A 113,654-nucleotide genomic window follows, 5' to 3' on the forward strand; every position below is an offset into this window, starting at 1 on the left:
TTGTGGGTGAAGGCCCCCCGGAAGCCGTAGGTCTTGGTCAGCTCGAGCTGGCCGCCCGGTCCGAACACCGCGTCGGACACGCCGGCGAAGCCGATGCTCTGATAGGCGGCGTTCGAGCTGCCGAACATCGAGTAGCTGGTCGCGGCCAGCTCCTGGAAGTTGTAGCGGCTGGCGCCTTCGGTGTAGACGCCCGAGATGTTGATCACGTCGCCGGCGCCGGTCGGGATGTTCTTGATGCCCAACGCGAGCTGAACGGCCCAGCCCCATTTGTCTTCGGGATGACCGGTCACTTCGGTCGCACCGTAATAGGCGACATGGTTGTCGTGCGCGGCGACCGACGCCTGGAACAGGCCCCAGGCCTGGTCGACGCGAACCATGGCGACGAGGTCGGGCGAGCGGGTGCCGCCGAGGTCGTTGGAGCCGTAGGCACCGCCGAGAACGCCGGTGGTGGACATGCCCGCGGTGTTCCAGATGTTGGTCTGGAAAACCTGCGTCTGGTCCTGCGCCGAGAACGCGGCCGTCACACCCTGGCCGAAATCGGCGGTGTAGGTGAACTGGGTCACGCCGTTGGTGGTGCCGCTGCCGCCGACGAGCTGGTCGAAATTGTTGCCGGGATAGTTGATCCAGGGCGCGTCGAACTGCGACACGGCCTTACCCATGGTGAAGCCGGCGAACTGGACGAAGGCGTAGTAGACGCCGAGCGCGCCGCCGGAGAGATTGCCGTCGGTGCCGTTGATGTTGCCGCCGCTCGAGCCGGTAAGGCCGGTGCCGGCCGCGTTGAGGCCGATCGTGCCGCTGTACTGGGTCGCCCCCGTGCCCGAACCGGTCCCGCCATAGCTGCCGGTCGTCCAGGTGAAGACCGCGTCGAAATAGGTGCGGACCACGCCGTACTCGGTCGCGGTGCGCGTGTCGATGTTGAGGTCTTCACGAGCGCGCATCGAGTAGTAGTTGGTGAGGCGGTTGTTGGCCGCGAACACGCCGTTGTACTGGGCGCTGTAATTGCCGCCGGCGTTGAGCGCCACTTCGGCACGCACATAGCCGCCGAGCTTGATGCAGGTGTCGCTGCCCGGGATGTAGTAGAAGCCCGCGCCGTACAGCGTGCAGATCTTGACGTACTCGACTGCCTTGGCCTTGACCGGAAGATCGGCCGCCTGGGCTCCAGCGACGGCGATCAGACCCGCCGCAGTGCCGAGCAAAAGGCTCTTCACCACTTTCATCTCAAAAACCTCCAAGTTGCTCATTTTACGGAGACCGGACCGTGAGGCCCCCCAAGATCCCCGTCTCCATCAATCCGCTCGGCCGCTTTCGGACACACCCGCTTTCGACGCGAGCAACGTGAGCGAACCACCTGCAACGGGACGATCGAGAACCCCCCACCGTCAGGACCAATATGCCTGCGTCGTTCACTAATCAAAATACTTTATTAAGTCAGCTTTCCGGTTTTCGCTAAGCCTGTGCCCCGCGCGCAACACCGGGCCGGGCCAATCGCTGACCTGATCATCTTTGTAGTTTTAGTGACGAAATTACCCTGCCCTGCACTTGCGTCAGAGCAGGCTTGCGTGGACTATGGCCCTCCACGAACACCGGCCTGAACAATCGGTTCACGGGAGTGACGCTGTGTCCGCGACGAGGAAGGAAGGAGCGCGCCTGCGCTCGATCGGCAATCTGGATATCATCAGGCGCTTCACCTGGGAGATATCGTCGATCAACATGTATCTGGAGGAGCTGCGTCAGTTCTGGGCGAAGACGCTCGGCATCAGCGGCCCGCAATGGCTGATCCTGATGGCCATCTCCGATCTCGACAAGGACGACGGCATTCCGGTCAACGTCGTCTCCAAGCTCCTCCACGTCGATCCGTCTTTCGTCACCACCCAGTCCAAGCTGCTCGAAAAGAAGGGTCTGCTGCGCCGTCGCCCCTCGCCGACCGACGCCAGGGTGGTCCGGCTGTCACTGACCGACAAGACCCAGAAGCACATTGCAAGCCTCAATGAGCAGTACAAGACGATCCGCGAGTTCGTCTTCCAGGAGTTCGACGAGAACGAATTGACGGAATTCACCGGCAAGCTCGCGACGCTGAAGAACCGCCTCCAGAAAGCCTGCGTCCGGATCTCGCTCGACTTCTAGGGTCCTGGGGCCCCGCGCTCAGATCCGCCGCGCGGCGGTGCCGAGCCGCGATTCGAGCCAGTCGAAGATGTATTCGTTGGCAAGGCTCGGATTGTCTGCATGGGCCTGCGCCGCGCCGGTTTCGGCCGCGGTGAACACCTTCAGCATGACATCCGAGGTGGCGAGCCGGGAGCTCTCGACGATCTGACGCGCCCGATCGGCCTTGAGCCAGCCGTCCTCGCCGAGCGTGATCAGCACCGGACAGTCGGCGCTGGAGGCCATCAGCGGCGCATGCGGCACCGGCACGATGCTGACGTCGCTCATCGCAAATCGGCTGGCAAAGAAGGCCCGCTCGTGCAGGTCCCACAGGCCGCCGTCGCAGACGGCGGCGGCAAGCCGCGGCTCCTGCAACACCGCGCGCGCTACGAAGGACGAGCCCCAGCCGTCGGCGATGATCCCGACCCGGGCGAAATCGATGTCGCCGCGCGTCTCCAGATAGTCCATGACGCCGGGAATCGCGCTCTCGAGATCCCGGCGCCGCAACAGCGCGTCGAGATAGTCGTCGCGCTGGTCGCCGAACAGGTCGAGCGCCAGCATCGAGAATCCACGCTCGCGCGCATGCGGCACGAGCTTGAACAGGAATTCCTCCTTGCGATGGCCGGGCTCGCCGATGCAGATCACGGTCGGAGCCCGTCCGCTTCCCGACGGCGCGGGAAGGAAATAGCCCTGCAACGCATGTCCGTCGAGCCAGGGGATCGTCACGACTTCGCCGGCCGGGCCGCGCGCCGCGAGGTAGCGGCGGGCACATTCCTGCATCGCGAGCACCGCGACCCAGCGGCGCTCGTCGGCCGGGTCGAGCGGCATCGCCGCCGCACCGTAGTAGTTCATGGCGCGCAGCCAGTTGCGCTGCGCGCTCGCCATGTGGCCTTCCGCGAACGCGGCCTCTGCGCGCTGCCGATTGGCTTGCGCGAGCTTCTTCCACTCGCGATGCCATGACCGGTCGTCGCCGCGCTTCAGCTGCCGCGCGATCATCAGGCATTCGGCGATCGTGGCGCCGCCCTCCTGGGCCGCGGTCAAGAGCCGCGTAAATTCAGCGGAGATGTCCTCCCGCTCCGGGCAAAGGATCCAGTCGTCGGAGAGGCATGCGGGAATCATCGGAGCTACGCTCTATCATCGCGTTATCCCTGATTGACTAAACTATTCCAGTTTACCGACCAAGCAGCCGTGCACCGAATGAGAGCCGTTCGAGATCACCATCGCTTGAACGAAACGACCCCCTCGCATGCGTGACATTCCAATTCGTCATGAGGCGATGAACATTGGCAGGAGGTGGCACGTACAATTATCTGCGCACCTCTTGCCATGATGATTATCATACCTATATCCGCGCGCCTTTCGAGGCGATCTCAACCGAGCCGCCAGCCGACCTCCTGCGTAAAGCTATCGTAGAAGGCGCGGTCATAGGCCTGCTCCGGCGTAGCGCGCACGCGTTCGTCGAGACGCTTGGCGTCCTCGCCGACGAGGATGCGCCATCGCTCCGCCTTGACCCCGTCGAGAATGATCTTCGCGGCCTGTGCCGCCGTCGTCGGCGCATCCTCCAGGAAGCTGCGGGCGCGCTCGGCGAACGCCGCCTGGATGTCCTCGTCCGACATCTTGTCGGCATCCGGCACGCCGGCCGCGACCATGCGCTTGCGGGTCAGCGCGACCTCGTCCGCGTTGAGCCGCTCCGACCCGTCGGCGCTCTGCACCTTGCGCGAATTGGAGACGATCGAGGTGCCGATGTGACCAGGCATCACCACCGAGCATTTGACGTGCGGGGCGTGCAGTCGGAGGTCGTTGATCAGTGCTTCGGTAAATCCCTTCACCGCGAATTTGGCCGAGCTGTAGGCGGTGTGCGCCTGGCCCATGCCGATCGAGGCCCAGAAGCCGTTGACGCTCGCGGTGTTGACGATGTGGGCCTCGTCCGCCGCGACCAGCATCGGCAGGAAGGTGCGCACGCCGAGATAGACGCCGCCCCAGCAGATGTTGAAGGTGCGCTCCCACTGCTCGCGCGTGTTGGTGAACAGGCTGCCGCCACCGCCGATGCCGGCGTTGTTGAACAGCAGATGGATCCTGTCGGTCTTCTGCTGCTCGGCGAGCTCGTCGCGAAAACGCTTCAGATGATCCTCGATCGAGACGTCGGCGACATGCGTCGTGACGCGCAGGCCTTGCGGCAGCTTCTCGATCTCGCAGAGCCGCTTGGTCTCCGCCATCGCGGCTTGCGAGACGTCGCACATCGCGACATTGCAGCCCTCGGCAACGAGTTGCCGCGCGAGCTCGCGCCCCATTCCCGTGCCGCCGCCGGTGATGACCGCGATCTTTCCTGCGAAATCCTTCATGGGACTTTCGGCCCCTCCCTTGTCGGTATGTTTCTTCACAGCGCCGCTTGCCGGACGCGCGCACGAAATGTAGCAGCGCCGCATCCGCAAATGAAAGCGGATCGGGGATGCAATCTTCGGCATCAATTATTTCGGCGTGCGGACTATTGGCCTGCAGTCGCCACGCGGTCGTTGCAGATGAGAGGAGACCGCGACGCGGTTGTCTCGAAGGACGAGGCGCTTGCTCAATCGTCGCCGGAAGCACACGCGATAGCCCGGCCGTTGCGCGGGAGCGTCCGCGGCGCTGCTGCCACAGTTGGGGCAAAAGTGCCCGGTTCCCGTATTTGTCCGGCTTCGGTTTATGGGTAATTTTTTTACAATCCGAATCATCAAATGGACTCCGGACGCTGGGTCGAGTCGGCCAGGCCAGCGTGTTGTTTGCGTGTCACAGGCTCTGGCACTCCGCTTGCATCCTCTTCGTGGTCTGAAACTACCGATGAGGTGACAGGAATGTTCGTGACCGTCGTTGCCGTGCTCTGCCGGCTGAGTGCAGCCAGCTCAGGCAGTTGCATCGAGGAAATCGTGACCGACAGCAACATGACGCCCGAGATGTCGTTGATGCAATGTGCGATCGGCGCACAGGCGCCGTTGGCGAAATGGATGGGCGAGCATCCGATCTATCACGCCAATTGGCGCCTGGATCGGTACAAATGCGTGCCCGGCCATTACGAGATCAAGGGCCACGCCTAAGGCCCCGCAAAACTACTGATCCGAAGACGACGGATACGAGGAAACGCCCGGGGGCCGCTTGTCCCTTCGCGGGCACTGCCAGCGCCAAGCCCCAGCGAGGCGGCGCGCCCTGTGACCACGGTCACACGCTTCTCCCATCACGCCACCGCGCGCATGATGAGCGCCCGCGCCTTGCGCCCCTCCGGGGTCGGCATCAGCGCGTAATTGTGCGGCTGGTCACGCAGCAGATGCAGCTCGACCGGCACGCCCACCGCCATCGCCCGCTCGGCGAGATCGACGCTGTCGGGGTAAAGCAGATCGCGCGTCCCTGCGAAGATCGTCATCGGCGCAAGCGCGCGGAAGGCGCCGTTGAGCGGGCTGACGAAGGGATGGCCGATATCGAGCTCGCCGGCGTAGAGTCGCCCGGCCTCGACGATGCCCGGAATGTCCTGGATCGGATCGCGCTTTGCGATCTCGATCTGCTCCGGACGGCTGACCGAGGCATCGGCCGCGGGCGAGATCAGCACCATCTGGTCCGGCTGCCGATGCCCGCGATCGCGCAGCCATTGGCACGCCGCGAGTGCGAGCCCTACGCCGGCCGAGTTGCCTGCTACCGTGACCTTCGCAGACCCGGCGTCTTCCAGCAGCATGCGCAACAGCTCGGCCGTCGCCGGCACGACATCCTTCGCGGTGGCGCGCGGCGCCAGCGGATAGATCGGTACGACGCACACGACGTTCGCCTTGCGCGTCATCTGGCCTATGAGGCGCCAATGCGCCGGCACGATCTCGTTGATGTAGCCGCCGCCATGCAGGAACATCACGAAATTGCAGCCCTCATGTCCCGACGCCGGCGCGGTGTAATAGACCGGCCAACCGCCCATCTTCGTCAGCGTCACCTCAACGTCGCGCCCCAGGTTCGGCGGCTCGAACGAAGCCGCCTGCAAGGCGAGCTTCTGCACATGCGCCTGCACCGCTTCGGCTGATGCCAGCTGCTGCTTGTAGGGCAGCAGGGCGAGCAGCGCGTTGAAGCCGCGGCTCTGCAGGCTCGGCCCGGGCTCACGGCTCCGAGGCGCGCAAAGATCTGGACAAAACTGCAGGGCCGACACGATCCTTGCGACGCTCATGGACAGTTCTCCGCCTGGCTGGGCATCCATATGGCGACGAAGAGGCTTGCCGACAGGTCGCCATATGCGCGTATAATGCGAGCATTCGCTCGCTTTTCCTACTCGCATTCGGATCGCAAAGCCCATGGCGCGCACGCCGCCGACAAAACCCCGGAAAAACGCTTTGCAGGCGCGCTCACGCGCCACCGTCGACGCGTTGGTCGAGGCGACCGCTCGCATTCTGGTCCGCGACGGTTTCGAGAAGGCCAGCACAAACCGCATCGCCGAGATCGCCGGCGTCAGCGTCGGCTCGCTCTACCAGTATTTTCCGAGCAAGGAAGCGCTCGTCGCCGCCGTGATCGACCGTCACAACGAGGAGATCATGGGCATTGTCCGCACCGCGCTCGCGGAAGTCGCCGACCTACCGATCGACAAGGCGGTGCGAAAGCTCGTCACCATCGCAATCGAAGCCCACCGCATCGACCCGAAACTGCACCGGGTGCTCGCCGAGCAGATCCCCCGCACCGGCCAGCTCAAAGACGTCGAAGCCTTCAACCGCGAGGTCCATGACCTCGTGCGCACCTATCTCGAAAGCCGCCGCAAGGAGATGCGCAAGATCGACCTCGACGTCGCGACCTTCATCTGCGTCAGTTCGATCGAGGCGGTCGCGCACAACACGGTGCTGAACGGACCCGAAATGCTGTCGGAGAAGATGGTGCGGACGCTGGTCGACGAGACGACGCGGATGGTCGTGGGGTATTTGAGGTAGGCGGCCCTTAGAGAGATCTGATCTAGGCTCAAAAGTGATAGTTCACGCCCACTCGCGCCACGTGGAAATCCGCCCGGCCGAAATTCGCCGTGTATTTGGACAGGGTCGGGCCAATGCCCGTTGCGAGTGCGGTGGCCGTCACTGACGATTTGCCGAGGTCGACGTAGAGATATTCGGCCTTGAAGCTCCAGCGAGGCGCAAAGCGCCATTCGCCGCCTCCACCCACCGTCCAGCCAGCTTGAATGCGGGAATCGGTGCCCGTAAAGCAAGTCGATCCGATCGTACAGCTGAATGAAGTGCCGGCGACGGAGACACTGAAAGCGCCACCCGGTCCGTTCGCGATGTAGTCGTCGAATGTCGCCACTCGACCAAAAGCAAAGCCGCCGGTCCCATACAGAAGAACGCTAGGCGTGACCAGCGCCCCCAGACGCCCACGAATGCTCCCCCACCAGTCAATCTTTTGCTCGGCCGAGATGGTCTGCGCGAAAGCTGGGGGCAGAATCGGCGTTGTTTCGCGACCGCTTCCGCGCAAGCTGGATGCGCTCAAGTCACCTTCAACGCCGACGAGCCATTTGCCACCCAGCTGCCAATTGTAGCCCGCTTGCAGGCCCCCCGTGACACCACTCATCGAAAAATCGTGAGGGTTGGGAGCAACCTGCCCCGCAAACGGAGGCGCAATCGGAACTCCAGGATTGAAGATGAAAGCGGAGGCCGCGTCACCGGTGAAATTCACGGTCCGGTCTGCCCATGCGCCGCCAACGTTGCCGCCAGCATAGAATCCCGTCCAGCTTGGGCTGGAGTCAGCCGTGCGCGCTTTCGTGAAAAGTGCGGGGCTTTGGTCAGCAGCTTCCGCCCCCGACGCGACACTCGCCAAGACTGCTACAGCAGCCAGTGCTCTTCCCACGGGACGCCCCCTCCGCGATTCCAACGCGCCCGAAATTCTTAAATCATGTTGACGCTGCACGCTGTGACGCCAGGGCAACACTCGCGGAACGTTGCAACCCAAGCGGAAACGTGCGGCCCACGGTAAACCCGGCCGAAAAGGAATTTGATTCTTTGAAAAATGGTCGGAGCGAGAGGATTTGAACCTCCGACCCCTAGTCTCCCAGGCGACGGCAGATCGTTGCTTCTACGGGAGAATTTTTGGAAACGACGGAGCGGCTTCGGTTTGCAAAGACAGGGTCTTTTACCGAAATTGTAAACCGATCGGGAGGCTGCACACGGCGCCAGCGAACGGCCGAGCGTGGCTGTGCTTGATACACACTTTGCTACACATCGCCGGGAATTTGTTCTCTCTGTGTTCTCATGCCATAACGCCGCCCATGACCGACGAACTCTCCCTGCGCCGCGCCGTGATAGGCGGTAAAACCGCGCCTGACGACCATGTCGTGATCTGGGACCATCTTCACATCGGCCGCATTTTCAGAACCACTGCCGTCGGCGGCGGCGCCGATTGGTCCTGGTCATGCTTTCTGCCCAACGTGCCGCAGCGGAGTGCCCATCGCGGCCACGCCGCCAGCCTGGACGCGGCCAAGATGGCGTTCCGATCCGCTTGGGCGGCTTTGCAATCGGACCCTCAGTTACGACGAGATCAAGCAGGCGCGCGTGACCGACGCCGACCGCAGCCGTCCCTGGCATAAGGGCGCATGACGGGAGCGCCGGCGAGTTCGACGAGCCGATCGCGCTGGCTTTCCAGGAACGAAGGCCCGGGGATGAGATTATGAGTCTCGCTGGCTTGCCGCCGAGCTGGCGGAGCGGACCCCGGCCCATACCCCCCTAGCGCCCCTGCGAGCCGGGGCCGTCTCTCCGCTGCTTTTGTATCGGAGTATGCGTATGCGTTCCTCGCCCTCGATCGTGCCGGCCGATCGCCTCGACCGCGACATCTACCTGGTGCTTGAGGATTTCGGCGCGGGTGCCGGGTGCGCATGGCGTGAGACCGACGAGGCCGACACCGATCTCGAGACCGTCCTACAGGACATCCTCTCCGGCCAATATGCCTATCCGCTTCGGATCGTGCGCTTCAATGCGATCGAGCGCTGGTCCCGCGACGCGACGTCCGACCTTGCCGACGCGCTGGCCGAGCGCGCCGCCAACTCCGACGCCGAGATCTCGCCGGCTCTGCAGGATTTCATCAACGCCAACGCGACGCGACGATTTGACCTGCAGCTCGCCCTGCCCCTGCGCGGCGCTGCCCGATGACATCTGAAGGCAGGCCTGTGGGCTCGGCGAAATGCGCCGCGGCCGGCCGGCGCGCGGGGCGAACATGCCATTCACGGCCGCGTGTACGAAGCCAATTGAGGCCTCCAACGAAGCGAAGCTGAAACAATGCAATCCGATACTGCGACGGTAACGACCGTTGCGGGAGGCTCAAATGCGTAGCCTGATTTTCGGTACGGCTCTCCTGGCGCTGGCGACCATCGGATGTTCCACGTTTATTTCCGCTGCCCTTTCTGCCGCGAGGGATGCAAAGGCCGCAACATTCTCAGAACGGTTCGCGCCGGCAATGACTCTCCCAGCCGGCTAGGTCCGCCAGCGTGAAACGGCGAGTCGATTGCGACCGCCTTAATGGGGAGCTTTGCCTTCTCGGTTGAGCAGCTCCAGTCGTCGTTCTAGCTCTTGCTTCTTCGCCGCAAGCTTCTCCGCCAAAACATCATTGACGACGGTGTGGAGTCGCCACAGCTCTTCGAGAGACATGCTCTCAAGAGGCTTCCGATCCATGAATCCCCCCGACTCACGTATCGCACAAGGTTAGCGACAAGAACGAGACACTGCCACTTTCTCCCGACGAGATTCACATTTGCGAATGAAGGTACAAAGGTGAATGCCCTCCCTTAGCTTGCTGGGCATATTGGTTGGGAGCATGCTGCATTGACTGATAACATTCCGGCGCAGAGCCGATATTTCGTTCGAATGGGCGGCAAGGGTTGGATGGTTTACGATCGAGTACGCAAGGGCCCGACACTGATAGGGACCGCCTGGGCAGCCAATTTGACAAAGGAGCAAGCCGAACAAATCCTACGCTCGCTTACTTCTTCGGCCGCGGAGAAGCCACTTTCTGCAACCGACCGAGGCCCACAGTTCCCGATCTCGCAAATTGAGCGGGAAGTCTTATTTTCGGTCCATGCGTATGACGTACGAGCTCTGCTTGGCTACCGCCGCCAAGCACGTCCCTTCAGGGCCTGACTGGATCCACGAGGTAAAGTACGACGGCTACCGAATGCTGGTCATTCGGCAGAACGAGCGGGTGCGCCTCCTCTCTCGCAACGGTACGGATTGGACCAAGCGCTACCCCTGGATCGTCCAGGCCGCGCTGAAGAACCGCGAGCGGCACTTCGTCGACGGAGAGGCCGTGGTGCTCGGCGTCGACGGCGTCTCCGACTTCAACGCCCTGCATTCGCGTCGGCATGATGACGAGGTGCAGCTTTACGCCTTCGATATCCTTGTGCGCGGCGGCGAAGATCTGCGGCCCCTGCCCCTCTCGCTGCGCAAGAGCAACCTGGCGCGCTTGCTGCGCGGCCGGCCTGACGACATGTTCGTTACGCCATTCGAGGCAGGCGAGATCGGGAGCGAGGTCTATCGCGCCGCGGTTCGCATGGGCCTCGAGGGGCTGGTCTCCAAGCGTCGCGATCGGCGCTATAGCAGCGGTCGCTCCAAGGACTGGATCAAGGTCAAGAACCGGACGCATCCCGCGATGTCGCGGGTGATGGACGCCCTCAATAGCCCTTCCGTTAGATGCGGTAGTGGTCCCGATCTGAACACGGGAAAGCCGCTGTCATGTCAGCTGTCTGGAGAGGACCGAACGTCACATGATCGTTCGCCTGACGGCTGCTTATGACCCAATTCGGACTTGGTTTGCCATGGGCGATTCAAGCCCTTCCGAAAATGAATTTAAGCGGTTCAGTCTGAGTATTTTTGTAGTATCCTGTTGGACCCTCCAGCTCCGCAATATTTGGAAGGAGGTTTGGATGAACAAGTCCTTTGCCGGTGCCATTTTGATCGCGTTGGCAAGTTCTGCGATGGCTCAAGATGCGATGAAGGTGGTCAAGCCCGATGGGTTGACGTGGATAGAGCATCCGGTCTTCAGGGGCGCGCAAACCGCCCTCTTGATCGGTGACCTAACAAAGGCCGAGACGATCGTCCAGCGGGTCAAATTCCCGCCGAATTATAAAGTTCCGCCGCATACTCATCCCTATGCCGAGGTCGTCACCGTGATGAGTGGCAGCTTTGGGAACGCCATGGGGGAAAAGTTTGATCCCTCGAAAGGCGAGATATTGAAGCCGGGCTCCGTCTTCACGCTGCCGGCGAAGCACCCCCACTATGTATGGACGACAAACGAAGAAACGATGGTCCAAATTGTATTCACCGGGCCGGGGGGCATTGTGTTCATCGATCCAGCCGACGATCCGCGCAAGAAGTAAAAACGAAGCGCCGAAGCATAAAAAGAGGCCACCTCAATCGGGTGGCCTCTTTCGTCATTCCGGCACCGGCGCGATGTCGGCTGTTGGCCCTTAGCGGACCTTCACGGGGATGCTCGCTGAGGGCCGCTTGTGACCCAAAGCGGTCCTCGTTATCGGTCATTCAAAGTTGAACATTCCGGGACAGACAGAGTAGATAAATTCGCCTTATGCAACCGGAGCAGCAACCTTGTCGCGGTGCGTTCTTTGTGCCGTTTAGGATCAGTAGCCGAATGAAGCGACCACGTCCGCAACCGCCAAAAGACGCACCTCCGGACGCAGCATGGCTTGGGGGGCCGATCTCTTGGTTCTCGATTTCGCTGACCGTTCGGGCGGATGATCTCCATCCTGAGCATGTGACCCATCTTTTCGCTGTCGAGCCAACCCATTCACAAGTCAAAGGCCTACCGCGTTCGGCGAGGGCAAACGCACCTCCCGCCACGTTCGGTTCCTGGGCGGTTTGTCTAACGTCGGAAGAGACCGACGAATGGGACGTTACGGAAGCAGTTAGAACGCTGATCGCCCGCTTTCCTCAAGCGCCCACTGTCTGGGAACAGCTACCTGTGGGGGCACAAATTCGCTTGAGCTTTGGTCTCCACCTCGAAACTAGAAATCAGGGATTTTCGATACCTGCTGACATCCTCAAGTTCGCGGCCGACCGCAACATCGAGCTTGATTTCGACATATACAGCGAGCGAACGGCGACTGTATGAGGACCGCTTGTGGCCCGTGCCAGACCTCGGCCCGGAGCATCGCGAGGTTCCGCTTACTGAAGGTGATCTGAACAAGGCGATGCGGCGAGCTAATGCGAGGGCGCGATGCCAGACGATAACCAAGGGCCTCAACCGTGCACTTGCACCTTCAAAGAGCAACTGCACTGCCCCAGATTCCGGTCCGGCGAGTGCAACCAAAAGACAATTCCCGGAACCTTCGGGCATCGTAAGTCCAGATTTGGGCGCATCTCGCGACCAGCGTCAGTCCCCAAGAAGGCAAACACCCGCAGCGCGCGCGCTGAAACTGAGTAGGTAGTCGTGCAATTCACTGGCGCCGGGCACTGAGCCGGGTCTGGTATTGGCCCATAGCTGACCAACCTCGGCATGGTGCGTGATGGCAGCTTCTGACCCTAAGCGGCCTTCGCGGCCGTGGCATCACTCTGGTTTCCCCAGTTTTTGCCGGTACCTACGGGTAGGGGGCAGTCAAGCCCGTCAAAAGTCCCACTAGCCTGACGCGGAATGTGATACGACACTCGCGCAGCGTGGTTTGTCCCGCAGTAGGCCAACATGGCTGACATCCCGACCACTCACTACGTCAAAAGTGACGACGTCCATATTGCCTATCAGGTGATTGGCGACGGTCCACGCGACCTGCTGTTCGTCCCCGGTTTTGTCTCCAATGTTGAAGCGCTTTGGCAATCGCCAGGCCGCGCCTATTTTTTCCGCAGGCTTGCAACGTTTGCGCGAGTCATCATTTTCGACAAGCGCGGCACCGGAATGTCTGATCGCGGTTCCCAGATCTTCACACTTGAACAGCGGATGCACGATGTGCAGGCGGTGCTGGACCAAGTCGGTTCCCAGCGGGCCACCTTGTTTGGCGTATCCGAGGGCGGTCCGATGTCGCTGCTCTATGCCGCGACGTATCCCGAACGCACGTCCGCTCTGGTTCTTTGTGGCACTTATGCGCGACGCGCGTGGGCTCCTGACTACACATTCGGATGGACTGATGCGCAGTGGAGCACTTTCCTCGATGACATTGAGCACCACTGGGGCACGACAGATGCAATGAGTTTGCTGATGTGGGCGCCCAGCCTTGCCGGCAATACGCAGGCACTTGAGCAAGTTGCTGCCTACTTCAGGGCCTCAGCAAGCCCAGGGGCGGCATCCGCGATCATGCGCATGAACCGGGAAATTGATGTCAGAAATATCCTCCCCGTCACGCGTGTACCGACCTTAATTTTGCATCGCACCGATGAGCGCGTCATCGACGTGAAGCATGCGCGCTACATGGCGCAGATGATTCCTTCCGCCAAACTGATTGAGCTCAGTGGTCAGGACCATGTGGTCTGGGTAGGCAGTCAGGACGCAATCCTTGATGAGGTCGAAGAATTCGTCACTGGGCATCGGCAGGCAGCCCAGCCAGATAGAGTGCTTGCGACTGTGCTGTTTGTCGACATTGCGGGATCGACGGAACGCGCCGCCATGCTCGGCGACGGCGCCTGGCACGTACTGCTCGACGCGTTCTATGCCAAAGCGCGGGGCGTGCTCGGCCAGTATCGCGGGCGCGAAATCAACACCGCCGGCGACGGTTTCCTTGCCACGTTCGACGGACCCGCGCGCGCCGTACGCTGCGCCAGCGCAATCCGCGATGCGGTGCGCTCGCTCGATCTGAAGGTCCGTTGCGGTTTGCATACCGGTGAGTGCGAATTCGTCGCGCACGATATCGTTGGCATTGCCGTGCATATTGGCGCGCGCGTGGCGGCGCTAGCTGCGCCGGGTGAAGTTCTGGTCTCACAGACGGTTCGCGACCTCGTAGCAGGCTCCGGATTGACGTTTGAAGAGCGCGGCCGTCACACTCTCAAAGGCGTGCCTGACGAATGGCGTCTGTTCCGTGCGGTGATTACCTAGCCCGCTTTCACCCCGCCATGTGGTCAGAGCACCGAAGGACCGCTTTTGGCCCTTCAGCGACATTGGAAGATTGCTGCTTCTCCGCCGCTGTTCGGGCTTAAGCGGACATTAGCGGCGGCCAGCCGCTTAATGAGTACACGGACTAGTCATCGAGCTTTTCGGACGTGATCGCGCCGGTCTTGGCGTCGGCGTGAAATTCCATTCTCTGGCAGCAGCAAGCATCCATGAACGCCAAGAACGTGGCATAGTCCCCCCAGTTGCGATTCCATCCCATGCTATCGCTTCGAGTTTTAGTGTCGCAATACACGCTGGAAGAAGTCCCTGATATTCTCTTCCGATTCTTCGCCCGCGAACTATGCCGGAGGTAGCGGCTCGAGCTCTTCCTTGCCGTAATAGCCAATCACGCGGTAGGAGACGACTTTGCCCGATGACCGCGATACAACAACATCCACAAAATAGATTGCTTGATAAGGATTTTCTTCGTCCCCGATCATTTGCTTTTTTAGATGGCTCATCTCGTCAGTGAAAAACACTGCATGCGGCTTTTCATCTATTTCCTCTATCAAAGCACGGTCTGGAGTTGTTTTGGCTTCCGACTTCACGGAGTCTCTGTCCAACCTTTTCCAAACCATAGGTACGCGCTGCAAAACCTCCGCCTTCGGATTCTGAAGTAGCGTCTTTTCGAGCGCAGCGGTTTCAATAATCGATGACGCTTCCTGAGCTGTGACAGTCAACAATTGAACGGTAACCGGACCGTTGATCACATTGAATGTCTGCGATCCGCCGTGACTTGCGATCGGTTTCACTATGTTCGTTGCATCGTCGCAGTCTTTAATGGAGATATTGTCGGCTGCTGTCGCCTCTCGCTTCTTAGCAAAAAGGTCGATCAGAGACTTAAGATGCTTGCCGAACTTTTCGATCAGCTCGACCTTGTCGATTAGTGGTGCCAGCAAGGGGCCGGCCATTGCCACGGTTGAGACGAGGTCGGGTACTAAGTTGATGTCGATACTGCCGGGTTTGACAACCGACACCAGAAGGCGCGCCTCTGAGTTCTTAGTGGCTAACTCGTTCTCATGTTTCTTTAGGACGCGTCCTAAATGCTGCTCCCCTATGCACGACTGAAGAACAGCGCCAGAACGATTATTGTAAACTGCCTGTAAAGCGGCGGCTCTTTAATAACCGGCCGGCCCACGGGACCATTGAAATATTTGAAGAATTTGGTCGGAGCGAGAGGATTTGAACCTCCGACCCCTAGTCTCCCAGACTAGTGCGCTAACCGGGCTGCGCCACGCTCCGAACGTCGTTCCATTAGCTAGGATCGGCGCGATGCGCAAGGCGAGGCCGCAGCATTTTGCCGTCCCGGCCACAGTCCCCGGAACTGCCCGCAAGCCGGCGAAGCCCGCCCCTACCCATCCTTCAGCGCCTGATCCAGCATCTCGCGGCAGGCGACGAGGTCGGCGAGGACGCGCCCTAACCGTTCCCGGTCGATGGCGCTGGGGCCGGCCGGGGCCGCGGCAGCCGTGCCGCCCTTGCGGAAGGTGGTGAGGATTTCCTCGTCGTCGACCTCGGTGAAGCGGAAGTCGATGCCTTCCTCCTCATCACCCTGGTAGTCGTCATCGTCGGTGTCGGTGACGCCCTTGATGGGCGCCTCCTCGTCGTCGGGCTCCATCAAGCTGGCGCCGATGGCGTCCTCGATGGCGCCGAACGAGACCGCGGCGGCGCTGTCGGCAAGGCCCTGCACCGATTTGACGCCGTGCTCCTTCAGGATCCGCTGTACCCCGCGGATGGTGTAGCCCTCCCCGTAGAGGAGACGGCGGATGCCCTTGAGCAGGTCGACGTCGTCGGGGCGGTAATAGCGGCGGCCGCCGCTGCGCTTCATCGGCTTGATCTGGGAGAATCGGGTTTCCCAGAACCGCAGCACGTGCTGCGGAATGTCGAGCTCCTGCGCTACTTCGCTGATGGTTCGGAACGCATCCGGCGCCTTGTCCAAATGCCAAATCCTTTGCGAGAGGCGTTACGCCTCTTGTGGAGCCTTGCTGGCGTCACCGTTGGCGCGGTGCTGGCCGTTGATCCGCTGCTTCAGGATCGCCGACGGCTTGAACACCATGACGCGGCGCGGCGAGATCGGCACCTCGGTGCCGGTCTTTGGGTTGCGGCCGATGCGCTGACCCTTCTTGCGGACCATGAAGGACCCGAACGAGGACAGTTTCACCGTCTCGCCCTTTTCCAGGCAGTCGGTGATCTCCTTCAGCACGAGTTCCACGAAGGCGGACGATTCCGTGCGCGACAGGCCTACCTTCTGGTAGACGGCTTCGCACAGATCGACACGCGTTACGGTTTTACTTTGATCGGTCATCGCCCTGCCCCACATCACGGCGAACAATTGTTGTCTGAAATTATGAGGTTACGATACGGCGGTCAACAGCGCTCATCAATGCACACGCATCGATAATCGGCGCTGATTCCGGCAAAATTTTATCGACTGTGGCCCTACCAGCGCACGAGCGCGGAGCCCCAGGTGAAGCCGCCGCCCATGGCCTCCAGCAGGACCATGTCGCCTTTCTTGATGCGGCCGTCCTTGCGGGCCACCGACAGCGCCAGCGGAATCGAGGCGGCCGAGGTGTTGCCGTGACGGTCCACCGTCAGCACCACCTTCTCCGGCGCGATGTGGAGCTTGTGGGCGGAAGCGTCGATGATTCGCTTGTTGGCCTGGTGCGGTACGAACCAGTCGATGGTCTCGGCATTGAGCCCGGTCGCCTGGAAGGCATCGACGATGACGTCGGTGATCATGCCGACTGCGTGCTTGAAGACCTCGCGGCCCTCCATGCGCAGATGGCCGACGGTCTGGGTCGAGGACGGCCCGCCGTCGACGAACAGCTTTGCCTTGTGGCGGCCGTCGGAGCGCAGATGCGTGGTGACGATGCCGCGGTCGGTCGCGGCCTTGCCCGGCTGCTCCTGCGCCTCCAGCACGACCGCGCCGGCGCCGTCGCCGAACAGCACGCAGGTGCCGCGGTCGTTCCAGTCGAGGATGCGCGAGAAGGTCTCGGCGCCGATCACCAGCGCGCGCTTGAACGCGCCGGTGCGCAGGAAATTGTCGGCGGTGGCGAGCGCGAACACGAAGCCGGAGCATACCGCCTGGAGGTCGAAGGCCGCGCCGTGGGTGATGCCGAGCCCGTGCTGCACGGCAACGGCCGTCGCGGGGAAGGTGTTGTCGGGCGTCGAGGTCGCGAGCACGATCAGGTCGATCGACTGCGCGTCCATGCCGGCATCGGTGAGCGCGGCCTGCGCCGCCTTGATCGCCAAATGCGAGGTGAACTCGCCCTCGGCCGCGATGTGCCGCTCGCGAATGCCGGTGCGCTGCACGATCCACTCGTCGGAGGTGTCGATACGCGCCGCCAATTGGGCGTTGGTCACCACCTGCTCCGGCAGATAGGAGCCGCAGCCCAGCACGACCGAACGAATTTGAGTCACGAAACAGCCTCCTGCGCGGCCTGCACGGAATTGAGTGCACCGCCCTCGCGGTTGAGCATCTGATTGATCTTGTTCAGGAGATCGTAGTGAGCCATCTCATAGCCAACATCGATCGCATAGGCAAAGCCTTCGGCGCTGGTTCCGCCGTGGCTCTTGACCACTAATCCGTTCAAACCCAGGAACACGCCGCCATTGGACTTGTTCGGGTCCATCTTGTCGCGCAGGGCCTGGAAGGCGCTGCGCGCAAAGAGATATCCGAGCTTCGACAGCCAGCTCCGCCGCATCTCGTTGCGGAGTAAGTCCGCCATCTGCCGGGCGGTTCCCTCGGCGGCCTTGAGCGCGATGTTGCCGCTGAAACCTTCGGTCACGATGACGTCGGCCAGCCCCTTGCCGATACCGTCGCCCTCGACGAAGCCGATATAGTCGAGCTCCGGCAGGTTCCTCGCCCGCAGGATCTCGCTGGCCTCGCGGATCTCCTCGTGCCCCTTGATCTCTTCGGCCCCGATATTGAGCAGCCCGACCGTGGGGCGCTTCTTGTCGAACAGCACGCTCGCCATCGCCGCGCCCATCACCGCGAGCGACACCAGATGGTGCGCGTCGCCGCCGATGGTGGCGCCGAGGTCGAGCACGACGGACTCGCCGCGCCTGGTCGGCCATATCCCCGTGATCGCGGGACGGTCGATTCCGGGCAGCGTGCGCAGGTGGAAGCGCGACATCGCCATCAGCGCGCCGGTATTGCCGGCGGAGACCGCGACATCCGCCTCGCCCTTCTTCACGGCGTCGATGGCAAGCCACATCGAGGAGGTCTTGCGGCCGCGCCGCAGCGCCTGGCTCGGCTTGTCCGAGCCGCTGACGGCCACGTCGGTGTGGATGATCTTCGAAGCCGCTTTGAGCGCGGGATGCTTCTCGAGCTCGGGCTCAATCCTGGCGCGGTCCCCGACCAGCAGGAACTCGGTCTCGCGATGCCTCTGAAGCGAGATGGCGGCGCCGGGAATGACCACGGCGGCGCCGGCGTCGCCCCCCATGGCGTCCAGCGCGATGCGAACCTTGCTTGGCATAAAAGTCCTGGAAACCTGGTCTGGTGCGGTCTTGGATCAGCGGGACCGCAAAATGAGTTCGCCACGGACATGGCGGCCGGCCAAGCGCCACGCCGCACCCGGGCCGGGGCGCGACAATAGCGTTTTGTACCCCCGAAACAACCTCTTGCCCCCAGCCTTTTGCATCCGGGGCGATCCGGCCGCGAACTCCTGAATCTGCAAGAAATGCACTGAAATCAGCCAGATAAAGAAGGCTTTGAAACCATCCCGGCAAATGCCTCGCGCACCGCCGCAAGACGATCCCCGGGGAAATGCCCGGCTATTGGCCCTTCTTGTTGTCCTGCAGCGCCTTCAGGGCCGCGAATGGATGGTCCTCGGGATCGGGGGCGGTGACCTCCGGCTCGAACACGACCCCCTCCTTGCGCGGATAGGGATCGATTGCCAGGAACAGGGCGTCGGTGGCGAGCCGGCCAAGGTCGATGATGCCACCCACGATCGCCTCGGGCGGGTCGGCGACCTCAGGCGGCGCCTCCTCGTCCTGCCCCTCCGCGATCAGGTCGGCCAGGCGGCGCGCCTCGGCCTCGGGGGCGAACACCAGGTCCACCTCCTCCTCGATCTCGCTTTCGATCGGATCGAGCGTGACCACGCAGGTTTGGCCGATTCGGGCCCGGACGGTGCCGGTCACCTGGACCCGGCCGCCGCTCCTGGGCACCACGTCGAAGTCGGCCTGAGCGGACAGGATCTCGCGGAGGCCGGCGACCTCCGCCATGGCCTGCCGCTCGGCAGCTGAGGCCTCAAGCTTGCGGTGCAGGCCGGTGTCGGGGATTTGCGCGACGATGACGGGGGCCCGCCAGGGATCGGGCTCGGATCCGGTATTGGGTCGGCTCATGGCGTGTCGCCCTCGAGAAGCGCTGGAGGAAACCTGAAGGAGGCGCGCAGCAGCGCGGCCTCGTCGGCCCGGCCGAGATCGGCCTCGGTGGCCCGGGCATAGGCCGCGAGCCGCCTCGCCTGGTCCGGGCCGGTCCCATTCAAGATATTCTTGCAGATCGCCTCTGCCAGGGCCTCGCCGCCGGCCTCGATGGCCTGGTCATAGGCCTGCACGCGGCCGTAAAACGCCTCGCCGAACGCCCGCATCCGCTTCGGCACGGTCTGGTCGCCGACCCCCATCTCGCGCAGATTGTCGTCCATGTCCTCGCAGAAGCGGTCGAACAGCGCCTGCGACAGCTCCGAGGCTCCTGCGGTGGCGCCCTGGACCGTACGCAGGCGCCGCAGCAGCAGCCACAGATGCAGCAGCAACAGGTCGAAACGCCCGTTAACCGTATCGGGCACGCCCAAGTCGCGGTAAAATATGGGTTCTCGCGCCTGCGTCACGATCATGCCATAGATGGCTTCAATGGTGCCCGACGGGGTTAGCCGGGGTTTCCTGAAGTGATTGAACGGCCAAAGCATTGTGGTTTCCGCAAGCGGGCGCGCGCGAGTTGCATTCAGACGCCCAGCCCGGTACTTCAGCGCCTCGCGCGACGCAAGGGGACGGAATCAGTTCCGCTATGACGACAACGAACCAGATCAGCCTGCGCGCGGGTACGCGGCGCGGCCTTCACGCACGCTGGCGCGGCTTGCGCATGCTCGCCGCCGTCGCCCTGGTCGGCGCCGCGCTCACGGGCTGCACCGGCGAGCAATTCCAGAAGGGTTACATCCTGCCGCCCGGTGCGCTGGAGCAGATTCCGATCGGCGCGAGCCAGGATCAGGTGCTGATCGTGATGGGCACGCCCTCCACGGTGGCGACCCTCGATGGCGAAGTGTTCTACTACATCTCCCAGCGCTCGGAGCGCATGGTCGCCTTCATGAACCAGAAGGTGGTCGACCAGCGCGTCATCGCGATCTATTTCGACAAGAACCGGCGCGTGCGGCGCCTCGCGAATTACGGCCTGCAGGACGGCAAGATCTTCGACTTCATCAGCCGCACCACGCCGACGTCGGGCCAGGAGATGAGCTACCTCACGCCGCTGTTCAAGCTGCTCAGCTTTAACTGAGCCCCGGAGCGTTTTCGGGCGAAGCCGGCGACCGGCTCGCTTCAGGAAAACGCTTCAAGACAAGCATCCAGAACGCCTTCCAATTCCGCCGGAAGGTATATGCCCCTCGCCTGCGGCGTCGTGCCGCCCTCCGCGCGGCACTGACCGCCGCGCGCGACTTGCCGTCGCATCTGCGGTTTCCTACGCTCCCTGCAAAGAAAGAAGCAGGGAGTGGATTCGTGCCTAAGACTTTGTCCCGACGTCGCGTGCTCACCGGAGTGGCCGGCCTTTCGGCCGCAGCGATCCTGCCGCGATCGAGCCTTGCCGACTGGAAGCCGACCGAAAACGTCCGCCTCGTGGTGCCGGCTGCGGCCGGCGGCTCGACCGACGTGTTGGGTCGGCTCCTGGCCGCGCATCTGCAAACCGCCTGGGGTCAGTCGGCCGTCGTGGAAAACCGCTCGGGCGGCGGCGGCACCATCGGCACCGCCGAGGTGGTTCGTGCCAAGCCCGATGGCCACACCATCCTGGTCGGCAATCCCGGTCCGAACGCGATCGCCTACAGCATCTTCAAGAATCTGACCTACAAGCCGGACCAGCTCCAGCCGGTCTCCAACATGATCCGGATCCCGAACATCGTGTCGGCGCATCCGAAGACCGGCATCAAGTCGATCGCCGAGCTGATCGCCTATCTCAAGGCCAATCCGGACAAGCTCAGCTACGCCTCCTCCGGCGTCGGCCAGAGCCCTCACCTCACCGGCGCCTGGTTCCTCCAGCTCACCGGCCTCAAGATGACGCACATCCCGTTCCGTGGCGCCGGACCCGCGCTCCAGGCGGCGCTGGCGGGCGACATCCAGATCCTGTTCGACAACCTCTATCCGAGCCTGCCGCAGGTGCAGAACGGCACGCTCAACGGCCTCTGCGTCACCACCACCGAGCGCAGCGACCTTGCGAAAGACCTGCCGACCATGCGCGAGAGCGCGCCGGAGCTGGCGAATTTCGACGTCTCGTCGTGGTTCTCGGTCTTCCTGCCGAAGGGCGTCTCGCCCGAGGTGCTGAGCGCGCTCAATCTCCAGGTCAAGGCGATGCTGGAGCGCGACGACATCAAGAAGCAGATCGCGGCCATGGGCGCCCGCGCCGACTACGGCACGCCCGAGCAGTTCGCCGCCTTCGTGGATGCCGAGACGAAGAAGTTCGCCGGCATCATCCAGAAGGAAGGGCTGCAGATGGACGTGCAGTGACGCACGGCCGCGATCTGTAGGGCGGATTAGCGAAAGCGTAATCCGCCTTCGATGCGGTTCGGGCGATGGCGGATTGCGCTTCGCTAATCCGCCCTACGCACTGTCACTACAAACAAAAACCCCGCGGCTCGCGCCGCGGGGTTTTGCCTTGTCTTGTCTCGTCTCTCGCCGCTTAGTGCGCCAGGATCGCCAGCAGCAGCAGGGCCACGATGTTGGTGATCTTGATCATCGGGTTCACCGCGGGACCCGCCGTGTCCTTGTAGGGATCGCCGACGGTATCGCCGGTCACCGCCGACTTGTGGGCGTCAGAGCCCTTGCCGCCGAAATGACCGTCCTCGATGTACTTCTTGGCGTTGTCCCAGGCGCCGCCGCCCGAGGTCATGGAGATCGCGACGAACAGGCCCGTCACGATGACGCCGAGCAGCATGGCACCGACGGCGGAGAACGCCGCCGACTTGCCGGCCACGCCGCCGCCCGCGATCGCGTAGATCAGGAAGTAGACGACGATCGGTGACAGCACCGGAAGCAGCGAGGGGATGATCATCTCCTTGATCGCCGCCCGGGTCAGCAGGTCGACCGCCTTGCCGTAATCCGGCTTGTCGGTGCCCTGCATGATGCCCGGCTTCTCGCGGAACTGACGCCGAACCTCCTCGACGATCGCGCCGGCGGCACGGCCCACCGCGGTCATGCCCATCGCGCCGAACAGATACGGCAGCAGGCCGCCGAACAGCAGGCCCACCACCACATACGGGTTGTTGAGCGAGAAGTCCGGATTGACGCCGGCGAAGTAGGGATGGCGCGCGGAGTCTGCAACGAAGAACTTGAGGTCCTGGTTGTAGGCCGCAAACAGCACGAGCGCGCCGAGACCGGCCGAACCGATCGCGTAGCCCTTGGTGACCGCCTTGGTGGTGTTGCCGACCGCGTCGAGCGCGTCGGTCGACTTGCGCACCTCCTTCGGCAGGCCCGCCATCTCGGCGATGCCGCCCGCGTTGTCGGTGACAGGGCCGAACGCGTCGAGCGCGACGACCATGCCGGCCAGCGCCAGCATGGTGGCAGTCGCGATCGCGATGCCGAACAGGCCGGCGAGGCTATAGGTGACCAGGATGCCGGCGATGATCACGATCGCGGGGAGCGCGGTCGCTTCCATCGAGACGGCAAGGCCCTGGATCACGTTGGTGCCGTGGCCGGTCACCGAGGCCTGGGCGATCGACTTCACCGGCCGATAGTCGGTGCCGGTGTAGTATTCGGTGATCCAGATGATCAGCGCGGTGACGACGAGGCCGACCACGCCGCATTGGAACAGCGCCATGCCGGTATAGTCGACGCCATCGAGCTTGCCGAAGCCGATCAGGTAGTAGATCACCAGCGCGATGCCGATCAGCGACAGGACGCCGGTTGCGATCAGGCCCTTGTAGAGCGCACCCATGATCGACTGGCTCGGCCCGAGCTTGACGAAGAAGGTGCCGATGATCGAGGTGATGATGCAGATGCCGCCGATCGCGAGCGGCAGCGTCATCATGTTGGCGAGGATCGGCGTCTTGGCGAAGAAGATCGCGGCGAGCACCATGGTGGCGACCGCGGTCACCGCATAGGTCTCGAACAAATCGGCAGCCATGCCGGCGCAATCGCCGACATTGTCGCCGACGTTGTCGGCGATGGTGGCCGGGTTGCGCGGATCGTCCTCGGGAATGCCGGCCTCGACCTTGCCGACGAGGTCGCCGCCGACGTCCGCACCCTTGGTGAAGATGCCGCCGCCGAGACGGGCGAAGATCGAGATCAGCGAGGCGCCGAAGCCGAGCGCCACCATGGCGTCGATGACGGTACGGCTGTCAGGCGCAAGCTTCAGCGAATGCACCAGGAAGCCGAAATAGAGCGTCACGCCGAGCAATGCCAGACCCGCGACCAGGAGGCCGGTGATCGCGCCGGCCTTGAAGGCCAGCTCGAGGCCGCCGGCGAGCGAGGTGGTCGCGGCTTGCGCGGTGCGCACGTTGGCGCGGACCGAGACATTCATGCCGATGAAGCCGGCCGCCCCCGACAGGACGGCGCCGATCAGAAAGCCGATGGCGACGTAGATTCCGAGGAAATAGACAAGCAAGAGGAAGATGACCACGCCGACGATGCCGATCGTCGTGTACTGGCGCCGCAGATACGCCTGTGCACCCTCAGCGACCGCTCCCGCGATCTCCTGCATGCGCGGCGACCCCGCATCCGCGCTTAACACCGAAGACGTCGCCCAAATCGCGTAGACGACGGAAAGCACTCCGCAGAGCACTATCAACCATAATGCTGTCATGTGATTTTTGCCTCAGATCCTTGATGTACCCCCGGCGCCTTTTGTTGTCCGTCGAGCGGTGCGGCGCCTTGATTTCGAACAAAGCCGCCCCTTGCCCAAAAGGGGCGGCCTTAGTCGGTAGCAAGCTTGCCAAAATCAAATTGAGGGTGCAACGCCGGATAAGGCCGAAAACGCCGATCTCGGCAGGTATTTAGGCCAAGTGCAGCGAACTAAGATGCCGGTTTGGAGCAATTCCTAGAAGTGGCTGTAGGACAGCCGCTTCAAAACCAATTCCTGGCCCTGCCCGTCCAGGAAACGCGGCCCCTGCTTGCCCGCGACGATCGTGCCGATCGCGGTGACGGCAAGGCCGGCCGCCCGCCCCGCGGCCATCAGCGCATCGCCCTGCGCCGGCGGGACGGTGCACAGCACCTCGTAGTCGTCGCCCCCCGCAAGCAGCGTCTCGACGCAAACCACGTTGCGGGCAACCAGGCTTGCTGCCGCGGCCGAAAGCGGCACGCTCGTCACGTCGACCGTGGCCGAGACCCCGGACGCCGCACAGAGTTTGGTCAGATCGCCGGCGAGCCCGTCGGAGACGTCCATCGCTGCGGTCGCATGATCGCGCACGGCCCGTGCCAACGGGTTGCGCGGTTGCGGCACGCGATAGCGTGAGATCAGGGCTTCCCTTGCAGCGGGATCGGTCGTGAGCGCAGCCGCGGCAGCACCGCCCGTGAGCACGTCGAGGCCGAGCGCAGCGTCGCCGATCGTGCCGCTCACCAGGATGCGATCGCCTGGCCTCGCGCCGGTCCGGCCGACCATCCGCCCCTGCGGCACGCGGCCAAAGGCCGTGATCGAGATCATCTGCGGGCCCGGCGTCGAGACCGTGTCGCCGCCGAGCAGCGGACAAGCGAATTCCTTTGCATCCTCGCCCAGCGCGTCCGCAAAGGGCCGGAGCCAGGCATCCTCCTGGCTCCGCAGCGCCAGTGTCAGCACGAATCCCGCCGGCGTCGCGCCCTTGGCGGCGAGATCGGACAGGTTCACCCGCAGCGCCTTGCGCGCGACGGTGTCAGGGGGATCGGTGGCAAGATAGTGCACGCCTTCGACGACGGCGTCAGTGGTGACGACGATGTCGTCGCCGGACGACGACAGCACCGCCGCGTCATCGACCAGACCGAACGCACCGGGATCGGTCGCCAGCGGCTTGAAATAGCGCGCGATGAGGGAGTCTTCGGGGGAGGGGTTTTGCGGAGTGGTCATCGATGCAAGCCCCACCCCCCGCTGTCATCGCGCGGCATGACCGGGCGATCCAGTATTCCAGAGACGATCGTGTGACATCGACAGGCCGCGGCGTACTGGATCACCCGCCTTCGCGGGTGATGACAGCGGAGTATGGGGCAGCCGTCTCGCATGAATTCACCGCCCTCGCCGGAAATTACCCCCGCCCGAACTCGTCGCCGCGAAACTGGCGGCCGATCTGGTCGAGCACGGCGTTGACCATGCCGGTCTCCTCGCGGTCGACGAAGGCGTTGGCGACGTCGACATATTCGGAGACGACGACGCGGCCCGGCACGTCCTTGCGGTGCTCCAGCTCATAGGCCCCTGCCCGCAGCACCGCGCGCAGGATCGCCTCGATCCGCTTCAAGGGCCAGCCCTTCGACAGCGCCTCGTCGATCAGGGGATCGAGCTTCTTCTGGTCGCGCACGACGCCCGAGACGACGTCGCGGAAGAAAGCCGCTTCGGCCGGCAGGTAGGTGTCGCCCTCGACCTCATTGCCGAGCCAATGGCTCTCGAACTCGGCAAAGATGTCGTTGATGCCGGCGCCGGCAATATCCATCTGGTACAGCGCCTGCACGGCCGCGAGCCGCGCCGCGCCGCGCCGGTTTGCCTTCTTCTCGTTAAGCCCTGCCGGCTTCTTGGTGGGATCAGCCATGGCTCAGGCCCGCGCCATGCGGCGTTTGATGCGCAGCATCGCAAGCGCCGCACGCGCGGCATCGCCGCCCTTGTTGAGCTCGCTGGCGCGCGCCCGCGCCCAGGCCTGCGCCTCATTATTGACGGTGAGGATGCCGTTGCCGAGCGGCAGCTTTCGCGCCACGGCAAGATCCATCAGCGCGCGCGAGGATTCCTGCGACACGATCTCGAAGTGAATGGTGTCGCCGCGGATCACGCAGCCGAGCGCGATCACAGCGTCATAGGGCTTGCCGTTCGCCGCCGCCGCGTCGATGGCGATGGCGACCGCGGCCGGAATCTCCAGCGCGCCGGGAACCGTGATGACGTCGTGGGTCAGGCCCGCCGCCTTCAGCTCGGCGATCGCGCCGTCCAGAAGCGCGTCCTGGAGATCGTCATAGAACCGCGCCTCGACAATCAGCGCGCGCGCGCCGGAAATGTCAGTCTGGTCCTTCAGGGGTGCGCGCCGCGCGTCTGCCATCGTCTCAATCCGTTTACTGGGGTCGGCGCGTTATGTAGTCGCCGCAGGCACGTAAGCCAAGTTTTAAAGACACTGTCATTCCGGGGCGATGCGAAGCATCGAACCCGGAATCTCGAGATTCCGGGCCTGGTCCTGCGGACCATCCCGGAATGACGGCTCTGCCGTCACTTCATTTCCGTCAACCGCGCCGCATAGCGGGCCATCAAGTCGACCTCGATATTGACCTCGTCCCCCGCCTTCCAGCCACCGATCGTCGTGACCGAGAGCGTGTGCGGGATGATCAGCACCGAAAAAGTCACGTCCTTGACCGTATTGACCGTGAGCGAGACGCCGTCGAGCGTGATCGAGCCCTTGGTCGCGATGAACCGCGCCAGCTCCCGCGTGGTCGAGAGCTCGAACCGCGCCATGTCGGGCAGATCCTCGCGGCTGACGAGGGTCGCGATACCGTCGGCGTGGCCGGCGACGATATGCCCGCCGAGCTCGTCGCCGATCTTGAGCGCGCGCTCGAGGTTGAGCCTGGTGCCGACCTTCCAGTGCTTGGCCGTCGTGAGTGCCAGCGTCTCCGCCGCAGCATCGACGTCATACCAGGTCCTTTGCTCAGAGTCCTTGCCGCCTGCGACGCCGGACGCAACCACGGTCAGGCACACGCCGTTGCTGGCGATCGAGGCACCGTCGGCGATGGTGGTCTGATCGAAGCGGCAGGCGATGCGCAGCCGGTGCAGCTGGCCCTGTGCCACGGGCGTGAAGCTGACGATCTCGCCGATATCGGTGACAATGCCGGTGAACATTACGCGCGCTCGTAGATGGTGAGAGTATCCTTGTCGAATGTTTCGCTAGCATGAACCTTGTAGGCCTGCGACTGCGTGATTTTCGACAGGGGCAATGCATCGAGCGCATCGACGCCGCCACTGCCGACCGCTTCCGCGCCGCGGAACAGCCAGATCTCGTCGACGAGGTCGGCCGCGACGAACGAAGCCGCAACGCGGCTGCCGCCCTCGACCATCAGGCGGGTGATGCCCTTCCCGGCCAGCGCATGCAGTGCGGCCGGCAAATCGAGCCCGGAGGCGCCTGCCGGCGGGATGCGGATCACTTGCGCGCCGGTCGCGCCGAGACGTGTTGCTGCCGCGGCTTCCGCAAGGTCGCAGCCCATCACCCAGAGCGGCGTCTCGCGCGCGGAGCCCACAAGCTTGCTCGCCCCGGGAATACGCAGGCTCTGGTCGAGCACCACGCGCACCGGCGAGCGCGCCGCCATGCCCGGCAGGCGGCAGGTGAGAAGTGGATCGTCCGCCAGCACCGTGCCGATGCCGACCAGGATGGCATCACTCTGCGCGCGCAGGAGATGCACGCGATTGCGCGCCCCCTCCCCCGTGATCGCGACCGGCTTGCCGCCGGCGGCGCCGATCTTGCCGTCGGGCGACACCGCAAGCTTCAGGATCACGTGCGGACGCTTGTCCCGGATGCGGCGGAAATGCCCGGCGTGATCGAACGCGGCTTCCGCCGCGCATAGGCCCACGTCCACATTGATCCCGGCCGCGCGCAGCCGCGCGTGCCCCTGCCCCGCGACCTCAGGATTGGGATCCTCGATCGCCGCCACCACCCGCTTGATGCCGGCCGCGATCACCGCGTCGGCGCAAGGCGGCGACTTGCCGAAATGCGAGCAAGGCTCGAGCGTGACGTAGAGCGTGGCGCCGCGTGCGGCTTCACCTGCGCGCCGCAGGGCTTCGGGCTCGCCATGCGGCCGTCCGCCTGGCTGGGTCCAGCCGCGGCCGACGATGACACCGTCCTTGACGACGACGGCGCCCACGGCCGGGTTAGGCCAGGTGCGTCCCTGCCCGCGGCGTCCAAGCGCCAGCGCCAGCTGCATGAAACGAAGATCGGCGTCCTTGGCCTCGCGCGCCTTCTGCGCGAACTGATCCTCCAGGATGCGGAAGATCATTTGCGGATCGCGGCGAGCCGCGCTTCCTCCTCACCGGAGAGCTCGCCGAGCACGTCGGCGAAATCCTTGGCCTCGCGGAAATTGCGGTAGACCGAGGCGAAGCGCACATAGGCAACGTCGTCGAGGGTGCGCAGATGCTCCATCACGGTCTCGCCGATCACCTCGGAAGAGATCTCGGCCTCGCCTCCGGTCTCGAGCTCGCGCACGATAGTGGAGACCATCTTCTCCACCCGCTCCGGCTCGACCTGCCGCTTGCGCAAAGAGATCTGCACCGAGCGCATCAGCTTGTCGCGGTCGAACGGCACGCGGCGGCCGTTGCGCTTGATCACCGTGAGCTCGCGCAATTGCACGCGCTCGAAGGTGGTGAAGCGGAAATTGCAGGCGACGCACACGCGCCGCCTGCGGATCACGGAAGAGTCCTCGGTCGGACGCGAGTCCTTTACCTGCGTATCGAGACTGTTGCAGTTCGGACAGCGCATCCGCGTGACCCAGCTTTACTGATAGATCGGGAACCGATCGGTGAGCGCCTTGACGCGTTCCTTGATCGCGGCTTCCACCAGCGGCGCCTTGCCGTCGTCCGACTGCGCGATCGCGTTGAGGACCTCGGCGATCATGCCGCCGACCTGCTGGAATTCAGCGACGCCGAAGCCGCGGGTGGTCGCCGCCGGCGTGCCCAGACGAATACCGGAGGTCACAAACGGCGACTCGGGGTCGAATGGAATGCCGTTCTTGTTGCAGGTGATGGCGGCGCGGACCAGCGCCTTCTCCGAGGCGTTGCCCTTCAGGCCCTTCGGCCTGAGATCGACCAGCATCAGATGGTTGTCGGTGCCGCCGGAAACGATGTCGAAGCCATGGCTCTTCATCGCCTCGGCCAGCGCCTTGGCGTTCTCGACGACGTTCTTGGCGTAAACCTTGAAGTCCGGACGCAGCGCCTCGCCGAAGGCGACCGCCTTGGCCGCGATCACGTGCATCAGGGGGCCGCCCTGCAGCCCCGGGAAGATCGCCGAGTTGAACTTCTTGGTCAGTGTCTCGTCATTCCACAGCATCAGGCCGCCGCGCGGACCGCGCAGCGATTTGTGCGTCGTCGTCGTGGTGATGTGGGCGTGCGGCACCGGCGAGGCATGCACGCCGCCGGCGACGAGGCCCGCGAAGTGCGCCATGTCGACCAGGAGGTACGCGCCGACGCTGTCCGCGATCTCGCGGAAGCGCTTGAAGTCCCAGGCGCGCGAATAGGCCGAGCCGCCGGCGACGATCAGCTTCGGCTTGACCTGTTCGGCCTGCTTGGCAACCGCATCCATGTCGATGATCTGGTCCTCGCGGCGCACGGTGTAGTGCGCGGCCTTGAACCACTTGCCGCTCATGTTGACGGGCGAGCCGTGGGTGAGATGGCCGCCCGCCGCGAGGTCAAGGCCCATAAAGGTGTCGCCGGGCTGCAGCAGCGCCAGGAACACCGCCTGGTTCATCTGGCTGCCGGAGTTCGGCTGCACGTTGGCGAATTTGGCGCCGAACAGCTTCTTGGCGCGGTCGATCGCGAGGTTCTCGGCGACGTCGACCCACTCACAACCGCCGTAGTAGCGCGCGCCGGGATAGCCTTCCGCGTATTTGTTGGTCATCACCGAACCCTGCGCTTCCAGCACGGCCCGGCTGACGATGTTCTCGGAGGCGATCAGCTCGACCTCATGGCGCTGCCGGCCGAGCTCGCCCTTGATGGCGGCGGCGATTTCCGGGTCGGCCTGCTCGAGCGGAGCGGTGAAAAACGAATCGGGCGCGGAGGCGGTTTTGGGTGCGGTCATCTTGCGAATATCTCCACCGCCGCAGCCTTTTGGCGGGCTACGGGCGGTCTGGTGTGGCGATCGGAAGCGGCGAGCGCGATCTACCACATCGCCCGCAACAGGCCAAGCATTTGCGGGTCGGGCCTGATATTTATGCAAGATATGGTGGAGGGTGGCGGTTTTCGGCACTTGGGCCGGCTCTGGAGAGCCGCCCGTCCACCCCTCCCGAATGGGGCCGCTTTGGGCCCTAACTCCTCATCCGTGGAGCCGCCGGCTGCCTGTCACAGCCCGGTATACCCCGCCTTCACCGGGTCCACGCTGCCGTCGAGCTGGCGCAGATAGGTCAGGCCGCAGACCGTCAACCGGTGGGTGTCCTTCTCGCCCGCTTCCATCAGGATGTTGAGATAGTTCGTGACCTTCTCCCTCGCCTCCTCGCTGGCCGCGGCGGTGCGGTTGGCGAGAAGGTCATAGGTCTGCATGATGCGGTCGATGGCGGCTTCCATGGCACCCTCTGGTTCGTGCGATATTCTGGCTTCGTCGGTATTTTGGGACTGTTGATCAGGCAACGGCGCGGGCCTCGGCCTGCGCCTGGAACCGGGCGATCGCCGTGTTGGCGAGCCGGATCTTGTTGAACTCCCCGTTCTGGAGCAGCTTGATGATGATCCCGAGCAGGCGTTCGTCGGTGACGAGCGTATCGGGGATCGCGCCGGAACGGCGAAGGTAGTTCGCGGCGATGGCGTAGGCCTCGCTCACGAGTTCCACGTTCATCGCCTGCAGCCCGCGCTCGACCAGCATCGACCTTTCTCCGATCCGAAGGAGATAAGCGCCAGGCCCGGAACTGGTTCCTCGGGTCGCAAAATTTTCTTCGCAGGTGCAAAATGCAAAACGCACCGGTCCGGGGCAACTCCGGGCCGGCGCGCTGGGGAAGTTAGGCACGTTCGGGCGGCTTGCCGGTCTTGTTGCGGGCCGGCTTGGCCTTATCCCTTGGAAACTCAGAGCCGATACAGGATCTGGTCGGTCCAGAACCGCTCGAGGCGGTGCAGTGACTTGTTGAGGGTCGAGAATTCCTCGCCCGAGATGCCGCCGACCTGCTCCACCGTCTTGACGTGCTTCTGGTAGAGCGCATCGACGATGCGGCGGACTTCCTGGCCCTGCGGGGTCAGGCGAATGCGCACCGAGCGGCGATCAACGCGCGAGCGCTGATGGTCGAGGAAGCCGAGCTCGACGAGCTTCTTCAGATTGTAGGAGACGTTGGAGCCGAGATAGTAACCGCGCGTGCGCAGCTCGCCCGCGGTCAGCTCCTTGTCGCCGATGTTGTAGAGCAGGAGAGCCTGCACCGAGTTGATGTCCGCGCGGCCGCGGCGATCGAATTCGTCCTTGATCACGTCGAGGAGCCGGCGATGCAGCCGCTCCACCAGAGTCAAAGCTTCCAGATAGAGCGACTGCACCGAACCCTGCTGGCCGGAGACGCGCTCTGCGGTATCTGCCGCAGTTGCGACGGCTTTCATCATGACACTTCCCCTGTTGTCGTTTTTATCGACACTTATTCGACGAAACTTGTGTCCCGTCTGATAGGCGCAACTTAAGGGGCTCGTTTGAAGATCGGCTTAAATAAGAGAATAAAGAGATCATGAATTTAAGACAGTGAATTGCGGATTAAGCCTGTGCCACAAGCACTTTTCGAAAGCCTCTGTTGACCTTCGCAAGGTCCTGTTCACCCTCCGTCCGCCGCAACTGTCGCATTCCAGAACAGCCCCGCTCCGTTTCGAAACGGGCGCGTAACGGCTGTGGCGGAACCGGCTGGTCAACGAAAACTTACCGCAAATTTTAGGCAACCAACGGTCAACCAATCCGGCACAACTCCGCGCCTCCGCTCTCGTGTCCCGGACAAGCGCAGCGAAGCGGAGCGCAGAGCCGGGACCCAGAGGGCCACAAACGAGATCGCGGAGAGATGGGCCCCGGCTCTGCAACGCATCACGCCACAAGCGCGGCGCGCTGCATTGCGTCGGGGCACGAGAGCGCGCGTTGTGCTACGGCGGCCGTTCGCGCGCGGCCATCCAGGCGAGCGCGAGATAGGCGGCGAGCATGAAGGCTTCGACGCCGACGACGATCAGGCTGCCGCCGTAGATGCCCGGGAACATCAGCTCGATCACCGCCATCGACACCACGGTGGTGAGCCACACCACGGCGCCCCACGGCGTTGCCAGCCACAGGCCGACCGCGGCGACGAGCTCGATCACCGCGAAATAGACGGTCGCGGCCTGCCAGGCCATCGACTGGTTCTCGAACGCCTCGTCCTCGCCGCCGACGAAGCCCGTCACCTGCGCCCAGTGATAGAGACCCTTCAGGATCGAGAGCAGCGCCATCACCCGCAGGAACAGCACGAGGCGGCGCGTCCAGACATTGTCGTCGGACTCCGAGCGCTCCGACGAGATCGCAGCCACCGACATCGCGCTGTCTCTGGCGCTGTCTCTGGCGCTGTCTCTGACGGCGTCCCTGGGGCTGCCGTCACGGGCCGCATCGCGGGTGGAAATCTCGGACATGGCCCCCTTCTGGCTGCTTCGGCCCGCAAAATCAATCGGCGCCCAAGCTCGACGGCCAAGGTCAGCTCAATTCTGCCTTGCGGCAGGTCAAGCCGCGGTGGCGGGAACCATGCGAGCTGGTATAAGAATAATTCCAGCCGGAGGAAGAGTGATGGCGATCAAATACGGACGTCCGATCGAATTGCGCGAGGTTTCGCGCCGCGAGGGAGCGGCGGTGCCCCATGCCCTCGATCTGACCGTCCGCCCGCGCCGCAACCGCAAGGCCGAATGGGCCCGGCGGATGGTGCGCGAGAACGTCCTCACCACCGACGATCTGATCTGGCCGCTGTTCCTGATCGACGGCCACAACAAGCGCGAGCAGGTTGCCTCGATGCCGGGCGTCGAGCGCCTCAGCGTCGACCAGGCCGTGCGTGAGGCCGAGCGCGCCATGAAGCTCACCATCCCCTGCCTCGCGCTGTTTCCCTACACCGAGCCGTCTTTGCGCGACGAGGAAGGCTCCGAAGCGACCAACCCGAACAATCTGGTCTGCCAGGCGGTGCGCGCGATCAAGAAGGAGTTTCCGGAGATCGGCATTCTCTGCGACGTCGCGCTCGACCCCTTCACCAGCCACGGCCATGACGGCCTGATCTCGGACGGCAGGATCCTCAACGACGAGACGGTCGCCGTGCTGGTGCGTCAGGCGCTGGTGCAGGCCGAAGCCGGCTGCGACATCATCGCGCCCTCCGACATGATGGACGGCCGCGTCGCCGCGATCCGTGAGGGGCTGGACCGCACCGGCCTGCTCGACGTGCAGATCATGGCCTACGCCGCGAAATACGCCTCGGCCTTCTACGGCCCGTTCCGCGACGCCATCGGTTCGGCCAAGACGCTGACCGGCGACAAGCGCACCTATCAGATGGACAGCGCCAACACCGACGAAGCGCTGCGCGAGGTCGAGCTCGACATCGCTGAAGGCGCCGACATGGTGATGGTGAAGCCCGGAATGCCCTATCTCGATGTCGTCCGCCGCGTGAAGGACACGTTTGCGATGCCGACCTTCGCCTACCAGGTCTCGGGCGAATACGCGATGATCGCAGCCGCCGCCAACAACGGCTGGCTCGACGGCGAGCGCGCCATGATGGAAAGCCTGCTCGCCTTCAAGCGCGCCGGCGCCGACGGCGTGCTGAGCTACTTTGCCCCGAAGGCGGCGGAGAAGCTGCGCGCGCAGGGATAAGGTGCCGTAGGGTGGGCAAAGCGAAGCGTGCCCACCAATCCATCCATCGCGCAAGATAGCGGGCAATGGTGGGACGGCGCTACGCGCCTTTGCCCAGCGATCGTTTATCTTTGACCTGTTCCATGAGGAATGGCCTGCCGCGGTTTGCACCCCGCGACAGGCCGCTGGCGATCGGATCGAGCCCACCCAGAGCAGTTTATGGCTGCCCCGTAGCGTGATCGCGTCAGCACCTTCATCGGACCCGGATGGTTGCCGGAACAACTTGGTTCGCTTCACAAGGCAGGGTCGAGGAAGATGATACAGACTAGCATAACGACGGCTGGGATCGATACGTCCAAGGCTAAGCTCGATATCGCGGTTCACGGTCTAACCGAACGCTGGCAGGTCGCCAATGCCTTGCCGGGCTGGCGCGCTCTGGCAGCAAATCTGGTCAAAGCCGGCATCACGCGGGTCGGGATCGAGGCGACTGGCGGCTATGAACGTGGCGTGGTGGAGCATTTGCGGTCGGCCGGCTTCGCCGTGCTGTTACTGCAGCCGCTTCAGGTCAAGGCGTTCGGCCAGGTCCATTTGCGCCGGGCCAAGAACGATGCGCTCGACGCGGTCTTGATCGCGGCCTGCGCCGCAGCGCTCGATCCCCCAGAGGTCGCGCCGGATCCGCGATTGACCGAATTGGCCGACTATCTGACCTTCCTCGAGCAGATCGAGGAGGACATCAGGCGCTTCAAGACTCGGCTTGAGCACATCGACGAGCCTGCCTTGCGCCGCATCGTCAACAGCGACATCGCCAGGCTGAAGGCACGCAAGTCGACCCAGATCCGTGACATCGCCAAGCGCCTTCGCGCCTATGACGATCTGGCCAAGCGGCTCAAACTGGTGCTGAGCATTCCCGGCATTGGCGAGCGCACGGCGCTGGCGATCGTCATCCGCATGCCGGAGCTCGGCCGCGTCAGTCGAGAGGAAGCCGCAGCATTGGCCGGGCTGGCTCCCTTCGATTCGGATAGCGGCCAGCACCGCGGACAGCGCAAAATCGCCGGAGGCCGCAGCCGCCTGCGGCGCTCCTTGTTTGCGGCGGCCCTTCCGGCAGCATTCCGTTGGAACAGGGCCCTGATGGCGCTGTACGCCCGTCTCATGGCCAGGGGCAAGGTCCACAACGCAGCACTCATCGCCTGCGCCAGGAAGCTCCTCATTTACGCCAATACTGTCGTACAGCGCGGCACGCCATGGATCGAAAAAGAAGCCTAGCTCTTAATGGTTGCTACGTCACCGGTTTCCTGCGCGTCAGCGCCGCGCCCCATCCGCCCCCGAATCGCCGGAATATTTCGGCTTGTTAACGTCCCTGCGCCCTTGGCAGGAGAAGAGCCTGTTCCCATGTCCTGCCTTGAGGGTTTTCCTTCTGTTTCCCTCTGGGAGGACGGATCATGTCGTATGACTCGGGCAATTCGGGCGCCTGGCGCAATGACGGCGGCGCGCAGCCGCACGCCTACGACCCTGACCTGCATCCGGAATTGTTTCGCGGTGTCGCGACGCGGCGAGCGTTCGCCTTCCTGATCGACATGGTCATCGTCTCAGTGCCGGTGATCCTCGGCTATGTCTTCATCTTCGTATTCGGCGTGGTCACCCTCGGCTTTGGCTTTCTCCTGTTCGGGATCGCCTGGCCGGCCTCCGTGGTCTGGGCGATCGTCTATTACGGCGCCTGCATTGGCGGTCCCTCGTCCGGAACGATCGGCATGCGGCTGATGGATCTGGAGCTACGCACCTGGTACGGCGCACCCGGTTACTTCGTGCTCGGCGCCACCCATGCCGTGCTGTTCTATGTGACGGTCTGCTTCCTGACGCCTTTCGTCGTGCTGCTCGGCCTGTTCAACGGCCGCCGGCGCTTACTGCACGATTTCGTGCTGGGAACGGTCGTGATCAACAATTCCGTCCGCGCGCCGGTGCCGCAGGCGGCAAGGACCTGGTGATCAACCGCCTACTAACCGGGATCCACTAAGGTGACAGCTGACCTGACCTGCCGAGCTGACCAATTGACCGGGGGCTTCCGTAGCGCGATGCTGATACTCACTTTGGAGGCCCACGACGTCCCTTGACCCAGCACTCGCGCGATACCCCCCAATTTTACCTTACGGCGCCGTCCCCCTGCCCGTATCTGCCGGGTCGGCATGAGCGCAAGGTCTTCACGCACCTCGTGGGAGAGCGCGCCGGTGACCTCAACGACCTCCTGACCCATGGCGGCTTCCGCCGCAGCCAGTCGATCGCCTACCGGCCGGCCTGCGACCAGTGCCGCGCCTGCGTCTCGGTCCGGGTCATCGCCAACGAGTTCCGCCCCTCCCGCAACTTCCGCAAGGTGATGGCGCGCAACGCCGACATCATCGGCGAGCAGCGCAGCGCGGTGCCGACCTCCGAGCAATATTCGGTGTTCCGTGCCTATCTCGACGCCCGCCACCGCCATGGCGGCATGGCCGACATGACCGTGCTCGACTACGCCATGATGGTCGAGGACAGCCATGTCGAGACCCGCATTATCGAATATCGCAAGCGCGGCCCCGACAGCGGCATCACCGGCCGCGGCGAGGAGCTGATCGCGGTCGCACTCACCGATGTGCTCAGCGACGGCCTGTCGATGGTCTATTCATTCTTCGAGCCGGGCCAGGTCAGCCGCTCGATGGGCACCTTCATGATCCTCGACCACATCGCCCGCGCCCGTCGGCAAGGGTTGCCTTACGTCTATCTCGGCTACTGGATCGAGGGCTCGAAGAAGATGGACTACAAGGCCCGCTTCCTGCCGCAGCAGCGCCTCGCGCCTTCGGGCTGGCTGCGCATCGACGCGCAGGGCGACGCGGCGTCCGAGCCGCAGGATTAACCCTCAAGATTGACCCTTCGGCCTCGCGCCGGCTTTCAGGGCGCCAAGGCTGCGACGGCCTCTGAGCCGACCGCTTTGGAGGTGCCCTCGCGGCCGAGGATGAATTTGAGCGCAGAGATTCCGGGAAGGAAGAAATAGCCTCCCCCCAGCGTCCGCGTAAAAGCAGCCAGCGACACTTCCTCGCCGCTTGCCAATCCCGGCATGGAGAAGCTCCTGGTGGCAGCGGGCTTGCCGACGAGAGGGTCGTCCTGGTCGTTGAGGCAGACGAACCGGGGATTTCGCAACCAGCGCTGGTAGATGAACTCGAACTGCCGCTCGAGATCGGCGTTGCACGCGATGAAGAAGATGCCCTTGCGCGGCTTATCGTTCGCAACCTCCTCGCGATAGGGCCGACCTCGGCGCAGCAGCCGGTGCAGCTTGACCGACTTGATGCTCGATTGCACGTCGATGCCGAGCGTATCCCTCGGATTGACCCGGCGGATATGGGCTCCCTTCGGACAGCCAAAGCCGTTCGCGTCGTCGACACGAAAGCGAAATGCATCGGCTTTCGAATCCGAAATCGAAACGTCGGGATCGCCCTGCCACGACAATGGCTTTCCATTCTTTCGACGGCCCATCACCTTCTCGCAGACGGCCTGGCCGTAGACCGCTTCAAATTTCGCGAACGCGTCGACATCCTGCTCGATCTGGCGAACCGCGAGATAGGTTCCGTTCAGCGCGAAGCGGCCGCTCGTATACGTGGCATCGCCCGGCCATCGCTTGACGTTGGGGCAATAGGTCAGCTCGTCATATTCGTTGCGATAGCCCAGAATGAATTCCCCCGGGGCGACGACGCGATCCTCGTACAGGATGCCGGCATCCCGCCTGATCTTCCTGCGCTCGGCGCCGCGCTCTTCCCTAAGCTCGCTGATCACAGGCTGCGCGAGGCCATCGCGAAACCCGAAGGACTCGTACAATCTCTCTTCTTCGTCGCCCGCCTTCTGCTGGAAGGCGCAGGGATCGTTGTCGATCTTGATGACATCGAACACGCTGGGATCAGGATCCAGTTCTGCTGACTTCTCCGGCGCGCTCGCCATCTCGGCAGCGCTCCGTCGCATTCTCCATTCGCCAACCAGGACATGCACGGGGTCGCCGGCACCGCCTTCAACATCGGACCAGCGCCATTCTCGCGGGCTGTCCCTCAACAGCAACGCGCGCAGGTCGCAGCCCATGCCGCTGCTGAACGGGGACGGGAACGGATGCGCAGCAGTCTCGTCGCATCCGAGCTTTGCCAGCCCCAAATAGCTGAAAGCGATCGCGACGGCATCGTCGACGGGGTGGGTCCTCGATTTCCTGACGTCGGCGGCACTGACGACCAGCTTCTTGTCGACGAGCCCTGCGAGCCACGCCCGGGCATCGTCCTCGCGGCCCGCCTTGATCGTCAGCAGCCAGAAGCGGCTGGTCTTCAACCAGCCAAAGCCGCTTCCGAGCATTCCCTGAATGTCCTCGAGCTGTTCGGAGAGATGCGAAGCCTTCATGTTTCGATCGCCCTCATGATGAAGTCGTCGTTCCTGTCGTTGCGCTCGCCGAACAGGGCATCGCGCAGCCCGGTCGCGAGGTCGATCTCCTCGATCGTCGCTTTGCACGCGTCGAAGCGATACATGTGCGGAAGCATGCTGTCGCGGGCGTAGGACTTGAATTTCAACTCGCACTTCACCCCGCGAAAAAGCACGAAACGCGTCGGCGGAAAATCGCGCGGCACCTTGATGTCCGGCTGCCCGACCGCCGCCGATCCCCGCGGCCTCAGCGTCGTCCATCGCCAGGCCAACGTAGTCCCGATCGTCGCGCCGTTGATGAAATCGTCGAGGTAACCGCCGAAATTGCCGTCATAGTTCGAGCAGAATAGAAAGCGCCGGCCGTCCTCGATAATGTGCCAATGGCCGAAATGGATACCCGGTGCATCACCGAGCCGCCCCTCGGTGAAGAACACCCGCCCAAAGAAGGTCACGACACGCAGGGACACACGGATCCACCAGGCACTCCATCCGTTCGGGCTGCGGATATCAGTCAGGCTGACCATGTGCGCGGTCCCACTGGCCAACAGCGCTTCGCACTGGTCGATTGACGGATGAACCTGCTGGGCCCGGGCAACATCGTCTTCGTAGGGATGGAAGAACCACTTGCTCAAGGCCTCAAACCGGCGATTGATCCAGGAGAAGAAGGTCCCGATGCAGAGCAGCGCGACGATCGCAAGCACGCCGAAGAGGGCGAGCTCCCATCCCGGAACCCGCGCAGTCAAAGCCGTGATCCCTTCCATGATCGGCTTGGGATAGAAGACGAAGACTACCGCGCACACCAAAATGGCAACGAGCAACGGCACGACCACGATCCAGCCGACCACACGGGTGGAGAATGACGACCACGTCTCGGTCGGCCGTTCGAGTTCGCGGCGGACGCTGTCCACCCATCGCCGCCAGGGCGCGAACAGGGCCGGCAGCGCGACCAGGAGCAGCCACCCCAGGAACAGCAGCGCGACAAAAGCGAGAAGCGCCCTGACGCTCGCCCACACGATCTCCATGCTCACAGTGCTTATGACGTCCACCACGGACTGCATCGGGGGATTGGATGCGCCGACGAACCAGGTGATCGCGCCGAACAATCCTTTCGGCAGCGCGCCCACGAGCCAGACCAGGGCCAGCCACAAGCCGAAAATCGTGAGCCCATAGCCGACCTTTGCCGAGATGCTCGCACCCTTCCCGCGCCAATAGGACCGCGGTGCAGGCTGCATCGCCCAGTCGAAGCGCGGGTCCTGGAATGCCCGCTGCGCCAGCGCAAGCGCGAACGATGCACGGTCATCGCCGTACATGGCTCTCAACTTGCGTCCCTCGTCCCGGGTCCATATCAGGAGGTCATGCTCCTTCCTGATCTGGCGGGCCGTTCGGTCGCGAGGACCGACGAAACCGCCATCGGCGAGACTGAGCCACCCGATCAGCTTGTCGAACAATTGTCCGTTGCGCGCGCTCACCAGCGGAGGCCCGCCGCCGGGCCAGTAAGAGCTGAAGAGCGACCACATCGCGCCGCTGGGATGATGGACCAGCCTGTACAGCATGTCCTTGGGATCGATGCCTTCCTCGACGGCAAGCTCGAGCATCAGCGACGGCGCCTGCTCCTGTGCATCCGTGCGCGCCGGCAACAGTGCGATGGACGCGAATTGAATGACCGCAACATCCTCAAACAGTGCATTCAGCGCGGACTGCATGTCTCCCGAGTCGGAAAAATCCACCGCGCCGCGCCAGCCTGGCGCAATGATGCAGATCATCTGCTGACGGACCATTTTGAGCATGGACTGTCCTTCCCAATCCGTCAGACGAAGTTCACGCGCATGCGGGACATCAATGGGCCGTCATAGGCGATGGCCTTGCCCTCGCCCCGCGTGAGCCGCAGCTCGGGCAGGATCAGCAGACCAATGAGCGCACTTGTCAGGATCTCGACCGCGTAATCCTTGGCGGGACATTGGCGGGTGCCGTACCCGAACATCAGCCAGCGCAAATCCTGATGCGGCCCCCAATTGCGGGCGGGACAGAACTGACGGCTCTTCTTGACCACCCTGGAATCGAACAGGGCGGCGATCGACCAGATTGCCATCTTGCCGCCAGCGGAGCACGGCGCGTTGTGCCGCGCCCCGGTCTCGAATTCCGTATCGCGCGGCACGTCGCGCGCGAGCAGCGGAAAGATGGGCCGAAAGCGCATCAGCTCGAGCACGTGCTCGCGCACCAGATCGCGGAACTTGGCGTCTTGCCAAACGCGGGCCGGCCCGAGCCGCTCGGCTTCCGCCCGCAAGGCCCGGTGAACCCCGGAGCGCCCGAGCAACTCCTGCACGGCCAGCGCCCCCGACTGCACCGTGACCGGATGCGAAATCCAGGCAAGACCGGCGGCATTCCGCGTGATGGCGCTGGCGGTGCTGTGGACACCCCAAGCCTGTTCGATGTCGCGGCTCACGGCGGCGATACGTGCCCGCAACGCATCCGAGCAAAGTTCTGCCCGTCGCTGGACCCTCAGCGTCGCAGTGCTTCCGGCAAGGAGCTGGCCTGCGACATATCTGATTTCCAGGAGATATTGCCGTTGCAGCCCGGGGTCGTTGAAATTGCCATGCGCGCCCGCGACCACCTTGCCCGTTGCCGCCCCGAACAGCGGATCCATCGCTCGAAACACGATCCACATCAGGTAGTCGTCAATGAGGTCGAACGACTTGTTCGTGCCGAGTTGCCCAAGCTGCTCGACGCGTCGCTGAACCTCCTGATCGGCCGCGGCCGGCAAGCTCGCAGCCAGCAAAGCCAACCGGGCATCGAGCAGACGCCGGTCGTCGTGGTAGGTAGGGCCCGGATCCATGCCAATCAGGTAATCGCCGGCGGCCAGATTGGCCGCATGGGCAGAGTTCGAGAAACTCTGCGGCCTGGTCAGGACACTCTTGACCGCACTGGCGCGCGCCGCCATGCCGAACCAGCCCCCCGCAAACGGCCAAAGCCGAAACAGGGCACCGACGGCTCGCAACGCCCTCGGACGGCGATTGGCCCAACAGAAGATCCCATAGGAGAGGCTGCGGAGCCCCGGCGGCATTGCATCAGGAGTGCCAGCTGAGATTTTCATGCTGCGTACCCGTCCTTCCGCCAATCTGCGAGCGCCGCGGCGGCCCGCATCCGGTAGTGAGGCATGCCCAGACGCTCCGCCGCCTCGGCGGTTCGCTTGAAATGCGCTTCGGCCCCGGCCTGATCGCCGACTTGCCGCAGCGTTTCGGCGAGCTCGTACAGGGCTTCGGTCTGGTGTCCGTATTCCTCGGCGGCCTGCTCGACCGCCTTGCGTCCGACGGCGATCGCATCGTCCAGTCGTCCGAGCTTGCGATAGGCGACACCCAGGCTGACGCGCATGAACGTCCTGCCATAGGGGCCGGCCGCCTCGTAGATGCGATCGGCGAATCCCTTCTCCAGCATGGGCACCGCTTCGGCAGCCTTGCCATTGCGCGCCAGCGCGCTGCCAAGAACGCCGGTGCAGACGGACAGCATGGTCGGCACGTTGTGCGTCATGCATTGCTGCACACCCGTGCGCATCAGGGACTCGGCACGGTCGAGCTCCTCGCGTTCGACCCAGATCTGCGATTGGACCGTGTCGATCAACAGACGGGAATATGGGTGATCGATGTTCGACAGAATCTCATAGCTCTTGGCGAAGAAATCGTCCGCCGCACCGCCATCCCCGAGGCGCCACAGCGTGCTGGCATGAAATGCGTACAGGTTGATGATCGGAATCGCCGCCCAGCCCGGCTGGACATAATGCGCCGACAATTCCGGTTCGTAGTCCGACAGCAGGATGCGGCCTTCGGCCGCCGCGTCCGCGTACCGCCCGAGCGCATGCAGATGCATGAGGCGGGTCTGATGCGCCGCCATCATCATGTGACGACGCTGTGCGAGGCGAGCCGCTTCCAGTCCCTGCGAAGCGTAGCCCAGACCTTGCTCGAAACGTCCGCGCATCCACAGAAACACTGCCGTCTCGGTCGAAACCGCCGCTCGTGCACGCTGATCGTTCAGTTGCACGGCGATGGCTTCAGCCCGCTCCATGTTGTCGAAGATCTCGTCGATCTGCCCGAGAGCCAGCATTGCGCCAATGGCCTCCAGCCGGAGCGCGAGCTCCAGGGTCTGGGCGGTCGTCGCGCCCTCGACGCGCCGTGCCGCCTGGATGCCCTTCTCCAGCAATTGGACGGCCTCCCGATTGGCCGAGCGCGAGATGGCACGCGCCATCGACTTGACGGCGAATCTTGCCGCCTGCTCCCATTCCTCGCCCCCGAAGGCATGATGCGCCAGTGCCGGCGCGGCATCGACATCGGCGGCCCCGGGCTGGGCGTGCAGCGCCAGGAAGGCCTGGCGATGCAGCGCCTTGAGCCTGGCGCGCGTGAGCACCCCAAGCACGACGTCACGGACCAAGGCATGGCGGAACGCGAAGGCGTGCGATCCGTGCGAGCCCCTCGCCTGATCCGGACTCGTCAGCAATCCGGATGCGACACAAAGGCCTAGCAATTCTTCGGCGCGATCGAGGTCCACGGCCTGCATCGCGGCAACCAGATCGCGCGTGATGGGATCACCAAGGATGGCCGCAGCCTCGAGCGCCGACTTTGCGGCTTCGGGCAGCCTGTCGACCCGCGCCCCGATCACCGCCGCGATGGAGCCCGGCACCCGCAGCTCTCCGAGAGGCCTCTGCAAACGGTAGGCGCCGGGGGTCCCTTCCAGCGACCCGTCATCGATCAGCGTGAAAACCAGTTGCTCCAGGAAGAAGGGATTGCCGTCGGCGCGCGCGACCAGTTCGGTCATGACGCCAAGCACGGACGGATCATCGCCGAGACAGGCGCGCGCGAGCTGGAGCATTTCTCCGTCGCCCAGCGGCTCGATCACGCGCTCGGAAAACCAGGACGCCCGACGCCACTGATGGTCGAAATCCGGGCGATAAGTGACGCAAATCAGGACCGGCATCGCCTGAAGTTTTGGAAGCAGGCCCTCGAACAGCCGCCGGCTCTCGCGGTCGGCCAGGAAGACGTCCTCGAGCACGAGCAGGAAAGCGCCGGACCGCACGCGTCTGCGCACGAGCCAGAGCAACGCCTCGCCGATCCGGCGCCGTCGTTGCGCCGGGTTCAGCGCCAGCCAGGCCTCATCCGGCGCCGCAAGTCCCAAGAGATCATTGACCGCCGCCAGATGCTCGGCGCCGTCATCGGGCCATTTCGCAATCAACGCCTGCTTGGCGGAATGCCGAATGTCTGCCGCGCTGGTTTGCGCAAGCCCGACCAAACTTGCGGTCAGATCGGTGGCGGTGCTGTAGGCCCGCGTGCTCGCATACCCTCTCGCCTGCGAAAAGCAGACGTCCACGCCCTCTTGCGCGAGGCTGTCCATCCAGTCGACGATCAGGCGCGACTTGCCGATCCCGGCATCGCCACACAACCCGATGGTTCGCATTCCGGACTTTTGAACGGTCTCCAGGGTCCCTTCCAGGACCCTCAAGGTGTCTTCGCGTCCGATCAGAGGCGCCCAGCGCGGCTTCCGCGTCAATGGCGCGGCCGCCGAACTTTCGGTCTCCACCACGACTTCATGCACTTCGATCGGAACATCCAGTCCGCGCACGATCCGCACGCCCGCCGTACGCGTGTCGATCTGCTGCGCGACCAGCCGCTGCGTCGCGGCGCTGATCAGGATGCCGCCGGGCGGCGCCATCTTCTCAAGTCGCGAAGCGAGATGGATTGTCTTTCCGTCCGCGCCGTAGTGCGACCACCGGTACTGTCCGACGATACCGACCAGCACCTCGCCCGAATTGATACCGATGCGCAGCGTCGGGCTGACGACGCCTCCGATATCTTGGGCTGGAATGGATGCTCTCTGCATCTTGAGAGCGGCAAGGCACGCCCGCAGGGCGTGGTCCTCCTGCGCCACGGGCGCGCCGAACAAGGCGACGAGGCCATCGCCGAGCAACTGGCTCACCGTGCCGCCATAGGTCTCGACCGCGTCAGCCAACCGGTCCAATGCCCTGCCGAGATAGGCGCGGGCTTCCTCGGGGTCGACATGCTGCAAAAGGGAGGTCGAATTGCAGACGTCGACGAACAGCACGCTGACCTGCTTGTTTTCAGTCAGCATCTGCGAGCGAACGGGAAGATGATGGTGCAGCTGGACGACGTGCGCATCGCGCTCGGGGGCGCCCGGCTCCTCCGCGTTACGATTGAGACTCGCGCCACATTGAGAGCAGAAGCGATGCTCGCGGGAAATACGGGCTGAACAAGCGGGACACCTGGTCACGGCAGCACACACTCATCAATGACTTGAACGAAATTACCAACGCGTTCTGGCTTGAACATCGCCCCTTCGAGGCGTGAACCCGCTCAGCAGAAAAACAAGCTGTCGAACAATCCAAACGATCAAATCAAAAATTTCGTGCGCCAACTCTATTCGCGCACAACCGATAGATGAGTCCGGAGAATTGCAGTGGCCGCTCTTGGTCCGGCGCAGGATCCGCCGATCATCCCGCCGGAAGCAAAATCAATGCTGAAACAGGGGTTATTATTGTACGCCCGGTCAGCAATTGCAACTAGTATACGCGCGCCGCACAAATTGAAAAGTGACAGTTTGCCAAATCGAGTTCCGACTCCAGGTTTTGCAACCCCTGCGCGCGAAATCGAAAGCAAAGTCGCCAGCTAAGACATCTAACGGGGCAGATGCTCACTTTCGCAAAGGTCACGCTCGCTGCCTGATCTGGGGCCGTTCGAGCAAGGCCCACTTGAACGGGCCGGATAGATAGCCGCCGCCCTCACCCGAACAGCGTATCTACCAGCAGCTTCACGTTCAAAATCACGATGACGCCCGCGACGATCCACGCGATCGCCGCGACATATCCCGGAATCGCGAACTGCCCCATCTTGCGACGGTCGGAGACGAAGCGGACGAGCGGGATCACCGCAAACGGCAGCTGCATCGACAGCACGACCTGGCTGAACACCAGCAGATCAGCGGTGCCGCGCTCGCCATAGATCGCCGTCACCACGATCACCGGAACGATGGCGATGCCGCGGGTGAGCAGGCGGCGCGCCCAGCTCGGCAGGCGCAGGTCGAGAAAGCCTTCCATCACGATCTGGCCGGCGAGCGTCGCCGTCACCGTCGAGTTCAGGCCGGAGGCGAGCAACGCCACCGCGAACAGCGTCGAGGCGATGCCGAGGCCGAGCAGCGGCGACAGCAGCTCGAAGGCCTGGCCGATCTCGGCAACGTCGGAATGGCCGCTCTTGTGGAAGGTTGCGGCTGCGACCACCAGGATCGCGGCATTGATGAACAGCGCCAGCATCAGGGCGATGGTCGAGTCCGTCGTCGCCCATTTGATCGCCTCGCGCCGGCCGGTGTCATTGCGCTCATAGGCGCGCGTCTGCACGATCGAGGAATGCAAATAGAGATTATGCGGCATCACTGTCGCGCCGATGATCCCGATCGCGATGTAGAGCATCTCGGGGTTGGTGAAGATCTCGCTCTTCGGCATGAAGCCGTGCAGGACCTCCGCAACCGGCGGCGCCGCAGCCACGATCTGGACCGCGAAGCAGACCGCGATCACCGCCAGGAGTGCGATGACGAAGGCTTCGAGGAAGCGGAAGCCGCGATTCATCAGCAGCAGCAGCAGGAACGCATCGAGGGCCGCGAGCAGCGCGCCGCCGATCAGGGGAATGCCGAACAGCAGCTTCAGCGCGATCGCGGTGCCGATGACCTCGGCGAGATCGCAGGCAATGATCGCCGCCTCGCAGGCGAGCCAGAGCAGGAAATTCACCGCCGGCGAATAGGTGGCGCGGCAGGCCTGCGCGAGGTCGCGGTCGGTGACGATGCCGAGCCGTGCCGCCAGCGACTGCAGCAGGATCGCCATCAAATTCGAAAGCAGGATGACCGACAGCAGCGTGTAGCCGAACTTGGAGCCACCGGCGAGGTCGGTCGCCCAATTGCCGGGGTCCATGTAGCCGACCGAGACCAGATAGCCCGGGCCGACAAAGGCGAGCAGCCGGCGCCACCAGCGGCCCGCGGCCGGAATGGCGACCGTGGCGTTGACCTCGGCGAGACTTTTGGTGACGGGCGCATCAGCGCGCCAGCCGGCGACGTCGGGACTCAAATCAGGCGATCGGGCATCCATGGGGCGAGAATACCGAAATCGAGTCTTATTGCAACTCATTTGCAACTGCATCTAGCGGCATGGGTTCCCGTTCCTGCCGTTATTCGCCGCCGTGTCGGGAAGCGGGTGGGTTTGGCGGCCGTTGGCGCCGGATACTGGCGCCAACCCGACTTTGCAGGAAATGAGCCATGTCAAACCCGCCTCGCCTCCCCGACACCTTTGGCCGCCTCGCCTGGTCCAACCTCGCGGCGCAGTCGGCCGAGCAGATCGCGCTGGCCGCAGCTCCCATCGTCGCCGTGCTCACGCTCGGGGTCGCGGAAGGCCAGACCGGCCTGCTGCAGACCGCGCTGACCCTGCCCTTCGTGCTGTTCGCGATTCCGGCCGGCCTGCTCGCCGACCGCATCTCGCGCCGCTCGCTGATGGCCGGGGCCGAGGCGCTGCGGGCGGTGGCCCTCGGGACAATCGTGCTGCTACTCGCGCTCGGCGCCCTCAATCTTCCGCTGCTGGCGCTGCTCGGCTTCGCAGCCGTGTGCGGCACCGTCGTCTACAGCGTGGCCGCGCCGGCGCTGGTGCCGTCGTTGGTGAGCTCCGACCTCCTGCCGGCGGCGAATGCCCGGATCGAGCTGGCGCGCACCGTCGCCTTTGCCAGCGGACCCGCCCTCGGCGGCGCACTGGTGGGATGGTGGGGCGCGAGCCCGGCGTTCGGCTTCGCCGCGGCGCTCTCGGCGATTGCGGTGGTGCTGCTCTCGGGCATCTTCGAACCGGCGCGCGCGCCCGCCCCGCGGCGACATCCGTTCCAGGATATCCGCGAAGGCGCGGCCTTCGTATTCCATCATCCGCTGCTGCGGCCGGTGTTCATCACCCAGTTCATCTTCAACACCGGCTGGTTCCTGCAGATCGCGGTGTTCGTGCCCTATGCCGTGCGCCATCTCGGCCTCACCGCCGCCGGCGTCGGCACGGTGCTGACCATGTACGGCGTCGGCATGGTGATCGGCGCGCTGTTCGCGACGCGCGTGATGCAGCGCGTGGCTTTCGGCACCGTCGTCGGCCTCGGCCCGGTGACGGGCTTCGTTGCAGCTGTGGTGATGGCGCTGACGGTGCTGGTCCCCTCGCCCTGGCTCGCGGCGTTGAGCTTCTTCCTGCTCGGCGTCGGGCCGATCCTCTGGGTGATTTCGACCACGACGCTGCGCCAGTCGGTGACGCCGCCACGCCTCTTGGGCCGCGTCTCTGCCATCAACATCATGAGCTACGGCGCGCGCCCGCTCGGCTCGGCGCTGGGCGCGGTCGTCGGCGGCCTCTGGAGCGCCGAAGCCTGCCTTTATCTCGCGGCCGCCGTGTTCGGCGCGCAGGCGCTGGTGATCTGGCTGTCGCCGGCCGTGGCGCTGGATCGGCAGCCGGACATGGTGGGGGATGAAGTCGCGGCGCGGTGCTAATTCGCCAGGTACCGCTCGTAGCTGCCCGTCACCGGCTCGCTGGCGTCGACCTCGGGATCGAGCGTGTAGAGATCCTGCGCGCGGCCGATGCCGCGCAGCGCGTAGCGGCCGGTGGAGACGAGATAGCGCCGGCCGGCGGCATCCAGGCCCTTGTAGAATTCCGCCGATGCCAACAGCTCGCGGTCGACCGAGCGGCTCATCGAGGCGATGCGGCTGACCTCGTTGACGGTCGGGCCGACCACCGTGAAATCGAGCCGGTCCTCGCTGCCGATATTGCCATAGAAGACCTCACCGACATGCAGGCCGATATAGGCCGACGTGGTCGGACGGCCGTCGGCCTCGCGCCGCTTGTTCAGCGCCGCGACGTTCTTGCGGAACAGATGCTCGGCGCGGAGCGCAGCGCGCCGCGCATCCGCCATGTCCTCACCCCAGAACATCGCGAGCACGCCGTCCCCGATCAGCTTGAGCACGTCGCCGCCGGCCTCGTGGATCGCGTCGATCACGGCCTGCGCGTAGTCGTTGAGGAACGGGATGATCTCGTCGGGGCCGATGCTCTCGCTGATTCCGGTCGAACCGCGCAGATCCGAGTACCAGAGCACGGCGTTGATGCGCTCGGTGACGCCGCGCGAGATGCGGCCGCGCAGCACCTGCTCGGAGGCGTCGCGGCCGAGATAGACGCGCCCGAGCGTGCGCGCGATGTCGACCTGCTGGGCCGATTTGATCGCGAGCCCCAGCACCGGCACGAGATCGCGCAGCGCTTCGAGCGCGCCGCCGGAGAAGCCGCTGTCGCGGCGCGTGGTCCAGCAGGAGTAGAGGCAGTCCATCAGGCCGAGCGCGCCGTTCTCGCCGAAGCGATGCACGAAGGCGAGATAGTGCTTGTGGCCTTTTTCGGCGAGCTCGCCGATCTGGGAGAAATCCATCGACGGCGCGTCGGCCAGATCGATCACCATCTCGTCGTGGCCATGCTCCAGCATGTGGAAGAACACCGAGCGGCGCCAGCTTGCGGCGGCGTCGCCCTCGGCGGTCGAGCGGTATTCGAACGCGTCGCTCTCGTTGCTGGGACGGTCGCTCCAGCGGAAGCCGCGGCCCTCATAGATCGGATGCAGCGTGTCGATCACGACCAGCGCACGCGACAGCTCCAGCCCCTCGGCGCGGCAGCGCTCGCAGAAGCCGCGGAGCAGTTCGTTTTCGGGAAGGCCCGTGAGCCCCTGGCCGGTCAGCCAGTTCATCAGCGCAAGGCGCGAGGTCAATTGCATGCGCCATTATGGCGTGCATTCGTGACGGGCGAAAGGCCGCGCGCGAACGTGCGCAACGAGGCTCCCGCCCGCAGCAGGTCGAATATGCCACAGGCGCGGTTGACGCGCTGTCGTGCCGGCTGCAAATGGAACCGATGTCACTGCCGACCAGAAATACAGGAATATGAGCCAGCGCCAGCTTCCGATCATCCTGGCGCTCGGCACCACGCAGACCCTGGCCTGGGCGTCCAGCTATTATCTGCCGGCGCTGATCGCCGATCCCATGGCGCGTGACCTCGGCGTCTCTTCCAACTGGATCTTTGGCGCGTTCTCGGCCTCGCTGGTGATCTCGGCGATGCTCGGCCCGCGCATCGGCCGTCAGATCGATCTCGTCGGCGGCCGGCAGGTGCTGTCGGCTTCGAACCTGACCATTGCCGCCGGCCTCGCGCTGCTTGGCTTCGCACATTCCGTCCCGGTGATGGTGTTCGCCTGGCTCGTGCTCGGCATCGGCATGGCGATGGGGCTCTACGACGCCGCCTTCGCCGCGCTGGGGCGCATCTACGGCACCGAGGCGCGCAGGCCCATCACTGGCATCACGCTGATGGCGGGCTTCGCCTCCACCGTCGGCTGGCCGCTCACGGCCTGGGGCCTGTCCCATATCGGCTGGCGCGAGACCTGCTTTGCCTGGGCCGCTGCCAACATCCTGATCGGCCTGCCGCTCAACTTCTTCATGCTGCCGACGATCAAGGGCGCCAGGCAGGCGGCGGCGGCCGAGAAGCCGCATCTGCCGCTCGACCGCACCATGGTCCTGCTCGCCTTCATCTTCGCGGCGGTGTGGACCGTCACCGGCGCCATGGCCGCGCATTTCCCGCGCATCCTCGAGACGACAGGCGCAACGCCGGTCGAGGCGATCGCCGCCGGCGCGCTGATCGGCCCGGCCCAGGTCGGCGCGCGCATCCTGGAAGCCGGCTTCCTCAGCCGCTTCCATCCACTGTGGTCGACCCGGCTTGCCTGCCTCACCCACCCGATCGGCGCAGTGATCGTGGCGATCTTCGGCGGCGCCGCGGCGAGCGCGTTCGCGCTGTTCCACGGCTCGGGCAACGGCATTTTGACGATCGCGCGCGGCACGCTGCCGCTCTCGATCTTCGGCCCGAAGGATTTCGGCTACCGTCTCGGCATCATCGGCGCGCCGGCACGGATGGCGCAGGCGGTGGCGCCGCTGACCTTCGGCCTGCTGATCGACCTCATGGGCGCCAAGGTGCTGATCGTCTCGTCCGCGCTCAGCCTCTCGGCGCTGGCGGCGTTGTTCCTGATCCGCACCAAGCCGCGGCCGGATTGACCATGCCCGAGGTTTCGCGCACAAGCAGGCCATGACCGAGGACGCTGGCCCGCCCCGCACATTCAAAAGCCTCCTGCGCTGGGCCACCACCCCGCCGCAGGCCTGGGGCGTCTACCTCCTCGCCGTTCTCTTGATCTGGCTGGTCTCATTCTACGCCGGCACCCTCAAGCCGAAGAAGACGCCGGACGCGAGCCCGCCCACAGTGACGGCACCAAAAGGCTGATCCGCCTTAGTCGTAAAACTCCGGCGCCAGCTTCTGGCTGTCGCGCTGGGCCTTGTCGTGGTTGATCCAGAGCTGCGCCTTCTCCTTGGCCAGGGTGTCGGCGATCTTCTGCATCGAGGCCGCGGTCTGGTCCTTGTCGACGTTCATGCTGGGCACGCGGCGGTTGTCCCAATTATCCCTAAAATGGACGGCGTCGCCCGACAGCACCACCGCGCCGGTCTTCGGCAGTTTCACCAGCAGCGACTGATGCCCGGGCGTGTGGCCGGGCGTCGACAGGATGGTCACGCTGCCATCGCCGAACACGTCCTTGTCGCCGTTGAGCAGCTCGACCGGGTGCGATGGCTTGAAGCGCGGCTGGTTGTTGGCGCCGGGCCAGTCATATTCGGCCTTCTGCACGTAGAGCGTGGCCTGCGGGAACAGCTCGACATTGCCGGTGTGGTCGGGGTGCGTGTGCGAGACGGCCATCGCCTTGACGTCATCGGGCTTCAGCCCAAGCTGTTCGAGCTGGGCGGCAAGCGTCTTCGGCCGGCGCCAGGTGACGGCCTTGGGATCGGCGGGCACGAGGCCGTCGGGCATGCTCGCGACGGAATCGGCGATGCCGGTGTCCCACAGGAACCAGCCCTTGCTGTGCTTGACGAGGTAGCAGGTGTCGACGAAGTCCATCGACTTGCCTTCGTTCAGGCCGGGCGTCCAGCGCGAGATATCACCTGCGGTGCCCTCGCCGCAGTTGAGCACATAGAGCTTCTCGACGCCGGCCTTTTCCGATTGCGCCAGCGCCGCGGGGCCGGACAGAGCGAGCGCAGCGAGGGCGACAGCGAACGTGATCCTGGGCATCATTGTTCCTCCGGTACAGCCATGCGGGCTGCGACCGAGGATCAATCCCGGCCGCATCGCAGAATTCCGCTCGCGCGGTTCACGTCAATGCAGGCAGGTCTCGACCTCCACCGTGACGTGGCTAAGGCCCTTCAGCTCGGCGAGCCGCTGCTTGTAGACGGCCGGCTGCTTCGGCTTGTCGGACACCACCGAGAGCAGCACGGCGCAATGGCCGGGACCGACCTGCCACAGGTGCAGATCAGTGACGCGGTCGTCGCCGACCTCCATGCGCGCCCGGATCACCCGCTCCAGCTTCTCATCGGCGCGCACGTCGAGCAGCACCGCGCCCGACGTCTTGATCAAGCCGAACGCCCAGCTCGCGATCACCACGCTGCCGATCAGGCCGACCGCCGGATCGGCCCAGACCCAGCCCGAATACATGGCGACGGCAAGAGCTGCGATCGCCAGCACCGAGGTCGCGGCATCGGCCATGACATGGACATAGGCCGCGCGAAGGTTGTTGTCGTGATGGTGGTGATGGCCGTGATGATCATGGTCGTGATCCCCGTGGGCATCATGCGCATGGCTGTGGCCGTGATCATGGCCGTGATGGTGATGATCGTGGCTGCCCTGCAGCAGCCACGCGCTGGCGAGGTTGACGCAAAGTCCGAGGACGGCCACCGCGATCGCCTCGCCATATACGATCGGCACCGGATTGATCAGCCGCAGCACGCTCTCATAGGCGATCTCGACCGCGATCAATCCCAAAATGATCGCGCTGGCGAAGGCGGCGAGATCGCCGAACTTGCCGGTGCCGAAGGTGAAATGCGCATTGCCCAGATGCCGCCGCGCGAAACGATAGGCGAAGGCGGCGATGCCGAGCGCGGCCGCATGCGTGCCCATGTGCCAGCCGTCGGCGAGCAGCGCCATCGAACCGAACAGCGAGCCGGCGACAATCTCACCGACCATCATGACCAGCGTCAGGACGACCACGAACCAGGTGCGCCGCTCGTTCTCGTCGTGCTTCTGGCCGAGAAAGGCGTGGTCATGGGTCCATTGTTCGATGGAATGGGAATGCATCGAATTCTCCAGGGGATTCAGGTCTTCTGGGTTCAGTATAGACCGGCGGGCAGCACTTTTCGAAGGTCCAATCGTCCTGCGGATTGACAGTGCTTCTTAGTTTCGATGTAATCTGCGCCATGGGGATTTGAGCGATCTCCCCACGAGGCGACACGCCCAAGCATCGCGTCCCGTTCGGTTCTTGCGAGGACGCATCATGTCTACATTCACGACCATATCGTCTGACAAATTGGCACGGTTGATCGGCACGGCGAACACGCCTGTCCTGATCGACGTGCGGACTGAAGAGGATTTTGCCGCCGACCGGCGGCTGATCCCCGGCTCTATCAAGCTCAGCCACGAGAATGTGACCGACTGGGGCGGCGACTTCGCCGGCCGCCGGGCTGTCGTCTCGTGCTTCCGCGGCGAGAAGCTCGCGCAGGGCACGGCGGCCTGGCTCCGCCAGCTCGGCGTGGAGGCCGAGACTCTCGAGGGCGGCTTCGAGGGCTGGAAGGCGGCCAAGCTGCCGCTGGTCGACGCCCGCAAGCTGCCGCCGCGCGATGCCAAGGGGCGCACGGTCTGGGTCACGCGGGCGCGGCCGAAGGTCGACCGCATCGCCTGCCCCTGGCTGATCCGCCGCTTCGTCGATCCCAATGCGGTGTTCCTGTATGTGGCGCCGTCCGAGGTGGTCGCCGTCGGCGAGCGATTCAATGCTGCCCCCTTCGACATCGAGAACGTGTTCTGGAGTCACCGCGGCGAGCTCTGCACCTTCGACGTGATGATCGAGGAGTTCGGCATTGCGACGCCGCCTTTGCTGCGGCTGGCCACGCTGGTGCGCGGCGCCGACACCGCGCGGCCCGACCTCGCCCCGGAGGCGCCCGGCCTGCTCGCGGCCTCGCTCGGGCTATCGCGGATGTATGACGACGACCTCGCGCAGCTCGAGGCCGGCATGACGCTCTACGATGCCTTCTACCGCTGGTGCCGCGACGCCACCACCGAGACCCACAACTGGCCGACCAACAAGGTGAAGGCGTAATGGACACGCGGAATGTTCAAGCAGGAGCTGATGCCGGTCACGGCATCAGCTTCAACGAAGCGTTCCGCGTCTGGCTTCGCGTCGCCTGCCTGAGCTTCGGCGGGCCCGCGGGCCAGATCGCGGTGATGCACCGCATCCTGGTCGAGGAGAAGAAGTGGATCTCCGAAGGCCGTTTCCTGCATGCCCTGAATTACTGCATGCTGTTGCCGGGACCGGAGGCGCAGCAGCTCGCCACCTATGTCGGCTGGCTGATGCATCGCACTGCCGGCGGGCTGATGGCGGGGGGGCTGTTCATCCTGCCCGGCATCATCGCCATCATGGGCCTCAGCTACATCTACGCGGCTTTCGGCAACGTCAGCTTCGTCGAGGCGCTGTTCTTCGGCCTCAAGGCCGCCGTGCTCGCCATCGTCATCGAGGCCGTGGTACGCGTCGGCAAGCGCGCGCTGAAGAACCGCATCATGATCGCGCTCGCGGCAATCGCCTTCGTCGCGATCTTCTTCTTCGCAGTGCCCTTCCCGATCATCATCATCGCCGCCGGCCTTATCGGTTATGCCGGCGCGCGAAGCGGCCGCGCCGAATTCGCGCCGGCCGATCACGGCCATGGCGCTAGCGGCGCCGCGATCGACAGCATGCTCGGCGAAGCCGTGCCCGACCACGTCAAACCCAACATCGCGCGCGCGATCCGGGTCGGCGCACTGTGGCTGGCGCTCTGGCTGGTGCCTGTCATCGCACTGCTCCTGGTGCTCGGGCAAGGCAACGTCTTCAGCCAGATCGCGCTGTTCTTCTCGAAAATGTCGCTGGTCACCTTCGGCGGCGCCTATGCGGTGCTGGCCTATGTCGCCCAGCAGGCCGTCGAGCACTATCACTGGCTGAAGCCGCACGAGATGCTCGACGGCCTCGGCATGGCCGAGACCACGCCGGGGCCGCTGATCATGGTGCTCCAGTTCGTGGGCTTCATGGCGGCCTATCGCGACCCGAGCGGCCTGTCGCCGATGCTGGCGGCGACGCTCGGCGGATTGCTCGCGACCTGGGTCACCTTCACGCCGTGCTTCCTCTGGATCTTCGTCGGCGCCCCCTATATCGAGCGCCTGCGCGGCAACACCGGCCTCGCCGGCGCGCTCAGTGCGATCACCGCCGCCGTCGTCGGCGTGATCCTCAACCTCTCGATCTGGTTCGCGCTCCACACGCTGTTCCGCGAGACCGTGCCGGTGCATGCGTTTCCGCTGAACTTCGATATGCCGGTGCTGAGAAGCGTCGATTTGCCGGCGCTGCTGCTGGCGATCGCAGCAGCAACGGCGATCTTCCGGCTCAAGCTGGGCATGCTGACGGTGCTGGCGGGCAGCTGCGCGGCGGGCGTGGCGCTAAGGCTGGCGGGGGTGATTTGAGGCACGTACTCGTCGGTTCGTTGGTCCGGTTTGCTGTTGGAAGGCGACATCGAAGCCGACGCGGCTGCATGGCGGCTTTGGGCCAACAAGAGACTCGTGCATCGCACTCGGCCGTGGTCGCCTGAACTATCGGTAGAGCCACGCCGAGGTTGCGCGCCGTACTGGGCACCTCATCGGCCAACAACAGCTTATGCATCGGGTTGTCGGGATTGACCAGGATCGCGATTTGCGAGGCCCCGGGCACCAATTCCCGGAGGATTTCTATTCGCTTTGCTACGAAATATTGCGTCGCAAAGCGGCGCGAAGCGACCCCGCCGGTCGTCGCCAGATCTGCGCCTCATCGTCGTCCCTCTGTTTGAGCTCTTAAAGTCCATGTCAGCGTCGCCAGGCTGGTCATCGGCGCTACGACCGTTACGCCTAACGCAGGAACACCCTCGGAGCGGCAGAGTTAAGCCGACAAACCACCTACCCCATGAAGGAGAAAAAGTCATGGCCCGCGCAACAGCCCATCCGGATCATCACTGCATCTCAAGCGAAGACATTCAAGGAACCGAGGTGTATGGAGCAGATGGAAAGAATATCGGTGAGATTGATCACCTAATTATCGACAAGGTGTCAGGTCGCGTGGCTTATGCCGTTATGAGCTTCGGCGGATTTGTCGGCTTGGGTCACAGCCATTACCCCATTCCCTGGGGCGCTCTGACGTATGACACGTCACTTGAAGGCTTCCGAACCAATATCACGGAGCAACAGCTGAGGGACGCGCCTGAGTTTAGCGATGACTCCTGGGAAGATCGAAATTGGGAGACCCAAACCCACCGGTATTACGGGACGCCCACCTACTGGGAAGGGCGAGGTGGCCTATAACGCCGACTAGATCAGCGATTTCCGATCGTGAGTGCCGTCTGAACTGATCGGCCGGCCCCCACGCGGTCGGATCAGATCTGGCAGGTTTTGATTTCGTCCCAAGGTTAGGAACCCCAATCCGGTCGCCAATGGCGGCGAGGTCTCAAGCTTGGATGACGTTCGCTGCCGCATTGTCGAGCGAAACTCTGGCCTGTTCCTGATCCATTGGCGCAGCCTTGCCAGCCGCACTGTGGGCCCCCCGATGTCCCGTTCGGGTCACGAGTGCCATTTGGAATGGTAGGCTGGTTGCTTTCGGTCTCCCCAATGAGCCTCCTGGCTTTCGCCCTACCGGCTCGGCGCGAGAGCGTACGTACGCCTAAGGAAGAGGGATGACTGTTTCAGAGGAAGTCCGAGTTTGGCGGTTACGAGCGCGAGTCTTTGCGGTTGCTGGAGCCCTATGTCTCGCCTTGATTTTCTTGCTGAAGATTCTCGATCCAACCGAGTTCGCGAAAGGCTTGATTGGTCCGCTTGTTCTGGTGCTCGTCTTTCTTTGGCTGTACGGGCTGTTTTGCACCTATCGGTATTGGAAAGATTTTAGAGAAGATGAAGTACGGCGCGGCGGATCAGCGGAAACCGCGCGTGAAAAATGGCATAACTGCACCCGCCCCCAGGCTAGATGCCGGTGGGCCGCAACGAGCCAAAAGCAGCAATAAACGCCATCCTGGATTGCCGTCGGGATTGCCTCTGAAAGCCGAACTGACACGGGTTCGAGCCATCAGCTGCTAAGGGTCATATCCGGACTCATGCAGCGCAGCAAATTCTATTCAATCACTTCATCCGCGCGAAGGAGCAACGAGGTCGGCACGGTGACGCCGAGCGCTTTGGCAGTCTTCATGTTGATCACTAGCTGGAATTTGGTCGGCTGCTCGACCGGCAGATCGGAAGGCTTCGTGCCTTTGAGGATCTTATTGACGTAACCGCCTGCACGGCGGAACAGATCGGCTATATCGGGGCCATAAACGACCAATCCGCCATTCGCGAATTCTCGTGAGAGATGAATAGCGGGCAAACGATGTTTCGCCGCGAGCGCAACAATTCGGGGGCCCTGGACTACAGTCAGAGGGTCGCCAAGAACGATCATTGCATCGGGGCGCTGGGCGGCGGCTGAGGCAAAGGCGGTATCGAGCTGCTCAGCCGAGGTCGCCTCCACTATCGGCAGAGCCACGCCCAGGTTCCGGGCTGTGGGAGGAACCTCCTCGACTAATATCAGCCTGTGCATTGGATTGCCCGGATTGACTAAGAGCGCGATTTTCGAAGCGCCGGGCACTAGTTCGCGGAGGATTTCGATTTGCTTTCCGATTGTTACCCCTGCGGAGGTCGCGAGACCCGTTATATTGCCGCCTGGACGCGATAGGCTTTGCACGAGGCCAAGCCCCACGGGATCGAACACTGCCACGAATACGATTGGGATGGTGGCAGTTGCGGATTTCAGGGCTGTGGTTGCCCGCGGCGCCGCAGCGACGAGCACATCGGGACTGAGAGCAATCAGGTCGGCAACTGAAGCTGGCAGTCGGTCTGGGGGTTGGGAAAAACGATACTCGACAATCAGGTTTCTTCCATCGATCCAGCCGTGCTTTTGCAGCCCATCAAATAACGCAAGCTCGGCTTGATTGAGGGCCCGCCCGCTCCCATCACCTATAGCAAGGAAGCCAAGTCGATGGTGTCTACCCTGCGCCCACGAACGTCTCGGCGAAACGAGCAGCGCCGCAGTACCCGCTATGAACTCCCGCCGCTTCATTCGATCCTCATCGCAGCTTGAGGACGAGGTGACGCAGCGTATCACGCATCGATGGTCGTCGCACCTGCTGAGGCGGCAATTGCTGCGTCGCAATTGCGGGGCATCGTGCAAGACGGCTACGGGTCAAAGGCCGAAAGTCTCGCTGAGAGCAAATCTGGTCTGAACTACCACGGATGGCAGACGTCGATTCGGCCGTGAGGATTTCTCAGTCGAGCCAGGAGCCGAAGTGTCGCTTGTCGCGTTCGTATGTTCTATTCGTCGCAGTTGCGCCGTTGACCGCGGCAAAAAACAAGGAGCCCCAATGACCCGATCCGTCCATGTTGCTGCAGGGCTCTTTGATAGCCGGCCGTATGGTTTTGCTCAGGTTACAGTCATTCGGACGCCGTTCGGTGACGTGGTAAATGTGTCCGGCCAGGTCGCTTGGGATGCCGATCGAAACATCGTCGGTGCCGGTGACATCGGGCGTCAACTTGAAAAGAGCCTAGAAAACCTGGCTGTCGCATTGGCATCGGTTGGCGCGACGCTCGATGACGTCGGCTCACTCCGACTCTACATCAGGCTAAGTCACATGCATGAAAGTGGAGCGATCACCACCGCTCTCAGGGCGGCGTTCGGCGAGAACCCGCCCTGCGCAACCTGGATCGGGGTGCCGAGCCTCGCCAACGACGCTTTCCTGATCGAGGTCGAACCCTCTAACGTTTTTCTTGCGCGCAAGTAGATGGCTGACGGCAGCAATGGGTCATAAGCCGTCGATGATGACCAAGCTGGGCGACTTCCGTCTTGCTCTTGGAAGCTGTCATTCACGAGCACCCGTCCTCAAGGAAAAGCTCGTCGCAGCGCGCCCGTCGGGCAAAACAGCCCGGTCAGTTTGACCAAGCCGCCTGTCAAGCCCTACCTCGCAAAATATTCCACTTTACCGAAATTCGGATTTGTCGTACACACTGCTCACCCTGGCCCGAGACAAGGGGCGGATCGCGATCGTCACGAACCGCGGGCTGGGTAGCGATGGACGCGACGGCGTCGGGCGCGAGCGGGCATTGCAGGGCGGGACACCGTGAGCAATGGCTTCGCGCAAACGACACGACGCCGACAGCGTCTTCGTATGGCTTCGGGGGCGAGCACACGCCACCCTTCGAAGTCCCAGCGAGGACGTGCGCGGACGGAGAAGTCGTGTGGTCCCGGCGCCCGGGGTTCTGGCGTCAAGCCTTGGCGGTGATGTGTGGCCGACCGGCACGCGCATCGACTATCCGCAAGGCGACGGGGGCAATAGTGCAACGCTCCCCGAGGAGAGCACGAAGGACACCGTTAAAACCATTCGCGCAGGGAAGGCCGGGCGACCGGCAACACCTGTGGTCCCCCCGTGTGCATTTCGCTCGCGCACGGATCTCGGGTGCCAGCCGGCGCCCGGCCTTCCCTGCGCCCTTGTCTTTGTCGAGGGCGGCACCTGGAGCAAGACTCGGGCGAGACGCGCCGCGAGAAGGCGATGGTGCGCCTGCTTGATGCCTCCGTCAGAGTTTTAGAGCCTTCTCAAACCTATCCCGCACCAAGAGCGAAGGCTGTAAGCTACCTCACAGCCAGCCAAGATCTTCGACATGGCCGAGGGCACCCGCCGCATGCCTGCGTGCTGCCAGGGGTTCGACACGGGCCGCTTCCTTCTTGCCACCCGCTCAATCGGGGTGGCAATTCATCGTGGAGGAGCGGCAGGCGGCGCGAAAATCTCGTCCGCGTTCCATTGCAAAGGTGCAGATCGAAGCCGACAACCTGTCTGCGCGCGAGCGAGTTTCGGCTTGCTCGGCCCGGCACCGGCAAGCATCCTTTCCGTCGCAAGATGAAATGGACCCGGAATAGAAGCGGCAATCCCAGCAACAACGGACTTGCCCAACGATGTCGCTGCAATCGTGATGGTCACCACAGATACGGCGACGACAAGCACATCGGTCACAATGCGCTTCGAAAGGTGCCTTGTCATGAGTGGGACCCTCACAACCAAAATAAAGCACTGCGCAACTGGAATCTTGCATCGTAGGCAAATGGGTATCGAAGCGTGCTCACCGCACGTGAAGTGCTTGAGGCGGTTATACGCCGGTGATGAACAATGGTGTAGCAGCGATCCAGACCTAGTCTGGTGCGAAACGCGCAACAGGTTCTGCGGCTCCCTGGCGCTCGCGAAACTCGACTCTCGTAACCAGAGATCGTGTCGTCGATAATCTCAAGATCGTGGATTGTGTTAGCGACCTCGAGAGATAGGGAAGTGCGGTCGGTCTGTGAACTGATGAGCAAGGTCCCGCCACTTGCTCGGTCGTTGCGAGCGTAGCGAAGCAAGCGGTGCGTTCCCATCCATCACCGTCACCCTGAGGTGGCCGCTTCTTCAGCGGCCCTGGAAGGGCGACGGCCCGGCTGGCGCTGCCAAGATATCGAAGCATCTCGGCCGTTCATCCTTCGAGGCTCGCGGCGCGATGCTTTTGCATCGCGCCACTCGCACCTCATGGCGCGGCCAAACTACCGCATCATCATCCGCACGATCGCTTCGCCGATCACCACCGTGGTGAAATGCGTGTTGGCGCGGCAGTCGGACGGCATGATCGAGGCGTCGGCGACGCGCAAGCCCGCAATGCCTTTCACGCTGCCGTCAGGATTGACCACGCCGTCGGGCTCGCCGGCGCCGGTCATGCGACAACTGCCGGCGGCGTGCTGGATGTCGCCGGTCTCACGGCGCAGCACCGCATCGAGTTCATGATCCGGCAGCGCTGCCGCCTGCGGCAGCGTCAGATCGGTGTCGGCGAGCCGAATCCAGTCCGCGATGCCCGCCAGCGCCGGCTGCGACGTGATCACGGCGAGCCGCCTCACCGCATCCATCATGCGCAGCATGTCGCGGGGATCGGCGAGCATGTTCTCCTCGACGACGGGATCGATCGCCGGATCGGTCGAGGCCAGCTTCAGCGTGCCGCGCGAATAGGCGTTGAACAGGCCCGCGCCGATCGCCCCGGGATTACCGATGCCGCGATGATTGAAGGCGATCAGGATCATGTCGCGCTTGCCGCCCTCGGCGAGGCCCGAGGAATAGGTCACGCAGCAATTGGTGTGACGGGTGTCGGGGTCGGTGGGACGCAGCTCCTCACGAAGCTGAATCGTCGTGCGAAACAGCGGGTGATCGAAGTAGTGGCGGCCGACCGGGAGGTCGCGGGCGACGCCAATTCCCATCGCCTTCAATTCCTCGGCAGGGCCAATGCCCGAGCGCAGCAGGATCGCCGGGCTGTGGATCGCACCGGCGCACAGCACGATCTGCCGCGCACTGATCTCGTGAGTGCCCTGCCCTTCGATATGGACACGGACGCCGGTGGCGCGGCCATCGCTGATCAGGATGCGATCGACCAGCGCATAACCGCGGATTTCCAGATTGGCGCGGCCTCGCGCCGGCTCGAGATAACCCTCATTGGTGCTGATGCGGCAACCATCGCGGCTGTTGATGGGATAGCAGGCGACACCCTCGCCGTCGGGGCCGTTGAGGTCGGCGCACCAGGGATAACCGCTGGCGAGCGCGGCATCGCGCAAGCCGCGATCGATCGCGCCCCAGGTCTCGGGCGGCGCGCGATAGACCGGCAGCGGTCCGCCGCGGCCATGGCCTTCGGCGGCGCCGAATTCAAAATCGTCCTCGATCACCGAGAAGAGCGGCATTACCTCGCTGGCCGACCAGCCGGTGCAGCCATGGGCGGCCCATTCGTCGAACGCATCGGCAACGCCGCGGATCGCGATCTGGCCGTTCATCATCGAGGAGCCGCCAAGCCCCTTGCCGCGCCAGTAGAAGCGCGGCTCCTGCCCGGCGACGCGACGCGACAAGAGATCTGGCCACTGCCATTTCTCCTGGTACTCGCGCTTGTGGATGATCGGGATCGGGTTCGGCGTCCGCACCTCCCAAGGCGCCTCATCGGCGCGCCAGTCGCGCCCCGCCTCCAGCAGCAAGACGCGCCGGGCGGGATCCTCGGACAGCCGCGCCGCAACAGCCGCGCCAGCGGAGCCGCCGCCGACAACTATGACATCGTACATCGCGTTATTTCTCGACATTCCAGAACACCGGCCTGGCGAACGGTATCAGACCGCGCGGAGTGTGCAGCGCGTCCGGGACACGAGCCCTACCCGATCACCTTGCCGAACTTGTTCGACTTCGGGAAACCCTTCGGCGGCAGGCGGCCGGCGTCGGCGCGGGTGCCTTGCCACTCGCTGAGCTCCTTCATGGTCGCCGAGAATTCGCGGCCCGCGGAGTCCTTCCAGGTCAGACCCGCCTTGGCCTCGAACACGGCAACGTCGGAGAGACCGCCGTCCTTGTACTTCTGCAGGCGGACGCCGCGGCCGCGCGCCATCTCCGGCACCTGGTCGAGCGGGAAGATCAGCATCTTGCGGTTCTCGCCGATGACCGCAACGGTGTCGCCGATCACCTCGGTGACCGTGCGCGCCTCGTTCGGCATGTCGACGTTGAGGACCTGCTTGCCCTTCTTGGTGGTGCCGACGCAATCGTCCTCGTTGACGACAAAGCCCTGGCCCTCGTGGCTCGCGACCAGGAATTTGCGCCCACCCTTGTTGACGAACAGCGCGACCGGCGCGGCCTCCTGCTCGAGGTCGATGAACAGGCGGATCGGCTCGCCGTGGCCGCGGCCGCCCGGAAGCTTGGCGACGTCGAGCGAGTAGAATTTGCCGTTGGTGGCGAACAGCAGCAGCTTCGAGGTCGTCTCGGCGAAGAAGGCGAAGCCGAGCTTGTCGTCCTGCTTGAAGGCAAGGCCCGAGAGATCCTCGACATGGCCCTTCATGGTGCGGATCCAGCCCTTGTCGGAGACGACGACCGTCACCGGCTCGCGTTCGACGAAGGCCTCCTCGATCGCGGCGAGATCGTGCTCGGGCGCATCGGCAAAGGTGGTGCGGCGCTTGCCGAGCGGCGTCTTCGGTCCGAACATGTCGCGGACCTTGCCGACCTGCTCGCCGACCTTCTTCCACTGCTCGGCTTCCGAAGCGAGCACCGCGTTGATGCCCTTGAGCTCGGCACGGAGGTTCTTGTCCTCGGTGCGGATCTCCATCTCCTCGAGCTTGCGCAAGGAGCGCAGCCGCATGTTGAGGATGGCTTCGGCCTGCACCTCGGTGAGCTTGAACTCCTTCATCAACGCCGGCTTCGGCTCATCCTCCGTGCGGATGATCTTGATGACCTTGTCGATGTTCAGATAGGCGATCAGGAAGCCGCCGAGGACTTCCAGCCGGTGCTCGATCTGCGCCTTGCGGTAGTTGCTGCGGCGGATCAGGACGTCGCGCAGATGGTCGAGCCATTCGCGCAGGCACTCCGCAAGACCCACCACCTTGGGCACGCGGCCCTTGATCAGCACGTTGAGGTTCAGCGGAATCTTGTTTTCGAGCTCGGTGAGACGGAACAGCGATTCCATCATCAGCGCGGGATCGACGTTCTTCGATTTCGGCTCGATGACGATGCGGACGTCTTCGGCCGACTCGTCCCTGATGTCGCCGACCAGCGGCAGCTTTTTCTGGTCGAGCAGCTCGGCGACCTTCTCGATCAGCCGCGACTTCTGCACCAGGAAGGGAATCTCGGTGACGACGACGACCCAGGCGCCTCGCGCGCCCTCCTCCTGCTCCCACCGCGCGCGAACGCGGAACGAGCCGCGGCCGGTGGTGTAGGCTTCGGCGATGGCCTGCTTGGAATCGACGCAGATGCCGCCGGTCGGGAAATCCGGGCCCTTGACCCACCGCATCAGCGCCTTGGACTTGGCGTCGGGCTTCTCGATCAGATGCAGCGCGGCTTCGCAAAGCTCGGCGGCGTTGTGCGGCGGGATCGAGGTCGCCATGCCGACCGCGATGCCCTGCGCACCGTTGGCGAGCAGGTTCGGGAAGCCGCCGGGCAGCACGACCGGCTCCTTCGACTGGCCGTCGTAATTGGCGCGGAACTCGACGCCGTCCTCGTCGATGCCGTCGAGCAGAAGCCGCGCGACGTCGGTCATGCGCGCTTCGGTGTAGCGGTAGGCGGCGGGATTATCGCCGTCGATATTGCCGAAATTGCCCTGGCCGTCGACCAGCGGGTAGCGCGAGGAGAAGTCCTGCGCGAGGCGCACCATGGCGTCGTAGATCGCCTGGTCGCCGTGCGGATGGAACGAGCCCATCACGTCGCCGACGATTTTGGCTGATTTCTTGAAGGCCGTGCCGGGGTCGAGCCTGAGCAGGCGCATGCCGTAGAGGATGCGCCGGTGAACCGGCTTCAGGCCGTCGCGCGCGTCGGGCAGCGCGCGGTGCATGATGGTGGAGAGCGCATAGGCGAGATAACGCTCCTCGAGCGCTTCACGCAGCGGCACCTCGTGAATTTCGGCCGGTTCTTCCGGCGGAACGATTCGTTTTCCCATGCCGCCCGGTTAAACCGTGGAAGCGAATCGGGCAAGGATGGATTGGTTCCCTGTGGGCGCCTAATGCCCCGCCCAGCCGGCTGTCACGGTCTGGGTCTGGGTCCCACCAGGCGTTTGGGCAGGCGCCGGCGCATTGGTCAGGCACCGCCGGGCGGCCTCGATTTCGGCCTCCGTCGCTCCCTTCGACCTCGCCCATGTCTCTGCGGCCGCAGCAGAATATTTCGCCACATAATACCGGACGACCGTGCAGGACGCCCGGCGAAACACGCCGGGTTGCGGCTCGCCGGCCATTGCATCAGGCGCAAACGTGAGCAGCGCCGCGGACAAGGCGAATCCTCTGATCAACATTTAGGCTGTCCCCGCTATGGAACCTGAGGAAGCGAACTCAACCAGCCCTACTTCGTTCCGCCGGAACTCCATATCCGGAGGCAAGGCAGAGTCCCGCTCCGCTCATGGCGCGGGAATCGCCGCCTTCGCCTGCTGACGGATCAAGGCGTTGATGAAGCCCGCGCGCGCGTCGGAATGGCCCTGCCCGCGCGGCTCCAGCACATGGCGCAGCAGGAACAGGCCGGTGAGCCGAAAACCGTCCTGGAGATCCTGCTCGGTGAGGTCGCTTGCGGTTTCGCCTTGGCGCAGAAACGGCGGCAGGCGCAACAGGCGGTCACGCCACGGCTCGCCAGCGCCGCGCGACACCGCGCCGCCGGATTTCGGCGAGACATAGATCAGGTCGGTGGTCTCGCCGGTCACGGCACAGTTTTCGAGGGCCAGCCCAAAGCCGAGCTCGGCGAGCATCGCCAGCTCGAAATGGATGAGGTGCACGGCTGCACCACCGATATCCTCGAAATCGTCGAGCGAATGCTCGAGCAGCGCGAAGATCTCCTCATGCGGATCGCGCTCCGGCAAGAGGCGCGCAATCGAGGCGAGATGGGTGACGCCGTAGACGCCATGGGACGAACCCAGCAGCGCCGCCGCGCGCAGCTTAAGCCCTTCGATGGCGTAGGTGCCGAGATGCTCGTCGAGCCGCGCTCGCCATACCGCGCTGACGCTGTTCCCCGGCTGCAGCAAGGGCCGCATCCGCGAGCCGGCGCCGCCGCGGACGAGGCCGAGATGGCGGCCGTGCGCGCGCGTCAACAGCTCGACGATGGCGCTGCTTTCGCCATGCCGCCGCACGCCCAGCACGATGCCTTCGTCGGTCCATTCCATGAAGGAAGTTTAGCGCATTTAAAGCTGCCGTAGGGTGGGCAAAGCGAAGCGTGCCCACCAATTTGATCGACGGCGCGAGATGGTGGGCACGGCGCGCAAGGGCGCGCCTTTGCCCACCCTACGGCACCGCGCAACCTCACGCGTTGAACCAGCCCTGCGCGTCGCCGCTGAAGGAGAAATACAGGCCTACCGTCGTCAGCGCGCAGGAAACGATCTCGATGGCGCTGTCGAGCTCCAGGCCCTTCTGGCCGATGATCTGGCCAAGCGAGATCACCGACAGCACGAGCGCCGCCGCCAGCACCCAGCGCGGCCAGTTCTTCCGCTCATGCGCGGCGAGCCTGACGAAGTAGACCAGCAGCAGGATCATGCCGCCGGCGAGCAAGGTCCCCGTCATGATCATCTGCTCGGTCACCTCGGCACTGGGCGTGCGATCCTGCACCGCAACGGACAAGGCATCCAGCATCAACGATGCATAGAGCAGCGCTTCGAAGCGCCGGACATTGCTGGGCACGCTCATCGGATACCGATCTGTTCTTGGTTATTCTCTCGGAAAGTCCAGGCCCATCTCGCGGTAGCGATCGGGATCGTCGCCCCAATTCTCGCGCACTTTGACGAACAGGAACAGATGCACCGGCACGTCCAGGATCTGCATCAGCTCCTTGCGCGAGTCCGCGCCGATCGACTTGATGGTGGCGCCGCCCTTGCCGAGCACGATCTTGCGCTGGCTCTCGCGCTCGACGAAGATCGTTTGCTCGATCCGCACCGACTTGTCCTTGCGCTCCTCCCACTTGTCGGTCTCGACCGTGGACTGGTAGGGCAATTCCTGGTGCAGCTTCTGATAGATTTTTTCGCGCGTAATCTCGGCCGCCAGCTGCCGCATCGGCGCGTCCGACATCTGGTCCTCGGGATAGAGGAACGGACCCGGCGGCACCATCTCGGACAGCGTCTTGCGGATATCGTCGACACCGTCGCCCGAGATCGCCGCGATCATGAAGGTCCTCGCGAACTTCATGCGCTCGTTGGCGGCCTGCGCCAGCGCCAGCAGTTTCTCGCGCTGGACCAGATCGACCTTATTGATCACCAGGATCTTCTCGTGATTGACGCTGGCCGCCTTGGTGAGGATCGCCTCGGCTTCCTCGTCGATCCCGGTCTTGGCGTCGAGCAGCACGCAGACGAGATCGGCATCATGCGCCCCGCTCCAGGCGGTCGAGACCATGGCGCGGTCGAGCCGGCGCTTGGGCAGGAAGATGCCGGGCGTGTCGACCAGGATGATCTGCGCGTTGTTCTCGATCACGATGCCGCGGATCAGCGCGCGCGTGGTCTGCACCTTGCGCGAAACGATCGTGACCTTGGCGCCAACCAGCGCGTTGACCAGCGTGGACTTGCCGACGTTCGGCGCGCCGATCAGCGCAACGAAGCCGCAGCGCGTGGCAGTGGGCGCCTCGCCGCTTGTTTCAGCCGTCATTGCCGCCGCCAACGCCTTCACGTTCGATCATCACTGAAGCTGCTACTTTCTCTGCCGCGCGCTTGCTGCCGCCGATGCCCTCGGCCGGCGCGAGCCCCGGCAGGTCCACCGCGACGCGGAATTGCGGATCGTGGTGCGGGCCGGTGCGCTCGACCTCGCGGTAAACCGGCGTCGGCAGCCCTTTGCCCTGCGCCCATTCCTGCAGCACGGTCTTGGGATCGCGCAAGGGACGGCGCGGCTTGTGCATGCGCTCGGTCCAGTTGCGCTTGACGAATTCGGCGGCCGCCGCATGGCCGCCGTCAAGGAAGATGGCGCCGATCACGGCCTCGCAGATGTCGCCGAGGATGGACTTGCGCAGGCGCGCGTCGGCGCTGGAGCCGACCGAGCCGAGCTTGATGTCGTCGAGCAGACCAAGCGACTTGGCGACGTCGGCGCAGCTTTCCTTGCGCACGAGCTCGGCAAGACGCTTGGACAGCTCGCCTTCGTCGGCGTTCGGGAAGGCATGATAGAGCATGTCGGAGACGACGAGCCCGAGGACGTGGTCGCCGAGGAATTCCAGGCGCTGATAGCTGTCGCCGCGCTTGCGCCCGGACTTCAGCGCCGAGACATGCGTGATCGCCTGCATCAGCATATTCGGGTCGACGAAGCTGTGGCCGATGCGCGCCTCGAGCGCCGCGTTGGCATCGGTGCCCTTGGCCTTGCTGCTCCTCGTCCGCTTCTTCTTTGCAGGCGTCTTCGCTGCAGCTTCGCTCTCAGGAGCGGCTTGCGCCTCGGTCGGTTGGATCGCGATGTCCTTGGCTTCGTCTTTCATCGGACGATTTTGAAGAACCGATTCCAGCGCACCGCCCACGGCCAGCGCCAGAACATCCAGGCATGCTCGCCTTCGGCGATGGAGAAGAAGATCATCTGGGCGCGGCCGATCAGATTCTCCTGCGGCACATAGCCGACCTGGCCGAGGAAGCGGCTGTCGGTGGAATTGTCGCGGTTGTCGCCCATCATGAAGAAATGGCCGGCCGGCACAGTGTAGACGTTGGTGTTGTCCACGTAGCCGTTGTCAGCGCAGTCGAGCGTCTCATAGGACACGCCGTTCGGCAGTGTTTCCTTCCAGCGCTTCACGCGGGAGATACCGCCACCTTCCGAGCCGCAGGGCTCCTCGCCGACATATTCGCTCATGCGCTGCCGCTCGACCGGCGTGTCGTTGATGTAGAGCAGCCCGTCCCGCATCTGGATGCGGTCGCCTGGAAGGCCGATCACCCGCTTGATGTAATCGGTGGAATCGTCCTTCGGCAGCCGAAACACGACGATGTCGCCGCGGTTCGGATCGGAGCCCCAGATCCGCCCGGAGAACAGCGGCGGCGAGAACGGAATCGAATAGTGGCTGTAGCCGTAGGAATATTTCGAGACGAACAGATAGTCGCCGACCAGCAGCGTCGCCTTCATCGAGCCGGACGGGATATTGAAGGGCTGGAACAGGAACGTGCGGATCACCAGCGCGATCAGGAGAGCGTGGATCACGACCCGGATCGTCTCACCGACGCCGCTCTCAGTTTTCGTTCCTGAAGTCACGCTCATTGCTCTCTCAATTCCGGCCGGCGATCACAGAGCGCCCTCCTCCCGCGAACGGCCCACCGGTTCGCGGCGCAAGGAGATTGTCCTGATTCTGATAGTGAGGGCCAATTCCGGCGTAAAGCCGAATTCGCCCAAGCTGATTTGCGTCCGCGGACTTTTAGACGGTTGTCGGAGGCCACGCAATCAAGGATCGCATCAAAACTGAATAAGGCATTGATTTAAAACACAAATCATAAAATCGCCGGGGCCCCCTCAGGGTTTCGGCAGCGGGACGGCCGAAATGATCACGAAGGCCTGCGCCAACGGCCAATCGTCGGTGATCGACAGGTCGATCCGCGCCTCGAACCCCTCCGGGGTCAGGGTCTGGAGCCGGGCCAGCGCCCCGCCGGTCAGCTGCATGGTCGGCCGCCCGCCCGGCAGGTTGACCACCCCCATGTCGCGCCACCAGACGCCGCGCCGGATCCCGGTGCCGAGCGCCTTGGAGCAGGCCTCCTTGGCGGCGAAGCGCTTGGCGTAGGTCGCCACCACCATCTTCTCGTTCTTGGCCCGCCGCTCCGCCTTGGCCCGCTCGGCCGCGGTGAAGATGCGGTCGAGGAAACGCTCGCCGTGGCGCTCGATCACCTTGGCGACGCGGGTGATGTCGATCAGGTCGGAGCCGACGCCGATGATCATGCCCGGCTCCGGCCGCGGTCCATCGCCGCGCGCATGCTGCGCACCGTCTCGGCAAGACCGACGAACAGTGCTTCGCCGATCATGTAGTAGCCGATGTTGAGCTCCATGATCTCTGGAAGGGCGGCAATCGTCTCCGCCGTCGCATAGTCGAGCCCGTGCCCGGCATGAACCTCGAGCCCGGCCGCCTTCGCCAGCTTCACGCCCGCCACGATCCGCTGCCATTCGGCCTCGGCCTTGGCGGTGTGGCCGTCGACGACGGCATCGCACCAGGCGCCGGTATGGATCTCAATAACAGGCGCGCGCAGCCGCGCCGCCATCTCGATCTGGGCGGGATCGGCGGCGATGAACAGGGAGACCCGAATGCCGGCATCGTTCAGTCGCGCGATATAGGGCGCGAGCGCGTTGTGCTGGCCGACCACATCCAGCCCACCTTCAGTGGTCACTTCCTGCCGGCGCTCCGGCACCAGGCACACCGCGTGCGGCTTGGTGGCGAGCGAGATGCGCATCATGTCGTCGGTCGCCGCCATCTCGAAATTGAGCGGCTTGGAGATCTCGGCCTTCAGCCGCGCCATGTCCTCGTCGCGGATGTGGCGGCGATCCTCCCGCAAATGGGCGGTGATGCCATCGGCGCCGGCTTCGATCGCCAGCAGCGCCGCGCGCACCGGATCGGGATGGCGGCCGCCGCGCGCGTTACGCACGGTTGCGACGTGATCGATATTGACGCCGAGGCGAAGCTTCGAAGCGGGCATTTCAGAACTCACGAAATCGGAGGGACGGACGGCTGCGGAGGAAGCCTATCCATTAACACGTTCGACTTTGGCGACGACCGCCTTCGCGCGCAGCTGGGCCAGGATCGCGCTGAGGTGCTTGAGATCGTAGACTTCGAGATCGATCGTCGTCTCCGTGAAATCAGGCGAGCGGCGCTGCATGCTGATGTTGTCGATATTGCCGTCGTGCTCGGCGATCACGGTCGCGATCTGCGCCAGCGCGCCGGGCTCGTTGACGTTCTCGACCTTGATGCGGGCCGGAAAGCGCTGCGGCGCGGAGTCCTCGATGTCCCAACGGACGTCGAGCCAGCGCTCCGGCTCCTCCTCGAAATCCTTCAGCGCCGGCGCCTGGATCGGGTAGATCGTAATGCCCTCTCCCGGCGTCACGATGCCGACGATGCGATCGCCCGGCACAGCGCCGCCATTCGGTGCGAACTTGATCGGCAGGTCGGAATTGATGCCGCGGATCGGGATCGCGACCGGGCTGCGCGGCGGCTCCGACGACTTCTCCTTGAGCTTGGCGGCAAGCCCCTTCTTCACGCCGTAGCGCGCGATGCGCTCCTCCTTGTAGTCGGGGTACATCGCACGCGCGACGTGGGAGGCCTTGATCTCGCCGCGCCCCACCGCCGCCATGACGTCCTCGATCGAGGTGCGCGCGAGCCGCGGCAGCGCGCCCTTGAGCTTGTCGTCGGCGTATTCGATCTTGGCGCGCTCGAACAGGCGCTCCACGATGCGCCGGCCGAGACCGGCGTATTGATCGCGCACCGCCGTCCGGGTGGCGCGGCGGATCGCGGCGCGCGCCTTGCCGGTGACCGCAAGCGTCTCCCAGGCCGAGGGCGGCGCCGATTGCGCTTCCGAGGTCAGCACCTCGACCTCGTCGCCGTTCTGAAGCTCCGAGGACAGCGGCGCGAACTGGCCGTTGATCTTGCAGCCGACCGCGCTGTTGCCGACGTCGGTGTGCACGGCATAGGCGAAGTCGATCACGTTGGCGTGGCGCGGCAGCGCGATCAGCTTGCCCTTCGGGGTGAAGCAGAACACCTGGTCGTGAAACAGCTCGAGCTTGGTGTGCTCGAGGAATTCCTCCGGATTGGCGCTTTCCGAGAGGATGCCGATGGTGTGGCGCAGCCACGCGAACGCATTGGATTCGCGCTTGAGGAATTCGGTCGGCGAGCCGACGCCCTCCTTGTAGAACACATGCGCGGCGATGCCGCGCTCGGCGATCTGGTCCATCGCCTCCGTGCGGATCTGCAGCTCGACGCGCTGGTTGCCGGGGCCGATCACCGTGGTGTGGATCGAGCGATAGTCGTTCTGCTTCGGCGTCGAGATGTAGTCCTTGAAGCGTCCCGGCACGACCGGCCAGGTGGTGTGGACGATCCCGAGCGCGCGATAGCAGGCCTCGATGTCGTTGACGACGAGGCGGAAGCCGAAGATGTCGGACAATTGCTCGAAGCCGACCGACTTGCGCTCCATCTTGGTCCAGATCGAGAACGGCTTCTTGCGGCGGCCATAGACCCGCGCCCCTAAGCCCCGGTGGCGCAGATTGTTCGAGAGCTGGTCCTCGATCTCGCCGATCAGATTGCGGTTGCGCTCGGCGAGCGCGTCGAGCCGCTGCATCACCACCGAATAGGCTTCGGGATCGAGGGTGCGGAAGGACAGATCCTCCAGCTCCTCGCGCATTTCCTGCATGCCCATGCGGCCCGCCAGCGGCGCATAGATGTCGAGCGTCTCCTCGGCGATGCGCCTGCGCGATTCCGTCGGCACGAAATCCAGCGTGCGCATGTTGTGCAGGCGATCGGCGAGCTTGACCAGGAGCACACGGACATCGTCAGCAATGGCCAGCAACAATTTGCGCAGGTTCTCGGCCTGCTTGGCCTCCCGCGACACCAGCTCGAGCCGCTTCAGCTTGGTCAGACCCTCGACCAGCGCGCCGATCTCCGGCCCGAAGATCTGGTCGATCTCGGCCCGCGTCGCTTCGGTGTCCTCGATGGTGTCGTGGAGCAGCGCGGCCACGATGGTGGCGTCGTCGAGCTTGAGGTCGGTGAGAATCGCTGCCACTTCGAGCGGGTGCGAGAAATACGGATCGCCCGAGGCGCGGGTCTGCGAGCCGTGCGCCTTCATGGCGTAGACATAGGCGCGGTTCAGCAGGTCTTCGTTGGTGTTGGGATTGTAGGACCTGACGCGCTCGACGAGGTCATATTGACGCATCATGCGCGCGCGCGGCTTGGCCGGGCGCGCGACCGGCGCAGTCGGGGCCACGGCAACCGATTCGGTTGCGGCCTGCATCTGCGTGGATCTGCGGCGCCGATATACCATCCCGTCCTGCCTTCAAACGAGCCCGAGCCGGCCCGCTGTATACATCTTAGCTCCGATCGCGCTTGTGTCCGATCAATTCAGTAACAGGACGCATCGCCAGCTACAACGCATGGTAACCACGAAAACGTCAACAAAAGCAAAGGCCCGAACACCGGTTCGGGCCTTTGATAAAATCACAAGAAATCGACGATCGCGACGGACGATTTACTCGTCTTCCTCGGGCTGCTCCTCGGGCGGCGCGAGGCCTTCGAGACCCTTCAGGAGCTCCTCTTCGGTCATGCGCTCGACGGCGACTTCGGTATCGTCCGCATCGACGCTCGCGCCCGCGGAACCGATCAGCGGCACCGTATCCGGCTCGGGCTCGTCGACCTCGACGAACTTCTGGAGCGAGTGCACCAGCTCCTCGCGCAGGTCCTCGGGCGAAATGGTCGTGTCAGCAATTTCGCGCAAAGACACAACAGGGTTCTTGTCGTTATCGCGGTCAACCGTTAGTTGTGAGCCGGACGAAATCATGCGGGCACGGTGGGCGGCCAGCAGGACCAGGTCAAACCGGTTGTCGACCTTGTCGATACAATCTTCTACGGTGACGCGAGCCATGGACTGTCGCTCCGTTGTGGGTGGGACGAAATATGTGGATGATTGGGGCTAGTTATAGGGGCTGGGGCCGTTTCGCAAGGCCAATTTGTGATTTGGCCTCGCCAAACGGCTCTGCTACCCCCACATTGGGGCTGGGATGGGCGGTTACCCGGGCTGCCATCGAGGGCGGCGCCGGGTCTATGAAAGTCCGCCATAACTATACCTTGTTTGCCCCGACTTCTCCGGATTTGCGGCTTCGACGGATTTCGGCGGCACCCTAGAACTGCGCGGCCTGCTGCCGCCGCGCCAACAATAAACGATCAATCACGAACACTACGCGAGCAAACTGAATGTCACCTTCCTCCACCGACAAGATCGCGCTCTTCATCGACGGAGCCAATCTCTACGCGACGGCGAAAACTCTGGGCTTCGACATCGACTACAAGCGCCTGCTGAAGGAGTTTCAGAGCCGCGGAACGTTGCTTCGGGCGTTCTACTACACCGCCATCATCGAGGATCAGGAATACTCCTCGATCCGCCCGCTGATCGACTGGCTGGATTACAACGGCTACACCGTCGTCACCAAGGCGACCAAGGAGTTCATCGACGCCTCCGGCCGCCGCAAGGTCAAGGGCAACATGGACATCGAGCTCGCCGTGGACGCCATGGAGCTTGCCGAGCACATCGACCAGATGGTGCTGTTCTCCGGTGACGGTGACTTCCGCTCCCTAGTCGAGGCCGTGCAGCGCCGCGGCGTTCGGGTCACGGTGATCTCCACCATCGCCAGCCAGCCGCCGATGATCGCCGACGAGCTGCGCCGCCAGGCCGACGTCTTCACCGACCTCGTCGAGCTGCAATCCAAGCTCGGCCGCGATCCCTCCGAACGCCCCGCCCCGCGCGACCGCGGTGATCGCGAGGCCCGCCACCACGCCCCACAATTCCTCCAGCGCGCAACCACGATGGCGCCGAGGGGCGATGACGACTTCGAGGAGTGAGGCGGCCCGGTCAAGCCGCCAGCCTCCCACCCTCGTTCCCGACCGCAATTGTCCGCTCTGTCCGCGCTTGGTCGCCTTTCGTGAGGCGAACCGGGCGCGTGAGCCGTTGTGGCACAATGCGCCGGTTGCGCCCTTCGGCGACATCAAGGCCCGCCTGTTGATCGTCGGCCTCGCGCCGGGGATGCAGGGCGCCAACCGCACGGGACGGCCGTTCACCGGCGATTACGCCGGTGACCTGCTCTACGCCACCCTGCTCGAATATGGATTTGCCAAGGGCACCTATCAGGCGCGTCCCGATGACGGCCTGAAGCTGGTCGACTGCCGGATCGCCAATGCCGTGCATTGCGTTCCGCCACAGAACAAGCCGCTGCCCGTCGAGATCAACACCTGCCGCCAGTTCCTCGTGGCGAATCTCGAGACGATGCCGAAGCTGCGCGCGATCATCGCGCTCGGGCGGATTGCGCACGACAGCGTGCTCAAGCCGCTGAACCTGAAGGCCTCGCAGGCCCCCTTCGGCCACGGCGCCGTGCATCAGGCCGGCGCGTTCAGGCTCTACGACAGCTATCATTGCTCGCGCTACAACACGAACACCGGCGTGCTGACGCCGGACATGTTCCGGTCGGTGTTCGCGAAGGTGAAGGCGGATCTCGATTAGCGCCCTGGTTCAGGCCTTGGCCGGATTGGCCTTCAGCCAGTCCAGGACGTCGCCGGCGTTCCGGTCGGGCGGAAACACCGGGTAGAACAAATGCGTGATCCTGGCGTCGTCGATGATCAGCGCAAGACGCTTGATCAGCGTCAGGCCCGCGACCTCCATCGTCGGCAGATTGAGCGCGCGCGTCAGCGCCAGCTTCTCGTCCGACAGCACGGGGAACGGCAGATGCAGCCGTGACGCCATCTCAGTCTGGTACTCGTTGCTCTGGGTCGAAAGGCCGAACACGTGGGAGGCGCCGGCGCCCTTCAGTTCGGCGAACAGATCGCGAAACGCGCAAGTCTGCGGCGTGCACCCGCGTGCACCCGGGATCATGTCCCAATCGTCGACCAAGGAAATCTTGCCGGGTTCGCCGGTGCGGGGATAAGCGAACACCACGGTCCGGCCGCGCAGCGCCGACAGCGTCACCGAGGTGTCGTTGGTCGCGAGCAGGCCGATTGGCGGCAGCGTCACGCCGGTCAGATGCGCGGCGCCGCCGTCGTCTTCAGGTGCGGGAATCTGGCTCCAATCGACCTCGAGCAGGTTCCGTTGATTCATCTCGCTATCCCCTCGCCCGCATCAGGCGGCCCTTCTCCCGGCTCCAGTCGCGCTTCTTCTCGGTCTCGCGCTTGTCGTGCAGCTTCTTGCCTTTTGCAACCGCCAGCTGCAACTTGGCGCGCCCACGCTCATTGAAATAGAGCTTGAGCGGGATCAGCGTCATGCCCTCGCGGTCGACGGCGCCCATCAGCTTGTTGATCTGCCGGCGATGCAGCAGCAGCTTTCGCGGCCGCTTCGGCTCGTGATTGAAGCGGTTTCCTTGCAGATATTCGGGAATGGTGGCGTTGATCAGCCAGATCTCGCCGTCCTTGGAATCGGCATAGGACTCCGCGATCGTGCTCTTGCCGTTGCGGATCGACTTGACCTCGGTGCCGGTCAGCGCAATCCCCGCCTCGATCGTATCCTCGATCGCATAGTTGAAGCGGGCCTTGCGATTTTCCGCCATGACCTTGATCGGACGTTCGTTCTTTTCAGCCATGGCGACGAAACCTGAGCGCGATGCGCAGCGATGCTAACAGTTTGGATGAAGCGCGCGCGTCACTTCTTGAGGAGATCGCGGATCTCGGTCAGCAGCACGACCTCCTCCGACGGCTTCGACGGCTCCGCGGGCTTGGTCTCTTCCTTCCGCTTCAGTGTGTTCATGGCGCGGATCACCAGGAACAGCACGAAGGCGACGATGATGAAGTTGATCGTCAGCGTCAGGAAGCTACCGTAAGCAAGTACGGCGCCTTGCTTTTTCGCATCCGCTAAGTTGGTGGCGGTCACCGACTTCGACAAGGGGGCGAAGTAGTTCGAGAAGTCGAGGCCGCCGGTCGCAGCGCCGATGATCGGCATGATGATGTCACCGACGAGCGAGGTGACGATGGCGCCGAAGGCCGCGCCGATGATGACGCCGACCGCGAGATCGACGACGTTGCCCTTCATGGCGAACTCACGGAACTCCGTGAGCATCCGCCTGCCCTTTTCGTCGACGCTCATGAACGGCCTCCCCGATAGGTCAACCCATCAGTTGATCAGGCCAGCGTGCACCATGGCGCTGCGCACGGCAACGCGGGTCGGCTCGGAGACCGGCACCATCGGCAGCCGCATCGTCTCGTCGAGCTTGCCGAGCAGCGACATCGCGTACTTGATCGGCGCCGGGTTGCTCTCGATGAAGAGGTTGTTGTGCAGCGGCATCAGCTTGTCGTGGATCTTCAGCGCGGTGGCATGGTCGCCCTTGGCCCAGGCGGCCTGGAACTCCGAGCACAGGCGCGGCGCGACGTTCGAGGTCACCGAGATGCAGCCGTGGCCGCCATGCGCCATGTAGCCGATGATGGTCGCGTCCTCGCCCGAGAGCTGGTTGAAATCCTCGCCCATCGCCGCACGCTGCTGCGACACGCGCACCATGCTGGCGGTGGCGTCCTTCACGCCGGCGATGTTCTTCAGCTCCCATAACCGCTTCATGGTGTCGACGGACATGTCGATCACCGAGCGCGGCGGGATGTTGTAGATGATGATCGGAATGCCGATTGCGTCGTTGATCGCCTTGAAGTGCTGGTACATGCCTTCCTGGGTCGGCTTGTTGTAGTAAGGCGTCACCACCAGCACGGCGTCCGCGCCCGCCTTTTCGGCGTGCTGAGCGAGCTCGATCGCCTCCTTGGTCGAGTTGGAGCCCGCACCCGCGATCACAGGCACGCGGCCCTTGGCTTCAGCGATGCACCATTCGACCACCTTCTTGTGCTCGTCATGGCTGAGCGTCGGGCTCTCGCCGGTGGTGCCGACCGGCACCAGGCCGTTGGTGCCCTCCGAAATCTGCCAGTTGACCAGGGATCGGAATGCCGCCTCGTCCAGCGAGCCGTTCTTGAACGGCGTGACCAAGGCGGTGAACGACCCCCGGAATTTCGTCTTGGCTGCCATGGACTTCCTCCGTACGCGGCTATCTCTTGAGCAAGCCCCTTTCATATCGGGTCTACCCCGCCGGTAAAAGGCCCGCTTCCGTGTGACGCACCGTTTAGGCCGCGATTTTGCCGCGGTAGTGGTGCAAATCGGCCCGCGGTAAGCGGCTGTTGGTATTTTGTCCGCATATTCAATCAAATACAGCTAGATCTTGAGCCACTTGACTGATTCGGGGCGACCAAACCCGTGACCTCATTCCCTCGTGCCGCCTGGCGATCCACCGGTCTCATCGTGTGCCTGATGGCAGGGCTATCGGTCGGCTGCGCCGCCCTCGCCAAGTCCAATGAGACGACGGCGGAAGCTGGCAAGGACAGCGCGAAGGGCTCGTCCAAGGGAACCGGCAAGGAAACTTCGAAGGACGCGGCCAAAGGAGCAAGCCAGGGAGCAAACAAAGGCGCAAGCAAGGGTGCAGCTCCTGCCCCGGCCAAGGACGCTGCGAAGAAACCGGCCAAGGAGGCAGGCAAGGACGCCGGCAAGAGCGCCGGAAAAGAGCCCGCGAAGGACAAGCCCAAGCCCGCCGCAGCGGCCCCTGCGCCGAAATCGCATCCGGCCGCCAGCGGTTCGCCGCCGAAAACGGCCCCCGCGCCGGCCGTGACGGCTACCGTCAGGCCTTCCGCCCCCGTCGCCAGACCGGCCGCAGCGCCGGTGCTGGCCCCGGCGACGCGCCAGCATGCCGCGCCGCGCAAGCCGGTCATACCCGCCGCGGTCGCAGCGACGTCGTCGACGCCCCAGGGCGACAAGGACGCCCTCGAGAGCGTCATCGAGCTCGTGCGCAAGCGCAAGGCGGGTGAGGCCAGCAACGTCGCAGCGGGCATCTCGGATCCGGTCGCGCGAAAACTCGCGGAATGGATCATCCTGCGCAGCGAGGACAATGGCGCGACCGTGGAGCGCTACCGCGCCTTCCTCTCCGCCAATCCGAGCTGGCCGTCGCAGACCTTCCTGCGCCGACGCCTCGAGGCCGCGATGTGGGACGACAGGCGCGACGATTCCGTCGCGTGGTCGTGGTTCGAGAACGAATCTCCGATCTCCGCCAAGGGCCGCTTCACGCTCGCCAAGGCGATGCTGGCGCGCGGCGACCGCGCCAATGCCGAGCGGCTGGTGCGCGAGGCCTGGCGCAGCGATCCGATGTCCGAGGATACCGAAAACAACGCGCTCGACCAGTTTGGTGCCCTGCTGACGCCGGGCGACCAGAAGGCGCGGATGGACACCCTGCTCTACGGCAGCGAGAACGAGGCGGCGTTGCGCGCCGCAAAGCGCCTGGGCGCCGGCTATGTCGCACTTGCCAAGGCCCGCATCGCCGCCGTCAAGAAGGCGCCGAACGCGCGCGCGCTGCTCGACGCCGTGCCCCGCGAGCTGCACAACGACCCCGGCTTCACCTTCAGCAAGATCCAGCTGCTACGCCGCGAGGAGAAATTCGCCGAAGCAGCCCAGCTCATGCTGTCGGCGCCGAAGGATCCGAACCGGCTCCACAATCTCGACGAATGGTGGATCGAGCGGCGTCTTTTGGCGCGCAAGATGATCGACACCGAGGAATTCCGCAGCGCCTATCTGATCGCGCGCGACGCCGCACTGCCCTCGCGCGACATCTACAAGACCGAGCAGGAATTCACGGCCGGGTGGATCGCGCTGCGCTTCCTCAACGACCCCGCGGCCGCCACCCAGCATTTCGCCCGCATCGGCGTCGGCAGCGTCAATCCGACCGCGCTGGCGCGTGCCGGCTATTGGCAGGGCCGCGCCGCGGAAGCGGCGGGGCGCCAGCAGGAGGCGCGCAACGCCTATGCCCGCGCCGCCGAACAGTCGACCAGCTATTACGGCCAGCTCGCCCGGGCCAAGCTCGGCCTGCCGCAGATCGAGCTCAACAGCCAGCCGCGCGGCCGCGGCGCCGAACGGCTGGAGATCGTGCGCGCCGCGCACCTGCTCTACGAGCTCGACGAGCGCGAGATGGCGATACCGCTGCTGGCCGACATGGGCGAGAACGGCGATCCCGAAGCGCTCGCCGGCCTCGGCGAGCTGACCCAGCGTTACAACGATGCGCGCGGCATGCTGCTGCTCGGCAAGGCCGCGCTCAATCGCGGCCTGCCGTTCGACTTCTATGCCTATCCCGTTAACGGCATTCCGCAGTTCACGCCGATCGGTCCCGAAGTCGAGCGCAGCATCGTCTATGCGATCGCGCGGCAGGAGAGCGCATTCAATCCGTCAGTGGTCTCGCCGGCCCAGGCCTACGGCCTGATGCAGGTGACGCCCGACGCCGCGCGCTATGTCTGCAAGCGCCACGGCGCGACCTACGATCTGGGACGGCTGAAGAACGATTCGGTCTACAACGCCACGCTCGGCTCGGCCGAGCTCGGCGGACTGCTCGAGGATTATCGCGGCTCCTACATCATGACCTTCGCCGCCTACAATGCCGGCCGCGGCAGCGTGAAGAAGTGGGTCGAGCGCTACGGCGATCCGCGCGATCCCAAGGTCGATGCGGTCGACTGGGTCGAGCTGATTCCGTTCTCCGAGACGCGCAACTACGTGCAGCGGATCATGGAGAACCTTCAGGTCTACCGCGCCCGCTTCGGCGGCGGCACGCGCCTGCAGATCGAGGCCGATCTGCGCCGCGGCGCCGGCAGCGTGGAATAGCGATCCGCTCTTTCGATTCAGCCGCGAGCATGGGTGGCAAGCGCCGCAATTGCCTCGCGTGCAGATGAAGGCGCCTATCGCCACCGCTGCAAAGGCAGATCAGCGAGGCGTTGCACGGCCCCACGCCGGCCAACGACAGTCCTCCCCCAGCGCGCCGCTGTCAGAGATGGGAAGCGCGGAGCTCCCCTCTCCCAACCAGAGCAATCGCAATTGGGAGCGACTTCTGTGTGGCCATCCTTCGAGACGCCCGCCATTGGCCGGCTCTCAGGATGACGGGTGCGCGGCGGCAGACTTGACGGGCATCGACGCCGCTTGGCCTCCAGGAGACCGCCGCCGGGTCCGCGCAAAGCGCTTTGAAGGACACGGCGCGCGCTCAGCTGGCGTATGCGATTGCCCTGCTCTGGCAATGCGCCGAACTTGACCCATTGCGCCAAGCGAGAAGGCAAGCACCGGGGCAAAAGAAAAGCCCCGGCGGTTTCCCGCCGGGGCTCTCTGTCAGGTCGTTAGACCGAACTTACCAGTTGCGCTGAGCGCGGAGGAGCAGGGTGATGGTGTCCTGATCCTTGAGCTCGTACACGGCAGCCGGCTTGGCCGTCGTGCCGGCACCAGCGTAACCAACCGTACCGGAGTACTTCTGGTCGAGATGGGTCCAGTTCAGGTCAGCCGAGAACGTGAGGTTCTTGACGGGGGTCCAGCGGGTGATGACACCGACCTGCGCAACGGCGAAGTCAGGATTACAACCCGTCACACCGACCAGGCCACCGAACACGCCGCCTGCACCGCCAGCGCCGCAAAGCGTGGTCTTGGCGAGCGAGCCGAACTGCGCCTGAGCGTAGGCACCGTACAGCGCGGTGTTCCAGTAGGGATCCCAGTTATGGGTGTAAGCGCCGCGGAAGCCCCAGGTCTTGACGGTTTCCTGCGAGCTGCCGGTCACGAACACAGTGTCCGGAGCAATGGCGAAGCCGACGCTCTGGTAAGCAACGCCCGAGCTGCCGAACATCGAGTAGCTGCCGCCCGCGAGGTTCTGGAAGTTGTAGCGGGACGCGCCGTCGGTGTAGACGCCCGAAATGTTGATCACGTCACCCGCACCAGTCGGGATGTTCTTGATCGACAGAGCGAGCTGAACAGCCCAACCCCACTTGTCGTCGGGGTGGCCAGTCGGCTCGGTGGCGCCGTAGTAGGCAACGTGGTTGTCATGAGCAGCGACCGACGCCTGGAACAGACCCCAAGCCTGGTCGACACGGACCATACCGACGAGGTTCGGCGAACGCGAACCGCCGATGGCGTTCGAGCCATACGAACCGCCGATCATGCCAGCCGCCGAAGCGCCGGTCATGTTGAGGTTGCCGGCCTGGTAGTAAGCCGTCGCGTCTTCCGCCGAGAACGACGCCGTCACGCCCTGACCGAAGTCAGCGGTGTAGGTGAACTGGTTGACACCAGTGACCGTGCCGGAACCGCCGACGAGGCTGTCGAAGTTGTTGCCGGGATAGTTGGTCCAGGGCGCGTCGAACTGCGACACGGCCTTACCCATGGTGAAGCCAGCGAACTGGATGAAGGCGTAGTACACGCCGAGCGAACCGCCCGAGGTGTTGCCGTCGGTGCCGTTGATCGACGAACCAACGAGCGCCGGGGTGGCGCCGGAGGTGTTGAGCGCCAGCGTGCCGCTGTAGGCGGTCGTGCCCGTCGCGCTGCCGGTGCCGGCGTAGTTGCCGGTGGTCCAGGAGAACACGCCGTCGAAGAAGGTACGGACGACGCCGTACTCGGTCGCGGTGCGCGTGTCGATGTTGAGATCTTCACGAGCGCGCATGGTGTAGTAGTTCGTCAGACGGTTACGCGCGCCGTTGTTCGACGTGAGCTGACCGCTGAAGCTCGAGTTGGTGTTCAGCGCGACTTCAGCGCGCAGATAACCACCCAGCTTGATGCAGGTGTCGGTGCCCGGGATGTAGTAGAAGCCCGCGCCGTACAGCGAGCAGATCTTCACGTATTCGACCGCCTTGGCCTTCACGGGCAGATCGGCTGCTTGAGCTCCGCCCACGGCGATCAGACCCGCCGCTGAGCCGAGCAAAAGGCTCTTAACCAACTTCATGTTAAACCTCCAAGTTGCTCTTCAGGGAAGGTCACTGACCGGACGGCCAATTCCCCAACCCCCTCTAAATCACCGCTCCGGGCTCCTTCGCGTCTTCGGACACACCCGCATGAACGCGAGGGACTTAAGCGAAATGACCTAAACGGGACGACCTCGGGATGCCCCCCTCCGTCGCTCAGTCACAATTACCGAACGTCCTTGCACACACAACAAGAGAACGCTTGGAAACGGGCCTATGAAGCTTGTTTTCCGACGGGTGTTGCACAAATAACACGCAGATGTGATCGAAGCGCCCTCGCAACCAATTGTTTTCATTGATGTTTTAGAGACGGTTCCTTCTGCCATCAAAGTTCCCCACTTAAGGCACGGCAAGCGAGATCTCGGCCTGGAGGGGCTTTGACGCACTCGAATCGTGGAATCGCAGGGAGACTCAAGGAGAACGTATCGCCCTGCTCCGCACCTCCCAACCTGATGCAGGCACGGCTTTAAAGGGGTGGACGAGCACCCTTTGTGGATAGCGACCGTTATTGGGCCGGTTGGCGGATGACACGAATCGAACCTTCAGCCGCCCGCTCCCCGCACCGCATTGATTTTTCCAGTAAAATCAGTCTCTTACGCGAGAAAAGACGTTCTCATAGGCAAAAACCATCTTCGAGATGCGCCGGACGCTCCAACTCTGTGCCTCATTCTCGCAACGTTATGGTCACGCCCCGGGAGCAAAGTGCTTTGTCGCGAAAATCGCTGGGAATATTCGAGCGAAAACACACGCTTCCAAATTGACCCGCCCAAGTAATTAGATGCATAAGGCTCGCACCGGAGAGGTGGCCGAGTGGCTGAAGGCAACGCTTTGCTAAAGCGTCATACGGTCTCAAGCTGTATCGAGGGTTCGAATCCCTCCCTCTCCGCCACCCAGCAGCAGAATCAATCAAGGTCTGAGCGTTCTTTCAGCTGAAAGCGCTCCTGTGACCGGCGCGAAAGCCCGGCGCAAGGATCGGCGCGGCCGTTCAGCTCGATTCGCACCATCTTATATGTGTGGCTATGTGTGTGGTCCGTGCCTAGCGCTGGAACCGCCAGATCCGCCAATGCGAGGGCGAAATCAGCACTGCCTCGCCGGCCCAGACGTTGTACCAGACGCCGGACCTGCGCCGGCACGGAAACGACCAGGGCAGAATCCCCGTCTTGTGCGGACGTCCGAGTTCCAGATCGCACTCATCGGGAGCGATCTGAATCGGCAGCCATCGTCCATTGGTATCGGGCTCGCTCATGCCGCACGGGTCTATGTGGCGGCACGACGAAGAAACTTGATTCAGCGCAACCAGGCCCACCCGTGCGAACACGGGTGCGGATGCGATTCTCGGTTCAGTGCGTGGAGACCCACGCCCTCGCCTCGCGCTGCGCGGCCGAGATCTCGGCATCCGACATCTGCCCGGCGACTTCCTGGCGCAGCGTCACGGCGTCCTTGCGGCCCTTCAGGGCGGCGAGGTTGAACCATTTGTGCGCGGCGACGAGATCGACGAGCCCGGAACGGCCGCTCGCCCAATAGATCCCGCGCTCGAACAGCACGTCCGACAGCGCGGTCGCGTCGATCGGCGTTGCCGTCTCCAGATCGAAAGTACCCTGAAACATAACGCATCCCCTTTTTTCTTGTGCCTTGCTCCCCCGAGCGCGGCTCCCGTCCAACTCTGATGTGCATGACCCTTGCTGGGACCGCGCACTGTTCAACTCATCCCTTGGGCTTCTTGCCCAACGCCGTTTGCCGGCTTGTTGGAGGCGATGATGGCGGGCAAATTTGAATGGCAGTTTAAGTATCGCGATGAAGCAGACGTAAACGCGAGCGCGCGGCGCCGGCGCGCAGAATTCAAGAAGTCGCTGATTTGCAGGCACTTCTGCGTTTCGTCAGATTTGGTTTACCTTGGGATTTTGGGACATCGATAACCATCGCGCGCGGTGGACGCATCCTGCGGCGTCCCCACTCGCTATCGTCGCCCGCGCCCGGGCTATCGCCAAGGCTTCGCCTGGCCCCGTCGTCCTTGAGCGCCGAGCTTCGGCGAAGGCGGCAGAAGGGTGACCGGCACTCCAGAGATGGCAATGTCGCACGAGCAGCCCGGCGTACTGGATCGCCCGGCCGGAGCGCGGCGATGACACCGCGAAGAATGGCGAAAGCGGCGTGCGAGCAGCGCGCAATCAGGCCCCAGCCTTCGCCTGCCCAAGGTGGAGCGGCCAGCGCAACGATGACGCCGTGGTCAGATCAGCAATGTGGAGAAAAGGAAATGCCGGCAATACCCCGGCCTCAGGAGAACGAGGGCGTCGGCGAACACGTCAGGACCAGATTCCACTTTGACCGCGAGGCCACTCGTGAAATTGCAGAACCGGAGAACCGGCCCCGCACCGAACGAAGAAAACTAGTTTCTTCTGCCGGACCGCAAAGAGAACGGTCCGACCGTTGACCTGATGTCTCGCCGACACCCTCTATCGCCGACCAGAACCTCTAGGAGGCGCTGATGACGTGCCGGCTGCTGGAGCCGGCAACTTCAGAAGCGAAGTTACTTCTTCTTCTTCGCGACCTTGCGGGTCTTCTTCGCAGTCTTCTTCACTGCGCTCTTCGCCTTCTTCGCCTTCTTCGCTTTCTTGGCCATGTTGCCCTCCGATGTGTGAGATGGCTTTAATCGCTGCGTGCAGTCGGGGATCGAATGCACACTCATCCCGAATACACCAACACAACGAAAAAAACAGCGTCTCGCTTAAAGAAGTGTTGACGACGCAACGCGCGTGCGCTTGGCGAACGCGATGCAAGCGCACCGAACGACGGGTGCGAGCGACCGCAGAGCGTACGCGCAGCATCGACGTTCGCGGCAGATGCGATTGCAGAAAAACACTATGCAGCAAGTATTTTTCTTTGCGTGCGCATCGCGCGCGATCATCGCGATGATGCGCATCGCCGATCCCGCGATCACCTCGCAAGGGCGCTTCGCGGACTCTGAGTCGCGATTTTTGGCAACGAAAATATTTTCATGCTTAACGGCGCGAACGCTCGCCGGAGCGTGTGCGAGCCGCCGTTTTGCGCGAATCGCGTGACGGCGATTCGGCCGTTGCATCGCGTCTGGTCGGGATGAAGTTTACCGCCGAGGGTGCGCGCGAGCGTCGCATCGAGAACCGACAGCGAGGTGACGGAGCGTGTCCGTCACCTCGTTCGAACGCGCGAGGTTAGAGGCCGAGCTTCGACTTGAGCACGTCGTTGACGCTCTGCGGGTTGGCCTTGCCGCCGGACGCCTTCATCACCTGACCGACGAACCAGCCGAGCGACTGCGGCTTGTCCTTGACCTGCGCGGCCTTGTCGGGATTGGCCGCGATGATGTCGTCGACAACCTTTTCGATCGCCGAAAGATCCGTGACCTGCTTCATGCCGCGGCTTTCCACCAGCGCGCGGGGATCGCCGCCCTCCTGCCAGACGATCTCGAACAGATCCTTGGCGATCTTGCCCGAGATCGTGCCCTCTCCAATCAGGTCGATGATGCCCGAGAGCTGCTCGGCGCTGACCGGAGAGCCCGTAATATCCCGGCCTTCCTTGTTGAGACGGCCGAACAGCTCGTTGATCACCCAGTTCGCCGCCATCTTGCCATCGCGCGCGCGGTTGCCGAGCTTGTCGAGCACGGTCTCGTAGAACACCGCGCTCTCGCGCTCGGCGACCAGCACGCTCGCGTCGTAAGCCGACAGGCCGAGATCGGCGACGAAGCGCGTCTTCTTCTGGTCCGGCAGCTCCGGAAGCTTCGCCTTCAGCTCGTCGACGAATTCCTGGCTGAACTCCAGCGGCAGCAGGTCGGGATCGGGGAAGTAGCGATAGTCGTGCGCCTCTTCCTTGGACCGCATCGAGCGGGTCTCGCCCTTGTTGGGATCGAACCGACGCGTCTCCTGCTCGATCTGACCGCCGTCCTCCAGGATCTCGATCTGGCGCCGCGCTTCATACTCGATCGCCTGGCCGATGAAGGTGATCGAGTTCATGTTCTTGATTTCGCAGCGGGTGCCGAGCGGCCCACCGGGCTTGCGCACGGAGACGTTGACGTCGGCGCGCAGGCTTCCCTTCTCCATGTCACCGTCACAGGTGCCGAGGTAGCGCATGATCGAGCGTAGCTTGGTCACATAGGCCCTGGCCTGCTCGGCGTCGCGGATGTCCGGTTTCGAGACAATCTCCATCAGCGCCACGCCACAGCGGTTGAAATCGATGTAGGACAGCGACGGAGACCGGTCGTGCAGCATTTTGCCGGGATCCTGCTCCAGATGCAGCCGCTCGATGCCGATGGAGACACTGCGGCCGCCGTCGAGATCGACAATCACCTCGCCCTCGCCCACGACAGGCGACTTGTACTGGCTGATCTGGTAGCCCTGCGGCAGGTCGGGATAGAAGTAGTTCTTCCGGTCGAACACCGAACGCAGATTGATCTGCGCGTTGAGACCGAGCCCGGTCCGGACAGCCTGCCTGACGCATTCCTCGTTGATGACGGGCAGCATGCCCGGCATCGCGGCATCGACCAGCGACACCTGCGTGTTCGGCTCGCCGCCGAACGCGGTCGAGGCGCCCGAGAACAGCTTTGAGTTCGACGTCACCTGGGCGTGAATCTCCATGCCGATGACCACCTCCCAATCACCGGTGGCGCCCTTGAGAAGCTTGTGCGTGGCCGTGCTCATGTCGTGCTCCCGAGCAGCGTGACAGCGATCCGCTCCCACTCCGCTTCCAATGAATCCTTTGCCGCGGGCTGGCCGGCCTGGCGGTACCAGTAGCCGGCATTGCCGAGATCGCCCTCGACGCGGTGCAGATAGGCGTGCACCCAGGCCGCGTCACGGCCGTTGTCGTCCTGGACGATCTTGTGCGCCTGATCCCAATCGCCCTTCGCGGCCCACCACAGGCCGGCGAGCGGCGCGCTCAGGTGTCGCGCGGGCGCCGCGCCGTCGAGGCTCGCGATGAACGCGGCGACATTCACCACCACCTCGCGGGCGTGAAGCGGCCGGCCGCCTGCTCGATCACCTCGCCGAGCGAGAACAGCGTCTCCTCCTCGAACGGACGGCCGATCAGCTGCAGGCCGAGCGGCAGGCCTTGCGCGTCCTTGCCGGCGGGCACCGCGATGCCGGGCAGGCCCGCCATGTTCACGGTCACCGTGAAGATGTCGTTGAGATACATCTCGACCGGATCCGCGCCGCCCTTCTCGCCGATGCCGAAGGCCGCCGACGGCGTCGCCGGCGTCAGGATCGCGTCGACGCCCCGCGCGAAGCAATCCTCGAAATCCTTCTTGATCAGCGTGCGAACCTTCTGGGCGCGCAAATAATACGCGTCGTAATAGCCGGCCGAGAGCACATAGGTGCCGATCATGACGCGGCGGCGAACCTCTGCGCCGAAACCTTCGGCGCGGGTGTTCTCGTAGAGCTCGACAATGTTCTTGGCCTGCTCGCGCAGGCCGTAGCGGACACCGTCATAGCGTGCGAGGTTGGAGGACGCCTCCGCCGGCGCCACGATGTAATAGGCCGGCAGCGCGTATTTGGTGTGCGGCAGCGACACCTCGACCAGCTCGGCGCCGGCCGCCTTCAGCCAGGCCGCGCCTTCGCTCCAGAGTTTCTCGATCTCGGCCGGCATGCCGTCGAGACGATACTCCTTGGGGATGCCGATCTTCATGCCCTTCACGGACTTGCCGATCGCGGCCTCGTAATCCGGCACGGCGATGTCGACCGAGGTCGTGTCCTTGGGGTCATGGCCGGCCATCGAGCGCAGCAGCATCGCAGCATCGCGCACGCTGCGCGCGATCGGGCCTGCCTGGTCGAGCGAAGAGGCGAAGGCGACAATGCCCCAGCGCGAGCAGCGGCCATAGGTCGGCTTGATGCCGACGGTGGCCGTGAACGCCGCCGGCTGGCGGATCGAGCCGCCGGTGTCGGTCGCGGTGGCGCCCATGCACAGCAGTGCCGCCACGGCCGAGGCCGAGCCGCCGGACGAGCCGCCCGGCACCAGCGTGGTGTTGCTGCCCTCGCGCCGCCAGGGATTGCCCACGGGACCGAAGCACGAGGTCTCGTTCGCCGAGCCCATCGCGAACTCATCATTGTTGAGCTTGCCGAGCATCACCGCACCGTCGCGCCACAGCTGCGAGGTGATGGTGGACTCGTAGGTCGGCACGAAATTGCCGAGGATCTTCGAGCATGCCGTGGTGCGCACGCCCTTGGTCGCGAACAGATCCTTGATGCCGAGCGGAATGCCGGCGAGCGGGCCGGCATCGCCCTTGGCGATCTTCTCGTCCACGGCCTTGGCCATGTCGCGGGCCTGCTCCGGCGTCTCCATCACGAAGGCGTTGAGCACGCGCGCGGCTTCGATCGCGCTCAGATGCGCGTCGGTCAGCTCGAGAGACGTGAAAGTCTTGTCGGCGAGACCCTTGCGGGCCTCGGCGAGCGTCAGCGATGTCAAATCGGTCATTTATTGATCGGGCTGCAGAAGAACGGAGACAGGGTCTTGTCGTTGGCCGGGTCGTCTTTTTTGGCGGCCGCATTCGCAGCGGCCTCGATCTCGTCGAGCACGGCATTGACGGCGACGTTGGGATCGGCAGCCTTGCCCTGCCGCTCCATCTTGTCGAGATAGTTCATGTAGGCCTGATAGGCCTTCTCATCGTCGCAAAGCAGGCACATCGGATCTAACCTGTTTATTCAACGACCTTGGGCACCAGGAAGAAGTGACCTTCGGTCGCGGGCGCGTTGGCAACGATATCGTCGGCGATCTCGCCGTCATCGACCACGTCCTGCCGCTTCTTCATCTGCATCGGGGTGACCGAGGTCATCGGCTCCACGCCCTCGACATTGACCTCCGAGAGCTGCTCGACAAAGGCGAGCATGGCGTTGAGCTCGCCCTGCAGATGCGGAACCTCGCCCTCGGAAACCGCGATGCGCGCCAGATGCGCGATGCGGCGGACGGTAGCGGCGTCGACGGACATTATATAAGGCCTCTCACGGCAAAACCTATGTGCCGTATAGCAGAGGCCGGTTTTGCGCCGCAACCGGCGCTAGCGCATGATCCGGAAAAGTGTGAAGCGGTTTTCCGAAAAGATCATGCGCAAACAAGAACCTAAAGCGCTTAGCTGGCCAGCGCTTTCATCCGGGCCAGCGCCGATTTGGCAAAATTCCGGGTCAATTCGGCCGCAGGGACCTCGCGGCCCAGCGCCACAGCCTGTCCGGCCCAGAGATTGGTGAAATCCACCCTGCCCTGCTTTTCCGCAGCCGTCTTCAATGGTCCCAGCGCGGTCGCGGCATGAGGAAACGGCGGGGCGTCCGGCGAGATCGGGCCAGCCTCGCGCATCAGGCGGTTCTGGACGCCGCGCGCCGGCCGGCCGGTCATGACATTGGTGATCACGGTGGAATCGTCCCGCGCTTCAGCCAGCGCCTTGCGGCCGCCGGCGCTGACCTTGGACTCCGGACAGCGCAGATAGGCGCTGCCGATCTGCACGCCCGAGGCACCGAGCGCGAAGGCGGCGGCGATGCCGCGCCCGTCCGCGATGCCACCGGCCGCGATCACCGGCACCTTCACGGCATCGGCGACCTGCGGCACCAGCGCGAACGTGCCGGGCTGCTCGGAGATCTTGTCGGTCAGGAACATGCCGCGATGGCCGCCGGCCTCGGCGCCTTGCGCAATGACGGCATCGACGCCGCGCTGTTCGAGCCAGACCGCCTCCTTCACCGTCGTCGCCGACGAGATGACGAGGCAGCCAGCGGCCTTGACGCGCTTGAGCAGCGCCTGCTCCGGGAGACCGAAATGGAAGCTAACGATCTCGGGCTTCAGTTCCTCGACGACCTCGCAGAAGGCGGCATCGAACGGCGCGCGGTTCGCCGCAGCGACCGGCGCCGCGGGATCGAGACCATGCTCGATGTAATAGCCTGTGAGCCGCTGCTTCCAGCGCGCTTCAGCCTCTGTCGAAAGGTCAACCGGCGTGTGGCAGAAGAAGTTCATGTTCACCGGCGCCTTCACGCGCTGGCGGATGATGTTGACCTGCTCGCGCGCCTTCTCCGGCGACAGCATCGCGCTCGGCAACGAGCCGAGCCCACCGCCCTCTGCCACGGCGATCACCAGCTCCGCATCCATCACACCCGCCATCGGCGCCAGCACGATCGGAAATTCGGTCTTGAATAGGTCGATCAGTCGACGGTCAGGCCACATCGTTGTTCTCTCTCGTTTCTCTTACCCTCCCCTGGAGGGGGAGGGTGAAGAATCCTACCCCGCGACTACCGAGTTCCGCCGCCCGGCAAGAAGCTGCCCGGCCTCAATCGCAATCCGCTCGACGATCTCGGCTGCCGGTGGAATATCATGGATCAGGCCGACCGCCTCGCCTGCGATCACGGCGGCGACGTCGAAATTGCCGGCTGCCTTGGCCGCGGCATAATCCGCCGCGACCCCAGCGACATTCTGCATCAACTCGACTTCGCGACCACTCCAGCGCCGGGCATGATCATTGACCAGACATCGCCCGGTAAACGGCGCCGGCCAGACATTGTTGCGGGAGAGATCGAAGATGATGCCGCGCACAGTCGAGCCGCTGCTTGCCGCGCAGATGCGCCGCTTGGCCTCCTCTGCACCGTCGGCCTCCTCACTCGCATAGAAGCGCGTGCCAAGCAGCACGCCACTCGCGCCCAGCATCATCATCGCAGCAAGCCCACGCCCATCGGCGATGCCGCCGGCCGCAACCACCGGCACGCCCGCGGCAAGATCTACGATTGCGGGCACGAGATCGACCGTGGAGCGGGAGGCGCCGTGACCGCCCGCCTCCGTCCCCTGCGCGATCAGGATATCGGCGCCGGCTTCGAGCGCCTGCCGCGCCATCGCCTCGTCCTGTACCTGGCAAATCAGACGCGCCCCGGCCGACTTGATCTTGTTCGCGAACGGCGCAGGATCTCCGAACGATAGCATGATCGCGGATGGTCTTGCGCCGAGCGCGATGTCGAGAAGCTCGGGCCGCTTGGCGAGGCTCCATGTAATGAAGCCGATCCCGAACGGCGCGGACAGCGAAGCGAGCTTCGCGGTCTCCCGCTCCAGCCACGTCCTCTCGCCATAGCCGCCGCCCAGAATGCCAAACCCGCCGGCGCCGCTCACGGCCGCGACCAGACGGCTGCCCGCGATGACATCCATCGGTGCCAGCAGGACGGGATGGCTGATCTCAAGCAGCGTGGTCAGCGGTGTCGCAATGGGCATGGTCCTTCCCCGATCTGGACAGCGAGAGTAAGTGCGATTAGCATTCTCGAAAATTGAATTGTTGCGAACGCTACCATCTCAAACGCGAAACGGTACGATGGAACTCAGCGATCTCCAGACCTTTGCGGCCGTCGCCCGCAGCGGCGGCATCACCCGTGCCGCGGAAGAGCTGAACACCGTGCAATCCAACGTCACCCAGCGCGTGAAAGCGCTGGAGGCGGAGATCGGCACGCAGCTGTTCGAACGCCATAGCCGCGGCATGACGCTGACCGGCGCCGGCAAGCGCCTCCTGCCCTATGCTCAGCGGATGGCCGCGCTGTCGCGCGAGGCCGTGCTTGCCGCGCGCGACGACGGCGAGCCGAAGGGACCGCTCGCGATCGGTTCGATGGAGACCACGGCGGCGGTGCGGCTGCCGCCGCTGCTCGCCGACTTCCATCGCCGCTTTCCCGCGGTGCGCCTGTCCTTGCGTACCGCGCCGACAGCCGACCTCGTCGCGAGCGTGCTCGAAGGCGCGCTCGATGGTGCCTTCGTCGCAGGTCCGATCGCGCACGACGACCTCACTGCGACGAGCGCCTTCCGCGAGGAGCTGGTGCTGGTCAGCGCGCGGCGCTGGACCTCCCTCGCCGAGCTGCGCGCCGGCACGCCGGAGTCCGGCCCGACGGCACTGGTGTTTCGCACCGGCTGCACCTACCGCCAGCGGCTCGAGCAGGTGTTCGTCGAGTTCGGCTGGCCCTCAGCCACGCGCTTCGAGCTCGGCACGCTTGACGGCATGATCGGCTGCGTCGCCGCCGACATGGGCGTGTCGTTGCTGCCGCGTGCCGTCGTCGAGCGCAGCGCAATGAACGGCAGCGTCTCGATGCACACGCTGAGCACCTCGCACGCGCGCGTCGAGACACTCTTCATCCAGCGCCGCGCCGGACATCAATCCAGCGCGCTGAGCGGATTTGCCGCTTGCCTGAAGTCCGATGAGGACGTCATCGCGGCCTGACGCGGTGAGACGTTCCATCGCACGAAATTCAACGTCACAAATCTGCCGTACTTGAATCCGTCGACGTCGCGCTGCGTTCGGCGGCCGCAGCACCGCGCGCTGAAATATTTTGAAGCGCAGACGCCTTTGACGTTAGGATGCGGCACTGCCAGCGCAAATTACCATAACGAAGCCAAAACATCGGGAGGACTATCGATGCGCAATACGTTCGTGTTGTGCTGCGTCGCCGCGTTGTCGGCGATGTCAGGAACTGCAAGCGCTCAGGACTGGACGAAATCGAAATGGGGGCCGAACGACGAGATCGGCGCCGCCAACTACATGACGCCCGAACTCGTGCTGAAGGCAGCATCGCTGGTGAAGACCGGCAAGACCTACGCACTCGGCATTCCCGTCACGCCGCAGACGCCGGCCTATCCGCCGCGCGCCTTCAAGCTCACCATCGTGCAGCCCGGACAGGCCGGCATTCCAGGCCTCGGGCCCAACAAGGCGACCTATAACGACGACATCCTCGACACCTGGGTCGGCATCGGCAGCCAGCTCGACGGGCTCGGTCATCTCGGCGTCGAGCACGTCTATTACAACGGCAACAAGCTCGCCGACTTCGCCGATCCGAACGGATTGAAGAAGCTCGGCATCGAAAAGGTGCCGCCGATGGTCACGCGCGGCGTACTGCTCGATATGGCCGCCTATTTCAAGACCGACGTGGTGAAGGAAGGAACCGCCTTCAACGTCAAGGAGATCGAGGAAGCCGCCAAGCAGCAGAACGTCGAGATCCGCCAGGGCGACGTCGTCATCTTCCACACCGGCTGGCTCAGCCTGATCGGCAAGGACGACAAGCGCTATTCCGCCGGTGAGCCCGGCCTCGGCGTCGAAGGCGCGAAGTATTTGACCGGCAAGGGCGTCGTCGCAGTGGGTGCCGATACCTGGGCCCTCGAGGTGCTGCCGTTCGAATCCAAGAACGTGTTCGAGGTGCACCAGATCCTGCTTGCGATGAATGGGACCTATATCCTCGAGAACATGGACACTGCGGCGCTCGCGCGCGACAAGGGCTATGAATTCCTGTTCGTGCTGGGCCAGCCGCGCTGGACCGGCGGCGTACAGGCAATGATCAACCCGATCGCGATCCGCTGACGTCGGACGCGCGTCTGGCGAAAGAACCGGGTGAGGACTTGCAATGCCTCGATAGAGCGCACCGCTGCCCTCACCCGAACGTCGCCTCGGTTTCGCTGCCTCGCGAACCGAAGCGCTCATCAGAGTCGAATGTCCTCATAGGACTCGATCCGCCGCGGGCCGACCGAGGTCGCCTCGTGCGAATCCGCATCAGTGAGATTGCCGAAATCGAGCTTGGTCAATTTCGCGAGGTCCGCGATCGAGACCTGGAAGACACTGACATCCTCCTCCGACATCTTTTCGCGCAGATCCGCCTCCTGGATGCGATCGATCTCCATGACCAGCTTTCGCTGGCTCATCAGGAAGGCCGCCGCCTTGAGCGCGTCGTCATCCTCGTTGCGCCGGATCAGGATCTTCCAGAAATACTTCGGGATCTGAACGCCGCCGAAGCTCGGATCCTTGTGCGGCCGCCCGGCCGGATTGGGCAGATCGGATCCATCGGCATCCGGCCCGTCGAACACCGGACCGTTCATGACGATGCCCTTCTCCTCGCCTTCGAGCAGGACATCGCGCGTGTAATCTTCCAGGCCCGCCCAGAGCTGCTTACCCTGGTTGAACGAGAAGAATTGCGGCGAGCAATTGGTGAAGTGGAAGGAATCGTCGCCATGCTGCTTGGCCGCGGCGACGGTGTCGCCCCAGGTCGCATCGAGGCGGCGCACGAGATGACCGCGATCGAACGGATTCCTGCTGCGGTCCGCCTCGAACGTCGCCTGCTTGCGGTAGAATTCGTCGCCGATCTGGGCATCGTCGTCGATGCGCGGATCGCGCAGCCAGGAATCGCCTTCGCGCTTGCCGACGTCTTGTTGCTGCCCGCCGTCGATATTGACACAGCTGAAGAAGGCGAGCCGGCGCTCCTTGTTCATGACGACGCTGTAGTTGAAATATTTCAGCTCGGACTGCCTGGAGCTTCCCTTGAGCGTCGCGATTCTGGACTTGAGCGCGGCCGGAATTTTCGGCAGGGCCACCGAGAATTTACCGGTGCCGAGGAAATTCGCCTTGTATCCGGGACGCGATTTCAGCGTGCTCTGATCGATATGCACGGCCTCCATGGGCAGGCCGTTCGCACTGATGCGAGGCAGGAGGGCGGCCGGCGGAGCGATCAACGGCTTGCCACCGTTCGGCATACCGCCGTTCTGCATTCCGCCGTTCTGCGCCCCTCCGTTGCCCCCAGCCGGGCCCGGCACGGGTGCCAGCGGCGCGAACGGAATCTCCTTCCTGAACATCGGCAGCGGCACGCGGATAGGGACCACCAGCGAGGTGCCGTCGAGCGACTGCTCGACCCAGACATTGGCGCTGAACGCAGGCGCGGCGACCGGCGCGCGGGCCTTCTCGACCTCGAGCCGGATCGGCGGCTCCTCCTCGTCCAGCACCGGCTTGATCAAGGGATGAGAGCCAACGGCGACCTTGAGATCGGCGACGATCGCGCTGATCCGGATGCCTTCATTGGCGATCCAGTCGATCAGGGTTTCGTCCATTGACGGCTTCCACACCTTGCCGTCCTTGGTCAGGGTGCGGCCCTGCGCATCCTTCCGGGGAACGCCACTGTGGTGCAGCGCGACCACCTGCCAGAAGCGGTTGAACGCCGGCGAGCCCGACGATCCCGCCGTCGTATCGGTGTTGTACCAGAGGAAGTCGCCGACATATTTGAGCAGCTTGTTCTCGCGGACGCAGACCTGCTTCATCTGCCCGCTGGGGTGCTGGACGATGGTGAGGTACTCGCCGGGGTCTGCCTTGCCGGGCGCGCCGCTGAGCGGCAACCATCCCCAATCCTCGAGCTCCTCGTGGCCCGACAGCGAGGTCGGCGCCACCGCGACGACCGAGAAATCCAGCCTGTCATTGGTGTAGAAGAACTTGCCCGGCTCGAAACCGAACCGCACAGGCACACGCTCTTGTCCGGAGACGTCGAGCTCGTAGTTGAAATCGGCGATCGAATTGGCGGCGTCGGCCGGCTTGCCGAAGACATGATGGTTTGTCAGCAGCAGGCCCGGCCCGATCAGAAAGCCCGAGCCGTAGCCGAGCAGGTTCGACTTGAGATCCCTGAGCTGAATGCGGCAGACCGAGCGCGAGGCCGCAGTCCCCTTGGCGAGATAGTTGATGCTGTCGAGATCATTGCCCTGGATGATGCGCTCCAGACCGATCTCGGCCTTCTCCACGTCCTGCGTCTCGGCCAGCAGCTGGCGCTGGCGCACGCGCATCTTCTCGACCGTCATCTCGATCGGACCGTCGCCCAGTTTCCGGTTCAAGGCTTCGGGTGAGAACTCGGCTTGCTTGAATCGCCTTTCTGAGCCCGCGATCAGGCTTGGCTTGATGAGCATCGGTGACCTCTCAAATGACTGGCGAATATTGGACCTGGTGAGCGCCTGAAAAAATCTGCGCGAAGTTGCAGCGCGGGCCGGATGGCCGATCGCTGCCGATCGTTCTGGAAATCGGGGGCTCCGCCCCACACTACTTTAGACCTGTACATCTCGTGCCACGCAACCACCGGCATCATGCCATGGTCTGCAATGTCACCAGTGTGAGATTTCCCACATTTGATCGAAGCGCCCGCGCATCACGATTTCGCGCGCTGCTTGCTGCCGCTGGATCATCTACGGCTTCAGCTGCCACCGCCGCAGCGCCACGACGGCCCAGATCGCTTCGACCAGGCCGAACGGCCAGGCGCCCTGGAGAAAGCCGTAGGCCGATCCGAGCGCGCAGGACGCGGCGAACAGCAGCACGAACCAATGGCTGCGATCTTCCAGGGCGTAAGTGACCAGCATCGCCGTGACGGCGAACAGGCCGAATAATGTCAGCGCGTCCATTGTTCCGGGTTCACTCCGCGGCGCGACGCATGATATGCGCTACGCATGCCGGCTCTTATCCTGCCCCTCATCGATGCTGCAACCCACTGGCCCGCCCGCGGCGCGCTGGTCGGGCTCGACCTCGGCACCAAGACCATCGGCGTTGCGGTGTCCGATCCGGACCGGCGGCTTGCGACCGGCGTCGAGACGATCCAGCGCAAGCAGTTCAAGCAGGACGCCGCCCGGCTGCTCGCGATCGCGGCCGAGCGCAGGGTGGTCGGCTTCGTGCTCGGCCTGCCCATCAACATGGACGGCAGCGAGGGTCCGCGCGCTCAATCCACCCGCGCCTTCGCCCGCAATCTCGCCGGCCTGACCGCCCTCCCCATCGGCCTGTGGGACGAGCGCCTCTCGACCGCGGCCGTCGAACGCGAGCTGATCGGCATGGACGTCAGCCGCGCCAAGCGCGCCGAGGTGATCGACGAGCACGCCGCGATCTTCATCCTGCAGGGCGCGCTCGACCGCCTCGCCAATCTGCGTCCAGGGACCGCCTGACCGATGGCCGTCGTGATCGCGGCGCTGCTGCCGGTCTTCATCCTCATCGTGCTCGGAATCGTGCTGAAGCGCAGCCTGATGCGGATCGACACGCAATGGCACGGGCTGGAGCGACTGACCTATTTCGTGCTGTTTCCGATGCTGCTGATCCAGACACTGGTGAAGGCCGACCTCTCCAAGGTGCCGGTCGCCGGCGTCGGCGGTGCGCTGCTGCTGTCGGCACTGGCGATGTCGCTGCTCTGCCTCGCACTCCGCCCTGCCCTGGCGCGGCTCGATATCGACGGCCCCGCCTTCACCTCGATCTTCCAGGGCGCGACGCGCTGGCAGACCTTCGTCGGGCTGTCGGTCGCCGCCAACATGTTCGGCGATGTCGGGCTGGCGCTCGCCTCCGTGGCGATGGTCGCGATCATTCCCCTCGTCAACGTGTTGAGCGTCGTGGTGCTCGCCCATTACGCCGCGCCCGAGAAGCAGTCCGCAGGCACGATCGTCATGACGGTGATCCGCAATCCGCTGATCTGGGCCTGCGCGATCGGGCTCTTCGTCAATGTCACCCACCTGCCGTTGCCAAAACTCTGGCACGACGTGGCGGACGCGCTCAGCCGCTCCTCGCTCGCGATCGGCCTGCTCGTCACCGGCGCGGGCCTGCATCTCGAAGGCCTCTTGCGTCCAAGCATGGCCGCGGCCATCGGCGTCGTCTTCAAGCTCGCACTGATGCCTGCGCTGGCGCTGGCGCTGGCCGCCTGGTTCGGCCTGTCAGGCGACAGCCGCGCGATCGTGGCGATCTGCGCGGCGGTGCCGACCTCGTCCAGCGCCTATGTGATGGCGCGCCAGATGGGCGGCGACGCGCCGCTGCTGGCGCAGATCATCACGCTGCAGACGATTCTGGCGGCCATCACGATGCCGATCGCGATCGCGCTGGCGGCTTAGCTCCCCAGCCACATCGTCAGCACCACCGCGGTCAGATTGTTCAGCGCGTGCAGCACGATGGTGAGCCAGAGCGAATTCGCGCGATAGCGCATATAGCCGAACCACAGGCCGATGGTGAAGACTTCGGCGAGGAAGTACATGTCGTATTGCAGGTGCACGATGGTCCAGACCAGCGACGACAGCAGGATCGCGCCCGGCACGCGCAAGAAGCTCGCCGACCAGCCGCGATAGAGGAAGCCGCGTGCCAGGATCTCTTCCGACATCGGCGCAGCCACGCTGAAGGCGAATAGCAGCAACAACGCCGCGCCCTTGTCGCGGCCCGATTTCAAGAGATCGGTCATGAAGCCCGGCGTCGCCTCGCGGCCGAGCGCGCGCGACATCGTCTCCCAGACCAGCACCAGCAGGATGAGGCCGACCGCACCGAACAGGAGCTGCTTCCAGGACGGCCAATGCAGCGCGAGATAGTCGACGAAGGAGGCTTTCTTGATGGCAATGGCGAGCCACACCGCCAAAAGCGTCGCCGGCAGGCCCATGATGACCGACAGCGCGAGCGCCTGCGGATCGTGGCCGACCGCCTGGAGCGAGGCGAAGTCCATGGGAAGACCACGCTGTGCCACCAGCAGGACGACGGCGCCGATCTGCCCGACGAACATCGCGGCGAAGATAAAGAGGCCCCACAACGCGGTGCCCCAGAACATCCAGACGCGCGGCGGCGCTGGCGTCATAGTCAGCGGCGGATGGTCGGGATTGAGGGAGTCCATCAGAAGGCTTTCGTTGGGAAGACTCACGGCAGCGCCCGCTCCAGCAGCGCGCGGGCCTCGCCGCTCTCCAGCTCGACGGCGCCGTACATGCTGGCGTGATTGGCCGCAAGGCGCGTGCTCGCGAACAGTTCGGCATTACGCGGCGACACGCCGTTCAATGCCGCAGCAGCGGCCAGCAGCGCCAGTTTCTCAACGGCGAGACGCGCGAAGCGCTCGCCATCGGCGCGGCGGAAAGTCTTGCCGATGAACGCGGCCGCGTCTCCTGCCCCAGGCAAGCCCTTCGTCTCGGCCGCAAGCGATTGCAGCACAGCCGTCGCCGGCTCCGGCTCGCGCGAGAGCGCGCGGAGCACGTCGAGGCACATCACATTGCCCGAGCCCTCCCAGATCGCGTTGACCGGCGACTCCCGGTAGTGCCGCGCCAGAATGCCGTCCTCGACATAGCCGTTGCCGCCGAGGCATTCCATGGCCTCATAGAGGAACGGCGGCGCACTCTTGCAGGTCCAGTATTTGATCGCGGGCGTCAAGAGCCGCATATAGGCGGCCTCCGCCGCATCGTGCGGCGTGCGGTCGAAGGCGCGGCAGAGCCGCATGACCAGGGCCGTGCTCGCCTCGACATGCAGCGCCATGTCCGACAGCACGGCCTGCATCAGCGGCTGATCGGCGAGATGTTTCTGGAACACGCTGCGGTGTCGGGCGTGATGCAGCGCATGCGCAAGCCCCGAGCGCATCAGGCCGACGGAGGCGATCGCGCAATCCTGCCGCGTCAGCTGCACCATCTGGATGATGGTGCGGATGCCCTTGCCTTCCTCGCCGACCCGCTCCGCATAGGCACCGACGAACTCGACCTCGGACGAGGCATTGGAGCGATTGCCGAGCTTGTCCTTCAACCGCTGGAACTGGATCGCATTCATCGAACCATCCGGCGCGAAGCGCGGCATGAAGAAACAGGTCAGCCCGCTGTCCGCCTGCGCCAGCACCAGGAAGGCATCGCACATCGGCGCCGACATGAACCATTTGTGGCCGGTGATGCGGTAGGCCTCGCCCTCGCGCACCGCGCGCGTCATGTTGGCACGCACGTCGGTGCCGCCCTGCTTCTCGGTCATGCCCATGCCGAGCGTCATGCCGCGCTTCTGCCACCACGGCGCAAAGCTCGGGTCGTAGCTCCGGGTCGACAGCACCGGCATCACCTTGCCGAGCAAATCCGGCTGCATCGCCAGCGCACCGACGGAGGCGCGCGTCATCGTGATCGGACAGAGGTGGCCGGTCTCGACTTGCGCGGCCATGTAGAATTTTGCCGCACGAATGACTTCGGCGGCATCGCCCGCAGGTTTGCCCTCCGCGGTCCACGTCGAATTGTGCACGCCGGCATGGGCGCTGTGCGCCATCAGCTCGTGATAGGCCGGGTGAAACTCGACCTGGTCGCGGCGGTTGCCTTTTGCGTCGAAGGTGCGCAGCTTCGGCGTATTCTCGTTCGCGACACGCCCGCGATCGGCCATCGCGGCCGAGCCCCACTGCTTCCCAAACTCAGACAGCTCGCGTTCCGCCGCCGCACCGCCATTGGCCTTCACCGCATCGACCAGCGGCCGATCCGCGGCGAACAGGTCGACATCCTCGAACGGCGGCGACTGGTTGAAGACCTCGTGGGTCGCGAAGCTCGGCTGGGTCATGGCGCTTCCTCGGCGCGGAATCAGTTCCGGCGCGGCTGGATCGGGAAATCATAGGCCGCCCCGCCGGCCCCCGGCAGGGAAAAATGCCACCACTCCTTCGAATAGTTCACAAAGCCTTGCCTGCCCATCGCAGCGACCAGCCGCCTGCGCCAGATGCGCTGCTCGGACGTGATCGCCGGTGCCGCGGTATGGCCCTTCGCATCGGTACAGTCGTAGCCGGTGCCCATGTCGACGCTGCCTTCCGGCGCGCGCGCTTCGACCGGCGCGGTGCAATCCGCATAGGCTCTTGATGGGTCGTATTTGGCGGAGTTGTCGGCCTTCAGATCGACCAAAGTGAGATCGAGCGCGGCGCCCGTCGAATGCTGCGAGCGGCTCGCGATGTAGCCGAGGCGGAACAGCTCGGTCTTGGGGATTTTTGGATTGTAGCGCCGCTCGGCGGCGCTCTCGTGACCGTTCTGCGACCACTTGACCATGTCGAGCGAGGCCCGCGCCGGCCGGTAGCAGTCGAACATCTTGAGCGAGAGGTCTTGCGCCGCCAGCTCCTGCTGCACCGCCTTGAGCCGCAGCCCGACTTCGCGCTTCACCACGCACTCGCCGGCGTTGTAGCCGGCGAGCGGCCGGCCGACGAAATTGTTCGAGGTGGCGTAGCGGATGTCCTGGATGATGTCGGGATCGATCTCGCGCAGATAGACGAAGCCGCCGGGGAGCGATTGGGCGTGGGCCGCGCTGATTGTTGCTGCAGCCAAGAGCACAGTCAGGATTGTTTTCACGAAATGCCCCCACATCGTCATGGCCGGGTTTATCCCGGCCATCCACGTTCTTTTGCGTCAAATGCGATAGAAGAACGTGGATGCCCGGGACAAGCCCGGGCATGACGTCGAGGCCACGCCGCAGCGTCGGGACCGACAGATCAGGGGATAACTCACCGCCCCGGCTTTGGCCCTTGCCCCCCCATCCATCCGCGCCTATAGCTCTCGTTTTAATGACATCGAAATCGACCTTCGTCCTCGGCCACCGGCATTTGCTGGGCATCGAGGGCCTTTCCGCGGCCGACATCACCGGCCTCCTCGACCTGTCCGAAGAATATGTCGAGCTCAACCGCCAGGTTGACAAGAAGCGCACCGTCCTGCGGGGACGGACGCAGGTGAACCTCTTCTTCGAGGCCTCCACCCGGACCCAATCCTCGTTCGAGCTCGCGGGAAAGCGGCTCGGCGCGGACGTCATGAACATGTCGGTCTCCTCCTCGTCCATGAAGAAGGGCGAGACGCTGATCGACACCGCCATGACGCTGAACGCGATGCACCCGGATATCCTGGTGATGCGCCATCACGCCTCCGGCGCGGTGGAACTGCTGGCGCGCAAGGTTGACGGTTCCGTGATCAATGCCGGCGACGGCGCCCATGAGCATCCGACCCAGGCCCTGCTCGACGCGCTCACCATCCGCCGCAACAAGGGCCGGATCGAGGGGCTCGTGGTCGCGATCTGCGGCGATGTGCTGCATTCGCGCGTCGCCCGCTCGAACATCATCCTGCTCAACACGATGGGCGCCCGCGTCCGCGTGGTCGGCCCCACCACGTTGCTGCCGCCGGGCATCGAGCGGATGGGCGTCGAGGTCGCACGCGACATGCGCGAGGGGCTCAACGGCGCCGACATCGTCATGATGCTGCGGCTGCAGCGCGAGCGCATGAACGGCTCCTTCGTGCCGTCCTCCAGCGAGTACTTCAACTATTTCGGGCTCGACCAGAAGAAGCTCGCCTACGCCAAGCCGGACGCACTCGTGATGCATCCGGGCCCCATGAACCGCGGCGTGGAGATCGACTCGATTGTGGCCGACGGCGCGCAGTCCCTGATCCGCGAACAGGTGGAGATGGGGGTGGCCGTGCGCATGGCCGTGCTGGAAGCGCTCGCCCGTAACCTGCCGAACGCGTGATGCCGATGTTGACCGATCGCCGCCCCATCCTGCTCGCCAACGCCCGCGTCGTCGATCCCTCCCGGGATTTCGACGGTGTCGGCGACGTCCTGATCGCCGACGGCGCCATCCGCGAGACCCGCCGCGGCATCGGCGCGGCCGGCGTCCCCGAAGGCACCGACATCGTCAACTGCTCCGGCAAGATCGTCGCGCCCGGCCTGATCGACATGCGCGCCTTCGTCGGCGAGCCCGGCTTCAGCCATCGCGAGACCTTTGCCACCGCGAGCCAGGCGGCCGCGACCGGCGGCATCACCACCATCATCTGCCAGCCCGACACCTCTCCGGTGATCGATAATTCGGCGACCGTCGACTTCGTGATGCGCCGCGCCCGCGACACCGCGATCGTCAACATCCAGCCGATGGCGGCGCTCACAAAGGGCATGCACGGCGATGAGATGACCGAGTTCGGTCTGCTCAAGGCCGCGGGCGCCGTCGCCTTCAGCGATGGCGTCAGAAGCGTGACCAATGCGCAGGTGATGCGCCGCGCGCTGACCTACGCCCGCGATTTCGACGCGCTGATCGTCCACTACACCGAGGACCCCGATCTCGTCGGCGAAGGCGTGATGAACGAGGGCGAGTTCGCATCGCGGCTCGGCCTGATGGGCATCCCGAATGCCGCCGAGGCCGTGATCCTCGAACGCGACATGCGCCTCGTGGCCTTGACCGGCGGCCGCTATCACGCGGCCTCGCTGACCTGCATCGACTCGCTCGAGATCCTCCAGCGCGCGCGCGACGCCGGGCTCGCCGTCAGCGCCTCGGTCTCGATCAACCATCTTGCGCTGAACGAGAACGACATCGGCCCCTACCGTTCGTTCCTGAAACTGTCGCCGCCGTTACGGACCGAGGACGACCGCCGCGCGCTGGTGGCCGCAATCGCCTCCGGCCTCCTCGACGTCATCATGTCCGACCACAATCCGCAGGACGTCGAGGTCAAGCGCCTGCCGTTCGCCGAAGCCGCTCCCGGCGCCGTTGGACTCGAGACCATGCTGCCCGCCGGCCTCCGCCTCGTGCATAATGGCGAGATGGAACTGAAGACGCTGATCCGCGCGATGTCGACCCGGCCGGCCGAACTGCTCGGCCTGCCCGGCGGAACCCTGCGCGCAGGCAGCCCGGCCGACGTCATCGTGATCGATCCCGACGTGCCCTGGGTGGTCGATCCCGCCGACCTTAAATCGCCCTGCAAGAATACTCCGTTCGACGAGGCCCGCTTTACAGGCCGCGTGGTGCGCACCATTGTCGGCGGACGCACGGTTTACGAGCATGTCTGACCTGTGCAATCGTTCGGCTCGGAAGTTGGGCCTTTGGAGCTGCCGCCATGGGGCTTGAAGCATTTTTGCCGGTGGCCTTCGTCATCGGCTACCTCCTCGGCTCGATCCCGTTCGGGCTGGTCCTGACCCGGCTCGCCGGCACCCAGGATATTCGTTCGATCGGCTCCGGCAGCATCGGCGCCACCAACGTGCTGCGCACGGGACGCAAGAGCCTTGCCGCAGGCACCCTGCTGTTCGACGCGCTCAAGGGCACCGTGGCCGTGGTGATCGCCGGCTACATCGCAGGACCCAATGCCGCCATGGTCGCCGGGCTCGGCGCGTTCCTCGGCCATCTGTTCCCGGTCTGGCTCAAGTTCCGGGGCGGCAAGGGCGTGGCCGTTTATATCGGCATCCTGATCGGCCTGTTCTGGCCCGGCGCCGTCGTGTTCTGCCTGATCTGGCTGGCGACCGCCTTCACCACCCGCTACTCCTCGCTCTCCGCGCTGGTGGCGGCGTTCGTCACGCCGATGTTCCTGTGGTGGTTCGGGCATCTCGCCTTGTCGGCGCTGACGGCACTGCTGACGCTGCTCCTGTTCTACGCGCACCGCGAGAACATCAAGCGCTTGCAGACCGGCAAGGAGAGCCGGATCGGCGAGAAGGCCTGAAGCCGGACATCTACGGATATCGAAGCGACCCTTCTGCATTATATGCCAAATCCTGTTCGCAACTCGGCGCATGCTCGCGGCCGGCAGTAGCGAACAGGTTCCACGCCTGTCATCCTGACAGAAGAAACGGCGTTACGCGGTTGCTCAGAATGAGCGAGAAGATTGACGGCGCGCATGACGGGGTTGGTTCGCAGGGCACGGCGGCAAGCCGGCTGCTGTCGGCGACCAATATCTGGTCCGATGCGCCCGCACCGCCGCCTGCGCCAAAGCTCACTGCCGTTTCGCCGCCGGCTCCGCCACCTGCCCCCGTCGCTCCCGCTCCTGTTGTAGTCGAGGTCCGACCTGCGGCTGCCCAGGTTGCATCGGCGCAGGCTCGCGCCACCCCCTGGCCGCCGCGAAAGCTCTCGCTGGCGCTGCAGGGCGGCGGCACCTTTGCCGCCTTCACCTGGGGCGTGCTGGAGCGGCTGCTGGAAGAGCCGATCGAGATCGACACCATCAGCGGCGCCAGTGCCGGCGCCATTAATGCGCTCCTGCTCGCCTCCGGCCTTGCCGAAGGCGGCCGCGAAGCGGCACGGGCACGACTGAGCCGATTCTGGCTCCGCCTGCTGCACGAGGCCTCGTTCCGCTCGCTGATGCTGGTCGGTGGCTTCTCGCCGGCGGGAAGCTCGGTCGCGTTCGGTCCGACGCTGCGCTCCGGCCAGTTCGATCCTTTCGATCTCGATCCGCTGCGACAGGCGCTGTCGCGAGACATCAATTTCGCCGCGCTGCTCAATCCGGACTGCCCGAAGCTCTTGATCGCGGCGACACGGATCCGCGACGGGCAGCAGCACATCTTCCGCAACGACGCCATCACCGCCGACGTCGCGCTGGCCTCGACCTGTCCGCCCCTGGTTCACTGCGCCGTCGAGATCGAGGGCGAAGCCTATTGGGACGGCGGCTTTGGCGGCAACCCGCCCTTGCTGCGGCTGGCGCAGGACACGACGACGTCCGATGTCCTGCTCGTCCAGGTCACGCCGGCGCGCGACAGCTACGTACCGATCACGCTCGCCGCGATCGACCGCCGGCTCGACCAGATCGCGGCCAACGCCGCCCTCAATGCCGAGATCGCCGCGATCGCCTGGACGCAGGCGCATGCCGCGCCGTCGCTGCGCCTCACCAGGATCGCGGCGGAAGATTCCGTTGACGGCCTGGCGCAACGTTCGTCCACCGATCTCGGCCGCGGCTTCATTCGCCTGCTGCACCGGAGCGGCCGCGCAGCCGCAGAGCGCTGGCTCGGGCAAGATGCAAAGGTCGGCGCACCGCTCTCTGCGCCCGCACAGTCCCTTGTCGCGTCCGAACCCGCGCTAGCCTGACTTCGCCACCGCGTTCTCCAGGAACCATGCCGCCGCGAGTGCGACCGGATCGTTGCCGAAGCGCGCGATCACCTGCACGCCGATCGGCAGGCCCCCCGCCTTCAGCACCGGCACGTTGACGCAAGGATTGCCCATCAGCGTCCACAGCCGGTTGTAGCGAGGATCACCTGTCGTCGCGAGCTCCTTGGCCGGTGCCGTGCCGGGCGCCGAATAGGTCAAGAGCACGTCGACGCGCTCGAACAATTCGCCCAGCTCGCGGCGGCCACGTCGGCTGATCCGGCGTGCCTCGTCATATTCCTTCGGCGTCAGATGGGCGGTCGCATCGAGGCTTGCCCGCAGCATCGGCGCGATCTCGTCGTGACGCTCGGAAAACTCCCAGGCCAGCGCGCGATGCGCCTCAAAATCCTGGACGATGGGATGGATGCGCCAGGCCTCCTGCACCGCCTCGGGCAGATCAATAACCTGCACGCTGGCACCGGCGCGCTCCGCCGCCTTGATCGCGGCCTGCAAGCCTTCTTCGGCCGCCGGCTCCACGGCACCGGCAAATTCCTGCCGGACGACGCCAATGCGTGGCGCCTTGGCCGGGACGATGCCGGAAAACTCGGTGCGGCCCGTCATCGCCAAAAGTCCGCGCGCAAGATCCTCCGCACGCGCGCCGAACAGGCCGACCGTGTCGAGCGCCCACGAATAGCACTTCACGCCAACCGTCGGCAGCATGCGGAACGACGGCTTGATCGCGGCAGTCCCGCAATAGGCCGCGGGCCGGATCACCGAGCCGCCGGTTTGGGTGCCCAGCGCCAGCGGGATCATGCCGGCACCGACCGCCGCCGCCGAGCCCGAGGATGAGCCGCCCGGCGAGTGGCCGAGATTGTGCGGGTTGAGCGTCGGGGTTGGATCGCGCGACGCGAATGCCGTGGTCGTGGTCTTGCCGATGATGGTGGCGCCTGCCCGCTTCAGCATCATGACAACAGGCGCATCGCTGCGCGGCTGCCAGCCGCGATAGATCTCCGAGCCCATCTCGGTCGGCATATTGGCGGTGTCGATGATGTCCTTGATGCCAACCGCGATGCCCCGCAGCGGGCCGGAGGCCTGCGCCTTCGCGGATTTGTCATGACGGACGAAGGCGCGAACATCCTTCTCTTTGGCCTCGATCGCCGCATGCGACTGGGCGATGGCGGCATCGGGCGAGAGCTCGCCCGCTTCGATGCGGCGCTGGAGGTCGGCGAGTGAGATCATGGCAATACCCTTCTTATTGGGATCGCTTTTAGCATCGGGGCGAGGCCACGCAAGCGCACGCCGCTGTTGCGCAACGCCCTCAGGTTGTTCCATGCTGTCTCCACAAGGAGACGCCGTGGACGCCATCAATCCGAGCGTGGAGCTGACCGAGGCTGAGCGGATCGACCGTCTGCGGCTGATCCGCTCCGACAATGTGGGCCCGCGCACTTTTCGCTCGCTGGTGGATCATTTCGGCAGCCCGCGCGCCGCACTGGAGCGGCTGCCTGATCTGGCGCGCCGCGGCGGCGCGCAGCGGTCGGGGCGCATCTATAGCGCGGACGAGGCCAAGGCCGAGCTCGCCGCCAGCCGCAAATTCGGCATTGCCTGGCGCGCACCCGGCGAGGACGGCTATCCGGCCCGGCTGGCGATGATCGACGATGCGCCGCCGCTGCTCGCGGTGCGCGGCGATACGAAGACCTTGATGCGGCCGATGATCGCCATCGTCGGCTCGCGCAACGCCTCCGGCGCCGGGCTGAAATTCGCAGGCCTGCTGGCGCGCGAGCTCGGCGAAGCCGGATTCATCGTCATCTCCGGGCTCGCCCGCGGCGTCGATCAGGCCGCCCATCGCGCCAGTGTCGCAAGCGGGACGATCGCGGTGCTCGCCGGTGGACATGATTGCGTCTATCCGCCCGAGCATGGCGACCTGCTCGCAGCGATCCTCGACCACGCGGGGGCTGCGATCTCCGAGATGCCGCTCGGCCACGAACCGCGCGCCCGCGACTTTCCCCGGCGCAACCGCCTGATCTCGGGCGCCTCGCTCGGCGTCGTCGTGGTGGAAGCGGCGCACCGCTCGGGCTCGCTGATCACCGCGAGGATGGCGGCCGAACAGGGCCGCGAGGTGTTCGCCGTGCCCGGCTCGCCGCTCGATCCGCGTGCCGCCGGCGCCAATGATCTGATCAAGCAGGGCGCGACCCTCGTCACGGAAGCTGCCGACATCATCAATGCTGTCGCACCGATCATGGAGCGGCCGCTGATGCACCCCGTGAGCGAGCCCGACAGCGAGCCGTTCGAGAGCGATCCGCAGGGCCACGACCGCAACCAGATCACCGGCCTGCTCGGCCCCACCCCGATCTCGATCGACGATCTCGTGCGGATGTCCGGCGCCTCACCTGCGATCGTGCGCACCGTGCTGCTGGAGCTCGAGCTCGCCGGCAAGCTGGAGCGTCACGGCGGCGGGCTGGTGTCGCTGATCTAGCGATCGTTGCGCTCGTCGAAGCGCATGCGCGCCGAAGCGATCTGCTGCTGATGCGCGATCGCCCACTCGCCGAGTGCCTTGACCGGCTGTTGGAGACCACGGCCGAGATCGGTCAACTCATAGTCGACCCGCGGCGGGATGGTGGGGAAGATCGTGCGCGTAACGAGGCCGTCGCGCTCCAGCCCCCGCAGCGTCAATGTCAGCATGCGCTGCGAGATGCCGTTGATCATGCGCTTAAGCTCGTTGAAGCGCTTCGGCCCGTCGCTCAGCATCATGATGACGAACACGCTCCATTTGTCACCGACCCGAGACAGCACGGAGGCGACCCCACGGCAGTCCGCATGGTCGGGATGCGGCATCGGATCGGGCCTCGGCGTCGCAGGAAAACCGGTGTTCTTAGGTTTCAAAGATGTGCCCATGGCTCAAAAAAGTGCGTTCTTGCGGGGTTTTCGATAGTCACTCATGTAGCTCTGGTTACAAACTTATACCAGGGTGACTCCAAATGAAACTGCTTCATCTCGACTCCAGTGTGCTCGGCCCCCACTCCGTCTCCAGGCAGGTCTCCGCCGCCATCGTCGACCGGCTCCGGCAGGCGACGCCCTCACTGGACATCACTTATCGCGACCTGACCCAGACCCCGCTGGCCCACCTCTCGGGATCGCACCTCGCCGCCGCGCAAGGCGCGCCCGCGCCGGCGGAACTCGGACCCGACCTCGCCGCGAGCGCAGCTGCGCTGGATGAGTTCCTGGCCGCCGACATCGTCGTGATCGGCGCGCCCATGTACAACTTTACCATTCCCAGCCAGCTCAAGGCCTGGATCGATCGCATCCTGGTGGTGGGGAAGACCTTCAAATACGGCGCAGCCGGGCCCGAGGGGCTCGCCGGCGGTAAGCGCGTGATCGTGGCGATCTCACGCGGCGGCTATTATGGCGCGGAGACGCCGTATGCGGCCGGCGAGCATCTCGAAACCTATCTGCGCTGGGTGTTCGGCTTCATGGGCATCACCGGCGTCGAATTCATTCCGGCCGACGGCGTCCAGGTCGGCCCGGACCACCGCGAGAAGTCGCTGGCCGGCGCCCTTCAGGCAGCGACCAGCCTGCGCGCGGCATAGTCCTCGCGAGCGCAGAACCGTCCGGCGCAACACACGATCTGCGCCGGACGACTTAAGGCTCGGAGGAGCGATCAACCGCGATAGATCGGCGCGCCGCTCGGCGAGGCCACCGCGCCGCCGTCGACGAAGATCTCCTGGCCCTGTACGTGCGCGGAATCATCGGAGGCGAGGAACAGCACCGTCTTCGCAACGTGATCGGTTTCGCCGATGCGCCCCAGAGGCGTCGACAGCGCGATCCGCTTCTCGAACGCCTTCTCGGCTTCCGGTGTTGCCGTTGCAGGTCCCCAGATCGGCGTGCGGGTCGCGCCGGGCGCGACCACGTTGACGCGGATGCCGCGCGGCGACAGCTCCGAGGCCATGATCCGCGCCATCGCGCGCACGCCGGCCTTCGCGGCGCCGTAAGCCGAGTAGCCGGGAATGCCGAGGACTGAGATCACCGAGCCGTTGAGGATGATCGAGGCATTGTCGCTGAGATAAGGCAGTGCCGCCTGCACCGTGAAGAATACGCTTGTCAGGTTCGTGCTGATGACCTTCTCGAAGACCTCGAGCGTGGCCGAGCCGAGCGGCGTGCCGCCGGCGATGCCGGCGTTGGCGAACACGATGTCGAACTTGCCGAACTTCTCGGCGCCCTGCTTGATCGCAGCTTCCGTCGCGGCGATGTCGGTGGCGTCCGCGGCGAGCGCGAGCGCGTTCGGCCCGAGCTCCTTGGCCGCCGCCTCCAGCGTCTGTTTGTTGCGTCCGGTGATGACCACCTTGGCGCCTTCGGCCACGAACAGTTTTGCGGTCGCAAGGCCAATGCCGCTGTTGCCGCCGGTGATCAGGGCCGTCTTGTTCTTCAGTCTCACGTTCGCCTCCAGTGGTTGCATCATAAAACTATGTTGCCATCTAGGGCATATGGTTTTATCATGCAACCACACAAGCGCGTGATCGGCACACCGGTCGTGCGAACGCGACAGGACCGGAACGATGGTGAAACGAACTAGCTTCGAGGGCGATGCCTGCCCGATCGCGAGATCGCTGGACGCGCTCGGCGATTGGTGGTCGCTGCTGATCATCCGCGAGGCGCTGTTCGGCCTGCGCCGCTTCGGCGAATTCCAGAGCAAGCTCGGCATGGCCAAGAATATTTTGTCGGTCCGGCTGCGCTCGCTGGTCGACCACGGCATCCTGGCAACCGCCCCGGCCTCCGACGGCAGCGCCTACCAGGAATATGTGCTGACGCCGAAGGGCCGCGGTACCTTCCCGATCCTGGTGGCGCTCAGGCAATGGAGCGAGGAGTTCGACGACGCGCCTGAGGAGATCGCGACCATTTTGGTGGATCGCGCCAAGGGCCGCCCGGTGAAGAAGCTGGAAATGCGTGCGGAGGATGGCCGGCTGCTTAGCCCGGCGGATACGACACTGAAGCCACGGCCGGCGTCGCGACGGCGGTCGGCGTGACGAGCCCGGCTCTCGCCACACCGTCAATGCGAGGAGCCCTTGCGACGAAGCAATCCAGACTGCCCCCCGCGGAAAGACTCTGGATTGCTTCCGCCTTCGCCAAGGCTTCGGCGGACAAGTCGCTGAGCTCGCAATGACGGGGTGGCGGGACTTGTGCAAAGTCTCGGCAACGTCAAAGATGGCTAGGCATCCCAAAGCGTCATCCCATGCCCCTGCTCGCCATCGTCTATTTTTCCATCTCCGGCACCACTGAGACGCTGGCGCATGCAGTGGCGCGCGGAGCGGATGGCATAGCGCACGTCGCGCTTTGTCGCATCACAGGCGACGATATCGTGTCGGGCCGCTTCCAGAATGAGAGCTTATTGAACACGATCGACCGCGCCAGCGCGGTCGCATTTGGCAGCCCGACCTACATGGGCGGAGCAGCGGCGCAATTCAAAGCCTTCGCAGACGCCTCAAGCGACCGGTGGACCCAGCAGCGATGGGCCAACAAGTTCGCAGCTGGCTTCACCACGGGGGCTCTCGCGGGGGGCGATCAACTCCACACCTTGACCTACTTCTCCATTCTGGCTGCGCAGCACGGCATGCTCTGGTGCGGGCTGGATATTCCGGGCGGGGAGGATCCGAGCGGCCGGAATCGGTTGGGCAGCCAACTTGGCTTGGCCACACACTTGGTTGGCGGCTTGTTACCCCAAAGCGACGTCAGCACGGCCGAATATCTCGGCCAGCGATTGGTGACAATGGCCAGCCGCAACGGCTAACCTCACCGTCCATTGAGCACGGCGAAGCAATCCAGACTGCCGCCGCGGAAAGACTCTGGATTGCTTCCGCCTTCGCCAAGGCTTCGGCGGACAAGTCGCTACGCTCGCAAATGACGGGGATAGAACGGCGCCCATATCTTGCACCGTCACCCTGAGGTGCTCGCCTCTTCGGCGAGCCTCGAAGGGCGACGGCCCGGCTGCATCCCGGCCGTGCATCCTTCGAGGCTCCCGGCGCGATGCCTTGCATCGCGCCACTCGCGCCTCATGATGACGGGTTGGATAGTGCCCTCACGACAGCTTGCGCTTGCTCCGCAGCCTCACATGCTCGTCGGCCTCGAGCTTGGTCATGCCCAGGAGATAGTGCAGCACGTCGAGCTTGTGGCGCTCGGCGAGCTTGCGCAAGGCCCCGACCTGCTCGGCGATGAAGGCGACGGCCTCGTCGACGCCGCCTTCCCCCGGTTCCTCGTGACGCGAGCCTCCCGGCGCGCCTGATGCGGCGCGCGCCCGTTTCTTTCCCGGCCTAGTCACCAGACCCCACCCGAATCCATGCCCCGCCGAAACATTACGCCGACATCGACCGCAACTCCAAGGTGGTATTTTGCAACTTTCTCGATATGAAACTTTTCTCATCCGGGCGGCTTTCAACAGCCTTCGATTTGACAGCGAGGGCCTCACCACCCATGTTCGGGGCGAAACGGCCGACCCGAGTCCTTTCGTTTTCGGCCTCAGATTTTCCCGTAAGTTACTGGAACTACATGAATATCGTCATTGTGGAGTCGCCGGCGAAAGCCAAGACGATCAACAAATATTTGGGCTCGTCCTATGAGGTTCTGGCCTCGTTCGGCCATGTCCGCGACCTGCCCGCGAAGAACGGCTCCGTCGATCCCGACGCCAATTTCAAGATGATCTGGGAGGTCGACCCCAAGGCGGCCGGCCGGCTCAACGACATCGCCAAGTCCCTGAAGAACGCCGACCGCCTGATTCTCGCCACCGACCCTGATCGCGAGGGCGAGGCCATCTCCTGGCACGTGCTCGAGGTGCTGAAGGAAAAGCGTGCGCTGAAGGACCAGAAGATCGAGCGGGTGGTGTTCAACGCCATCACCAAGCAGGCGGTCTCGGACGCGATGAAGCATCCGCGCCAGATCGACGGCGCGCTGGTCGACGCCTATATGGCGCGCCGGGCGCTGGACTATCTGGTCGGCTTCACCCTCTCCCCGGTGCTGTGGCGGAAGCTGCCGGGCGCCCGCTCCGCCGGCCGCGTGCAGTCGGTGGCGCTGCGCCTCGTCTGCGACCGCGAGCTCGAGATCGAGAAGTTCGTGCCGCGGGAATATTGGTCGCTGATCGCGACCCTGCTCACCCCGCGCGGCGATGCGTTCGAGGCCCGCCTGGTCGGCGCTGACGGCAAGAAGATCCAGCGCCTCGACATCGGAACCGGCGCGGAAGCCGAAGACTTCAAGAAGGCGCTGGAGACGGCCGCCTACACCGTGACCTCGGTCGATGCGAAGCCGGCCCGGCGCAATCCGCAGGCGCCCTTCACCACCTCGACGCTGCAGCAGGAAGCCAGCCGCAAATACGGCTTTGCGCCGGCGCACACGATGCGCATCGCCCAGCGCCTTTATGAGGGCATCGACATCGGCGGCGAGACCACCGGACTCATTACTTATATGCGTACCGACGGCGTGCAGATCGCCCCCGAGGCGATCACCCAGGCGCGCAAGGTGATCGGCGAGGATTACGGCAACGCCTACGTGCCGGACGCGCCGCGCCAGTACCAGGCCAAGGCCAAGAACGCCCAGGAAGCGCACGAAGCGATCCGCCCGACCGACATGTCGCGCCGCCCCGACAGCATGAGCCGCAAGCTCGATGCCGATCAGGCGCGGCTTTATGAGCTGATCTGGAAGCGCACCATCGCCAGCCAGATGGAATCGGCCGAGCTGGAGCGCACCACCGTCGACATCACGGCGAAGGCAGGCTCCCGCACGCTGGAGCTGCGCGCCACCGGCCAGGTGGTCAAGTTCGACGGTTTCCTCGCGCTCTACCAGGAAGGCCGCGACGACGAGGAGGACGAGGACTCCCGCCGTCTGCCCGCGATGAGCCCGAACGACGCGCTGAAGCGACAGTCGCTTGCCGTCACCCAGCACTTCACCGAGCCGCCGCCGCGCTTCTCCGAGGCTTCGCTGGTCAAGCGCATGGAAGAGCTCGGCATCGGCCGGCCCTCGACCTATGCCTCGATCCTCCAGGTCCTGAAGGACCGCGGCTACGTCAAGCTGGAGAAGAAGCGCCTGCACGGCGAGGACAAGGGCCGCGTCGTGATCGCGTTCCTCGAGAGCTTTTTCGCTCGCTACGTCGAATACGACTTCACCGCGGGCCTCGAAGAGCAGCTCGACCGTATCTCCAACAACGAGATCTCCTGGCAGCAGGTGCTGAAGGATTTCTGGACCGGCTTCATTGGCGCCGTCGACGAGATCAAGGATCTGCGCGTAGCCCAGGTGCTCGACGTCCTCGACAATATGCTGGGCCAGCACATCTATCCGCCGCGCGCGGATGGCGGCGATATCAGGCAGTGCCCGAGCTGCGGCAATGGCCGGCTGAATCTCAAGGCCGGCAAGTTCGGTGCCTTCGTCGGCTGCTCGAATTATCCGGAGTGCCGCTACACCCGTCAGCTCGCCGCCGATGGCGAAGCGACCGCTGACCGTTCGCTGGGCCAGGACCCCGAGACGGGGCGCGATGTCTGGGTCAAGGCCGGCCGCTTCGGGCCCTATATCCAGCTCGGCGATCAGAAGGATTATGAGGACGGCGAGAAGCCGAAGCGCGCCGGCATTCCGAAGGGCACCTCGCCCGGCGATGTCGAGCTCGAGCTTGCGCTGAAGCTGCTGTCGCTGCCGCGCGAGATCGGCAAGCATCCGGAGACTGGCCAGCCGATCACCGCAGGCCTCGGCCGCTTCGGGCCGTTCGTCAAGCATGAGAAGACCTATGCCAGCCTGGAGGCCGGCGACGAGGTGTTCGACATCGGTCTCAACCGCGCGGTGA

108 protein-coding genes and 2 tRNA genes (2 of these 110 only partly in view) are annotated in these 113,654 nt (G+C 64.4%); 41 read left to right on the top strand and 69 right to left on the bottom strand.

Annotation, left to right across the window (positions count from 1 at the left end):
* Positions 1-1,217, bottom strand: partial view of a porin gene (locus tag BM190_RS18455; protein WP_092257785.1) — the 5' portion only. Its footprint begins 340 nt before the window's first position; the window shows 1,217 of its 1,557 coding nt (coding positions 1-1,217); its start codon is at positions 1,215-1,217; the stop codon falls past the left edge of the window.
* A gap of 400 nt (positions 1,218-1,617) precedes the next feature.
* On the opposite strand from BM190_RS18455, the gene BM190_RS18460 reads away from it, so the two are divergent.
* Entirely contained in the window at positions 1,618-2,124 is a 507-nt protein-coding gene (locus BM190_RS18460) for a MarR family winged helix-turn-helix transcriptional regulator (RefSeq protein ID WP_026202299.1), read from the top strand.
* An 18-nt stretch (positions 2,125-2,142) separates the two neighbouring features.
* Here BM190_RS18460 and BM190_RS18465 read toward each other — a convergent pair whose 3' ends face one another.
* Together BM190_RS18465 and BM190_RS18470 are read right to left on the bottom strand one after the other, a co-directional pair.
* A complete protein-coding gene (locus BM190_RS18465; RefSeq protein WP_092257444.1) occupies positions 2,143-3,258 on the bottom strand; it encodes an alpha/beta hydrolase family protein in 1,116 nt (371 codons plus the stop codon).
* 251 nt (positions 3,259-3,509) lie between these two features.
* Complete coding sequence (locus BM190_RS18470; RefSeq protein ID WP_092257788.1) at positions 3,510-4,481, bottom strand: SDR family NAD(P)-dependent oxidoreductase; 972 nt, start codon at positions 4,479-4,481, stop codon at positions 3,510-3,512.
* 489 nt (positions 4,482-4,970) lie between these two features.
* Here BM190_RS18470 and BM190_RS18475 point away from each other — a divergent pair, with 489 nt between their 5' ends.
* A complete protein-coding gene (locus BM190_RS18475; protein ID WP_092257446.1) occupies positions 4,971-5,210 on the top strand; it encodes a hypothetical protein in 240 nt (79 codons plus the stop codon).
* Positions 5,211-5,347: 137 nt separating this feature from the next.
* Here BM190_RS18475 and BM190_RS18480 read toward each other — a convergent pair whose 3' ends face one another.
* The gene (locus BM190_RS18480) at positions 5,348-6,313 is read right to left on the bottom strand and encodes an alpha/beta hydrolase (RefSeq protein WP_177237150.1); all 966 of its coding nucleotides are present in this window, start codon (positions 6,311-6,313) and stop codon (positions 5,348-5,350) included.
* A gap of 163 nt (positions 6,314-6,476) precedes the next feature.
* Between BM190_RS18480 and BM190_RS18485 the strand changes: the two genes are divergently transcribed.
* Positions 6,477-7,061, top strand: coding sequence for a TetR/AcrR family transcriptional regulator (locus BM190_RS18485; protein ID WP_244550671.1), 585 nt, complete (start codon positions 6,477-6,479; stop codon positions 7,059-7,061).
* 28 nt (positions 7,062-7,089) lie between these two features.
* Here BM190_RS18485 and BM190_RS18490 read toward each other — a convergent pair whose 3' ends face one another.
* The gene (locus BM190_RS18490; protein WP_312012748.1) at positions 7,090-8,046 is read right to left on the bottom strand and encodes an outer membrane protein; all 957 of its coding nucleotides are present in this window, start codon (positions 8,044-8,046) and stop codon (positions 7,090-7,092) included.
* A gap of 337 nt (positions 8,047-8,383) precedes the next feature.
* Here BM190_RS18490 and BM190_RS18495 point away from each other — a divergent pair, with 337 nt between their 5' ends.
* The 6 genes from BM190_RS18495 to BM190_RS18520 all read left to right on the top strand — a co-directional run bounded on the left by BM190_RS18495 (position 8,384) and on the right by BM190_RS18520 (position 14,136).
* Positions 8,384-8,701, top strand: coding sequence for a hypothetical protein (locus BM190_RS18495; protein ID WP_244550672.1), 318 nt, complete (start codon positions 8,384-8,386; stop codon positions 8,699-8,701).
* 193 nt (positions 8,702-8,894) lie between these two features.
* Positions 8,895-9,260: a hypothetical protein gene (locus BM190_RS18500; RefSeq protein WP_092257457.1), complete on the top strand. Its 366-nt coding sequence runs from the start codon at positions 8,895-8,897 to the stop codon at positions 9,258-9,260.
* Positions 9,261-10,206: 946 nt separating this feature from the next.
* On the top strand, positions 10,207-10,896 hold the full coding sequence (locus BM190_RS18505; RefSeq protein ID WP_244550673.1) for an ATP-dependent DNA ligase: 690 nt from the start codon (positions 10,207-10,209) through the stop codon (positions 10,894-10,896).
* A 130-nt stretch (positions 10,897-11,026) separates the two neighbouring features.
* Positions 11,027-11,479: a cupin domain-containing protein gene (locus BM190_RS18510; RefSeq protein WP_026202295.1), complete on the top strand. Its 453-nt coding sequence runs from the start codon at positions 11,027-11,029 to the stop codon at positions 11,477-11,479.
* Between the two features lie 269 nt (positions 11,480-11,748).
* A complete protein-coding gene (locus tag BM190_RS18515) occupies positions 11,749-12,228 on the top strand; it encodes a DUF4279 domain-containing protein (RefSeq protein ID WP_177237152.1) in 480 nt (159 codons plus the stop codon).
* A gap of 567 nt (positions 12,229-12,795) precedes the next feature.
* Complete coding sequence (locus tag BM190_RS18520) at positions 12,796-14,136, top strand: adenylate/guanylate cyclase domain-containing protein (protein ID WP_018320062.1); 1,341 nt, start codon at positions 12,796-12,798, stop codon at positions 14,134-14,136.
* 353 nt (positions 14,137-14,489) lie between these two features.
* Here BM190_RS18520 and BM190_RS18525 read toward each other — a convergent pair whose 3' ends face one another.
* The 8 genes from BM190_RS18525 to BM190_RS18560 all read right to left on the bottom strand — a co-directional run bounded on the left by BM190_RS18525 (position 14,490) and on the right by BM190_RS18560 (position 20,093).
* The gene (locus tag BM190_RS18525) at positions 14,490-15,167 is read right to left on the bottom strand and encodes a hypothetical protein (protein WP_092257469.1); all 678 of its coding nucleotides are present in this window, start codon (positions 15,165-15,167) and stop codon (positions 14,490-14,492) included.
* Positions 15,168-15,354: 187 nt separating this feature from the next.
* Positions 15,355-15,432, bottom strand: a tRNA-Pro gene (locus BM190_RS18530).
* Positions 15,433-15,541: 109 nt separating this feature from the next.
* Complete coding sequence (locus BM190_RS18535) at positions 15,542-16,126, bottom strand: MerR family transcriptional regulator (protein WP_018320058.1); 585 nt, start codon at positions 16,124-16,126, stop codon at positions 15,542-15,544.
* A gap of 24 nt (positions 16,127-16,150) precedes the next feature.
* Entirely contained in the window at positions 16,151-16,492 is a 342-nt protein-coding gene (locus BM190_RS18540) for an integration host factor subunit alpha (RefSeq protein WP_026202294.1), read from the bottom strand.
* A gap of 134 nt (positions 16,493-16,626) precedes the next feature.
* A complete protein-coding gene (locus BM190_RS18545) occupies positions 16,627-17,607 on the bottom strand; it encodes a beta-ketoacyl-ACP synthase III (protein ID WP_018320056.1) in 981 nt (326 codons plus the stop codon).
* Positions 17,604-18,665, bottom strand: a complete 1,062-nt coding sequence (gene plsX / locus BM190_RS18550) for a phosphate acyltransferase PlsX (RefSeq protein ID WP_018320055.1) — start codon at positions 18,663-18,665, stop codon at positions 17,604-17,606. The genes BM190_RS18545 and plsX overlap by 4 nt, the downstream gene beginning before the upstream one ends.
* Before the next feature lie 298 nt (positions 18,666-18,963).
* Positions 18,964-19,533 carry a YceD family protein gene (locus tag BM190_RS18555; protein ID WP_092257471.1) on the bottom strand — a complete coding sequence of 190 codons (570 nt, stop codon included), beginning with the start codon at positions 19,531-19,533 and terminating at the stop codon, positions 18,964-18,966.
* Positions 19,530-20,093, bottom strand: a complete 564-nt coding sequence (locus BM190_RS18560; protein ID WP_092257474.1) for a ubiquinol-cytochrome C chaperone family protein — start codon at positions 20,091-20,093, stop codon at positions 19,530-19,532. Before BM190_RS18560 ends, BM190_RS18555 begins: the two co-directional genes overlap by 4 nt.
* A 98-nt stretch (positions 20,094-20,191) precedes the next feature.
* Here BM190_RS18560 and BM190_RS18565 point away from each other — a divergent pair, with 98 nt between their 5' ends.
* Together BM190_RS18565 and BM190_RS18570 are read left to right on the top strand one after the other, a co-directional pair.
* Positions 20,192-20,677, top strand: coding sequence for an outer membrane protein assembly factor BamE (locus BM190_RS18565; protein WP_177237153.1), 486 nt, complete (start codon positions 20,192-20,194; stop codon positions 20,675-20,677).
* 218 nt (positions 20,678-20,895) lie between these two features.
* Complete coding sequence (locus BM190_RS18570) at positions 20,896-21,894, top strand: Bug family tripartite tricarboxylate transporter substrate binding protein (RefSeq protein WP_018320051.1); 999 nt, start codon at positions 20,896-20,898, stop codon at positions 21,892-21,894.
* Between the two features lie 172 nt (positions 21,895-22,066).
* Here the strand turns inward: BM190_RS18570 and BM190_RS18575 are convergent, their stop codons facing one another.
* The 12 genes from BM190_RS18575 to BM190_RS18630 form a co-directional block, all read right to left on the bottom strand.
* Positions 22,067-24,187 (bottom strand): sodium-translocating pyrophosphatase, encoded by a 2,121-nt coding sequence (locus BM190_RS18575; protein ID WP_018320050.1) that lies wholly within the window; start codon positions 24,185-24,187, stop codon positions 22,067-22,069.
* Positions 24,188-24,421: 234 nt separating this feature from the next.
* Positions 24,422-25,420, bottom strand: a complete 999-nt coding sequence (gene thiL, locus BM190_RS18580; RefSeq protein ID WP_092257477.1) for a thiamine-phosphate kinase — start codon at positions 25,418-25,420, stop codon at positions 24,422-24,424.
* Positions 25,421-25,595: 175 nt separating this feature from the next.
* Entirely contained in the window at positions 25,596-26,093 is a 498-nt protein-coding gene (gene nusB / locus BM190_RS18585) for a transcription antitermination factor NusB (RefSeq protein WP_018320048.1), read from the bottom strand.
* A 3-nt stretch (positions 26,094-26,096) separates the two neighbouring features.
* On the bottom strand, positions 26,097-26,588 hold the full coding sequence (gene ribH / locus BM190_RS18590) for a 6,7-dimethyl-8-ribityllumazine synthase (protein ID WP_092257480.1): 492 nt from the start codon (positions 26,586-26,588) through the stop codon (positions 26,097-26,099).
* 164 nt (positions 26,589-26,752) lie between these two features.
* On the bottom strand, positions 26,753-27,376 hold the full coding sequence (locus BM190_RS18595) for a riboflavin synthase (RefSeq protein WP_092257483.1): 624 nt from the start codon (positions 27,374-27,376) through the stop codon (positions 26,753-26,755).
* The gene (ribD, locus tag BM190_RS18600; protein ID WP_092257487.1) at positions 27,376-28,524 is read right to left on the bottom strand and encodes a bifunctional diaminohydroxyphosphoribosylaminopyrimidine deaminase/5-amino-6-(5-phosphoribosylamino)uracil reductase RibD; all 1,149 of its coding nucleotides are present in this window, start codon (positions 28,522-28,524) and stop codon (positions 27,376-27,378) included. The genes BM190_RS18595 and ribD overlap by 1 nt, the downstream gene beginning before the upstream one ends.
* Entirely contained in the window at positions 28,521-29,003 is a 483-nt protein-coding gene (nrdR, locus tag BM190_RS18605; protein WP_011087793.1) for a transcriptional regulator NrdR, read from the bottom strand. The genes ribD and nrdR overlap by 4 nt, the downstream gene beginning before the upstream one ends.
* Before the next feature lie 15 nt (positions 29,004-29,018).
* Complete coding sequence (glyA, locus tag BM190_RS18610; RefSeq protein WP_018320044.1) at positions 29,019-30,317, bottom strand: serine hydroxymethyltransferase; 1,299 nt, start codon at positions 30,315-30,317, stop codon at positions 29,019-29,021.
* 260 nt (positions 30,318-30,577) lie between these two features.
* Positions 30,578-30,799 (bottom strand): hypothetical protein, encoded by a 222-nt coding sequence (locus BM190_RS18615; protein ID WP_018320042.1) that lies wholly within the window; start codon positions 30,797-30,799, stop codon positions 30,578-30,580.
* Between the two features lie 55 nt (positions 30,800-30,854).
* A complete protein-coding gene (locus BM190_RS18620) occupies positions 30,855-31,091 on the bottom strand; it encodes a hypothetical protein (protein WP_018320041.1) in 237 nt (78 codons plus the stop codon).
* Positions 31,092-31,288: 197 nt separating this feature from the next.
* The gene (ldtR, locus tag BM190_RS18625; RefSeq protein ID WP_018320040.1) at positions 31,289-31,807 is read right to left on the bottom strand and encodes a transcriptional regulator LdtR; all 519 of its coding nucleotides are present in this window, start codon (positions 31,805-31,807) and stop codon (positions 31,289-31,291) included.
* A gap of 519 nt (positions 31,808-32,326) precedes the next feature.
* Positions 32,327-32,839, bottom strand: coding sequence for a DUF6163 family protein (locus BM190_RS18630; protein WP_092257490.1), 513 nt, complete (start codon positions 32,837-32,839; stop codon positions 32,327-32,329).
* A 151-nt stretch (positions 32,840-32,990) separates the two neighbouring features.
* On the opposite strand from BM190_RS18630, the gene hemB reads away from it, so the two are divergent.
* The 4 genes from hemB (at position 32,991) to BM190_RS18650 (ending at position 36,912) form a co-directional block, all read left to right on the top strand.
* Positions 32,991-34,052, top strand: coding sequence for a porphobilinogen synthase (gene hemB, locus BM190_RS18635; RefSeq protein ID WP_092257493.1), 1,062 nt, complete (start codon positions 32,991-32,993; stop codon positions 34,050-34,052).
* Between the two features lie 294 nt (positions 34,053-34,346).
* Positions 34,347-35,294 (top strand): IS110 family RNA-guided transposase, encoded by a 948-nt coding sequence (locus BM190_RS18640; protein WP_092257496.1) that lies wholly within the window; start codon positions 34,347-34,349, stop codon positions 35,292-35,294.
* 176 nt (positions 35,295-35,470) lie between these two features.
* Positions 35,471-36,013 (top strand): RDD family protein, encoded by a 543-nt coding sequence (locus tag BM190_RS18645; RefSeq protein WP_092257499.1) that lies wholly within the window; start codon positions 35,471-35,473, stop codon positions 36,011-36,013.
* Positions 36,014-36,135: 122 nt separating this feature from the next.
* Positions 36,136-36,912 (top strand): arginyltransferase, encoded by a 777-nt coding sequence (locus BM190_RS18650; RefSeq protein WP_018320036.1) that lies wholly within the window; start codon positions 36,136-36,138, stop codon positions 36,910-36,912.
* Between the two features lie 35 nt (positions 36,913-36,947).
* Here BM190_RS18650 and BM190_RS18655 read toward each other — a convergent pair whose 3' ends face one another.
* From BM190_RS18655 to BM190_RS18675, 5 genes are all read right to left on the bottom strand, one after another.
* Complete coding sequence (locus tag BM190_RS18655; protein WP_092257503.1) at positions 36,948-38,429, bottom strand: Dyp-type peroxidase; 1,482 nt, start codon at positions 38,427-38,429, stop codon at positions 36,948-36,950.
* Positions 38,426-40,234: a hypothetical protein gene (locus BM190_RS18660; RefSeq protein ID WP_092257505.1), complete on the bottom strand. Its 1,809-nt coding sequence runs from the start codon at positions 40,232-40,234 to the stop codon at positions 38,426-38,428. Before BM190_RS18660 ends, BM190_RS18655 begins: the two co-directional genes overlap by 4 nt.
* A 20-nt stretch (positions 40,235-40,254) precedes the next feature.
* Positions 40,255-41,385, bottom strand: a complete 1,131-nt coding sequence (locus tag BM190_RS18665) for a cytochrome P450 family protein (protein WP_244550674.1) — start codon at positions 41,383-41,385, stop codon at positions 40,255-40,257.
* Positions 41,386-41,534: 149 nt separating this feature from the next.
* The gene (locus tag BM190_RS18670) at positions 41,535-44,558 is read right to left on the bottom strand and encodes an ATP-binding protein (protein WP_244550675.1); all 3,024 of its coding nucleotides are present in this window, start codon (positions 44,556-44,558) and stop codon (positions 41,535-41,537) included.
* A 667-nt stretch (positions 44,559-45,225) separates the two neighbouring features.
* Positions 45,226-46,578 (bottom strand): Nramp family divalent metal transporter, encoded by a 1,353-nt coding sequence (locus BM190_RS18675; RefSeq protein ID WP_092257513.1) that lies wholly within the window; start codon positions 46,576-46,578, stop codon positions 45,226-45,228.
* Positions 46,579-46,745: 167 nt separating this feature from the next.
* Here BM190_RS18675 and BM190_RS18680 point away from each other — a divergent pair, with 167 nt between their 5' ends.
* Complete coding sequence (locus BM190_RS18680; protein ID WP_092257516.1) at positions 46,746-47,990, top strand: MFS transporter; 1,245 nt, start codon at positions 46,746-46,748, stop codon at positions 47,988-47,990.
* Here the strand turns inward: BM190_RS18680 and BM190_RS18685 are convergent.
* Positions 47,987-49,246 (bottom strand): adenylate/guanylate cyclase domain-containing protein, encoded by a 1,260-nt coding sequence (locus tag BM190_RS18685; protein ID WP_092257520.1) that lies wholly within the window; start codon positions 49,244-49,246, stop codon positions 47,987-47,989. The two genes, BM190_RS18680 and BM190_RS18685, sit on opposite strands and share 4 nt — an antisense overlap.
* Before the next feature lie 163 nt (positions 49,247-49,409).
* On the opposite strand from BM190_RS18685, the gene BM190_RS18690 reads away from it, so the two are divergent.
* On the top strand, positions 49,410-50,564 hold the full coding sequence (locus BM190_RS18690) for an MFS transporter (RefSeq protein WP_018320028.1): 1,155 nt from the start codon (positions 49,410-49,412) through the stop codon (positions 50,562-50,564).
* Positions 50,565-50,595: 31 nt separating this feature from the next.
* Positions 50,596-50,787, top strand: a complete 192-nt coding sequence (locus BM190_RS18695) for a hypothetical protein (protein ID WP_092257523.1) — start codon at positions 50,596-50,598, stop codon at positions 50,785-50,787.
* Positions 50,788-50,793: 6 nt separating this feature from the next.
* Here BM190_RS18695 and BM190_RS18700 read toward each other — a convergent pair whose 3' ends face one another.
* Complete coding sequence (locus BM190_RS18700) at positions 50,794-51,624, bottom strand: N-acyl homoserine lactonase family protein (protein ID WP_092257526.1); 831 nt, start codon at positions 51,622-51,624, stop codon at positions 50,794-50,796.
* 81 nt (positions 51,625-51,705) lie between these two features.
* Positions 51,706-52,680, bottom strand: coding sequence for a CDF family Co(II)/Ni(II) efflux transporter DmeF (gene dmeF / locus BM190_RS18705; RefSeq protein WP_092257529.1), 975 nt, complete (start codon positions 52,678-52,680; stop codon positions 51,706-51,708).
* Positions 52,681-52,876: 196 nt separating this feature from the next.
* On the opposite strand from dmeF, the gene BM190_RS18710 reads away from it, so the two are divergent.
* The 4 genes from BM190_RS18710 to BM190_RS39640 all read left to right on the top strand — a co-directional run bounded on the left by BM190_RS18710 (position 52,877) and on the right by BM190_RS39640 (position 56,639).
* A complete protein-coding gene (locus BM190_RS18710; RefSeq protein ID WP_026202293.1) occupies positions 52,877-53,695 on the top strand; it encodes a chromate resistance protein ChrB domain-containing protein in 819 nt (272 codons plus the stop codon).
* Positions 53,695-55,080, top strand: coding sequence for a chromate efflux transporter (gene chrA, locus BM190_RS18715; RefSeq protein ID WP_092257531.1), 1,386 nt, complete (start codon positions 53,695-53,697; stop codon positions 55,078-55,080). The genes BM190_RS18710 and chrA overlap by 1 nt, the downstream gene beginning before the upstream one ends.
* 489 nt (positions 55,081-55,569) lie before the next feature.
* Positions 55,570-55,947: a PRC-barrel domain-containing protein gene (locus BM190_RS18720; RefSeq protein WP_092257534.1), complete on the top strand. Its 378-nt coding sequence runs from the start codon at positions 55,570-55,572 to the stop codon at positions 55,945-55,947.
* A 368-nt stretch (positions 55,948-56,315) separates the two neighbouring features.
* Positions 56,316-56,639, top strand: a complete 324-nt coding sequence (locus tag BM190_RS39640) for a hypothetical protein (RefSeq protein ID WP_143109059.1) — start codon at positions 56,316-56,318, stop codon at positions 56,637-56,639.
* A gap of 107 nt (positions 56,640-56,746) precedes the next feature.
* Here BM190_RS39640 and BM190_RS18725 read toward each other — a convergent pair whose 3' ends face one another.
* Complete coding sequence (locus BM190_RS18725; protein ID WP_092257537.1) at positions 56,747-57,724, bottom strand: ABC transporter substrate-binding protein; 978 nt, start codon at positions 57,722-57,724, stop codon at positions 56,747-56,749.
* 301 nt (positions 57,725-58,025) lie between these two features.
* On the opposite strand from BM190_RS18725, the gene BM190_RS18730 reads away from it, so the two are divergent.
* Entirely contained in the window at positions 58,026-58,442 is a 417-nt protein-coding gene (locus BM190_RS18730; RefSeq protein WP_092257540.1) for a RidA family protein, read from the top strand.
* A 1,781-nt stretch (positions 58,443-60,223) separates the two neighbouring features.
* Here the strand turns inward: BM190_RS18730 and BM190_RS18740 are convergent.
* The 12 genes from BM190_RS18740 to rpoZ form a co-directional block, all read right to left on the bottom strand.
* Positions 60,224-61,768 carry a GMC family oxidoreductase gene (locus tag BM190_RS18740; RefSeq protein ID WP_092257543.1) on the bottom strand — a complete coding sequence of 515 codons (1,545 nt, stop codon included), beginning with the start codon at positions 61,766-61,768 and terminating at the stop codon, positions 60,224-60,226.
* A gap of 86 nt (positions 61,769-61,854) precedes the next feature.
* Positions 61,855-64,113 (bottom strand): DNA topoisomerase IV subunit A, encoded by a 2,259-nt coding sequence (gene parC, locus BM190_RS18745; RefSeq protein ID WP_018320017.1) that lies wholly within the window; start codon positions 64,111-64,113, stop codon positions 61,855-61,857.
* A 60-nt stretch (positions 64,114-64,173) separates the two neighbouring features.
* Complete coding sequence (locus BM190_RS18750; RefSeq protein ID WP_092257547.1) at positions 64,174-64,461, bottom strand: hypothetical protein; 288 nt, start codon at positions 64,459-64,461, stop codon at positions 64,174-64,176.
* Positions 64,462-64,563: 102 nt separating this feature from the next.
* Positions 64,564-65,316 (bottom strand): DNA repair protein RecO, encoded by a 753-nt coding sequence (recO, locus tag BM190_RS18755; RefSeq protein ID WP_092257550.1) that lies wholly within the window; start codon positions 65,314-65,316, stop codon positions 64,564-64,566.
* A gap of 136 nt (positions 65,317-65,452) precedes the next feature.
* A complete protein-coding gene (locus BM190_RS18760; protein ID WP_092257553.1) occupies positions 65,453-65,833 on the bottom strand; it encodes a hypothetical protein in 381 nt (126 codons plus the stop codon).
* Between the two features lie 21 nt (positions 65,834-65,854).
* Positions 65,855-66,781, bottom strand: a complete 927-nt coding sequence (era, locus tag BM190_RS18765) for a GTPase Era (RefSeq protein WP_092257556.1) — start codon at positions 66,779-66,781, stop codon at positions 65,855-65,857.
* Positions 66,771-67,592, bottom strand: a complete 822-nt coding sequence (rnc, locus tag BM190_RS18770; protein ID WP_092257559.1) for a ribonuclease III — start codon at positions 67,590-67,592, stop codon at positions 66,771-66,773. The genes era and rnc overlap by 11 nt, the downstream gene beginning before the upstream one ends.
* Entirely contained in the window at positions 67,589-68,353 is a 765-nt protein-coding gene (lepB, locus tag BM190_RS18775; protein WP_018320011.1) for a signal peptidase I, read from the bottom strand. Before lepB ends, rnc begins: the two co-directional genes overlap by 4 nt.
* Positions 68,354-68,602: 249 nt before the next feature.
* The gene (acpS, locus tag BM190_RS18780; protein ID WP_018320010.1) at positions 68,603-69,022 is read right to left on the bottom strand and encodes a holo-ACP synthase; all 420 of its coding nucleotides are present in this window, start codon (positions 69,020-69,022) and stop codon (positions 68,603-68,605) included.
* Positions 69,019-69,771, bottom strand: coding sequence for a pyridoxine 5'-phosphate synthase (locus BM190_RS18785; protein WP_018320009.1), 753 nt, complete (start codon positions 69,769-69,771; stop codon positions 69,019-69,021). Before BM190_RS18785 ends, acpS begins: the two co-directional genes overlap by 4 nt.
* A 45-nt stretch (positions 69,772-69,816) precedes the next feature.
* Complete coding sequence (locus BM190_RS18790; RefSeq protein ID WP_018320008.1) at positions 69,817-72,102, bottom strand: RelA/SpoT family protein; 2,286 nt, start codon at positions 72,100-72,102, stop codon at positions 69,817-69,819.
* Positions 72,103-72,306: 204 nt separating this feature from the next.
* Complete coding sequence (gene rpoZ, locus BM190_RS18795; protein ID WP_008133017.1) at positions 72,307-72,699, bottom strand: DNA-directed RNA polymerase subunit omega; 393 nt, start codon at positions 72,697-72,699, stop codon at positions 72,307-72,309.
* Positions 72,700-73,028: 329 nt separating this feature from the next.
* Here rpoZ and BM190_RS18800 point away from each other — a divergent pair, with 329 nt between their 5' ends.
* The gene (locus BM190_RS18800) at positions 73,029-73,673 is read left to right on the top strand and encodes a LabA-like NYN domain-containing protein (RefSeq protein ID WP_018320007.1); all 645 of its coding nucleotides are present in this window, start codon (positions 73,029-73,031) and stop codon (positions 73,671-73,673) included.
* On the top strand, positions 73,654-74,328 hold the full coding sequence (locus BM190_RS18805; RefSeq protein WP_018320006.1) for a uracil-DNA glycosylase: 675 nt from the start codon (positions 73,654-73,656) through the stop codon (positions 74,326-74,328). The genes BM190_RS18800 and BM190_RS18805 overlap by 20 nt, the downstream gene beginning before the upstream one ends.
* A 9-nt stretch (positions 74,329-74,337) precedes the next feature.
* On the opposite strand, the gene BM190_RS18810 is transcribed toward BM190_RS18805, so the two are convergent.
* From BM190_RS18810 to dapA, 4 genes are read right to left on the bottom strand one after another with little or no spacing between them, the layout of a single operon-like run.
* Positions 74,338-74,919: a peroxiredoxin gene (locus tag BM190_RS18810; RefSeq protein ID WP_092257562.1), complete on the bottom strand. Its 582-nt coding sequence runs from the start codon at positions 74,917-74,919 to the stop codon at positions 74,338-74,340.
* Between the two features lie 4 nt (positions 74,920-74,923).
* Entirely contained in the window at positions 74,924-75,397 is a 474-nt protein-coding gene (gene smpB / locus BM190_RS18815; RefSeq protein ID WP_018320004.1) for an SsrA-binding protein SmpB, read from the bottom strand.
* 59 nt (positions 75,398-75,456) lie between these two features.
* On the bottom strand, positions 75,457-75,870 hold the full coding sequence (gene mscL / locus BM190_RS18820; RefSeq protein WP_026202292.1) for a large conductance mechanosensitive channel protein MscL: 414 nt from the start codon (positions 75,868-75,870) through the stop codon (positions 75,457-75,459).
* 54 nt (positions 75,871-75,924) lie between these two features.
* Positions 75,925-76,815 (bottom strand): 4-hydroxy-tetrahydrodipicolinate synthase, encoded by an 891-nt coding sequence (dapA, locus tag BM190_RS18825; protein ID WP_092257565.1) that lies wholly within the window; start codon positions 76,813-76,815, stop codon positions 75,925-75,927.
* A 279-nt stretch (positions 76,816-77,094) separates the two neighbouring features.
* Between dapA and BM190_RS18830 the strand changes: the two genes are divergently transcribed.
* Entirely contained in the window at positions 77,095-79,479 is a 2,385-nt protein-coding gene (locus tag BM190_RS18830) for a lytic transglycosylase domain-containing protein (RefSeq protein WP_177237161.1), read from the top strand.
* Positions 79,480-79,993: 514 nt separating this feature from the next.
* Here the strand turns inward: BM190_RS18830 and BM190_RS18835 are convergent.
* Positions 79,994-81,565 carry a porin gene (locus BM190_RS18835; RefSeq protein WP_092257571.1) on the bottom strand — a complete coding sequence of 524 codons (1,572 nt, stop codon included), beginning with the start codon at positions 81,563-81,565 and terminating at the stop codon, positions 79,994-79,996.
* A gap of 815 nt (positions 81,566-82,380) precedes the next feature.
* Between BM190_RS18835 and BM190_RS18840 the strand changes: the two genes are divergently transcribed.
* Positions 82,381-82,473: transfer RNA gene (locus BM190_RS18840), tRNA-Ser, on the top strand.
* A gap of 147 nt (positions 82,474-82,620) precedes the next feature.
* On the opposite strand, the gene BM190_RS18845 is transcribed toward BM190_RS18840, so the two are convergent.
* Entirely contained in the window at positions 82,621-82,830 is a 210-nt protein-coding gene (locus tag BM190_RS18845) for a hypothetical protein (RefSeq protein WP_092257574.1), read from the bottom strand.
* 94 nt (positions 82,831-82,924) lie between these two features.
* Positions 82,925-83,191, bottom strand: a complete 267-nt coding sequence (locus BM190_RS18850) for a hypothetical protein (protein WP_018321086.1) — start codon at positions 83,189-83,191, stop codon at positions 82,925-82,927.
* 1,236 nt (positions 83,192-84,427) lie between these two features.
* Here BM190_RS18850 and BM190_RS40510 point away from each other — a divergent pair.
* The gene (locus BM190_RS40510) at positions 84,428-84,640 is read left to right on the top strand and encodes a hypothetical protein (RefSeq protein ID WP_177237120.1); all 213 of its coding nucleotides are present in this window, start codon (positions 84,428-84,430) and stop codon (positions 84,638-84,640) included.
* Between the two features lie 129 nt (positions 84,641-84,769).
* On the opposite strand, the gene gatB is transcribed toward BM190_RS40510, so the two are convergent.
* From gatB to BM190_RS18895, 7 genes are all read right to left on the bottom strand, one after another.
* Positions 84,770-86,248 (bottom strand): Asp-tRNA(Asn)/Glu-tRNA(Gln) amidotransferase subunit GatB, encoded by a 1,479-nt coding sequence (gene gatB, locus BM190_RS18865; RefSeq protein ID WP_092257580.1) that lies wholly within the window; start codon positions 86,246-86,248, stop codon positions 84,770-84,772.
* Complete coding sequence (locus BM190_RS18870) at positions 86,245-86,547, bottom strand: hypothetical protein (RefSeq protein ID WP_092257583.1); 303 nt, start codon at positions 86,545-86,547, stop codon at positions 86,245-86,247. Before BM190_RS18870 ends, gatB begins: the two co-directional genes overlap by 4 nt.
* Positions 86,538-88,013, bottom strand: coding sequence for an Asp-tRNA(Asn)/Glu-tRNA(Gln) amidotransferase subunit GatA (gatA, locus tag BM190_RS18875; protein WP_018321090.1), 1,476 nt, complete (start codon positions 88,011-88,013; stop codon positions 86,538-86,540). The genes BM190_RS18870 and gatA overlap by 10 nt, the downstream gene beginning before the upstream one ends.
* Entirely contained in the window at positions 88,010-88,222 is a 213-nt protein-coding gene (locus BM190_RS18880) for a hypothetical protein (protein ID WP_018321091.1), read from the bottom strand. The genes gatA and BM190_RS18880 overlap by 4 nt, the downstream gene beginning before the upstream one ends.
* 14 nt (positions 88,223-88,236) lie before the next feature.
* Positions 88,237-88,524, bottom strand: a complete 288-nt coding sequence (gene gatC / locus BM190_RS18885; RefSeq protein WP_028143922.1) for an Asp-tRNA(Asn)/Glu-tRNA(Gln) amidotransferase subunit GatC — start codon at positions 88,522-88,524, stop codon at positions 88,237-88,239.
* A 140-nt stretch (positions 88,525-88,664) separates the two neighbouring features.
* Positions 88,665-89,741: an NAD(P)H-dependent flavin oxidoreductase gene (locus tag BM190_RS18890; RefSeq protein WP_092257586.1), complete on the bottom strand. Its 1,077-nt coding sequence runs from the start codon at positions 89,739-89,741 to the stop codon at positions 88,665-88,667.
* 54 nt (positions 89,742-89,795) lie between these two features.
* Complete coding sequence (locus tag BM190_RS18895; protein ID WP_092257590.1) at positions 89,796-90,770, bottom strand: NAD(P)H-dependent flavin oxidoreductase; 975 nt, start codon at positions 90,768-90,770, stop codon at positions 89,796-89,798.
* A gap of 97 nt (positions 90,771-90,867) precedes the next feature.
* Here BM190_RS18895 and BM190_RS18900 point away from each other — a divergent pair, with 97 nt between their 5' ends.
* Both BM190_RS18900 and BM190_RS18905 read left to right on the top strand, forming a co-directional pair.
* A complete protein-coding gene (locus BM190_RS18900) occupies positions 90,868-91,758 on the top strand; it encodes a LysR family transcriptional regulator (protein WP_092257592.1) in 891 nt (296 codons plus the stop codon).
* A 195-nt stretch (positions 91,759-91,953) separates the two neighbouring features.
* Positions 91,954-92,889 (top strand): cyclase family protein, encoded by a 936-nt coding sequence (locus BM190_RS18905; RefSeq protein WP_092257595.1) that lies wholly within the window; start codon positions 91,954-91,956, stop codon positions 92,887-92,889.
* Positions 92,890-93,008: 119 nt separating this feature from the next.
* On the opposite strand, the gene BM190_RS18910 is transcribed toward BM190_RS18905, so the two are convergent.
* Entirely contained in the window at positions 93,009-95,243 is a 2,235-nt protein-coding gene (locus tag BM190_RS18910; RefSeq protein ID WP_092257598.1) for a DNA/RNA non-specific endonuclease, read from the bottom strand.
* Between the two features lie 273 nt (positions 95,244-95,516).
* The gene (locus BM190_RS18915) at positions 95,517-95,729 is read right to left on the bottom strand and encodes a hypothetical protein (RefSeq protein ID WP_091967017.1); all 213 of its coding nucleotides are present in this window, start codon (positions 95,727-95,729) and stop codon (positions 95,517-95,519) included.
* A 45-nt stretch (positions 95,730-95,774) separates the two neighbouring features.
* Between BM190_RS18915 and ruvX the strand changes: the two genes are divergently transcribed.
* A complete protein-coding gene (ruvX, locus tag BM190_RS18920) occupies positions 95,775-96,260 on the top strand; it encodes a Holliday junction resolvase RuvX (RefSeq protein ID WP_018321099.1) in 486 nt (161 codons plus the stop codon).
* A gap of 3 nt (positions 96,261-96,263) precedes the next feature.
* Positions 96,264-97,187 (top strand): AEC family transporter, encoded by a 924-nt coding sequence (locus BM190_RS18925; protein ID WP_092257601.1) that lies wholly within the window; start codon positions 96,264-96,266, stop codon positions 97,185-97,187.
* Here the strand turns inward: BM190_RS18925 and BM190_RS18930 are convergent.
* From BM190_RS18930 to BM190_RS18940, 3 genes are read right to left on the bottom strand one after another with little or no spacing between them, the layout of a single operon-like run.
* Complete coding sequence (locus BM190_RS18930) at positions 97,184-97,948, bottom strand: CPBP family intramembrane glutamic endopeptidase (protein WP_092257604.1); 765 nt, start codon at positions 97,946-97,948, stop codon at positions 97,184-97,186. The genes BM190_RS18925 and BM190_RS18930 overlap by 4 nt on opposite strands.
* 23 nt (positions 97,949-97,971) lie before the next feature.
* On the bottom strand, positions 97,972-99,615 hold the full coding sequence (locus tag BM190_RS18935) for an isovaleryl-CoA dehydrogenase (RefSeq protein WP_092257607.1): 1,644 nt from the start codon (positions 99,613-99,615) through the stop codon (positions 97,972-97,974).
* A gap of 20 nt (positions 99,616-99,635) precedes the next feature.
* The gene (locus tag BM190_RS18940; protein WP_092257792.1) at positions 99,636-100,400 is read right to left on the bottom strand and encodes a M15 family metallopeptidase; all 765 of its coding nucleotides are present in this window, start codon (positions 100,398-100,400) and stop codon (positions 99,636-99,638) included.
* 197 nt (positions 100,401-100,597) lie between these two features.
* Between BM190_RS18940 and BM190_RS18945 the strand changes: the two genes are divergently transcribed.
* The 4 genes from BM190_RS18945 to BM190_RS18960 all read left to right on the top strand — a co-directional run bounded on the left by BM190_RS18945 (position 100,598) and on the right by BM190_RS18960 (position 104,848).
* Positions 100,598-101,545 carry an aspartate carbamoyltransferase catalytic subunit gene (locus BM190_RS18945; RefSeq protein ID WP_018321103.1) on the top strand — a complete coding sequence of 316 codons (948 nt, stop codon included), beginning with the start codon at positions 100,598-100,600 and terminating at the stop codon, positions 101,543-101,545.
* 5 nt (positions 101,546-101,550) lie between these two features.
* Positions 101,551-102,852, top strand: coding sequence for a dihydroorotase (locus BM190_RS18950; protein WP_026202486.1), 1,302 nt, complete (start codon positions 101,551-101,553; stop codon positions 102,850-102,852).
* A gap of 47 nt (positions 102,853-102,899) precedes the next feature.
* Positions 102,900-103,496, top strand: coding sequence for a glycerol-3-phosphate 1-O-acyltransferase PlsY (gene plsY, locus BM190_RS18955; RefSeq protein WP_092257610.1), 597 nt, complete (start codon positions 102,900-102,902; stop codon positions 103,494-103,496).
* A gap of 149 nt (positions 103,497-103,645) precedes the next feature.
* Positions 103,646-104,848 carry a patatin-like phospholipase family protein gene (locus tag BM190_RS18960; RefSeq protein ID WP_177237155.1) on the top strand — a complete coding sequence of 401 codons (1,203 nt, stop codon included), beginning with the start codon at positions 103,646-103,648 and terminating at the stop codon, positions 104,846-104,848.
* On the opposite strand, the gene BM190_RS18965 is transcribed toward BM190_RS18960, so the two are convergent.
* Complete coding sequence (locus BM190_RS18965) at positions 104,840-106,084, bottom strand: amidase (RefSeq protein ID WP_092257613.1); 1,245 nt, start codon at positions 106,082-106,084, stop codon at positions 104,840-104,842. The genes BM190_RS18960 and BM190_RS18965 overlap by 9 nt on opposite strands.
* A gap of 91 nt (positions 106,085-106,175) precedes the next feature.
* Between BM190_RS18965 and dprA the strand changes: the two genes are divergently transcribed.
* Positions 106,176-107,318, top strand: coding sequence for a DNA-processing protein DprA (gene dprA, locus BM190_RS18970; protein WP_092257616.1), 1,143 nt, complete (start codon positions 106,176-106,178; stop codon positions 107,316-107,318).
* Here the strand turns inward: dprA and BM190_RS18975 are convergent.
* A complete protein-coding gene (locus BM190_RS18975; RefSeq protein ID WP_092257620.1) occupies positions 107,315-107,737 on the bottom strand; it encodes a winged helix-turn-helix transcriptional regulator in 423 nt (140 codons plus the stop codon). The genes dprA and BM190_RS18975 overlap by 4 nt on opposite strands.
* A gap of 83 nt (positions 107,738-107,820) precedes the next feature.
* Here BM190_RS18975 and BM190_RS18980 point away from each other — a divergent pair, with 83 nt between their 5' ends.
* A complete protein-coding gene (locus BM190_RS18980) occupies positions 107,821-108,429 on the top strand; it encodes an FMN-dependent NADH-azoreductase (RefSeq protein WP_092257623.1) in 609 nt (202 codons plus the stop codon).
* A gap of 71 nt (positions 108,430-108,500) precedes the next feature.
* Here BM190_RS18980 and BM190_RS18985 read toward each other — a convergent pair whose 3' ends face one another.
* Positions 108,501-109,274, bottom strand: coding sequence for an SDR family oxidoreductase (locus tag BM190_RS18985; RefSeq protein ID WP_026202489.1), 774 nt, complete (start codon positions 109,272-109,274; stop codon positions 108,501-108,503).
* Positions 109,275-109,395: 121 nt separating this feature from the next.
* Between BM190_RS18985 and BM190_RS18990 the strand changes: the two genes are divergently transcribed.
* Both BM190_RS18990 and BM190_RS18995 read left to right on the top strand, forming a co-directional pair.
* Positions 109,396-109,863, top strand: coding sequence for a winged helix-turn-helix transcriptional regulator (locus BM190_RS18990; RefSeq protein WP_018321112.1), 468 nt, complete (start codon positions 109,396-109,398; stop codon positions 109,861-109,863).
* 206 nt (positions 109,864-110,069) lie between these two features.
* A complete protein-coding gene (locus BM190_RS18995) occupies positions 110,070-110,624 on the top strand; it encodes a flavodoxin family protein (protein WP_092257629.1) in 555 nt (184 codons plus the stop codon).
* A 288-nt stretch (positions 110,625-110,912) separates the two neighbouring features.
* On the opposite strand, the gene BM190_RS19000 is transcribed toward BM190_RS18995, so the two are convergent.
* Positions 110,913-111,152 (bottom strand): hypothetical protein, encoded by a 240-nt coding sequence (locus BM190_RS19000; RefSeq protein ID WP_018321113.1) that lies wholly within the window; start codon positions 111,150-111,152, stop codon positions 110,913-110,915.
* A gap of 227 nt (positions 111,153-111,379) precedes the next feature.
* On the opposite strand from BM190_RS19000, the gene topA reads away from it, so the two are divergent.
* Positions 111,380-113,654 carry the 5' portion of a type I DNA topoisomerase gene (gene topA, locus BM190_RS19005; RefSeq protein ID WP_092257632.1) on the top strand. 470 nt of this gene lie beyond the right edge of the window, so 2,275 of the gene's 2,745 nt are visible here — the first part of the coding sequence; it begins with the start codon at positions 111,380-111,382; its stop codon lies off the right edge, out of view.

Source organism: Bradyrhizobium sp. Rc3b, from assembly GCF_900114915.1.
Lineage (GTDB): Bacteria > Pseudomonadota > Alphaproteobacteria > Rhizobiales > Xanthobacteraceae > Bradyrhizobium.

Bases quoted from the DNA above. Each gene is read 5' to 3' on its own strand.
- BM190_RS18465 (WP_092257444.1), bottom strand. From the start codon at position 3,258: ATGATTCCCGCATGCCTCTCCGACGACTGGATCCTTTGCCCGGAGCGG.
- BM190_RS18470 (WP_092257788.1), bottom strand. From the start codon at position 4,481: ATGAAGGATTTCGCAGGAAAGATCGCGGTCATCACCGGCGGCGGCACG.
- BM190_RS18475 (WP_092257446.1), top strand. From the start codon at position 4,971: ATGTTCGTGACCGTCGTTGCCGTGCTCTGCCGGCTGAGTGCAGCCAGC.
- BM190_RS18480 (WP_177237150.1), bottom strand. From the start codon at position 6,313: ATGAGCGTCGCAAGGATCGTGTCGGCCCTGCAGTTTTGTCCAGATCTT.
- BM190_RS18495 (WP_244550672.1), top strand. From the start codon at position 8,384: ATGACCGACGAACTCTCCCTGCGCCGCGCCGTGATAGGCGGTAAAACC.
- BM190_RS18500 (WP_092257457.1), top strand. From the start codon at position 8,895: ATGCGTTCCTCGCCCTCGATCGTGCCGGCCGATCGCCTCGACCGCGAC.
- BM190_RS18510 (WP_026202295.1), top strand. From the start codon at position 11,027: ATGAACAAGTCCTTTGCCGGTGCCATTTTGATCGCGTTGGCAAGTTCT.
- BM190_RS18515 (WP_177237152.1), top strand. From the start codon at position 11,749: ATGAAGCGACCACGTCCGCAACCGCCAAAAGACGCACCTCCGGACGCA.
- BM190_RS18520 (WP_018320062.1), top strand. From the start codon at position 12,796: ATGGCTGACATCCCGACCACTCACTACGTCAAAAGTGACGACGTCCAT.
- BM190_RS18540 (WP_026202294.1), bottom strand. From the start codon at position 16,492: ATGACCGATCAAAGTAAAACCGTAACGCGTGTCGATCTGTGCGAAGCC.
- plsX (WP_018320055.1), bottom strand. From the start codon at position 18,665: ATGCCAAGCAAGGTTCGCATCGCGCTGGACGCCATGGGGGGCGACGCC.
- BM190_RS18555 (WP_092257471.1), bottom strand. From the start codon at position 19,533: ATGAGCCGACCCAATACCGGATCCGAGCCCGATCCCTGGCGGGCCCCC.
- BM190_RS18560 (WP_092257474.1), bottom strand. From the start codon at position 20,093: ATGCTTTGGCCGTTCAATCACTTCAGGAAACCCCGGCTAACCCCGTCG.
- BM190_RS18565 (WP_177237153.1), top strand. From the start codon at position 20,192: ATGACGACAACGAACCAGATCAGCCTGCGCGCGGGTACGCGGCGCGGC.
- BM190_RS18575 (WP_018320050.1), bottom strand. From the start codon at position 24,187: ATGACAGCATTATGGTTGATAGTGCTCTGCGGAGTGCTTTCCGTCGTC.
- thiL (WP_092257477.1), bottom strand. From the start codon at position 25,420: ATGACCACTCCGCAAAACCCCTCCCCCGAAGACTCCCTCATCGCGCGC.
- nusB (WP_018320048.1), bottom strand. From the start codon at position 26,093: ATGGCTGATCCCACCAAGAAGCCGGCAGGGCTTAACGAGAAGAAGGCA.
- ribH (WP_092257480.1), bottom strand. From the start codon at position 26,588: ATGGCAGACGCGCGGCGCGCACCCCTGAAGGACCAGACTGACATTTCC.
- BM190_RS18595 (WP_092257483.1), bottom strand. From the start codon at position 27,376: ATGTTCACCGGCATTGTCACCGATATCGGCGAGATCGTCAGCTTCACG.
- ribD (WP_092257487.1), bottom strand. From the start codon at position 28,524: ATGATCTTCCGCATCCTGGAGGATCAGTTCGCGCAGAAGGCGCGCGAG.
- nrdR (WP_011087793.1), bottom strand. From the start codon at position 29,003: ATGCGCTGTCCGAACTGCAACAGTCTCGATACGCAGGTAAAGGACTCG.
- glyA (WP_018320044.1), bottom strand. From the start codon at position 30,317: ATGACCGCACCCAAAACCGCCTCCGCGCCCGATTCGTTTTTCACCGCT.
- BM190_RS18615 (WP_018320042.1), bottom strand. From the start codon at position 30,799: ATGGAAGCCGCCATCGACCGCATCATGCAGACCTATGACCTTCTCGCC.
- BM190_RS18620 (WP_018320041.1), bottom strand. From the start codon at position 31,091: ATGCTGGTCGAGCGCGGGCTGCAGGCGATGAACGTGGAACTCGTGAGC.
- ldtR (WP_018320040.1), bottom strand. From the start codon at position 31,807: ATGATGAAAGCCGTCGCAACTGCGGCAGATACCGCAGAGCGCGTCTCC.
- BM190_RS18630 (WP_092257490.1), bottom strand. From the start codon at position 32,839: ATGTCCGAGATTTCCACCCGCGATGCGGCCCGTGACGGCAGCCCCAGG.
- hemB (WP_092257493.1), top strand. From the start codon at position 32,991: ATGGCGATCAAATACGGACGTCCGATCGAATTGCGCGAGGTTTCGCGC.
- BM190_RS18640 (WP_092257496.1), top strand. From the start codon at position 34,347: ATGATACAGACTAGCATAACGACGGCTGGGATCGATACGTCCAAGGCT.
- BM190_RS18645 (WP_092257499.1), top strand. From the start codon at position 35,471: ATGTCGTATGACTCGGGCAATTCGGGCGCCTGGCGCAATGACGGCGGC.
- BM190_RS18655 (WP_092257503.1), bottom strand. From the start codon at position 38,429: ATGAAGGCTTCGCATCTCTCCGAACAGCTCGAGGACATTCAGGGAATG.
- BM190_RS18660 (WP_092257505.1), bottom strand. From the start codon at position 40,234: ATGCTCAAAATGGTCCGTCAGCAGATGATCTGCATCATTGCGCCAGGC.
- BM190_RS18665 (WP_244550674.1), bottom strand. From the start codon at position 41,385: ATGGCGGCGCGCGCCAGTGCGGTCAAGAGTGTCCTGACCAGGCCGCAG.
- BM190_RS18670 (WP_244550675.1), bottom strand. From the start codon at position 44,558: ATGCTGACTGAAAACAAGCAGGTCAGCGTGCTGTTCGTCGACGTCTGC.
- BM190_RS18675 (WP_092257513.1), bottom strand. From the start codon at position 46,578: ATGGATGCCCGATCGCCTGATTTGAGTCCCGACGTCGCCGGCTGGCGC.
- BM190_RS18680 (WP_092257516.1), top strand. From the start codon at position 46,746: ATGTCAAACCCGCCTCGCCTCCCCGACACCTTTGGCCGCCTCGCCTGG.
- BM190_RS18685 (WP_092257520.1), bottom strand. From the start codon at position 49,246: ATGCAATTGACCTCGCGCCTTGCGCTGATGAACTGGCTGACCGGCCAG.
- BM190_RS18690 (WP_018320028.1), top strand. From the start codon at position 49,410: ATGAGCCAGCGCCAGCTTCCGATCATCCTGGCGCTCGGCACCACGCAG.
- BM190_RS18695 (WP_092257523.1), top strand. From the start codon at position 50,596: ATGACCGAGGACGCTGGCCCGCCCCGCACATTCAAAAGCCTCCTGCGC.
- BM190_RS18700 (WP_092257526.1), bottom strand. From the start codon at position 51,624: ATGATGCCCAGGATCACGTTCGCTGTCGCCCTCGCTGCGCTCGCTCTG.
- dmeF (WP_092257529.1), bottom strand. From the start codon at position 52,680: ATGCATTCCCATTCCATCGAACAATGGACCCATGACCACGCCTTTCTC.
- BM190_RS18710 (WP_026202293.1), top strand. From the start codon at position 52,877: ATGTCTACATTCACGACCATATCGTCTGACAAATTGGCACGGTTGATC.
- chrA (WP_092257531.1), top strand. From the start codon at position 53,695: ATGGACACGCGGAATGTTCAAGCAGGAGCTGATGCCGGTCACGGCATC.
- BM190_RS18720 (WP_092257534.1), top strand. From the start codon at position 55,570: ATGGCCCGCGCAACAGCCCATCCGGATCATCACTGCATCTCAAGCGAA.
- BM190_RS39640 (WP_143109059.1), top strand. From the start codon at position 56,316: ATGACTGTTTCAGAGGAAGTCCGAGTTTGGCGGTTACGAGCGCGAGTC.
- BM190_RS18725 (WP_092257537.1), bottom strand. From the start codon at position 57,724: ATGAAGCGGCGGGAGTTCATAGCGGGTACTGCGGCGCTGCTCGTTTCG.
- BM190_RS18730 (WP_092257540.1), top strand. From the start codon at position 58,026: ATGACCCGATCCGTCCATGTTGCTGCAGGGCTCTTTGATAGCCGGCCG.
- BM190_RS18740 (WP_092257543.1), bottom strand. From the start codon at position 61,768: ATGTACGATGTCATAGTTGTCGGCGGCGGCTCCGCTGGCGCGGCTGTT.
- parC (WP_018320017.1), bottom strand. From the start codon at position 64,113: ATGGGAAAACGAATCGTTCCGCCGGAAGAACCGGCCGAAATTCACGAG.
- BM190_RS18750 (WP_092257547.1), bottom strand. From the start codon at position 64,461: ATGTTGATCAGAGGATTCGCCTTGTCCGCGGCGCTGCTCACGTTTGCG.
- recO (WP_092257550.1), bottom strand. From the start codon at position 65,316: ATGGAATGGACCGACGAAGGCATCGTGCTGGGCGTGCGGCGGCATGGC.
- BM190_RS18760 (WP_092257553.1), bottom strand. From the start codon at position 65,833: ATGAGCGTGCCCAGCAATGTCCGGCGCTTCGAAGCGCTGCTCTATGCA.
- era (WP_092257556.1), bottom strand. From the start codon at position 66,781: ATGACGGCTGAAACAAGCGGCGAGGCGCCCACTGCCACGCGCTGCGGC.
- rnc (WP_092257559.1), bottom strand. From the start codon at position 67,592: ATGAAAGACGAAGCCAAGGACATCGCGATCCAACCGACCGAGGCGCAA.
- lepB (WP_018320011.1), bottom strand. From the start codon at position 68,353: ATGAGCGTGACTTCAGGAACGAAAACTGAGAGCGGCGTCGGTGAGACG.
- acpS (WP_018320010.1), bottom strand. From the start codon at position 69,022: ATGATCATCGGCGTCGGCTCCGACCTGATCGACATCACCCGCGTCGCC.
- BM190_RS18785 (WP_018320009.1), bottom strand. From the start codon at position 69,771: ATGCCCGCTTCGAAGCTTCGCCTCGGCGTCAATATCGATCACGTCGCA.
- BM190_RS18790 (WP_018320008.1), bottom strand. From the start codon at position 72,102: ATGGTATATCGGCGCCGCAGATCCACGCAGATGCAGGCCGCAACCGAA.
- rpoZ (WP_008133017.1), bottom strand. From the start codon at position 72,699: ATGGCTCGCGTCACCGTAGAAGATTGTATCGACAAGGTCGACAACCGG.
- BM190_RS18800 (WP_018320007.1), top strand. From the start codon at position 73,029: ATGTCACCTTCCTCCACCGACAAGATCGCGCTCTTCATCGACGGAGCC.
- BM190_RS18805 (WP_018320006.1), top strand. From the start codon at position 73,654: ATGACGACTTCGAGGAGTGAGGCGGCCCGGTCAAGCCGCCAGCCTCCC.
- BM190_RS18810 (WP_092257562.1), bottom strand. From the start codon at position 74,919: ATGAATCAACGGAACCTGCTCGAGGTCGATTGGAGCCAGATTCCCGCA.
- smpB (WP_018320004.1), bottom strand. From the start codon at position 75,397: ATGGCTGAAAAGAACGAACGTCCGATCAAGGTCATGGCGGAAAATCGC.
- mscL (WP_026202292.1), bottom strand. From the start codon at position 75,870: ATGCTCACGGAGTTCCGTGAGTTCGCCATGAAGGGCAACGTCGTCGAT.
- dapA (WP_092257565.1), bottom strand. From the start codon at position 76,815: ATGGCAGCCAAGACGAAATTCCGGGGGTCGTTCACCGCCTTGGTCACG.
- BM190_RS18830 (WP_177237161.1), top strand. From the start codon at position 77,095: ATGGCAGGGCTATCGGTCGGCTGCGCCGCCCTCGCCAAGTCCAATGAG.
- BM190_RS18835 (WP_092257571.1), bottom strand. From the start codon at position 81,565: ATGAAGTTGGTTAAGAGCCTTTTGCTCGGCTCAGCGGCGGGTCTGATC.
- BM190_RS18845 (WP_092257574.1), bottom strand. From the start codon at position 82,830: ATGAGCGAGCCCGATACCAATGGACGATGGCTGCCGATTCAGATCGCT.
- BM190_RS18850 (WP_018321086.1), bottom strand. From the start codon at position 83,191: ATGTTTCAGGGTACTTTCGATCTGGAGACGGCAACGCCGATCGACGCG.
- gatB (WP_092257580.1), bottom strand. From the start codon at position 86,248: ATGAGCACGGCCACGCACAAGCTTCTCAAGGGCGCCACCGGTGATTGG.
- gatA (WP_018321090.1), bottom strand. From the start codon at position 88,013: ATGACCGATTTGACATCGCTGACGCTCGCCGAGGCCCGCAAGGGTCTC.
- BM190_RS18880 (WP_018321091.1), bottom strand. From the start codon at position 88,222: ATGTGCCTGCTTTGCGACGATGAGAAGGCCTATCAGGCCTACATGAAC.
- gatC (WP_028143922.1), bottom strand. From the start codon at position 88,524: ATGTCCGTCGACGCCGCTACCGTCCGCCGCATCGCGCATCTGGCGCGC.
- BM190_RS18890 (WP_092257586.1), bottom strand. From the start codon at position 89,741: ATGTGGCCTGACCGTCGACTGATCGACCTATTCAAGACCGAATTTCCG.
- BM190_RS18895 (WP_092257590.1), bottom strand. From the start codon at position 90,770: ATGCCCATTGCGACACCGCTGACCACGCTGCTTGAGATCAGCCATCCC.
- BM190_RS18900 (WP_092257592.1), top strand. From the start codon at position 90,868: ATGGAACTCAGCGATCTCCAGACCTTTGCGGCCGTCGCCCGCAGCGGC.
- BM190_RS18905 (WP_092257595.1), top strand. From the start codon at position 91,954: ATGCGCAATACGTTCGTGTTGTGCTGCGTCGCCGCGTTGTCGGCGATG.
- BM190_RS18910 (WP_092257598.1), bottom strand. From the start codon at position 95,243: ATGCTCATCAAGCCAAGCCTGATCGCGGGCTCAGAAAGGCGATTCAAG.
- BM190_RS18915 (WP_091967017.1), bottom strand. From the start codon at position 95,729: ATGGACGCGCTGACATTATTCGGCCTGTTCGCCGTCACGGCGATGCTG.
- ruvX (WP_018321099.1), top strand. From the start codon at position 95,775: ATGCCGGCTCTTATCCTGCCCCTCATCGATGCTGCAACCCACTGGCCC.
- BM190_RS18925 (WP_092257601.1), top strand. From the start codon at position 96,264: ATGGCCGTCGTGATCGCGGCGCTGCTGCCGGTCTTCATCCTCATCGTG.
- BM190_RS18930 (WP_092257604.1), bottom strand. From the start codon at position 97,948: ATGGACTCCCTCAATCCCGACCATCCGCCGCTGACTATGACGCCAGCG.
- BM190_RS18935 (WP_092257607.1), bottom strand. From the start codon at position 99,615: ATGACCCAGCCGAGCTTCGCGACCCACGAGGTCTTCAACCAGTCGCCG.
- BM190_RS18940 (WP_092257792.1), bottom strand. From the start codon at position 100,400: ATGTGGGGGCATTTCGTGAAAACAATCCTGACTGTGCTCTTGGCTGCA.
- BM190_RS18945 (WP_018321103.1), top strand. From the start codon at position 100,598: ATGACATCGAAATCGACCTTCGTCCTCGGCCACCGGCATTTGCTGGGC.
- BM190_RS18950 (WP_026202486.1), top strand. From the start codon at position 101,551: ATGTTGACCGATCGCCGCCCCATCCTGCTCGCCAACGCCCGCGTCGTC.
- plsY (WP_092257610.1), top strand. From the start codon at position 102,900: ATGGGGCTTGAAGCATTTTTGCCGGTGGCCTTCGTCATCGGCTACCTC.
- BM190_RS18960 (WP_177237155.1), top strand. From the start codon at position 103,646: ATGAGCGAGAAGATTGACGGCGCGCATGACGGGGTTGGTTCGCAGGGC.
- BM190_RS18965 (WP_092257613.1), bottom strand. From the start codon at position 106,084: ATGATCTCACTCGCCGACCTCCAGCGCCGCATCGAAGCGGGCGAGCTC.
- dprA (WP_092257616.1), top strand. From the start codon at position 106,176: ATGCTGTCTCCACAAGGAGACGCCGTGGACGCCATCAATCCGAGCGTG.
- BM190_RS18975 (WP_092257620.1), bottom strand. From the start codon at position 107,737: ATGGGCACATCTTTGAAACCTAAGAACACCGGTTTTCCTGCGACGCCG.
- BM190_RS18980 (WP_092257623.1), top strand. From the start codon at position 107,821: ATGAAACTGCTTCATCTCGACTCCAGTGTGCTCGGCCCCCACTCCGTC.
- BM190_RS18990 (WP_018321112.1), top strand. From the start codon at position 109,396: ATGGTGAAACGAACTAGCTTCGAGGGCGATGCCTGCCCGATCGCGAGA.
- BM190_RS18995 (WP_092257629.1), top strand. From the start codon at position 110,070: ATGCCCCTGCTCGCCATCGTCTATTTTTCCATCTCCGGCACCACTGAG.